Source organism: Plantactinospora sonchi, from assembly GCF_036422035.1.
In the GTDB taxonomy this organism is placed as follows: Bacteria; Actinomycetota; Actinomycetes; order Mycobacteriales; family Micromonosporaceae; genus Plantactinospora; species Plantactinospora sonchi.
Genome location: NZ_JAZGQK010000016.1, coordinates 229,721 through 343,976, shown reverse-complemented (window position 1 = coordinate 343,976; position 114,256 = coordinate 229,721). Strand labels below are relative to the sequence as shown.

General features: G+C 72.0%; 106 protein-coding genes, 1 tRNA gene and 4 pseudogenes (1 of these 111 only partly in view). 52 read left to right on the top strand and 59 right to left on the bottom strand.

Going from position 1 to position 114,256, the window contains the following annotated elements; genetic code table 11:
* Positions 1–222: 222 nt before the first annotated feature.
* The 3 genes from V1633_RS20035 to V1633_RS20025 are packed head-to-tail and all read left to right on the top strand — an operon-like array spanning position 223 to position 2,265.
* A complete protein-coding gene (locus tag V1633_RS20035) occupies positions 223–630 on the top strand; it encodes a hypothetical protein (RefSeq protein ID WP_331215882.1) in 408 nt (135 codons plus the stop codon).
* The gene (locus V1633_RS20030; RefSeq protein WP_331215881.1) at positions 627–1,667 is read left to right on the top strand and encodes a hypothetical protein; all 1,041 of its coding nucleotides are present in this window, start codon (positions 627–629) and stop codon (positions 1,665–1,667) included. The genes V1633_RS20035 and V1633_RS20030 overlap by 4 nt, the downstream gene beginning before the upstream one ends.
* Before the next feature lie 13 nt (positions 1,668–1,680).
* Positions 1,681–2,265: a hypothetical protein gene (locus tag V1633_RS20025; RefSeq protein WP_331215880.1), complete on the top strand. Its 585-nt coding sequence runs from the start codon at positions 1,681–1,683 to the stop codon at positions 2,263–2,265.
* A gap of 61 nt (positions 2,266–2,326) precedes the next feature.
* Here V1633_RS20025 and V1633_RS20020 read toward each other — a convergent pair whose 3' ends face one another.
* Positions 2,327–2,965 (bottom strand): HD domain-containing protein, encoded by a 639-nt coding sequence (locus V1633_RS20020; RefSeq protein WP_331215879.1) that lies wholly within the window; start codon positions 2,963–2,965, stop codon positions 2,327–2,329.
* Between the two features lie 280 nt (positions 2,966–3,245).
* Here V1633_RS20020 and V1633_RS20015 point away from each other — a divergent pair, with 280 nt between their 5' ends.
* Positions 3,246–4,217, top strand: coding sequence for a GlxA family transcriptional regulator (locus V1633_RS20015; RefSeq protein WP_331215878.1), 972 nt, complete (start codon positions 3,246–3,248; stop codon positions 4,215–4,217).
* Positions 4,218–4,370: 153 nt separating this feature from the next.
* Here the strand turns inward: V1633_RS20015 and V1633_RS20010 are convergent, their stop codons facing one another.
* Positions 4,371–5,366, bottom strand: a complete 996-nt coding sequence (locus V1633_RS20010) for a MerR family transcriptional regulator (protein ID WP_331215877.1) — start codon at positions 5,364–5,366, stop codon at positions 4,371–4,373.
* 216 nt (positions 5,367–5,582) lie between these two features.
* On the opposite strand from V1633_RS20010, the gene V1633_RS20005 reads away from it, so the two are divergent.
* From V1633_RS20005 to V1633_RS19990, 4 genes are all read left to right on the top strand, one after another.
* On the top strand, positions 5,583–5,942 hold the full coding sequence (locus tag V1633_RS20005; protein ID WP_331215876.1) for an alcohol dehydrogenase catalytic domain-containing protein: 360 nt from the start codon (positions 5,583–5,585) through the stop codon (positions 5,940–5,942).
* Positions 5,893–6,660 carry a zinc-binding dehydrogenase gene (locus V1633_RS20000; protein WP_331215875.1) on the top strand — a complete coding sequence of 256 codons (768 nt, stop codon included), beginning with the start codon at positions 5,893–5,895 and terminating at the stop codon, positions 6,658–6,660. The genes V1633_RS20005 and V1633_RS20000 overlap by 50 nt, the downstream gene beginning before the upstream one ends.
* A gap of 114 nt (positions 6,661–6,774) precedes the next feature.
* Positions 6,775–7,227 (top strand): acyl-CoA thioesterase, encoded by a 453-nt coding sequence (locus V1633_RS19995; protein WP_331215874.1) that lies wholly within the window; start codon positions 6,775–6,777, stop codon positions 7,225–7,227.
* Positions 7,228–7,469: 242 nt separating this feature from the next.
* Positions 7,470–8,678: a pectate lyase gene (locus V1633_RS19990; protein WP_331215873.1), complete on the top strand. Its 1,209-nt coding sequence runs from the start codon at positions 7,470–7,472 to the stop codon at positions 8,676–8,678.
* A 134-nt stretch (positions 8,679–8,812) separates the two neighbouring features.
* Here V1633_RS19990 and V1633_RS19985 read toward each other — a convergent pair whose 3' ends face one another.
* The 9 genes from V1633_RS19985 to V1633_RS19945 form a co-directional block, all read right to left on the bottom strand.
* Positions 8,813–9,523 carry a hypothetical protein gene (locus V1633_RS19985; protein WP_331215872.1) on the bottom strand — a complete coding sequence of 237 codons (711 nt, stop codon included), beginning with the start codon at positions 9,521–9,523 and terminating at the stop codon, positions 8,813–8,815.
* 43 nt (positions 9,524–9,566) lie between these two features.
* Entirely contained in the window at positions 9,567–10,559 is a 993-nt protein-coding gene (locus V1633_RS19980) for a sulfate/molybdate ABC transporter ATP-binding protein (protein WP_331215871.1), read from the bottom strand.
* Positions 10,556–11,422, bottom strand: coding sequence for a sulfate ABC transporter permease (locus tag V1633_RS19975; RefSeq protein WP_331215870.1), 867 nt, complete (start codon positions 11,420–11,422; stop codon positions 10,556–10,558). The genes V1633_RS19980 and V1633_RS19975 overlap by 4 nt, the downstream gene beginning before the upstream one ends.
* Entirely contained in the window at positions 11,415–12,266 is an 852-nt protein-coding gene (cysT, locus tag V1633_RS19970) for a sulfate ABC transporter permease subunit CysT (RefSeq protein WP_331215869.1), read from the bottom strand. Before cysT ends, V1633_RS19975 begins: the two co-directional genes overlap by 8 nt.
* Positions 12,263–13,279 carry a sulfate ABC transporter substrate-binding protein gene (locus tag V1633_RS19965; protein WP_331215868.1) on the bottom strand — a complete coding sequence of 339 codons (1,017 nt, stop codon included), beginning with the start codon at positions 13,277–13,279 and terminating at the stop codon, positions 12,263–12,265. Before V1633_RS19965 ends, cysT begins: the two co-directional genes overlap by 4 nt.
* 91 nt (positions 13,280–13,370) lie before the next feature.
* Positions 13,371–13,793, bottom strand: a complete 423-nt coding sequence (locus V1633_RS19960) for an RrF2 family transcriptional regulator (protein ID WP_331215867.1) — start codon at positions 13,791–13,793, stop codon at positions 13,371–13,373.
* 72 nt (positions 13,794–13,865) lie between these two features.
* The gene (locus V1633_RS19955; protein WP_331215866.1) at positions 13,866–14,966 is read right to left on the bottom strand and encodes an LLM class flavin-dependent oxidoreductase; all 1,101 of its coding nucleotides are present in this window, start codon (positions 14,964–14,966) and stop codon (positions 13,866–13,868) included.
* A gap of 134 nt (positions 14,967–15,100) precedes the next feature.
* The gene (locus V1633_RS19950) at positions 15,101–16,348 is read right to left on the bottom strand and encodes a YeiH family protein (protein ID WP_331215865.1); all 1,248 of its coding nucleotides are present in this window, start codon (positions 16,346–16,348) and stop codon (positions 15,101–15,103) included.
* Complete coding sequence (locus tag V1633_RS19945; protein ID WP_331215864.1) at positions 16,348–16,497, bottom strand: hypothetical protein; 150 nt, start codon at positions 16,495–16,497, stop codon at positions 16,348–16,350. Before V1633_RS19945 ends, V1633_RS19950 begins: the two co-directional genes overlap by 1 nt.
* A 317-nt stretch (positions 16,498–16,814) precedes the next feature.
* Between V1633_RS19945 and V1633_RS19940 the strand changes: the two genes are divergently transcribed.
* Complete coding sequence (locus V1633_RS19940) at positions 16,815–17,669, top strand: hypothetical protein (protein ID WP_331215863.1); 855 nt, start codon at positions 16,815–16,817, stop codon at positions 17,667–17,669.
* Between the two features lie 462 nt (positions 17,670–18,131).
* Positions 18,132–18,482 carry a hypothetical protein gene (locus V1633_RS19935; protein WP_331215862.1) on the top strand — a complete coding sequence of 117 codons (351 nt, stop codon included), beginning with the start codon at positions 18,132–18,134 and terminating at the stop codon, positions 18,480–18,482.
* Positions 18,483–18,570: 88 nt separating this feature from the next.
* Here the strand turns inward: V1633_RS19935 and V1633_RS19930 are convergent, their stop codons facing one another.
* Positions 18,571–18,669 (bottom strand): hypothetical protein, encoded by a 99-nt coding sequence (locus tag V1633_RS19930; protein WP_331215861.1) that lies wholly within the window; start codon positions 18,667–18,669, stop codon positions 18,571–18,573.
* A gap of 37 nt (positions 18,670–18,706) precedes the next feature.
* On the opposite strand from V1633_RS19930, the gene V1633_RS19925 reads away from it, so the two are divergent.
* The 6 genes from V1633_RS19925 (at position 18,707) to V1633_RS19900 (ending at position 24,221) form a co-directional block, all read left to right on the top strand.
* The gene (locus V1633_RS19925; protein ID WP_331215860.1) at positions 18,707–18,994 is read left to right on the top strand and encodes a hypothetical protein; all 288 of its coding nucleotides are present in this window, start codon (positions 18,707–18,709) and stop codon (positions 18,992–18,994) included.
* A gap of 83 nt (positions 18,995–19,077) precedes the next feature.
* Positions 19,078–19,153 (top strand) — tRNA-Gly (locus V1633_RS19920).
* A 550-nt stretch (positions 19,154–19,703) separates the two neighbouring features.
* A complete protein-coding gene (locus V1633_RS19915) occupies positions 19,704–20,633 on the top strand; it encodes a carboxymuconolactone decarboxylase family protein (RefSeq protein ID WP_331215859.1) in 930 nt (309 codons plus the stop codon).
* A gap of 30 nt (positions 20,634–20,663) precedes the next feature.
* Positions 20,664–21,230, top strand: a complete 567-nt coding sequence (locus V1633_RS19910) for a TetR/AcrR family transcriptional regulator (protein ID WP_331215858.1) — start codon at positions 20,664–20,666, stop codon at positions 21,228–21,230.
* Between the two features lie 395 nt (positions 21,231–21,625).
* Entirely contained in the window at positions 21,626–23,884 is a 2,259-nt protein-coding gene (locus V1633_RS19905; RefSeq protein WP_331215857.1) for a penicillin acylase family protein, read from the top strand.
* An 85-nt stretch (positions 23,885–23,969) separates the two neighbouring features.
* Complete coding sequence (locus V1633_RS19900) at positions 23,970–24,221, top strand: hypothetical protein (RefSeq protein ID WP_331215856.1); 252 nt, start codon at positions 23,970–23,972, stop codon at positions 24,219–24,221.
* A gap of 80 nt (positions 24,222–24,301) precedes the next feature.
* On the opposite strand, the gene V1633_RS19895 is transcribed toward V1633_RS19900, so the two are convergent.
* Complete coding sequence (locus V1633_RS19895; RefSeq protein ID WP_331215855.1) at positions 24,302–25,249, bottom strand: hypothetical protein; 948 nt, start codon at positions 25,247–25,249, stop codon at positions 24,302–24,304.
* Between the two features lies 1 nt (position 25,250).
* Positions 25,251–27,791: an FtsK/SpoIIIE domain-containing protein gene (locus tag V1633_RS19890; protein WP_331215854.1), complete on the bottom strand. Its 2,541-nt coding sequence runs from the start codon at positions 27,789–27,791 to the stop codon at positions 25,251–25,253.
* A gap of 252 nt (positions 27,792–28,043) precedes the next feature.
* On the opposite strand from V1633_RS19890, the gene V1633_RS19885 reads away from it, so the two are divergent.
* Complete coding sequence (locus V1633_RS19885; protein ID WP_331215853.1) at positions 28,044–29,243, top strand: glycosyltransferase family protein; 1,200 nt, start codon at positions 28,044–28,046, stop codon at positions 29,241–29,243.
* Here V1633_RS19885 and V1633_RS19880 read toward each other — a convergent pair.
* Entirely contained in the window at positions 29,210–29,836 is a 627-nt protein-coding gene (locus V1633_RS19880) for a TetR/AcrR family transcriptional regulator (RefSeq protein ID WP_331215852.1), read from the bottom strand. The genes V1633_RS19885 and V1633_RS19880 overlap by 34 nt on opposite strands.
* 94 nt (positions 29,837–29,930) lie before the next feature.
* Between V1633_RS19880 and V1633_RS19875 the strand changes: the two genes are divergently transcribed.
* Complete coding sequence (locus tag V1633_RS19875) at positions 29,931–30,899, top strand: NADP-dependent oxidoreductase (RefSeq protein ID WP_331215851.1); 969 nt, start codon at positions 29,931–29,933, stop codon at positions 30,897–30,899.
* A 58-nt stretch (positions 30,900–30,957) separates the two neighbouring features.
* Positions 30,958–31,323 (top strand): nuclear transport factor 2 family protein, encoded by a 366-nt coding sequence (locus tag V1633_RS19870; protein ID WP_331215850.1) that lies wholly within the window; start codon positions 30,958–30,960, stop codon positions 31,321–31,323.
* 37 nt (positions 31,324–31,360) lie between these two features.
* Here V1633_RS19870 and V1633_RS19865 read toward each other — a convergent pair whose 3' ends face one another.
* Both V1633_RS19865 and V1633_RS19860 read right to left on the bottom strand, forming a co-directional pair.
* Complete coding sequence (locus V1633_RS19865; RefSeq protein ID WP_331215849.1) at positions 31,361–32,557, bottom strand: glycosyltransferase; 1,197 nt, start codon at positions 32,555–32,557, stop codon at positions 31,361–31,363.
* On the bottom strand, positions 32,554–33,609 hold the full coding sequence (locus tag V1633_RS19860; protein WP_331215848.1) for a glucosyl-3-phosphoglycerate synthase: 1,056 nt from the start codon (positions 33,607–33,609) through the stop codon (positions 32,554–32,556). The genes V1633_RS19865 and V1633_RS19860 overlap by 4 nt, the downstream gene beginning before the upstream one ends.
* Before the next feature lie 187 nt (positions 33,610–33,796).
* On the opposite strand from V1633_RS19860, the gene V1633_RS19855 reads away from it, so the two are divergent.
* Together V1633_RS19855 and V1633_RS19850 are read left to right on the top strand one after the other, a co-directional pair.
* The gene (locus tag V1633_RS19855; protein WP_331215847.1) at positions 33,797–34,882 is read left to right on the top strand and encodes a Gfo/Idh/MocA family protein; all 1,086 of its coding nucleotides are present in this window, start codon (positions 33,797–33,799) and stop codon (positions 34,880–34,882) included.
* Positions 34,875–35,963: a zinc-dependent alcohol dehydrogenase gene (locus tag V1633_RS19850; RefSeq protein WP_331215846.1), complete on the top strand. Its 1,089-nt coding sequence runs from the start codon at positions 34,875–34,877 to the stop codon at positions 35,961–35,963. The genes V1633_RS19855 and V1633_RS19850 overlap by 8 nt, the downstream gene beginning before the upstream one ends.
* 58 nt (positions 35,964–36,021) lie before the next feature.
* On the opposite strand, the gene V1633_RS19845 is transcribed toward V1633_RS19850, so the two are convergent.
* A complete protein-coding gene (locus V1633_RS19845) occupies positions 36,022–36,438 on the bottom strand; it encodes a hypothetical protein (RefSeq protein WP_331215845.1) in 417 nt (138 codons plus the stop codon).
* 93 nt (positions 36,439–36,531) lie between these two features.
* Between V1633_RS19845 and V1633_RS19840 the strand changes: the two genes are divergently transcribed.
* Both V1633_RS19840 and V1633_RS19835 read left to right on the top strand, forming a co-directional pair.
* On the top strand, positions 36,532–37,107 hold the full coding sequence (locus V1633_RS19840) for a MarR family winged helix-turn-helix transcriptional regulator (protein WP_331215844.1): 576 nt from the start codon (positions 36,532–36,534) through the stop codon (positions 37,105–37,107).
* Between the two features lie 47 nt (positions 37,108–37,154).
* Positions 37,155–37,805 (top strand): class I SAM-dependent methyltransferase, encoded by a 651-nt coding sequence (locus V1633_RS19835; RefSeq protein WP_331215843.1) that lies wholly within the window; start codon positions 37,155–37,157, stop codon positions 37,803–37,805.
* Positions 37,806–37,933: 128 nt separating this feature from the next.
* Here V1633_RS19835 and V1633_RS19830 read toward each other — a convergent pair whose 3' ends face one another.
* Entirely contained in the window at positions 37,934–38,464 is a 531-nt protein-coding gene (locus tag V1633_RS19830; protein ID WP_331215842.1) for a hypothetical protein, read from the bottom strand.
* Positions 38,465–38,571: 107 nt separating this feature from the next.
* On the opposite strand from V1633_RS19830, the gene V1633_RS19825 reads away from it, so the two are divergent.
* Positions 38,572–39,252 carry a 2-phosphosulfolactate phosphatase gene (locus V1633_RS19825; RefSeq protein WP_331215841.1) on the top strand — a complete coding sequence of 227 codons (681 nt, stop codon included), beginning with the start codon at positions 38,572–38,574 and terminating at the stop codon, positions 39,250–39,252.
* A 60-nt stretch (positions 39,253–39,312) separates the two neighbouring features.
* Here the strand turns inward: V1633_RS19825 and V1633_RS19820 are convergent, their stop codons facing one another.
* Positions 39,313–40,440, bottom strand: a complete 1,128-nt coding sequence (locus V1633_RS19820) for an FAD-dependent oxidoreductase (RefSeq protein WP_331215840.1) — start codon at positions 40,438–40,440, stop codon at positions 39,313–39,315.
* A gap of 24 nt (positions 40,441–40,464) precedes the next feature.
* Here V1633_RS19820 and V1633_RS19815 point away from each other — a divergent pair, with 24 nt between their 5' ends.
* The gene (locus V1633_RS19815) at positions 40,465–41,190 is read left to right on the top strand and encodes a TetR/AcrR family transcriptional regulator (protein WP_331215839.1); all 726 of its coding nucleotides are present in this window, start codon (positions 40,465–40,467) and stop codon (positions 41,188–41,190) included.
* A gap of 366 nt (positions 41,191–41,556) precedes the next feature.
* On the opposite strand, the gene V1633_RS19810 is transcribed toward V1633_RS19815, so the two are convergent.
* Positions 41,557–42,204, bottom strand: coding sequence for an FMN-dependent NADH-azoreductase (locus tag V1633_RS19810; RefSeq protein ID WP_331215838.1), 648 nt, complete (start codon positions 42,202–42,204; stop codon positions 41,557–41,559).
* A gap of 121 nt (positions 42,205–42,325) precedes the next feature.
* Between V1633_RS19810 and V1633_RS19805 the strand changes: the two genes are divergently transcribed.
* Complete coding sequence (locus V1633_RS19805) at positions 42,326–42,862, top strand: MarR family winged helix-turn-helix transcriptional regulator (RefSeq protein WP_331215837.1); 537 nt, start codon at positions 42,326–42,328, stop codon at positions 42,860–42,862.
* A 65-nt stretch (positions 42,863–42,927) separates the two neighbouring features.
* Here the strand turns inward: V1633_RS19805 and V1633_RS19800 are convergent, their stop codons facing one another.
* Complete coding sequence (locus V1633_RS19800) at positions 42,928–43,449, bottom strand: DUF523 domain-containing protein (protein WP_331215836.1); 522 nt, start codon at positions 43,447–43,449, stop codon at positions 42,928–42,930.
* Between the two features lie 300 nt (positions 43,450–43,749).
* Here V1633_RS19800 and V1633_RS19795 point away from each other — a divergent pair, with 300 nt between their 5' ends.
* Positions 43,750–46,869 (top strand): hypothetical protein, encoded by a 3,120-nt coding sequence (locus tag V1633_RS19795; RefSeq protein WP_331215835.1) that lies wholly within the window; start codon positions 43,750–43,752, stop codon positions 46,867–46,869.
* A 42-nt stretch (positions 46,870–46,911) separates the two neighbouring features.
* On the opposite strand, the gene V1633_RS19790 is transcribed toward V1633_RS19795, so the two are convergent.
* Both V1633_RS19790 and V1633_RS19785 read right to left on the bottom strand, forming a co-directional pair.
* Entirely contained in the window at positions 46,912–47,475 is a 564-nt protein-coding gene (locus V1633_RS19790; protein ID WP_331215834.1) for an SDR family oxidoreductase, read from the bottom strand.
* Positions 47,476–47,682: 207 nt separating this feature from the next.
* Positions 47,683–48,138, bottom strand: a complete 456-nt coding sequence (locus V1633_RS19785; protein ID WP_331215833.1) for an NUDIX domain-containing protein — start codon at positions 48,136–48,138, stop codon at positions 47,683–47,685.
* A 1,162-nt stretch (positions 48,139–49,300) separates the two neighbouring features.
* Between V1633_RS19785 and V1633_RS19780 the strand changes: the two genes are divergently transcribed.
* Positions 49,301–49,738, top strand: coding sequence for a GNAT family N-acetyltransferase (locus V1633_RS19780; RefSeq protein WP_331215832.1), 438 nt, complete (start codon positions 49,301–49,303; stop codon positions 49,736–49,738).
* A gap of 225 nt (positions 49,739–49,963) precedes the next feature.
* Here V1633_RS19780 and V1633_RS19775 read toward each other — a convergent pair whose 3' ends face one another.
* Positions 49,964–51,448 (bottom strand): glutamate synthase subunit beta, encoded by a 1,485-nt coding sequence (locus V1633_RS19775; RefSeq protein ID WP_331215831.1) that lies wholly within the window; start codon positions 51,446–51,448, stop codon positions 49,964–49,966.
* Positions 51,441–56,255, bottom strand: a complete 4,815-nt coding sequence (gene gltB, locus V1633_RS19770; protein ID WP_331215830.1) for a glutamate synthase large subunit — start codon at positions 56,253–56,255, stop codon at positions 51,441–51,443. Before gltB ends, V1633_RS19775 begins: the two co-directional genes overlap by 8 nt.
* A gap of 165 nt (positions 56,256–56,420) precedes the next feature.
* Between gltB and V1633_RS19765 the strand changes: the two genes are divergently transcribed.
* The 3 genes from V1633_RS19765 to V1633_RS19755 all read left to right on the top strand — a co-directional run bounded on the left by V1633_RS19765 (position 56,421) and on the right by V1633_RS19755 (position 60,549).
* Positions 56,421–57,266, top strand: coding sequence for a GNAT family N-acetyltransferase (locus V1633_RS19765; RefSeq protein WP_331215829.1), 846 nt, complete (start codon positions 56,421–56,423; stop codon positions 57,264–57,266).
* Positions 57,267–57,509: 243 nt separating this feature from the next.
* A complete protein-coding gene (locus V1633_RS19760; RefSeq protein ID WP_331215828.1) occupies positions 57,510–59,639 on the top strand; it encodes a M14 family zinc carboxypeptidase in 2,130 nt (709 codons plus the stop codon).
* Positions 59,640–59,766: 127 nt separating this feature from the next.
* Entirely contained in the window at positions 59,767–60,549 is a 783-nt protein-coding gene (locus tag V1633_RS19755; protein ID WP_331215827.1) for a fasciclin domain-containing protein, read from the top strand.
* A 198-nt stretch (positions 60,550–60,747) separates the two neighbouring features.
* Here the strand turns inward: V1633_RS19755 and V1633_RS19750 are convergent, their stop codons facing one another.
* The 6 genes from V1633_RS19750 to trpC all read right to left on the bottom strand — a co-directional run bounded on the left by V1633_RS19750 (position 60,748) and on the right by trpC (position 69,418).
* Positions 60,748–63,516, bottom strand: a complete 2,769-nt coding sequence (locus V1633_RS19750) for an ATP-binding protein (protein WP_331215826.1) — start codon at positions 63,514–63,516, stop codon at positions 60,748–60,750.
* Between the two features lie 199 nt (positions 63,517–63,715).
* Positions 63,716–64,915 carry an FAD-dependent oxidoreductase gene (locus V1633_RS19745; RefSeq protein ID WP_331215825.1) on the bottom strand — a complete coding sequence of 400 codons (1,200 nt, stop codon included), beginning with the start codon at positions 64,913–64,915 and terminating at the stop codon, positions 63,716–63,718.
* Between the two features lie 17 nt (positions 64,916–64,932).
* Positions 64,933–66,219 (bottom strand): prolipoprotein diacylglyceryl transferase, encoded by a 1,287-nt coding sequence (gene lgt, locus V1633_RS19740; RefSeq protein WP_331215824.1) that lies wholly within the window; start codon positions 66,217–66,219, stop codon positions 64,933–64,935.
* 226 nt (positions 66,220–66,445) lie between these two features.
* Positions 66,446–67,300 (bottom strand): tryptophan synthase subunit alpha, encoded by an 855-nt coding sequence (trpA, locus tag V1633_RS19735; RefSeq protein WP_331215823.1) that lies wholly within the window; start codon positions 67,298–67,300, stop codon positions 66,446–66,448.
* Positions 67,300–68,538, bottom strand: a complete 1,239-nt coding sequence (trpB, locus tag V1633_RS19730) for a tryptophan synthase subunit beta (protein ID WP_331215822.1) — start codon at positions 68,536–68,538, stop codon at positions 67,300–67,302. Before trpB ends, trpA begins: the two co-directional genes overlap by 1 nt.
* A 16-nt stretch (positions 68,539–68,554) precedes the next feature.
* The gene (gene trpC / locus V1633_RS19725) at positions 68,555–69,418 is read right to left on the bottom strand and encodes an indole-3-glycerol phosphate synthase TrpC (protein ID WP_331215821.1); all 864 of its coding nucleotides are present in this window, start codon (positions 69,416–69,418) and stop codon (positions 68,555–68,557) included.
* A 387-nt stretch (positions 69,419–69,805) separates the two neighbouring features.
* Between trpC and V1633_RS19720 the strand changes: the two are divergent.
* Positions 69,806–70,057: pseudogene (locus V1633_RS19720) on the top strand (hypothetical protein); the annotation flags it as partial.
* A 112-nt stretch (positions 70,058–70,169) separates the two neighbouring features.
* On the opposite strand, the gene V1633_RS19715 reads toward V1633_RS19720, so the two are convergent.
* The 5 genes and pseudogenes from V1633_RS19715 to V1633_RS19695 form a co-directional block, all read right to left on the bottom strand.
* Positions 70,170–70,817 (bottom strand): Trp biosynthesis-associated membrane protein, encoded by a 648-nt coding sequence (locus V1633_RS19715; protein ID WP_407952059.1) that lies wholly within the window; start codon positions 70,815–70,817, stop codon positions 70,170–70,172.
* Positions 70,814–72,376, bottom strand: coding sequence for an anthranilate synthase component I (locus V1633_RS19710; protein ID WP_331215820.1), 1,563 nt, complete (start codon positions 72,374–72,376; stop codon positions 70,814–70,816). The genes V1633_RS19715 and V1633_RS19710 overlap by 4 nt, the downstream gene beginning before the upstream one ends.
* Positions 72,377–72,398: 22 nt before the next feature.
* Positions 72,399–72,839: a phosphoribosyl-AMP cyclohydrolase gene (hisI, locus tag V1633_RS19705; protein ID WP_407952064.1), complete on the bottom strand. Its 441-nt coding sequence runs from the start codon at positions 72,837–72,839 to the stop codon at positions 72,399–72,401.
* A 273-nt stretch (positions 72,840–73,112) separates the two neighbouring features.
* Positions 73,113–73,793, bottom strand: a pseudogene (locus V1633_RS19700) (nucleotidyltransferase domain-containing protein); the annotation flags it as partial.
* A 68-nt stretch (positions 73,794–73,861) separates the two neighbouring features.
* Positions 73,862–74,863 carry an aldo/keto reductase gene (locus tag V1633_RS19695; RefSeq protein ID WP_331215819.1) on the bottom strand — a complete coding sequence of 334 codons (1,002 nt, stop codon included), beginning with the start codon at positions 74,861–74,863 and terminating at the stop codon, positions 73,862–73,864.
* 302 nt (positions 74,864–75,165) lie between these two features.
* On the opposite strand from V1633_RS19695, the gene V1633_RS19690 reads away from it, so the two are divergent.
* Genes V1633_RS19690 through V1633_RS19680 form a run of 3 tightly spaced genes read left to right on the top strand, consistent with a single transcriptional unit; the run spans position 75,166 to position 77,360 of the window.
* Positions 75,166–75,909, top strand: coding sequence for an ABC transporter ATP-binding protein (locus tag V1633_RS19690; RefSeq protein ID WP_331215818.1), 744 nt, complete (start codon positions 75,166–75,168; stop codon positions 75,907–75,909).
* Positions 75,906–76,661 (top strand): ABC transporter permease, encoded by a 756-nt coding sequence (locus tag V1633_RS19685; RefSeq protein ID WP_331215817.1) that lies wholly within the window; start codon positions 75,906–75,908, stop codon positions 76,659–76,661. The genes V1633_RS19690 and V1633_RS19685 overlap by 4 nt, the downstream gene beginning before the upstream one ends.
* 36 nt (positions 76,662–76,697) lie before the next feature.
* Positions 76,698–77,360, top strand: coding sequence for a TetR/AcrR family transcriptional regulator (locus V1633_RS19680; RefSeq protein ID WP_331215816.1), 663 nt, complete (start codon positions 76,698–76,700; stop codon positions 77,358–77,360).
* A gap of 19 nt (positions 77,361–77,379) precedes the next feature.
* Here V1633_RS19680 and V1633_RS19675 read toward each other — a convergent pair whose 3' ends face one another.
* The 5 genes and pseudogenes from V1633_RS19675 to V1633_RS37020 all read right to left on the bottom strand — a co-directional run.
* Positions 77,380–78,144 (bottom strand): SDR family NAD(P)-dependent oxidoreductase, encoded by a 765-nt coding sequence (locus V1633_RS19675; protein ID WP_331215815.1) that lies wholly within the window; start codon positions 78,142–78,144, stop codon positions 77,380–77,382.
* A gap of 300 nt (positions 78,145–78,444) precedes the next feature.
* Positions 78,445–79,272, bottom strand: a complete 828-nt coding sequence (locus tag V1633_RS19670) for a DUF2470 domain-containing protein (protein ID WP_331215814.1) — start codon at positions 79,270–79,272, stop codon at positions 78,445–78,447.
* 73 nt (positions 79,273–79,345) lie between these two features.
* A complete protein-coding gene (locus tag V1633_RS19665; RefSeq protein WP_331215813.1) occupies positions 79,346–81,139 on the bottom strand; it encodes an ABC transporter ATP-binding protein in 1,794 nt (597 codons plus the stop codon).
* Positions 81,140–81,212: 73 nt separating this feature from the next.
* Positions 81,213–82,037 (bottom strand): annotated as a pseudogene (locus V1633_RS37025) (ABC transporter ATP-binding protein); the annotation flags it as partial.
* A 102-nt stretch (positions 82,038–82,139) separates the two neighbouring features.
* A pseudogene (locus tag V1633_RS37020) lies at positions 82,140–83,255 on the bottom strand (ABC transporter transmembrane domain-containing protein); the annotation flags it as partial.
* Positions 83,256–83,444: 189 nt separating this feature from the next.
* Here V1633_RS37020 and V1633_RS19655 point away from each other — a divergent pair.
* Positions 83,445–84,074: a TIGR03085 family metal-binding protein gene (locus V1633_RS19655; RefSeq protein WP_331215811.1), complete on the top strand. Its 630-nt coding sequence runs from the start codon at positions 83,445–83,447 to the stop codon at positions 84,072–84,074.
* A gap of 35 nt (positions 84,075–84,109) precedes the next feature.
* Positions 84,110–85,060, top strand: coding sequence for a terpene synthase family protein (locus V1633_RS19650; protein WP_331215810.1), 951 nt, complete (start codon positions 84,110–84,112; stop codon positions 85,058–85,060).
* Positions 85,061–85,123: 63 nt separating this feature from the next.
* On the opposite strand, the gene V1633_RS19645 is transcribed toward V1633_RS19650, so the two are convergent.
* The gene (locus tag V1633_RS19645) at positions 85,124–86,275 is read right to left on the bottom strand and encodes a glycosyltransferase (RefSeq protein ID WP_331215809.1); all 1,152 of its coding nucleotides are present in this window, start codon (positions 86,273–86,275) and stop codon (positions 85,124–85,126) included.
* A gap of 42 nt (positions 86,276–86,317) precedes the next feature.
* Between V1633_RS19645 and V1633_RS19640 the strand changes: the two genes are divergently transcribed.
* Positions 86,318–86,935 (top strand): TetR/AcrR family transcriptional regulator, encoded by a 618-nt coding sequence (locus V1633_RS19640; protein ID WP_331215808.1) that lies wholly within the window; start codon positions 86,318–86,320, stop codon positions 86,933–86,935.
* Between the two features lie 109 nt (positions 86,936–87,044).
* Here the strand turns inward: V1633_RS19640 and V1633_RS19635 are convergent, their stop codons facing one another.
* Entirely contained in the window at positions 87,045–87,587 is a 543-nt protein-coding gene (locus V1633_RS19635) for a septum formation initiator (protein WP_331215807.1), read from the bottom strand.
* 140 nt (positions 87,588–87,727) lie between these two features.
* Between V1633_RS19635 and V1633_RS19630 the strand changes: the two genes are divergently transcribed.
* The 3 genes from V1633_RS19630 to V1633_RS19620 all read left to right on the top strand — a co-directional run bounded on the left by V1633_RS19630 (position 87,728) and on the right by V1633_RS19620 (position 90,715).
* The gene (locus tag V1633_RS19630) at positions 87,728–88,543 is read left to right on the top strand and encodes an SAM-dependent methyltransferase (RefSeq protein WP_331215806.1); all 816 of its coding nucleotides are present in this window, start codon (positions 87,728–87,730) and stop codon (positions 88,541–88,543) included.
* 97 nt (positions 88,544–88,640) lie between these two features.
* Positions 88,641–89,378: a response regulator transcription factor gene (locus V1633_RS19625; protein ID WP_331215805.1), complete on the top strand. Its 738-nt coding sequence runs from the start codon at positions 88,641–88,643 to the stop codon at positions 89,376–89,378.
* Entirely contained in the window at positions 89,375–90,715 is a 1,341-nt protein-coding gene (locus V1633_RS19620; RefSeq protein WP_331215804.1) for a sensor histidine kinase, read from the top strand. Before V1633_RS19625 ends, V1633_RS19620 begins: the two co-directional genes overlap by 4 nt.
* 53 nt (positions 90,716–90,768) lie before the next feature.
* Here the strand turns inward: V1633_RS19620 and V1633_RS19615 are convergent, their stop codons facing one another.
* Entirely contained in the window at positions 90,769–91,482 is a 714-nt protein-coding gene (locus V1633_RS19615; RefSeq protein WP_331215803.1) for a low temperature requirement protein A, read from the bottom strand.
* Positions 91,483–91,586: 104 nt separating this feature from the next.
* On the opposite strand from V1633_RS19615, the gene V1633_RS19610 reads away from it, so the two are divergent.
* The 3 genes from V1633_RS19610 to V1633_RS19600 all read left to right on the top strand — a co-directional run bounded on the left by V1633_RS19610 (position 91,587) and on the right by V1633_RS19600 (position 94,176).
* Entirely contained in the window at positions 91,587–92,153 is a 567-nt protein-coding gene (locus V1633_RS19610; RefSeq protein WP_331215802.1) for a low temperature requirement protein A, read from the top strand.
* Positions 92,154–92,267: 114 nt separating this feature from the next.
* Complete coding sequence (locus V1633_RS19605) at positions 92,268–92,783, top strand: PepSY domain-containing protein (RefSeq protein WP_331215800.1); 516 nt, start codon at positions 92,268–92,270, stop codon at positions 92,781–92,783.
* A gap of 139 nt (positions 92,784–92,922) precedes the next feature.
* Positions 92,923–94,176, top strand: coding sequence for a DUF6891 domain-containing protein (locus V1633_RS19600; RefSeq protein WP_331215799.1), 1,254 nt, complete (start codon positions 92,923–92,925; stop codon positions 94,174–94,176).
* Positions 94,177–94,210: 34 nt separating this feature from the next.
* On the opposite strand, the gene V1633_RS19595 is transcribed toward V1633_RS19600, so the two are convergent.
* The gene (locus V1633_RS19595; RefSeq protein WP_331215798.1) at positions 94,211–94,573 is read right to left on the bottom strand and encodes a hypothetical protein; all 363 of its coding nucleotides are present in this window, start codon (positions 94,571–94,573) and stop codon (positions 94,211–94,213) included.
* A 321-nt stretch (positions 94,574–94,894) separates the two neighbouring features.
* Here V1633_RS19595 and V1633_RS19590 point away from each other — a divergent pair, with 321 nt between their 5' ends.
* The 3 genes from V1633_RS19590 to V1633_RS19580 all read left to right on the top strand — a co-directional run bounded on the left by V1633_RS19590 (position 94,895) and on the right by V1633_RS19580 (position 98,726).
* The gene (locus V1633_RS19590; protein ID WP_331215797.1) at positions 94,895–96,721 is read left to right on the top strand and encodes an AMP-dependent synthetase/ligase; all 1,827 of its coding nucleotides are present in this window, start codon (positions 94,895–94,897) and stop codon (positions 96,719–96,721) included.
* Positions 96,722–96,880: 159 nt separating this feature from the next.
* Positions 96,881–97,687, top strand: a complete 807-nt coding sequence (locus V1633_RS19585; protein WP_331215796.1) for an ATP-binding protein — start codon at positions 96,881–96,883, stop codon at positions 97,685–97,687.
* 145 nt (positions 97,688–97,832) lie between these two features.
* A complete protein-coding gene (locus tag V1633_RS19580; protein ID WP_331215795.1) occupies positions 97,833–98,726 on the top strand; it encodes a GNAT family N-acetyltransferase in 894 nt (297 codons plus the stop codon).
* A gap of 156 nt (positions 98,727–98,882) precedes the next feature.
* Here the strand turns inward: V1633_RS19580 and yczR are convergent, their stop codons facing one another.
* Positions 98,883–100,340, bottom strand: coding sequence for a MocR-like transcription factor YczR (yczR, locus tag V1633_RS19575; protein ID WP_331215794.1), 1,458 nt, complete (start codon positions 100,338–100,340; stop codon positions 98,883–98,885).
* A 59-nt stretch (positions 100,341–100,399) separates the two neighbouring features.
* Between yczR and yczE the strand changes: the two genes are divergently transcribed.
* Together yczE and V1633_RS19565 are read left to right on the top strand one after the other, a co-directional pair.
* Complete coding sequence (yczE, locus tag V1633_RS19570) at positions 100,400–101,116, top strand: membrane protein YczE (RefSeq protein ID WP_331215793.1); 717 nt, start codon at positions 100,400–100,402, stop codon at positions 101,114–101,116.
* 154 nt (positions 101,117–101,270) lie between these two features.
* The gene (locus V1633_RS19565; RefSeq protein WP_331215792.1) at positions 101,271–101,726 is read left to right on the top strand and encodes a hypothetical protein; all 456 of its coding nucleotides are present in this window, start codon (positions 101,271–101,273) and stop codon (positions 101,724–101,726) included.
* Between the two features lie 180 nt (positions 101,727–101,906).
* Here V1633_RS19565 and V1633_RS19560 read toward each other — a convergent pair whose 3' ends face one another.
* Positions 101,907–103,232 (bottom strand): fibronectin type III domain-containing protein, encoded by a 1,326-nt coding sequence (locus V1633_RS19560; protein WP_331215791.1) that lies wholly within the window; start codon positions 103,230–103,232, stop codon positions 101,907–101,909.
* 88 nt (positions 103,233–103,320) lie between these two features.
* The gene (locus V1633_RS19555) at positions 103,321–104,064 is read right to left on the bottom strand and encodes a hypothetical protein (RefSeq protein WP_331215790.1); all 744 of its coding nucleotides are present in this window, start codon (positions 104,062–104,064) and stop codon (positions 103,321–103,323) included.
* A 142-nt stretch (positions 104,065–104,206) separates the two neighbouring features.
* On the opposite strand from V1633_RS19555, the gene V1633_RS19550 reads away from it, so the two are divergent.
* On the top strand, positions 104,207–105,373 hold the full coding sequence (locus tag V1633_RS19550) for a sensor histidine kinase (RefSeq protein WP_331215789.1): 1,167 nt from the start codon (positions 104,207–104,209) through the stop codon (positions 105,371–105,373).
* Positions 105,370–106,026: a response regulator transcription factor gene (locus V1633_RS19545; protein ID WP_331215788.1), complete on the top strand. Its 657-nt coding sequence runs from the start codon at positions 105,370–105,372 to the stop codon at positions 106,024–106,026. Before V1633_RS19550 ends, V1633_RS19545 begins: the two co-directional genes overlap by 4 nt.
* A gap of 65 nt (positions 106,027–106,091) precedes the next feature.
* Here V1633_RS19545 and hisF read toward each other — a convergent pair whose 3' ends face one another.
* From hisF to hisD, 8 genes are read right to left on the bottom strand one after another with little or no spacing between them, the layout of a single operon-like run.
* Positions 106,092–106,862: an imidazole glycerol phosphate synthase subunit HisF gene (hisF, locus tag V1633_RS19540; RefSeq protein WP_331215787.1), complete on the bottom strand. Its 771-nt coding sequence runs from the start codon at positions 106,860–106,862 to the stop codon at positions 106,092–106,094.
* A gap of 28 nt (positions 106,863–106,890) precedes the next feature.
* Positions 106,891–107,616, bottom strand: a complete 726-nt coding sequence (gene priA / locus V1633_RS19535; protein ID WP_331215786.1) for a bifunctional 1-(5-phosphoribosyl)-5-((5-phosphoribosylamino)methylideneamino)imidazole-4-carboxamide isomerase/phosphoribosylanthranilate isomerase PriA — start codon at positions 107,614–107,616, stop codon at positions 106,891–106,893.
* A gap of 48 nt (positions 107,617–107,664) precedes the next feature.
* Entirely contained in the window at positions 107,665–107,991 is a 327-nt protein-coding gene (locus V1633_RS19530) for a hypothetical protein (RefSeq protein ID WP_331215785.1), read from the bottom strand.
* The gene (hisH, locus tag V1633_RS19525; RefSeq protein WP_331215917.1) at positions 107,988–108,608 is read right to left on the bottom strand and encodes an imidazole glycerol phosphate synthase subunit HisH; all 621 of its coding nucleotides are present in this window, start codon (positions 108,606–108,608) and stop codon (positions 107,988–107,990) included. The genes V1633_RS19530 and hisH overlap by 4 nt, the downstream gene beginning before the upstream one ends.
* A gap of 5 nt (positions 108,609–108,613) precedes the next feature.
* Positions 108,614–108,784, bottom strand: coding sequence for a hypothetical protein (locus V1633_RS19520; RefSeq protein ID WP_331215784.1), 171 nt, complete (start codon positions 108,782–108,784; stop codon positions 108,614–108,616).
* A complete protein-coding gene (hisB, locus tag V1633_RS19515) occupies positions 108,784–109,395 on the bottom strand; it encodes an imidazoleglycerol-phosphate dehydratase HisB (protein WP_331215783.1) in 612 nt (203 codons plus the stop codon). The genes V1633_RS19520 and hisB overlap by 1 nt, the downstream gene beginning before the upstream one ends.
* Positions 109,396–109,453: 58 nt before the next feature.
* Positions 109,454–110,596: a histidinol-phosphate transaminase gene (locus V1633_RS19510; RefSeq protein WP_331215782.1), complete on the bottom strand. Its 1,143-nt coding sequence runs from the start codon at positions 110,594–110,596 to the stop codon at positions 109,454–109,456.
* Positions 110,593–111,951 (bottom strand): histidinol dehydrogenase, encoded by a 1,359-nt coding sequence (gene hisD, locus V1633_RS19505; protein ID WP_331215781.1) that lies wholly within the window; start codon positions 111,949–111,951, stop codon positions 110,593–110,595. The genes V1633_RS19510 and hisD overlap by 4 nt, the downstream gene beginning before the upstream one ends.
* Before the next feature lie 175 nt (positions 111,952–112,126).
* Here hisD and V1633_RS19500 point away from each other — a divergent pair, with 175 nt between their 5' ends.
* Complete coding sequence (locus V1633_RS19500) at positions 112,127–112,906, top strand: LON peptidase substrate-binding domain-containing protein (protein WP_331215780.1); 780 nt, start codon at positions 112,127–112,129, stop codon at positions 112,904–112,906.
* Here V1633_RS19500 and V1633_RS19495 read toward each other — a convergent pair.
* Both V1633_RS19495 and dnaE read right to left on the bottom strand, forming a co-directional pair.
* Complete coding sequence (locus V1633_RS19495; RefSeq protein ID WP_331215779.1) at positions 112,821–113,522, bottom strand: DUF2567 domain-containing protein; 702 nt, start codon at positions 113,520–113,522, stop codon at positions 112,821–112,823. The genes V1633_RS19500 and V1633_RS19495 overlap by 86 nt on opposite strands.
* Before the next feature lie 465 nt (positions 113,523–113,987).
* On the bottom strand, positions 113,988–114,256 hold the 3' portion of the coding sequence (gene dnaE / locus V1633_RS19490) for a DNA polymerase III subunit alpha (RefSeq protein WP_331215778.1). 3,271 nt of this gene lie beyond the right edge of the window; only the last 269 of its 3,540 coding nucleotides appear in the window; the start codon falls outside the window, past its right edge — the gene reads right to left on this strand; its stop codon occupies positions 113,988–113,990.

Sequence of the window (114,256 nt, the reverse complement as noted above, 5' to 3'; positions counted from 1 at the left end):
ACGAGGCGTCGAAGACGGACAGGTAGACATAGCCCACCGCGACCCGGGTCGAACCGTCCGGCCGGCACAGTGCGCTCCGATCTTGTCCGCACCGGATAAGCGCGTCGGAACATTGCCACCATGCCACCCGGAAGCGGTGCGTCCGTCGAATGTGTCATCCGTTGAACAACAAGTCGACAGCCGACTTGCATTCACTTTCGTCGACCTGTAAACATGCCCGGCATGTACGGGGTGGAAAATGATCTAGAAGAGTGGGAACGACGCCAACTGACCCGATTCGCCGAGGCCCGCAATGCGCTCGCGCAGTGGCAGGCGAGACTCAATGACAAGATCGAGGAAATCGAGGCCCGGGAGGCCGCGAAACCTGTTCCGGGCCGCGATGACGTACCCGAGGGCGCGCCGCCGGCCTACCATCGGGTGCAGGAAAAGATCGACCGCGGCGAACTGGACTGGTCGGTCGTCCTCACCGGAGAGACCGAGGACGACGACGCCCGCAAGGTGCACCTGTGGCTGGAACCGAGGCTGCGGCAGGTACGCGAGGTGTTCGCGCTGGCCGCCGATGGGCTGCCGGTCGACGAGGCGATCGCCCGCGCCGAGCCCGACCTGACCCGACGGGACGGTCAACGATGACGGTGCTTGTCGAAACCGGCTACCTGCGCGGCTACGCGGCGCAGATCGAGGGCAACCAGGACGGCGCCCTCGCCACGATGGAGCGGTACTGCGCCGAGCACTGCACCCGTACCGACGGATTGGACGGGCTGCTCCTGGGCACCCGGAACGCGGTGGGGATCCAGGCGTGGTCGTACGCGGGCATCTTCCAGGGGGCCCGGCGGGAACTCCTCCGGACCGCCGTCGACCTACGGTTCGCGGCCGGCAGTTACGACCGTTCCGACATCGCCTCGGCGGAGCGGATCTGGGTCAGTGGACGGGCGGGCCAGCAGGCAGGCGCGCACCGTGAGCGGGATGTCAGCACCGTCGGATCCGGCTTCTCCCTCGGCGCGAGCGTCAACCTCGCCGTGCCGCGCCAGCGCAACGAGACCGAGGACGTACGTCAGTCGATCGACGACCTGCTGTACGGCGTCAGCGGCCTGATCGAGCGGTTCACCGGGTACGACCTGCTGGCGAAGGTGACACCGTTCCTGCTCGGTGACTGGGGCACCATCCGGTCGATCGCCGACGCGTACGGCGAACTGGAGGGCGGTTTCAAGGCGGTCAGCCAGGATCTCGCCGACGGCATGGACGTCCTGTCGAGTCACTGGGACAGCGGTAACGGAGGTGCGTCCGCGGCCTTCGACCACCACATTCGCAACCGGTGGATTCCGGCTCTGGACGCGGCGGCCCGGATGGCGAACGCCTCGGAACAGAACTTCCAACTGCTGGCGCAGATGTACGAGTACGCGCTCACCGCGCTGCTGACCGTGGTCAACTTCTACTGCCTGCGCATCAGGCGGGCGTTGCAGGCACTGCGCACCGTCACGTCGTTCCGGGAATACCTGCTCGAACTCTATGAACTGGTCAGGGAACTGTACGGCCTGATCACCGATCTGGCCGACGTGGTCGTCGAGCAGACCCTGATGTTCAAGGAAGGCGTCGAACAGGTACTCGCCATCGGCCGGCAGCTCGTCGACTTCATCCAGAACGACTTCGAAGTCTTCCGACCAGCGTGAGGGGGAACGGGTGATGGAGGTCATCGGATCCGACGGCCGCGAGTGGAAGGTCTTCCGCCGACGGGTGGCGTGGCGCCCGCACGGCCTGGACCGGCTGGTCCGTCTGGAGAGCTTCGCCCGACCCGGGTTCGGCGATCCGGTCACGAGCTTCCTCCGGATGCTCGTGGTGCTGCTGGCGCTACCGCTAATGCTGTTCGTTCTGGTCGACTCGGTGGTGATGCTGCTGGTCACACCGTTCGCCCTGCTGGCCCGGCGCAGCGGCAGCCGCCCCTGGCCGGTTGTCGCCCGCAGTTGGAAGCTGCCCGAATACCGGGGCAGCGCCGACAGCCGCGCCGCCGCCGACCACCTGGTGCTGCGGGTGCGGGAGGAGATCATCCACTACGGCGAGCCGAGGTCGCTCACCCCGCCACCCGGCCGGGAGGTGGATCTCTCCACCGAGCCGGAGAACAACCTCCCCGGTTGGGCCCGCGCCTCCCAGGAGACGCTCGGACGCCTGATCGATCCCCAACGTCCGCTGCCGTCCCAACCCGCCGGTCCACCACCGACACAGCCGACCTACCCACCGCCCCCGCACGACCAGCAGTACGGCGGCCGTTGACGGCCGGGGCACGGTCCCGTCCTCCGGTGACCGTCACCGGAGGACGGGCCGCCGAGCGGGGTCACTCCGGCCAGTCGCTGCCCAGAATGATCTTCACGAAGTCGTCCCGGACGAAGGTCGGGTCGAAGTGGGCGAGCACGTCCGCGTTGACGTTGCCGAACGTGGTCCCCGGCCGGTGGCGGTTGCCCTGGTCGAAGGCGGCCAGGATCTGCCGCTTGAACTGGGGACGCGGATGAGCGGCGGTGACCTCGGCGATCCGCGCCGGGTCGAGGTCGCGGTAACCGATGCCCAGCACGTCGGTCTCCACCCCCGCCGTGACCAGGGCGATCTCGGGTTCGAGGAACTCCGGCACGCCCGGTGTGGTGTGCAGCGCGACGGCCAGCCAGACGGTGTGGGCCTCCGCCGCGGACCGGCCGTGGTCGAGCAGGAACCGTCGGGCGGCCTGCGCCCCGTCGACCTCGAACCGGAGGTCTGTGCTGCCGTACTCCGCGGTCAGACCGAGATCGTGGAACATCGCGCCGACGTACAGCAGTTCGAGGTCGGGGCTCAGCCCACGGCGCTCGCCCTGCAGCGCGCCGAACAGGAACACCCGGCGGCTGTGGTGGAACAACAGGTCATCGGTGGCCGCCCGGACCAGTTCGGTGGTGGCGGCCACGAGCGGGGTGTCCGGGATGGTGATCCCGGCGATGGTCTCGGCCATGTGCGGCTGTCCTTTCCTGCGGAGTTTCCGCTGGTCCTGGTGTTCGCCACCGATGCTGCCGGGCTAGACTCGGCCGGGCCATGTCCAGCCGGACGGCCATCCCACAGATCCGGACATGCCCCCCGGACCCGGACCCGGACACGGGCTCGGACCCGGACACGGGCTCGGACCCGGACACGGGCTCGGACCCGGACACGGGCTCGGACCCGGACAGGGGCTCGGATCGGGAGGGCCACGGGTGAGGGAATCGGGTGTCGATCGGGAGGGAGCAGCGGGTCGGATGGGTGAACGGCGCTCGCACCGGGTCGGCGTGCTCGTCTTCGACGGGGTGCAACTGCTCGACGTCTCCGGGCCGGTCGACGTCTTCACCGGCGCCACCCAACGGGGTGCCGACTACACGGTGACCCTGCTCGGCTGGCGATCGGAGTCGGTGCGTACCTCGTCCGGGGTCCGGCTGGCCGCCGACCTCACCGTCGCCGAGGCCACCCCGGTGGACACGCTGGTCCTGACCGGGGCCGACGACCTGACCGCGCTGCCCGCCGCCGACGACGTCCGCGCTCGACTGGGCGCGGTGGTCGGGCCGGCGACCCGACTCGCCGCGGTCTGCACCGGCGCCTTCGTGCTGGCCCGGACCGGCTGGCTGACCGGGCACCCGGCGACCACCCACTGGCGGCACACGGACCGGCTGCGGGCCGAGTTCCCCGAGATCGAGGTACGGCCGGACGCCATCCACGTCCGCAGTGGCCGCTTCGCCACCAGTGCCGGGGTCACCGCCGGTATCGACCTCGCGCTCGCCCTGGTCGAGGAGGATCACGGCCCCGACCTGGCCCGCGAGGTGGCCCGGGAACTTGTGGTGTTCATGCAGCGACCCGGCGGGCAGTCGCAGTTCTCCGTCCGGCAGGACCTGCCACCGAGCCGTGACCAGCGGCTGCGCCGGGTCGTGGACCGGGTCGCCGCCGACCCGGCCGGGGCGTACCCGATCGAGGAGATGGCGCGCGACGCGACAGTGACCCCGCGTCACCTGCGCCGGCTCTTCCAACAGGAGTTCGGGCTCACCCCGGCGCGCTACCTGGAGCTGGCCCGGGTCGAGGCGGCCCGGGTGCTGCTGGAACGGGGCGGCACGGTGACCGAGGCGGCCCGGCACAGTGGTTTCGGCAGCGACGAGACGCTACGACGGGTCTTCACCGCGTCGTACGGCATCCCGCCGTCGGTCTACCAGCGCCGCTTCCGGACCACCGCCGCCGGCCGGTGACGCCCGCGCGCTGACCGGCGTCCCGACGGTTCGGACCGGCAGCACGGGTGACGACCCCTGATATCCCCGCCCGCGCGGATCCGGCTGACACCCCTCCTGCTGGGGGCTCAACTCGCGGCGCCGGCGGTCACCCGCCCCGGCCCAGATACGCCGTCATCCGTCCCGACGACCTGCGGTCGCTGCAGACCGGACGGGTGGGTGGGTCCGCAGCCAGTCGAGCACCTCGACGGCGTGCCGGTCGGGGGCGGGCACCGGCGCGAAGACGTGCTCGACCCGGCCGTCGGCGGCGATCAGGGTCACCCGTCCGTAGAGCGTCAGTCCGCCGACCTCGAAGGTCGGCAGCCGCAGCGCGTCGCGGACCGCGAAATCGGGATCGGCCAGCATGGCGAACGGCAGCCGCAGCCGGGCGATGAGTTCCCGCTGGTAGTGCCGGGGCTGTGAGGAGAGGCCGTAGACCCGGGCGGCACCGGCGGAGCGCAGCTCCTCGTGGTGGTCACGGAATCCGCACGCCTCGGCGGTGCAGCCCCGCGCCCCGGGGATGGTGTCGTAGCCCTCCGGCAGGTCCACCCCCGGCCGGCCGGTGAGTGGGTAGACGTACAGAACGGTCCGGCCGGGACCGAGGGCGGCCAGGTCGACGGTCGTACCGTCGGTAGCCGCCAGCGTGACGGCCGGTAGTCGTACGCCGGCCAGCCGGCCGATCTCGGCGTCGCCGCCGACCCGCGACGGCGGATCGCACCGGACCGTGGGGCCGGCGGAACCCCGTTCGGTGACCGTGAACGGGGCGCTGCGCGGGATCAGCCGGTCGGCTGCCTGGGCCAGGTGGGCGGCGAGCGCGTCACGCCGTCGGGTCAGTTGCGTGATCCGCTCGGAGAGCTGGTCGATCGCGTGCCGGTACGCGACCAGCGACGCCGGGCACTCGTCCCCCGACCCGTGCCCGCTGGCCAGGCACTCCACGAACGGCCGGGTCTCCTCGACCGACAGTCCCAGTCCGGTCAGCTCCCGGATCTCCCGCGCCTGGCGGACCGCCACCGGGTCGTAGTCCCGGTAGCCGTTCGGTGACCGGGTCGGCACGACCAGCCCGACCCGCTCGTAGTACCGCAACGCCCGGACCGTGACCCCGGCCCGGCGTGCCACCTCTCCCGCTCGCATGTACCGACGGTAAACCTGTACCCGGGGGTTCGGGTCAAGCGTCGATTTGGGTCGGGGCAGGTGCCGGGTCGGACCTCCCGGTGGCCGCGTACCTGCGGCACACCGACGAATCCTGGGTGTCGCGATCGCGGGGCGGCTGCCGGTCACCGCTCGCCCAGCACCTGGCCTGATCGACAACAACCCACACTGACGGAACCTGGAAGACGAGGTAGCGCCATGCGCGCCGTACTGCTCGAAGAATTCGGTGGCCCGCTGACCGTGGCCGAGGTCAGGAAGCCCGTCCCCGGCCCCGGTGAGGTGCTGGTGGGGGTGGCGGCGAGCGGGGTCAACCCGCTGGACACCAAGATCCGGGCGGGGAAGGCCACGCACGCCCGGAGCCGACCGCCGGCCGTACTCGGTATGGATCTCGCCGGCGTCGTGGTGAAGGTCGGCCCGCAGGTCAGCGGCTTCCGCCCAGGCGACCGGGTGTACGGGCTCACCGGCGGCGTCGGCGACCTGCAGGGGCTCGCTCGCCGAGTAGGCGGCCGTGGACGCCCGACTGCTCGCCCACGTACCCGGGTCACTGACCCTGCGTGAGGCGGCGGCGCTGCCGCTGGCCGTCATCACCAGTTGGGAGGCGCTGGTGGACCGGGCGCGGGTCGACGTCGGCCAGCGGGTGCTGGTGCACGGCGGCGCCGGCGGTGTCGGGCAGGCCGGCGTCCAGCTCGCCCGGGCCCGGGGCGCCGAGGTCTTCGCCACCGGGTCGGCCCGGAGCCTGGAGACGATCAGGCGGCTCGGGGCGACACCGATCGACTACACCAGCACCCCGGTTGAGCGGTACGTCGACGAGCACACCGACGGCGAGGGCTTCGACGTCGTCTTCGACACCGTCGGCGGCGCCACCCTCGACCTCTCCTTCGCCGCGGTCCGGACCTACACCGGTCACGTGGTCAGCGCGCTGGGCTGGGGAACCCACAGCCTCGCCCCGCTGTCGTTCCGGGGCGCCAGCTATTCCGGGGTGTTCACCCTGTTGCCGATGCTGACCGGTGTCGGTCGGGAGCACCACGGCGAGATCCTGCGCGAGGTGGGCGCACTGGCCGACAACGGTCAGCTGCGCCCCCTGCTCGATCCCGGACGGTTCACCCTCGACACCGTCGCGGACGCACACACGATGGTGGAGCAGGGTGCGGCGACCGGCAAGGTCGTCGTCGACGTCGGGGAGCCTGTCGACCCGACATCGGCGGAAGGCGGCCGAGGTGCTGCTCGACGGCCTGATGATCAGCCTGGAGCAGGCCACCGACCAGCGGTGATGTGACCAAGATCTGAAATGGGGCACACCTTGGCCAGTGGCCGACGGCCGGCGGTAGCTTGCCGGGAGCGGCCCGGAAGTCGCCGGCCGGCAGCACAGTCACCCAGGGGGATCCGAAACATGACAGCCGTCGCACCGTCGGTGGAGTACGGGCAGCTCGAGATCGTCCCCGTCTACTTCGACGACCTCGACGCGATGGGCATCGTGCACCACGCCCGGTACGCCCTGCTGTTCGACCGGGCGCTGAGCGGATACTGGGGCAGGCAGGGCTACGAGATCGGCGCCGCCCAGAGCGAGGACAGCTTCCAGGCCGTACGCGAGCTGACCCTGAGCTACCTGGCGCCGATCCGGCGGACCGGCGAGATCGCCGTACACCTGTGGCTCAACCACCTCGGCCGGACCAGCCTCGAGTACGGCTTCCGGATCCGCTCGCTGGACGGTGCCACCACGTACGCCGAGGGCCGCCGCGCGATGGTCCGCCTCGACCCGGCCTCGATGCGGCCGACGCCGTTCACCGAGTCCGGTCGGGAGGCCCTCGGCCGACTGCTCCGACCCGCCGCAGAGCAGGACTGACAGCGTCGGCGGGCAGTGCCGCCAGCTCCCTGCGGCCGCCTCCGCCTGGCCACCTTTAGTTGTTTACATCAACAAAGATCTGTGCTTCCATCTTGGAAAGCGCTTGCCAGGCCAGCGCGACAACGGGCTCACCGAACTGGTGAGCGTCCGGGGCATTGACCTACGGCCCACGGCACCGACCGGGCACCGGTGCCGGCCCGCACCTCTGCACGGGCCGTCCGATGTCAATCCAAGGAGAGCAGATGCTCCACAGGCAGCGTCGCCTCACGCTGGCGATCTCCACCGGCGCGGCGGCGGTCCTCGCCGCCGCCGGGCTGGTCGCCACCGCCGGCACGGCCCAGGCCGCCGTCGGCTGTCGGGTCAGCTACTCGGTCGGCTCGCAGTGGCCGGGCGGATTCAGCGCCAACGTCAACCTCACCAACGTCGGTGACCCGCTCACCTCCTGGACGGTCACCTGGTCGTACACCGCCGGCCAGACGGTCAGCCAGGCCTGGGGCGCCGAGGTCAGCCAGAGCGGCAGCTCGGTACGGGCCGCGAACGTGAGCTGGAACGGCAACCTCGCCACCAACGCCTCGGTCTCGTTCGGACTCAACGGCACCTGGAACAACAGCAGCAACCCGGCGCCGGGCAGCTTCGCGGTCAACGGTGTCACCTGCACCGGCGGGGTGGCCCCGACCACCCCCGGCACCAACCCGACCACCGCACCGCCGACCACCCGACCCCCGACCACTCCCCCGCCGACGACCCGACCGCCGACGACGCCCCCGCCGACCGGCACCTGGCCGACCCCGACCGGGCAGAGCGCGGTCAACGGCACGATCGAGGTCAGCGGCACCTTCGACGGCGGTCTGCGTCGCTACTGCTGCATCGGCGACGGCAGCCAGGAGGAGAGCCAGGACCCGATGTTCCGGCTGGCCAACGGCGCGACGCTGCAGAACGTCATCATCGGCGCGCCGGCCGGCGACGGCGTGCACTGCGCCGGCTCGTGCACCCTGCGCAACGTCTGGTGGGAGGACGTCGGCGAGGACGCCGCGACGTTCCGGGGCAGCGGCTCGCCGACCTTCCTGGTCGACGGCGGCGGTGCCCGCAGCGCCAGCGACAAGGTGTTCCAGCACAACGGCCCCGGAACGCTGACCGTGCAGAACTTCCAGGCCACCAACTTCGGCACCTTCTACCGCTCCTGCGGTAACTGTTCGAGCCAGTACCAGCGCAACGTGGTGATCCGCAACGTCACGCTGACCCGGCCGGGCAACACGGTCGCCGGGATCAACACCAACTACGGTGACACCGCCCGGTTCAGCGGCGTCACCATCGTCAACGACAGCGGCCGGAGCATGGTCATCTGTCGCAAGTACATCGGCAACGACGAGGGTGACGAACCGACCCAGACCGGTACCGGAGCCGACGGCACCAACTGCATCTACTCCAGTTCGGACCTGATCTACCGATAGCCGCGCGGGGCCGGAGGTGGGCGCGTAGCGCCGGCACCGAACGGACACACCGGTGGTCGCCGTCGAGTCCGACGGCGGCCACCGGCTTTCCGACCCTCACCCCGCAGTGCGGTCGACACCGCCCGCCGCAGCGGTCAACCAACGGGTACGCGTCGAAGCTGCTCACCGTCCACCGTGAAGCGGTCCATGCCCTCGTCGGTGGCGACCCCGTCGACATCGGTCGAGACCACCAGCAGCGGTGGCTCGTCGGCCTCCCGAGTCGGAAGCACCTCCACCACCCGGCAGCGCAGCTGCGCCGGCACCGGCAACTGCGAACCGGCTGTCACGTGTACGTCGAAGATCGGCGTCTTGTCGACCAGCGACCAGACCCGGCCACCAGCGTCGGTCAGCTGCACCCGCACCCACCCTGGGACGTTCTCGTCGACCAGTTCGACCACCTCGCAGCCGAGCAGCACCCGGTCGCCGGGCTCCAGTCGGTAACCGAGCCGCTGGTCGACCCCAATCACCGCGATCACCGCCGTCAGCTCGGCGTCGAGGAAGAGCTGATAGTGGTACGGCGGATCGGCCACGTCCACCGCGCCGAGTCGCACCGGCCGGTCACCGTACGCGCGCAGTGCCTCGACCGCGGCGAAAAAGCCGAGCGTCGGAATTCCGGTCGCCGTTGTGTGCTCGGCCCGGATGGCGTAGACCGGAACGTGGTGCGACGCCGGGGCGGGCGGGCGGGCGTGGTCGACCCGAATCGCCGCACCGGCCAGCACCGCCCGACGGCACGTCGCGAACGCCTCGTCCTCGCGGTCCAACAGCCGCGCGAGGTCGTCACGCCGCACAGGGCCGTCACGTTCCATCCGTCGGAAGCTAACAGCCGGTGGCAACTCCGGAGACGGACAGCTAACCGGCGGGCAGCATCTGGCCCCGGTCCGCGACGGCGGCGGTGCCGGCCCCGGCCGGTACGTGGATCCGCACCACCGAGCCCACCTCGACGCCCAGCGACCGGAACTCGGTACGGGTGAGGGTGGCCGCGACCACCTGGTCCTCGGTGGTGACCTCGACCCGGATCTCGAATCCGACCCGGGTGACCCTGGTTATCCGACCGGTCACCGCCGCCGGCTCCGTCCCCGCACCGGCCAGGATCCGCAGGTCGTGCGGACGGACCAGCCGGTCGCCGAGCTGGGTGACCGGGCCGAGGAACCGCATCACGAAGTCGTTCGCCGGCTTGTCGTACAGGTCGTCAGGCGAGCCGATCTGCTCGACCCGGCCCTCGTTGATCACCACGATCTCGTCGGCGACCTCAAGCGCCTCCTCCTGGTCGTGGGTGACGAAGACCGTGGTCACGTGCACCTCGTCGTGCAGGCGGCGCAGCCAGTCCCGCAGCTCCTTGCGGACCTTGGCGTCGAGCGCGCCGAACGGCTCGTCGAGCAGCAGCACGGTCGGCTGGACGGCCAACGCGCGGGCCAGCGCCATCCGCTGCCGCTGGCCGCCGGAGAGTTGCGACGGCAGCCGGTCGGCGAACTGTTCGAGATGGACGAGCGTGAGCAGTTCGTCGACCCGACTGCGAATCTCCGCCTTCGGACGGTGCCGGATCTCCAGGCCGAAGGCGACGTTGCGGCGTACCGACAGGTGCTTGAACGCCGCGTAGTGCTGGAAGACGAAGCCGACGTTGCGCTTCTGCGGCGGCAGGTTCGTGGCGTCCAGGCCCTCGATCTCGACCCGGCCGCTGTCGGCGCGCTCCAGCCCGGCGATGATCCGCAGCAGCGTGGACTTGCCGCCGCCGGACGGCCCGAGCAGCGCGGTGAGCTGGCCGGACGGGATGCTCACGGAAACGTCGTCGAGGGCGACGAATCCTCTGAAACGTTTGGTGACGTTCGTGACTTCGATGCTCAACGTTGTTCCTTGGGCCGGATGACGGATACGACGATGATGGCGGCCACCGCGACGAGGGTGAGCAGCAGCGCGGTGGCGTACGCACCGCCCTTGTCGAAGTTCAGGTATTTCTCCTCGACCACCAGGGTGGCGGTGCGGGTCTGGCCGAGCACGTTGCCGGAGACGACCTTGACCGCACCGAACTCGCCCAGCGACCGGGCGAGGCTGAGCACGACGCCGTACACCACGCCCCACTTGATGGTGGGCAGGGTGATCCGGCGGAATGTCTGGAAGGCGTTGGCGCCGAGGCTGCGTGCCGCCTGCTCCTGCTCGTCGCCGACCTCCTCCAGGACCGGCACCACCTCCCGGATCACCAGTGGCAGGGCGACGAAGACGGTGGCCAGCACGATGCCGGGGGTGGCGAAGATGACCTGGAGACCGGCGCCCTCCAGGGTGGGCCCGAACCAGCCGCTGCGACCGCCGTAGACCAGCACCAGGGCCAGGCCGACCACGATCGGCGAGACCGACAGAGGTACGTCGAGCAGGGCGTTCAGCAGGCGTCGGCCGGGAAAGTCGTAGCGGACCAGCAGCAGCGAGATGCCGACCCCGAACACCGTGTTGATCACGACGGCGGTGATCGCCACGGTCACGGTGAGCCGGAGCGCGTGCACGACGTCCGGGTCGGCGAGGATGCCCCGCAGGTCCGTCAGGCCGTTGGTGAAGGCGTTCCGGCCGACCAGCACCACCGGCCAGGCGACCAGCAGGACGAGGTAGGTCACGACGACCAGGCGCAGCAGGTACCGGCCCGGTCCGGCCCGGTGCCTGGTCGGAGGCGTGACCCCGGTCGTGGTCCCCGTCGTGGTCGTGGTCGCGGAGTCAGCCACGGCGGACCACCCGTCGCTGGATGACGTCGACGGCGACGATGACCGCGAACGAGATAACCAGCAGCACCGCGGCGACCGCCGCCGCACCCTCCAGGTTGTCGTTCTCGATGCTGCTGAGGATCCGCACCGAGGTGACCTCGGTACGCATCGGCAGGTTGCCGGAGAGCAGGACCAGTGAGCCGTACTCGCTGATGCCCCGGGCGAACGACAGGGCCGCGCCGGCGGCGATCGCCGGGGTCAGACTCGGCAGGATGATCCGGCGGAACACGGTGACCCGGCTCGCGCCCAGCGAGGCCGCGGCCTCCTCCGCCTCGCGGTCGAGTTCGGCCAGCACCGGCTGGACCGTACGGACGACAAACGGGAGGGTGACGAAGAGGAAGGCGAGGAAGACCGCGACCCGGGTGTTCGCGATGTTCACACCGAGCGGGCTGTCCGGCCCGTACAGCGACAGCAGCACCAGACCGGCGACGATCGTCGGCAGGGCGAACGGGACGTCGATCAGCACCTCCAGGATCCGCCGGCCGAAGAACCGGTCGTCCCGGACGAGGACCCAGGCGATCGCCGTACCCATCACGATGTTGACCAGGGTCACCAGGAACGCGGTGCCGACGGTGAGCCGGATCGCCGCCGCGGTCTGCTGGTTGGTGACGGCCGACCAGAACTCGGTCCATCCGCCGTCGGACGCGGTGACCACCACGGCGGCGAGCGGGATGAGAACCAGCAGGCTGAACCAGAGCATCGCGATGCCGAGCCCCAGACCCGCGGCCCGAGTGAGCCGTCGGCCACCCCGGGCCGACCGGCGCCGAAACGCTGGTCGACCCGGGGCGAGGGTCGCCGAGGTCATCGTGCCTTCCCGGAGGCGGCGATGATTTTCACGATGATGCCGTCCTTCTCGTCGAAGAACTTCTTCGACAGCGCCGACCAGCTCTCGAAGTCCTTGTCGACGGTGAGCAGCTTCTGCGGGGCCGGAAACGGGTTGGCGGGGTCGAGCGCGCCCTCGACGCCGCTGGTGTCGATGCCGCTGATGATCGGCCGGAAGCCCTTGAGCGCGAACTGACGCTGCCCGGCCGGGCTCAGCACGAAGTTGAGGAACGCCTGCGCTTTGGGGTCGGCGTTCTTGAGGATCGCGCCCGGGTTCTCGATCAGGATGGTGGTCGACGGGACGACCCAGTCGAGCTTCTCCCCGCTCTGGGTGGCTAGGATGGTCTCGTTCTCGTACGCGAGCAGGACGTCCCCGGTGCCGCCGAGGAAGGTGGTGGTGGCGTCCCGGCCGCTGTTCGGCAGCGACACGACGTTCGCGAAGAGTTTGGTCAGGTACTCCTCCGCCTGGGCGTCGGTGCCGCCGTTGGCGGCGATGTGTCCCCAGGCGGCGAGGGCGTTCCAGCGGGCCGCGCCCGACGAGGCGGGGTTCGGGGTGACGATGGAGACGCCGGGCTTGACCAGGTCATCCCAGCCCTGGATGTTCTTCGGGTTGCCGTCGCGGACCGCCAGCACCACGATCGACGACGACACGATCCCCTTGTTGGGGCCGGTGTTCCAGCCCTGGTCGACCAGGCCGGCGTCGACCAGGCGGGTCACGTCGCTGCTGACCGAGAAGTGCACGTAGTCCGCCTTGAGACCGGCCACCACCGCGCGGCTCTGGTCGCCGGAGGCGCCGTAGGAGGTCTGGAACCGTACGCCCCTGCCCTCGTCGGTCTTGTTCCACTCGGCGATGATCGCCTTGTTCGCCGCCTCCGGCACCGCGTAGCCGACGATCGACAGGGTCGTCGTGCTGCCCGCTGCCCCGCCGCCTCCGCAGGCCGACAGGGCCATGGCGGCGACGAGCGCGAGTCCGAGCGCCGCTCTGGTCCGGTTCATCTGTCTCCCCATTTTCCTATTAACTCGATCGGCTTTGTGGGATTACGCTAGGAGGCGCCACCGGTCGCGTCAATGGCCGTTCGGACTGCGGTCAGTCAGCCTGCGACCGGGCCGGAGTGGCGAGCAGGTCGGACAGCGTGGTCCGGTCGACTATCTCGGTGATGGCCCGGTCCAGCGACAACCAGACCTCGCGCAGCCCCTGGGCCGGGCCGTCATAGCTGGCCAGCACCGTCGGCCGGCCCCGCACCGTGGTGACCAGCACGCCGTCCGTGGCGCGCAGGATGTCGCCAACACTGATCTCGTCCGCCGACCGGGCCAGGCCGTGCCCGCCCTCGACGCCCCGGAAACTGAGCACCAGCCCGTTGCGACGCAGGTCCATCAGGATCTCGGTCAGGAAACTCGCCGGGATCCGGTCCACCGTGGCGATCTCCGCGGCCTTGACCAGCCTCGGATGAGCGTCCGCGATGACCAGCATCGCCCGGACCGCATAGTCGGTACGCGCGGAGATGTGCACCGCGTTGTGCCTCCGTTCGGCAGGTAAGGAAGGGCGCCCTGTTATCGCTTTCTGCGGTAGAGGGGTCCCCTGTTAACACCTCACGGCGGCGACACCGAGCGGCGCGGCCTGACGGCCCAGCCGGGTCCGGGGCAGCACGTGCCGGCCGACCCGGAGCGCCTCCTCCCGGTGCGGCCAGCCGGACAGGACGAACTCGTCGACGCCGAGCGTGGCGTACTCGTCGAGCCGTTCCGCGACCTCGGCGTAGCTGCCGACCAGCGCGGTCCCGGCCCCCTCGCGGACCAGGCCGACACCGGCCCACAGGTTGGGCGCGATGGTCAGCCCGTCGGCCGTGCCACGATTGAGCGCGGTCATCCGGGCCTGCCCGACCGAGTCCATCCGGGCGAACCGGGCCTGGGCGGCGGCGATCCGCTCGGCGCTCATCCCGGCCAGCAGCCGCTCCGTCTCGGCCCACGCCTCGGCGGCGCTCTCCCGGGCGATGACATGCACCCGCAGACCGGTCCGGAGCGGTCGTCCCGCCGCCACGGACCGGATCCGGGCGACCCGCTCCGCGATCGCGGCCGGAGGCTCCCCCCACATCAGATAGACGTCCGCCTGGCGGCCGGCGACCGCCTCAGCCGCCGGTGACGCCCCGCCGAAGTAGATCGGCGGCGGTACGCCGACCGGAACGGTCCGACCACCCCCGTCGACCCGGTAGTGCCGGCCGGCGTAGTCGTACCGCTCCCCGGCCCACTCCAGGCGCAGTACGTCCAGAAACTCGGCGGTACGCGCGTAGCGCTCGTCGTGGTCGAGGAAGTCGCCGTACGCCCGCTGCTCGGCCGGGTCACCACCGGTCACGATGTTGAGCGACAGCCGCTCGCCGGAGAACTGCTGGAACGTCGCGGCCTGCTGGGCGAGCAGCGTCGGCAGGGTGAAGCCGGCCCGGACGGCGACCAGCAGCCGGAGTCGTTCGGTGTGCTGGGCCACGGCGGTGCAGACGATCCACGGATCGGGGCAGCCCGAACCGACCGGGGTGAGGGCACCGGTGAACCCCGACTCCTCGGCGGCCCGGGCCACCTCGCTCAGGTAGCCGACGGTGGCGGTACGCGAATGCCGGGCGGCACCGGCGGTGACCGTCGCCGAACCGACCTGGTCGCTGTCGCCGGAGGTGGGGAGGAACCAGAGGAAACTCATGGATGGCTGACCCTTTCCTGTCGTGACTGGAACACGCCGATGTCGACTGCCAACAGCCCAACCGGCGCCCGACAGGTGGTGGACCGGCGGCCCCGGCTCCGGCCGTCGATCCACCACCCTCCCCGCCAGCCCCCTCAGCCGGCGAAGTTCCGGAACAGCAGTGACGCCAGGGCCAACGCGAGCAGCAGGTTGAAGACGGTCGCGCTGGCGAACACCGCGATCGGCCGCCAGCCGGCCTCGCGCAGCGTGGCGACCCGGAACTCCAGCCCGATGCTGACGAAGGCCAGGATCAGGAACCAGACCCGCAGGTCGTTGACGACCCCGATGACCTCCTTGCCGTCCGAGCCCGCGCCGTTGAGGTACCAGGTGGCGATCACGGACGCGGCCACGAAGCCGAGTACGAACTTCGGGAACCGCTGCCACAGGTCACCCAGGCCCGGCCGGGCGGCGCCGGCACGCCGTTCGACCTTCAGAGCGAAGTACGCGGTCAGTGCCACCGCCACCACACCCAGCAGCGCGTTCTGGGTCACCTTGACGATGCTGGCGATCTGCAGCGACTCCTCGCCGGCCAGCGCACCCGCTGCGGTCACCGCCGCCGTGGTGTCGATGTTGCCGCCGATCCACGCCCCGGCGACCGCCGGTTCGAGTCCGAGCACGTCGGCCAGCCAGGGCAGGATGAAGATCGACGGCAGCGCGAAGAGGATGACCAGGCTGGCCGCGTACGCCAGTTGCTCCCGGCGGGCGCGGACCGCGCCGGCCGCCGCGATGGCCGCGCTGACGCCGCAGATCGCGACGGCGGCGGCGAGCAGCGCCCGGAGTTTGTCGTCCAGGCCGAACCTGCCGGCCAGCCACCAGGTGAAGAGGAAGACCCCGCTGATCAGCAGGATCGCCTGGACGATGGCCGGGCCGGCGGCGCTGGCGATCACCGACAGGTTGATCGACGCGCCGAGCAGCACCAGACCGGTCTTGATGAAGAACTCGGTCCGGAACGCGGCGGCGATCCGGTCGCGGATCCCGAGCAGGGTGACGAGGACGTTGCCGAGCAGGCCGAGCAGGATCGCGTAGACCGGGTACTCGATGGCCCCGGCGATGTCCGCCAGGTCGGTGTCGGCGAAGAAGGTCGGTACGTTCTGTTCGAGGTAGCGGGTCAGCGCGGCCAGGCCGAGGACGATCAGCAGGCCGAGCGCGGTCCAGGCCCAGAAGGCACCGGACCGGACCGAGGGGCCGGCCGGCGGGTTGTTGTCGGTGACCGGGGCGGATGCGTTGTCCACGCTGGACTGAGTTGCCGCTGGCCCGTCGACGGTTGCCGCCGGCTCGTCGACGGTGGACGGCGGCGCCGCGGCCGGGGATCCGGCCGGTACCCGGGTGGCGTCGGCGGTCATCAGGGCACCAGTCCGGTGGGGATCGCGCCGACCAGGACCAGGAGGAGCAGGACCAGACCGAGAATGGTCGCGGCCCAGTCCTCGTTGATGGCGAACCTGCTCTCGGCGGCCGTCGGCGGCGCGGCCGACGGATCGGTTCCTTCAGGCATCGTCTGCTTCCTTCGGGGGTGTGAAGCGGTGCACGGGGAGTGAGCTCGGATGAGCCAGGTCTGCCTCGGCGGAGCGAGGGCGCGGAGGACGGCGTACGGCCGCGCGGGTGGACCCGTCGTTCGGGTACGCCGACCGGGTGCGGGTTCGCGGGGTCAGCGAAGGGGTGCGCCGGGACGGTGACAGAGGTCGGCGGCGACCCGCATCAGGTCGACGACCCGGCGGGACGTGAGACGAACCTCGGTGAACACGGTTCCATATTCCTACTGAGCCGATAGGAATACAAGACCTTTCCTTGCGACGCCCACAGACACGTCAAATGATCATGCGGCCCGGCTGGCGTCAGGTGGCCCGGTCGGGGTCGGTAGCATCCGCAAGGTTTGTCGACTGGGAGGAAACAGTGCGGGTACGTACGCTGCGGTCAACGGCTCCGGGCCTCATCCTGGTGGCCGCGATGGCCCTTTCGGTCACCGGCTGCGGCGGCGGCTCGGAACCGGTCGAGGCGGCGCCGCCTCCGACGACATCCGCGCCGGCACCGCTCAGCCCGGCGGAGAAGCTGGCGGACGCGGCCGTGAAGACGAACGAGGGCCCCTTCACTGTTGTGGTGCGCGGCCCCGGGCTGACCACCGAGCTCAAGCTGGACCCGGCCGGCCGCAAGGCCACGATGAAGATTGATCTGAGGGATTCGGCGGGTGACCACCGGGCCGAAGTGATCCAGATCGGCACCGACCTGTACGTCCGAACGCCCGACGTGCGCGGCGCGTCGAAGGGCTGGATGCACACCGAGGTCGCGGACCTTCCGGCGGGCAGCTCGTTCAACCTGCTGCCCGAAAGCGACCACACCGGCGCCGCCGACCTCGTCAACTGCGTGGTCAAAGCAGAACGGAAGGGTGGCACCGACTTCGCTGGCACGCTCGACCTCACCCGTTCGCACCGCTTCAGCAAGCGGGTGCTCGCCCTGCTCGGCGCGAAGGCCACAGCCGTTCCGTTCACCGCTGTCACCAGCCCGGACGGCAACCTGTGGGAGTTCAACATCGAAACGGCGAGTCCGCTGCCGGACTTCGGTGCGATCCGGTACGCCTACAGCCGGTCGGACGGGGTGGACGTGAAGGCTCCGGCCGCCCGTAAGGTCGACGAGCTGCCACAATCCGTGTTTGACCGATTCGAGGTGTGACGAGGCAGCACACCCCGTCGGCAGAGCCGCCAGACGACCGGTCCGGCCGACGTCGACGTACCCATCGGCATGCCGCAACCGAACGGTGGCGAGGCCGCCCTCATTGCGATCCTCGTCGTGCGGACTGCGGGCGGAACCTGGCATCATCCCCGCCTACGCGGGGAGCAGATACCAACCGGTCACAACGAGGTGACCGACCACGGATCACCCCCGCGCACGCGGGCGTGATCCCGACCGGATACCAGGCTTCCGGTCGGTCGATCACCCCTTCGCCAATCACAACCAGACCGGGCGCTAAACCGGATCTCTCCGGAGGCGACCGCGTAGCGGTCTGGCCTTGACCCGGCCGAGGTTCCCGGGCAGTCCTTGGGTGCTCGGCCGAGGAAACCCCTTGGGGTCTCGGAGAGAGGTCGAGGTAGGGGGCAGGGCCCCGCCGAGGGTCGGCGGTGGGATGATCCGCTCGTGAAAAGCCTCACCGAGCTTGCCGTCGACCTCTGCGCTGATCCGGAACATCCCGAGCGCCCGGGGAACCATATGAACGAGGCCACCTGGGAATTCATCGAGGCGCTAACCTTTGCGGACGCTGACACGATCATGGTGATGATCCGCGAGACCATCCCTGACCTCACGGGCGACCTTCCGGTTTGGGCGAGGAACCTCGCTTTCCGCCTGGCGTGTTTGCAGCGGCCCGACGATGTTGAGCTTCTGCGTGCAGCCGCCGCGGATCTCGACTTCCACGGGCCCGACTGGGACGAGTACGCCGAGAAGCTACTGCGTCGTGCAAACCAACTGGATGGCTCCTCGCCGACCTGACGGGTCAACCGTTCGGACGCCGGGAGCCGGTAGGCGATCTGATCCACACGCGCCTTCCGGTGGGGCATGACGCGTGCACGATTTGGCGTCAGCGCTCGGCCACGAAGACTCCGACGCCTGGCACTCCAACGACCAGACCCTCCGCCTTGAGCGTGATCATCGCGTTGCGGACGACGATCGAGGACACCCGGTAGACCTGGCAGAGCTGCAAGGTCGAGGGCAGCTTGTCCCCAGGAGACAGTGCATCGGTTGCCGCCCAAACGCTGCTGCTGGTCGCGCTGCTCGCCGACGAGGGCCTCTTCCCCGCTGAACTGGACCGCTTCCTGACCGCCGCCGAGGCCGACACCGAACAGACAGCCGACACCGAACAAACCGGCGAGATTAGGCAGACCGGCGAGACCAGGCAGGCGGACGACGACACCGGACAGACGCGCGACACCGAGCAGTCGCACGACGCCGAGCAGACTGACAGCGGCGAGCAGCCGGACGGCTCCGACCAGATCCGACCGTGATCGGAGGATCCGTTGTGTCGGGTCGCCGCATTCCGACCCGGCTGGAATTCCGCCGGTATCGATCTACTAGGTTGTTCCGGTACGCGGACGTAGCGCAGTTGGTAGCGCATCACCTTGCCAAGGTGAGGGTCGCGGGTTCGAGTCCCGTCGTCCGCTCCAAGGATCCCGGTCCCGAGGTGGCTCGGGAGGCGCCGAACTGGACCGCTTCCTGACCGCTGCAAATCTCGAGGTCGACCTCGTCCGGACGGGCCCGAGTGCGGTTGGCCTGGATCGACACGCAGAGGTGCCCGCCGGCAGCCGCGACGGCCCTGGCGTGGGCGACCTGCGTATGGAACGCGTCCGCGATGATCACCGCTCCGGACGCGCCGCCCTGCCGGGCCGCGACCTGCTCCAGCAGCGGGGCGAACGCCGGAATCTCGGTGGTCGGTGTGGATGTCGGTGTCGGTGTCGGTGTCATGTTGTCTCAGTAACTCCATGCTCACTGACGGGCCGCACCCGTCCCATCGTCACCCCTGAATCACGTCGGCGACGCCCATGCGCCCAGGTCAAAAGCACTTTCTGGCGACTGCCCGAAGCCCCTGTCGTAGGCCTGGCCCGATAGCGCGAGGATGTCGCCCAGTAACGGACTGTGACGCAGTCCACTAGTAAGCGGACTCGCGTGTCCGCTACGGTTTAGCGGACACGCGAGTCCACTTACCGGAGATGACACATGACCCACGTACGCATCAGCGACGCACTCCTCGCTGTGGCCCTCGACCCGACCGAGGACCTCGACACGGCGCTCGACAGGTACTACGCCCCCGGCTACGTCCACCGGTCCGAAGGCCGGGAGCTGGACCGGGCGGCGTTCCGTCAGATGGTCGTCGCCATCCGCGGCCAGATCCGCGGGGGCACGGTCACCGTGCTCGACGAGGTGGTCGACGGCGACCGGTACGCGGAGCGGCACCGCTACCGGATCACGATGAACGACGGCACGACAGCCCAGAAGGAGGTCGTCGTGTTCGGCCGGTTCGCGCCGGACGGCCGCTTCGCCGAACTCGGTGAGACGGGCGTCGACATCGAGGAGAACCCCAGCTCGGGAGGCCCACGGCTGCCGGATCCGGACCCGGCGACCATCCCCCCGGAGGTCAGCACCTTCCTCAGCGCGCTGCCGCCCGACCCGCAGGTCAGGATGCTCACCCACTCGACCGGCACGGTGAAGCCGTTCATCCAGTTCGCCCGGACCCTGTTCACCGCGCTCGAACTGCCCGAACGAACGCGGGAACTGGTCGTCCTCACGACCGCCGAGTACACCGGCTGCACCTTCGTCACCGCCCAGCACGTGCCGATGGCCCGGGCAGCCGGCATCAGCGACGAGACCCTCCGGCTCATCAGAGAGCGCCGGCTCACCGATCCGAGCCTCACCGCGTACGACAGCCTGGTCATGCGTCTCACCGCCGAAATCGCGCAGCGGCCGACCGTGCGCGACGAGCTGTTCGCCGAGGCCCGTGAGCACCTCAGTGAGCGTGAGATCGTCGAGGTCATCCAGGTCGTCGGTTACTACTGGACCTTCGGTCGGGTCAGCACCGTGCTGCGGGTACCGGTAACCCGGGTCTACGGCGAAGAGACGGTGACCAAGCTCGACGCCGAGACGGCCTGAACGGCAGTGGACGTGTGGGACGCTGACACGGTGACAGAGCCGGGATCCGCCAGTGCTGCGCACCCGCACCGGCGCTCCGACGCGCGCCGTAACCAGCAGCTGGTCGTCGCCGCGGCCCAGGAGTTGTTCGCCGAGCACGGCCTCGGGGTGACGGTGCCCCAGGTCGCCGCTCGGGCGGGCGTCGGACGTGCCACCGTCTACCGCAGCTATCCGACCAAGGAAGACCTCGTGGCGGCTGTTGCCGGTGAGCATTTCAACCGGCTGGAAGTTCGGGCACGACAGGCGCTGGCCGCACCGGACGCGTACCGCGGCCTGCGCGAATACGTCCAGGCCCTCTTCGACGAACTGGCCCGCAACCGTGGCCTGGCCACCGCCTTCGCCGAGGCGCGCCTACCGTCGGCGGGAAAGCTGCTCGACCTCATCGGACTGCTGCTGCAGAACGCCGCCAGCACCGGTCAGGTACGGCCTGACGTAGGCGTACGCGACGTGCGGATCATCCTCTGCGGCGCGGCCCGTCAGCTGATCGCGCTCCAGGAGAACGACCCGAGTGTCTGGCACCGGTACGCGACGCTGGTGCTCAACGCGTTCCGTGCCTGACCGGCTTGCCGGGCAGCAGGAGCAACGGGCATCGGCGATGCGCTCCCACTTCGGTTTCGCGGGCGTGTGGCGGGAGAAGACGGCCAGCGCCGTACGGACGGACGACTCCGACCAAACCCCGCCATGATCGAAATATTCGTCATCGGAGCGGTTCCACAGTGCAGCGCTTTCCCCTAGGGTGACGATCAAGACGATCTTGATGTTCGCCGTACCCCCGGCTGGACGCGCCGGACGACCCGGCGCTGACCTCGGCCTTTCCCGGCAGGTCCGGCGGCCGCAGGCGTCGCCGCTCGGGCCGAGGGGCCGACGGACATGGCGGGGCGCCCACAGGGCGCGGTCCCACCGGATCGCCTGACCCGCACGATCCTTGCCCCTCAAGGAAGGTGGACCATCCGATGGACCACACCCAGGAAACCGGGCTGAGCCGACGCCGCATCCTCGGCGGCGCGGCCGGACTCGCCGCCGGAGCCGCCGTCGTCACGGCAGGACTGCCGTCCGGCGTCGCGTCCGCCGCACCCGCTCGGCATGGCGGAAAGAACACGCCCGAACTCGCCCGCTGGCGCAAGCAGGCCGCGCGGGTGACGATCACCCGCGACGACTGGGGCATTCCGCACGTCGTCGGGAAGACCGACGCCGACGCGGTGTTCGGGATGATGTACGCCCAGGCCGAGGACGACTTCAACCGGATCGAGCGTAACTACCTGGTCAGCCTCGGCCGGCTCGCCGAGGCAGAGGGCGAGACCGCGATCTGGCAGGATCTCCGCCAGCGGCTCTTCATCGACCCCGGGCTGCTGAAACGGGAGTACGCGAAGTGCCCGACCTGGCTGCGCACGCTGATGCAGGCGTGGGCGGACGGCCTCAACTACTACCTCGCGACCCATCCTGAGGTACGCCCCCGGGTACTCACCCGGTTCGAGCCGTGGATGCCGCTGAGCTTCTCCGAGGGCAGCATCGGCGGCGACATCGAACGGGTGGTGCTCACCCAGCTCGAAGCGTTCTACACCAACCGCAGCATCGAGATGACCGACGAGGAGCGTGGGCTGGTCTTCCGGGAGCCGTCCGGTTCGAACGGCATCGCGATCGCGCCGAGCCACACCCGGGACGGCCACGCGCTGCTGCTGATCAACCCGCACACCAGCTTCTTCTTCCGCTCCGAGCAGCACGTGACGAGCGACGAGGGGCTGGACGTCTACGGCGCGGCGACCTGGGGACAGTTCTTCATCTACCAGGGCTTCAACTCCGACGCCGGCTGGATGCACACCTCCAGCGGCGTCGACAACGTCGACGAGTTCGCCGAGACGATCGTGACGAAGGCGGACGGCAGCCACTTCTACCGCTACGGCGACAAGCTCCGGCCGGTGACGACGAAGACGATCACGTTGTCGTACCGCACCGCGGACGGTGGGCAGGCGAAGCGGAGTTTCACCACTCTCGCCACCCACCACGGGCCGATCGTGCGCGAGGCGGACGGGAAGTGGATCGCGTTCGCGCTGATGAACAAGCCCGTCGAGGCGCTCCAGCAGAGCTACCTGCGGACCAAGGCGCGCGACTACGCGGGCTTCCGTCGGGTGTCGGACTTCAAGGCGAACAGCTCCAACAACACGCTGTTCGCGGACTCGAAGGGCGGCATCGCGTTCCTGATGCCGCAGTTCATGCCGATCCGGGACGACCGCTTCGACTACCGCCGGCCGGTCGACGGCAGCGACCCGGCGACCGACTGGCGCGGGCTGCACAGCCTCGCCAGCCTGCCGCAGGCGGTGAACCCGAGAAACGGCTGGACGTTCAACACCAACAACTGGCCGTGGACCGCGGCCGGCCCGGACAGCCCCGACGCCGCCGACTATCCGCGCTACTTCGACCAGGCCGGGGAGAACCCGCGCGGGCCGCAGGCGATCCGGGTGCTGACCGCCCGCCGCCGGTTCACCCCGCAGACGCTGATCGAGGCCGCCTTCGACCGCTACCTCACCGCCTTCGCCCGGCTCGTACCGCAGCTGCTCGCGGCCTGGGACACCCTGCCCGAAAGCGACCAGCGGAAGGCGGCGCTCGCCGACCCGATCGCCCTGCTGCGCGGCTGGGACTACCGCTGGGCCGCCGACTCGACCGCGACCTCGCTCGCCGTGTTCTGGGGCGAGGCACTCTGGGCACCGCTGTCCCAGGCGGCCCGGGACGCCGGCATGTCGATGTGGGACTACCTCGCCGAGCGGGCCACCGACGCGCAACGGCTCACCGCGCTCGGCGAGGCGACAGCCCGACTCACCCAGGATTTCGGCAGCTGGCAGGTGCCGTGGGGCGAGATCAACCGCTTCCAGCGCAACGACGGCGCGATCACCCAGACCTTCGACGACAACAAGCCGAGCAGCCCGGTGCCGTTCACCTCGGCGCAGTGGGGCTCGCTCGCCTCGTTCGGGGCGCGGCGCTACCCGGGTACGAAGCGCTACTACGGCACCAGCGGCAACAGCTTCGTGGCGGTCGTGGAGTTCGGGCCGAGGGTGCGAGCATGGGCGGTGACGGCGGGCGGCGCCAGTGGGCACCCCGACTCGCCACACTTCGACGACCAGGTCGAACGGTACGCGAGCGGCAACCTCCGGCCGGTCTACTTCTATCCCGAGGACCTTCGGGGCCACGTCGAGCGGAGGTACCGGCCGGGCCTCTGATCCGACGGGTACCGAAGATCTGACAAGGTGGGGCCGGGGCGGTGAAAGCGGTCCGGCCCCACCTGTCGCTTCCTGGGAGGTCTCGTTGATCAGCTGGGATGACTGGCGGCCGTTTCTTCGCCGGATCGTCGACGAGGGCGGCGACATCGGTGACCTCGCGAGGGCGATCAGGACCCATGCCGACGGCCGGTACATCCAGGCCGGCGCCGCGCTGCGGAAAGAGTTCGGCCTGCCGCTCTCGGAGGTGGCAGAAGTGCTCGCCTGGGCGGAGGCACCTCAGGACAGCGACGAGGGTCTGGAGCACGTGCGAGCCCGGGTCCGCACGCCGTTGCGGTAGGCCGTCGCCAGACTCGATCGCCCGGAAACTCTCCCCTGCCCCGAGCTGGACCGCCGGGCGGACCCGTGGTGGCGGACAGATCAGCCGGCGACGAAGTAGTACATCAGGAAGGCGACCGGCGAGGCGAGGAAGCAGATCAGGAAGCCGAGTCGGGCGTACGCGGCCGGTCGCCCGGCGACGATCCGGGGCTTGCCCCAGAGGTTGAGCACCGTGTACCCGATGAAGAACGCCATTGCCGGCAGCCCGGCGCAGCTCCAGGCGAAGACTCCGAACGCGCTCGCGGCCTTGTCGAAGCTGCTGGTAGCGGTCCGGAACTCGACCACGGTCAGGATGATCCAGATGGTGATGGCGAGCACGGCGGCGCAGCTGCCGTAGACGGCGAACGCCCGGCGCAGCGGGGACAGCGTCGGCAGCAGCGGCGGCTGCTGGGCCATCGTCTCCACCTGGACGATGATCGCGTCGGCCCCGTCGGCGGCCTGTCGGGCCAGTTCCAGGTCGCGGTGCGGATCGGCCGACCAGCCCGCCGACACCGCCGTGGGCGCCGGATCGGCCGGCGCGCGCTGACCGGGGACATGACCGCCGTGGTCCGCGCCGCTCACCGACGGCAGGGCCCGCCGCGCCGGATTGGCGGCCAGTTCCGGGTACGGCGTACCGCCGGCCGCCGGCGCGACGTGTCCGGGCGGAGTGTGCGGGGCGGGTGGGGCGTACCCGCCACCCCGGGTCGGTTGCCGGGGCGCGGGCGGTGTCGGCTGCCCCGACACCGGAGCCGACGGAGACGGTGGCGGTGGGCCGGGCGGGCCGAACGGAGCGGGCGGGCCGACCGGTGCCGGCGGCGGCATCGACGCGCCGATCGCCTGGCCGATCGCCGCCAACCGGTGCTGTTGGGCGGCGAGCCGCTGGTCGAGCCGGTCGGCCACCGCTCCGGCGCTGCCCCGCTGCTCGGCGAGCCGGGCGTCGGCCTGCGCGCCCGCGCGGTGCAGGTCGTGCAGGTGCCGGGCCAGTGCGGCGTACTCGGCGAAGCTTGCCACCTCAGTCTCCCTCGTCGTCCGGCTCGTAACCCCGGCTGACGAACGGCACGATCAGCCGGGTCCGCTGGTCGTGCCGGTCGACCAGCAGCGCCCGGTTCGCCCTCGGGGTGTACGCCAGGTCGTGCTGGCCGAGGTACATCCCGAGTTCCCCGCCGGTGACGTTCAGCGCCACCAGGCAGGCGACGTCGTCCCGGTTGCTGGATCCGCCGATGTCGTCGGAGAGCCGCCGCAGCCCACGCCACCAGCCGAGCAGGTGCACACCGTGTGCCGGGCCCTGCCGGAGCACCGCCTGCAGGTCGTCGAGACCGGACCGGAAGTTCTCGTCCCGGACGGCGAGCGCGCCGCTGGCGCCGTCCATGCCGAACCCGACGACAAAGGTGCGGGCCGGTCCGTCGGTCGACTGGCCGGCGAGTTTGCGCAGCTCGTCGCGGAGTCCGGCGGCGTCGAGCCGGGTGACCGGGTGGCCGCTGCCGGTCAGTTCGTCGATCGTGGACTCGGCGAGTTCGTCGGCGACCGCGACCAGCGGGGCGACCAGGAACCGGGCGCTGCCCGGCGGATGTTGGCGGGCCAGGCTGACGGTGGCGGCGTGCAACACGCTCGCCCCGACCGGGGAGGTGCCGACGATCGCCAGGTGCCGGCCGGGGGTGGCGTCGAGCGGGAACAGCGCCGAGGTGAGGTCGACGTCGACGGTCCGGCCGACCAGGGCGAGCGGCCGTCGTCCGCCGGCCACCAGTCCCCGGTACGTCGGGTCGTCGTCGACGTGCGCCGACTCGTAGCCCTTGAAGACAGCGGGTGGGCGGGAGGCGGGCCGACGGGCCTGCCACAGCTCGTGCCGCAGCGCGGCGACCTCGGCGGCGCTGGCGTGTGCGTCCGGGAACTGGATGACGGTGTTCGCGCCGCCGATGCCGGCCGACAGGTTGATGATCGCCGAGCCGATCGGCAGTGCGCCGGCGGCCTCGTTGAGTTTGTCGAGCACCCCGTTGCCCCCGGGCAGCGCGACCCGGAGCGGGAACTGGCCGAAGATCGAGTCGGTCTTGCCGTAGAGGGCCTCGATGCCGGTCATGCTCTGACTGGCCAGCACCAGGTGGATGCCGTACGAGCGGCCCTTGCGGGCGAGTTCCTCCAGCAGGGCGACCGCCTCCCGGGCGACCGCGTCGTTGCCGGCGAACAGGACGTGGAACTCGTCGATGACGGCGACGATCCGGGGTACGGGTTTGCCGTCCCGGGGCAGGTCGGCCAGCTTCGTCACGCCGTGCCGCTTCAGCGCCGACGCCCGCCGGTTGAGTTCTCGGCGCAGTTCGCGGAGCACGGCGACGCCGTACTCGCGGTCGGACTCGATGCCGACGGCCCGGGCGTGCGGGATCCACGACGGGTCGTGGCCGGTCGGCACGAACTCGGAGAAGCTGACCCCCTCCTTGAAGTCGAGCAGATAGAGGGAGAGTTCGTCGGGCGAGTAGCGGGCGGCGAGTCCGTAGAGGACGTTCAGCAGGAAGACCGTCTTGCCGGAGCCGGTCCGGCCGCCGATCAGCCAGTGCGGGGTCTGGTCGTCGAAGGCGCAGATCACCGGGTCGCGGCCGGTACGGCCGACGATCGCCCGCAGCCCGTTGCCGGACGACTCGGCCCACGGCTGGGCGGGCAGCAGGTCCGGGAAGCCGAACTCCGACTCGCGGCGGTGCAGTTCGCCGAGCCGGTCGGCGAGGGCGGCGACGAGGTGCGGCGGCGGGTCGGCGTCGAGGCGTACCGGGGCGGACAGTCCGCTGCCGTCGGAGCTGTACGGGTGTCCGGGCGGGTCGCCGATCCAGGCGTACCCCTGGGGGTCGAGCCGGACGGCGGTGGTGGCGCCCAACGGTGGCGGGGTGAGCCCGGCGGCCCGGGGTGGATGACCGGCGACGAGTACGCAGATCGCGGCGGTCGGCCCGGCATGGGTGAGCGCGGCGAGCCGGTGCAGGTCGCGGCCCTCCGGTGCCGAGGCGGCGACCAGGAGCAGCAGTTCGGGGGTGCCGGTGCTGTGGTGCTGGGCCGCCCGGGCGTGCCGTTCGGCGGCGTCGAGCTGTTCGGCGATCTCGGCGTCGGTGGTGGCGGGTGGCTGCAGCACCCCGGCGTCGACGAGGGACCGCAGTGGCAGGAACGTGGCGCCGAGCGCGGCACTGTCCAGTGCGGAGACCCGGACCGAGCCGGGTGGTGCGGCGGCCAGCAACCGGACGACGAGGCTACGCAGCAGCGCGGCGACCGCCGGGTGCCGGGCGTCGGTGTCGATCGCCAGGTGGGTGCCGCCGGACAGCGGTACGACGGCCGGGAAGTCGCCGTCGACGGTGTCTGCCCAACCGAGCCGGACCGGCAGCGGGCCGGCGAAGAACCGGGCCGGTTCGGGTTCGGCGGTGACCGCCTCGCCGACCCGGCGGAGCCGGTCGACGGTGTCGGCGGCCTCTCCGGTGTCGGGCGGGGGTCGGAGTGCGGCGAGCGCCCGTCGGGCGGCGTCCAGGTGTGCCCGGGCCTGCCGGTGGGCGGCGACCGCCCGCCCGAATGTGGCTGACAGTCCCACCCTGCCCCCAACCCGCCTCGGCCTGCGTGGTCACCCCTGCCCCGGCCCTGTCCGGTCCGGTGCGCGGCGGGCGGGGCGGGTAGTCAACGGAACACTAACCGACCCAGCGCCACGGTGGGCAGTCCGGCGCAGCGCGTCGCCGTGCTCCGCCACGACAGCGGGAATGTGAGGTGCCCCCGCCTCTCCCGTACACTCCGCGATCGACGCGGGCCGGGACGCCAGGCTGGCGGCCGGACGGGTGGCGGAGGTGCCGTGGCGAGCAGCGGTGTGTCGACCGAGCATCGGGCCGGTCAGCGGATGGGTCGACGGTCCGCCGTGGGGACGGCGTGGGCGCGGCTCGGCGTCGCGGTCCGGGCGGCCTGGCCCGCGCTGGCCCTGTACGCCGGGCTGCGGGCGTTCGCCCTGCTGGTGCTCTGGATCTTCGCCACCGACGCGGGACGCCCGCTCGGTGAACTGCTCGGGGCGTACGACGCCATCCACTACGGCAGGATCGTCACCGACGGCTACGAGCACGCCATCGTCGCCCGGCCGGACGGCAAGCTCCCGCTGACCAACCTGGCGTTCTTCCCGCTCTTTCCGGGGCTGATCGCGCTCGTCGACCCGGTGCTGCCCGGTGGCGTACGGACCGCCGGCATCCTGCTCTCCTGGGCGGCCGGACTCGCCGCCGCCTGGGGCCTGTACGCGGTCGGTTCGCAGCTGCGCGACCGGCGTACCGGGATCGTGCTGGCCGGCCTCTGGGCCGTGATCCCGCACGCGCTCGTGCAGTCGATGGGCTACACCGAGACGCTGTTCACCGCGCTGGCGGCGTGGTCGCTGGTGTGCGTACTGCGCCGGCAGTGGGTGACGGCCGGGGTGCTCTGCCTGCTGGCCGGCCTCACCCGGCCGACCGGCGGGGCGGTGACGGTCGCCGTCGGGCTGGCCGCCCTGTTCGCCGTGATCCGCCGTCGGGACGGCTGGCGTCCCTGGGTGGCGGGGGTGCTGGCGCCGCTCGGGCTGGTCGGGTACATCGCCTGGGTCGGACACCGGATGGGGCAGGTCGACGGCTACTTCCGGGTCCAGTCCGAGGCGTGGGGAATGTCGTACGACGGCGGCGCCTGGACCCTCCGCGAGCTGCGGAAGGTGTTGACCGAGCCGCAGGGCCTCGCCATGTACGTCACCACCGGAGTGATGCTGCTCGGCGTGGCGCTGCTGGTGCTGCTGGTCGCCGAACGGGTGCCGTGGCCGCTGGTCGTGTACGCCGCGGTGGTGGTCGCGCTCGCGGTCGGGGGTGCCGGCTTCTACTACGCGAAGGCCCGGCTGATGGTGCCGGCGTTCCCGTTGCTGCTGCCCGTGGCGTACGCGCTGGTGGCCGCCCGTCGACGGGTGACGGTGCTGGTGGTGTTCGCGCTGCTGACCGCCTTCTCCGCCTGGTACGGCGCCTACCTCGCGCTGGACTGGACCCGTTCTCCGTAGCCGTCCGGCGGCGGTTGGGGCAGTGGGTGGGCGCCCTCCGGGCGTAGGCCGTCGAAGATGATGGCGAGGTAGCGCCGCCACAGGTCGGGCGGGGCGTCCGGCACATAGCTGACGACGTGGTTGGGCGCGCACATCAGCAGGATGACGTCGGCGCCGGTGACGTCGGCCCGGATGGCGCCGTGTTCGCGGGCCCGGTCGACGAGCCGGTGCACGGTGTGGAACATCCGGGTGCGCAGGCTGGTGACCTCTTCGCTCAGGTCGCCGGCCTCCTGCAGGAACGACAGGTCGCGCTGTTGTCGCTGGTGCGCGGCGGCGGTGAGGAACTCCAGCAGGGCGGCGCCGGGGTCCGCCGCGTCGAGCAGTCGCTCGCCGACACCGTTCAGCGCGGCGATCCGGTCGACGACGATGGCGGCGAGCAGATCGTCCTTGGTGGCGAAGTGCCGGAACACGGTGCCCTTGCCGATGCCGGCCCGGCGGGCGATGTCGGCGACCGAGGCGTCCAGCCCGCGTTCCGCGAACTCGTCCGCGGCGGCGGCCAGCAGCAGCTCGCGGTTGCGGGCGGCGTCGGCGCGGAGCGGGCGGGGCGAGGTCACGGACGTCACCCTAACAAGTTGACCGGGCGGTCCGCTTATCGCTACCGTGGCCCAGGAAACCTGACCGCACGGTCCGTTTAACCGGAGGATACCCATGAAGGCAGTTGTCGTGACCGGCTACGGACCACCCGAGGAGTACACGGTGGCCGAGGTGCCGGTCCCCCGGCCCGGACCGGGGCAGATCCAGGTCCGGATCGCCGCCGCCTCGATCAACCCGGCGGACGTCCGGCTGCCCAGCGGCGACTTCCGCGACGTCGTACCGCTGGAGTTCCCACACGTGCCCGGCAACGACTTCGCCGGCACGGTCAGCGAGGTCGGCGCCGGCGTGACGGCGTACCAGGTGGGCGACGAGATCTTCGGCCAGGCCGTACCCCGGGCGCTGCGCGCGATGGCCGGCGCGACCCGGCCGTCGCTGAGCACCGGCTCGCTGGCCGAGTACGCCGTCTTCGAGGCGGACACCCCGTTCCTGGCGCACCGCCCGGCCGGCCTCGACGTCGCCCAGGCCGCCGCCCTGCCCACCGTCGGCCTGACCGCCCGGGCGCTGATCACCACCGGCGAGGTCCAGGCCGGGGAAACGGTCCTGGTCGTCGGCGCGACCGGCGGCGTCGGCACCGCGCTGGTCCCGCTGCTGGCCGGTACGGGGGCGCGGGTGATCGCCACCTCGACCGACGCCGACGCCGACCTGCTGCGCACGCTCGGCGCCGAACGGACCATCGGGTACGCCGAATCCGGGTACCCCGCCGACGTCGACGTCGCGGTCAACCTGACGCTGCCGAGCGACCAGCTCGTCGGCGTGGCCCGCGCCGTACGCCCCGGCGGACGCCTCCTCACGATCACCTATCCCGTCCCGGAACAGGAGTGGATCGGCCGCGACGACGTCGACCTGCGCTTCGTGCTGGACATGGACGGCACTCTCGGCGGCATGCGCGAGGTCGGCGAGCTGGCCGTGCGCGGCGCGCTTCCGGCCACCATCGGCCGCCGGTACACCCTCGACGAGGGCGCTCAGGCATGCGTCGACTTCGTCCGCCGGCACACCACCGGCAAACTGCTCGTCTCGATCTGACCGGCAGCGGCGCCGGGACCACCGTCGAACGACGGGCTTACACCGACGGGAGCACCACGTGACAACCGACACCATCCGCGAGCTGCGGCAGGCGTTCGACGACGCCGAGTTGCGCGCCGACACCGAACGGTTGGAAGCCCTGCTCGCCGATGACTTCGTCTCCATCGGCGAGCAGGGCTTCTCACTCGACAAGCGGCAGTGGATCGAGCGGCACGCCGACTTCGGCTACCTCTCGCTCGAAACGACCGAGCTGGACGTACGCCGCTACGACCGCGCCGCGATCGTCCGCTGCGTCCAACGCAGCCGGGCCACCTGGCGTGGCGAGACGATGACGCTGACCGTCCGGCTGAGCCAGGTGTGGGTGGAACTGCCGGACGGCTGGCGGCTCGCCGGCATCCAGTTCAGTCCGTACGCCCCGGCCTGAACCGCTCCGCACCGAACCCACCGGCGGGCGTTGGGCGTCAGGCGTTAAGAAGGGGCCCTTTCACCTCAGAAAGCGATAACAAGGGGCCCTTCCTCACCCGCTCGTAGAGGGTGAGGTACGACTCGGCCATCACCGCCGGGGTGAACCGGCGGGCGGCTTCGGCGGCGCACCGGCGCGGGTCGATCTCACCGGCCCAGTTGACCAGGTCGGCGAGGGTCTCCTCGTCGGTGGTGAGCAGGCCGGTGTCGCCGTGGACGACAAGTTCCGGCAGGCAGCCCTCGGCGAGGCCGACGACCGGGGTACCCAGCGCCAGGGACTCGACCACGGCGGTGCCGCCCGGCTCCGCCCAACGCAGCGGAAACAGCGACACCCGGGCGCTGGCGACCAGGTCGTCGCGGTCCCGGCCGGCGACGGTCCCGATCCACCGGACCCGCTCGCCGTCGACGTACGGGGCGACCCGCTCCCGCCAGAACCGGACGTCCGGGTTCGCCGCCGCGACCGGGTCGTGCTCGGCGGCGGCCAACTCGGCCGGCTGCTGGTACGGGCCGACCGGCCCGGCCAGGACCAGGTCGAAACCGGCCCGGTGGGCGAGCCGGGCGGCGAGGTCCTGCCCCTTGCCGGGATTGATCCGGCCGAGGACCACCACGTGCCGGCCCTTGGCCGCGGCCCCACCCCGGTCGGCGAGCCGCCGTTCGGCGTCGACCGCCAGCGGGGTGGCGAGGTGCACGTGCCCGACCGAGTGGTCACGCAACGCCTTCGGGGCGCGGGCGAGCTGGGACGCGGAGACGCCGTTGACCCGTACCCGGTCGCCGCCGTCGAAGCCGCCGTACAGCTCGGGGTGTTTGGCGAGGTCCCAGTGCAGGGTGTGCAGCACCGGCGGGGCGTCCGGGCCGAGCGCGGCGAGGGTGGCCAGCCCGGCCGCCTCCACGTGGTCGTGTACGAGGTCGATGTCGCCGCCGTCCCGGACCCGGCGGACGACCGCGTGCAGGTGGCTCTGCACGATCCCACACGCCTGGTTGTACGGACGCTGTAGGTGGCCGAACTGTCCCTCGGCGAAGACGGCGAGTTTCTCGTCGACCGGGAGTTCACTGCTGTCGACGGTGCCGAGGACCACCCGGACCCCGAGCCGGCGCAGTTCGGGGACGAGGGTCGCGACGATGTTCTCGATTCCGCCGTAGCCCTTCGGCGGCACCGGCAGCCACGGCCCGGCGTTGACCAGGACGGTGAGGCTCATGCGCCGACCGCCAGTCCGGCCCGGCTGGGGGTACGGGCCCGCAGCCGGTTCCACCGGTTACGGATCCGCTCGTCCATGCTGGCCAGCGGTGGCCGTTCGGCGACGGCGACGTCGGTGACCACGATGTCCCGGTCGAGGTTGGGCAGGACGTGCTCGCCGCCGCGCCGGAACTGGGTGAGTACGCCGGACGGCGGTAGCGGCTCGGTGACCAGGCCACGGCGGTGCAGCCGGGACCAGACGGTGTAGAGGATCTGGGCCGACATCCGACCGAGCGCCTCGGTGTCCTGGTGCCGGTGCAGACGCTCGCCGAGGTCGACCTGGGCGAGGGCGTCCAGGCCGACGAGGTCGATCAGGTCGATCAGCATGGCGATCTCGACGCCGTACCCGGAGACGAACGGGATCTGTTCCAGGACGGCGCGGCGGCCGGCGTACTCGCCGGCGAGCGGCTGGACGAAGCCGGCCAGCTCGGGGACGAAGAGGCTGAGCAGCGGGCGGGCCATCAGCTCGGTGACCCGGCCGCCGCCGTCGGGCTCGACGCCGGCCGCACCGACCAGCGGGCGGTGGTAGAAGCCCTTGACGAACGCGACCGTGGGGTCGGTGAGCAGCGGGCCGAGCAGCCCGGTGACGAACCGGGGTGAGAAGCGTCGCAGGTCGGCGTCGACAAACGCGACGACGTCGCCGCTGGCCGCGGCGAGGCCGGCCCAGAGCGCGTCGCCCTTGCCGTCAAGTCGGGGCAGCCCGCGGGTCATCTCGTCCTGGCTGACCACCCGGGCACCGGCGGCCGTCGCCACCTCGGCCGTACCGTCGGTGGAGCGGGAGTCGACGACGATCAGCTCGTCGATCAGCGGAGTCCTCTCGACCAGATGTCGACGCAGCGTGTCGACGATCGCGCCGACGGTGGCCTCCTCGTCACGGGCCGGGATGACCACGCTGACGCTGCTCTCCCCCTTGGCCTTGAGCAGTCGACGCGGCGTCCACTGTGCCGCGTCGCCGCTACGGTACGTGGTCCACGCCTCGACGACGGGTGAGACGGTGGTCGCAAACTGCCGCACGGGCACCCCCTGGGTCGCGAATGAGCCGGGCCGAACATTCCCCCGATCGCGTCCCGCCAACCGGGTTTCCGGATAACAGCTTGATCAGGTCAACCGCCGCCGACGGGGCGGCGTGATGAACGTTTCATTTCCGGCCGCGGGGAGAAGAGAGGTGCCACCGGTCGGCGGAGACAGTGGGAGGTGACCGATGCGGGTCTGTCGGGTGGGAATCGTCGGAGCGGGCAACGTCGCGCAGCGACATGCCCGGGTACTGGGCGGCTTCGACGACGTACGGATCGTCGGGGTGACGGACGTGGCGGCGGAGTCGGCGCGACGGCTGGCGGCCGCGCACGACGCCCGGGCCTTTCCGGATCCGGCCGCGCTGCTCGCGGCGGACCTGGACGCGGTGTACGTCTGCGTGCCGCCGTTCGCGCACGGCGCGGTCGAGGAAGCGGTCTTGGAGGCCGGCCTGCCGATGTTCGTGGAGAAGCCGATCGGGCTGGACCGGGAGACCGCGCTGCGGGTCGCCGAGCTGGTGCGGCACGGCGGAACGGTGACCGCGGTCGGCCACCACTGGCGTTACCTGACGGTGGTCGAGCAGGCCCGGCGGATCCTCGCGGACCGGCCGGTGCGGCTGGTCACCGGGGCCTGGCTGGACAAGGTCCCGCCGGTCGGCTGGTGGCCACGCCGGGAACGGTCCGGCGGGCCGGTGGTGGAGCAGGCCGCGCACGTGCTCGACCTGGCCCGGCACCTGGCCGGCGAGGTGGTCGAGGTGTACGCGGCCGGCAACGGCGTTCCGCCGCTGGTCGACGGTGCCGACATCGACTCGGCGACCGCCGCCACCCTGCGGTTCGGCTCCGGCGCGGTGGGCACCGTCGCCGCCACCTGCACGCTGGGCTGGAAGCAGCGGGCCGGCCTGGAGGTGTACGCCGACGGGCTGTCCCTCGCCGTCAGCGAGGACGGACTCTGGGTCCGGGACTCCGACGGTGAGCGGTCGGTGCCGGGTGACCCGGAGGCGGCCCGGGTCGCCGTCGACCGGGCGTTCGTCGACGCGGTACGCGGTGTCGGCGACGACGTACGGGTGCCGTACGCCGAGGCGGTCCGGACCCATCTGCTGGCGGTGGCGGTCGCCGAGTCGGCGGCGACCGGCCGCCCGGTCCGGGTCGACGAACCGCCGTCGGAGACCGGAGTGGTGCGGGAGTCGGCGACCGGCCGGGAGCCCGGACCGGCCCGGCGGGCCGGGGCGGCCCGGAAGTCGGAGACGGTCCGGGAGTCGGAGACGGTCCGTGTCTGAGCGGAACGTGGTGGTGACCGGTCCGGGCGAGGTGCTGCTCCGGACCGAGGAGACGGCCCCGCTGACCGCGGGCACGTTCCGGGTCGAGACGCTGTTCAGCGGGGTCTCGGCCGGTACCGAGCTGTCCTACCTCAAGGGCACGAACCCGTACCTGTCGGCGGGCTGGGACGCCGAGTTGGGGCTGTTCGTCGACGGGGCACCGGCGTCGCCGTACCCGGTGACGAGGCTCGGCTACATGGAGGTCGGGCGGGTGGCGGAGAGTCGTACGCCGGCGGTCGCCGAGGGCACGACGGTGGCGATGACGTACGGGCACCGGACGGCGTACCGGGGCGATCCGCTGGTGGACCGGGTGGTGCCGCTGCCGGAGGACCTCGATCCGCTGCTCGGGATCTACGTGGCGCACATGGGTCCGATCTGCGCCAACGGGCTGCTGCACGCCGCCGCCGACCTCTACGGCAGCACGGTCCGTGACCTCGGCGACGGGGTACGCGGTCGACGGGTGGCGGTGACCGGTGCGGGTGTGGTGGCGCTGTTGACCGCGCTCTTCGCCAGGCTGGGCGGGGCCGCCTCGGTGGTCGTACTCGATCCGACGCCGCAGCGGCGGGCGGTGGCCGAGGCGCTGGGGTTGGAGACGCTCGATCCCACCGGGGACGATCCGGCGGTGGTGTTGAAGACCCGGTGGCGGCACGCGGCCGGCGACCGGGGCGCCGACGTGGTCTTCCAGTGTCGGGGCCAGGCGTCGGCGCTGCACCTGGCACTGCGCCTGCTCCGACCGCAGGGGACGGTGGTCGACCTCGCCTTCTACCAGGGCGGGGCGGACGTGCTGCGGCTCGGTGAGGAGTTCCACCACAACGGGCTGTCGGTGCGGTGCGCGCAGATCGGCCGGGTGCCGCGCGGGTTGGCGTCGACCTGGGACCGGGACCGCCTGTCGGCCGAGACGATCACCCTGCTCCGCGGGTACGGCGACCTGGTGCGCAAGCACCTCGTCTCGGCGGTGGTGCCGTTCGAGGAGGCGGCGACGGTGCTGGGTGACATGGCCGCCGGCCGTCGCCACGAGTTGCAGGTGGTGCTCGCCGGCTGAGCACCACCCGCGTACCCGCCGGCAGCACGTCCGGTCGGCGTCGTGGGGCGGGCCGGTGTCAGCGTGGCGGGTTGGCGGCCTGTCGGGTGGGTCGCCAGAGCATCGTCACGACGACGACGGTGAGCAGGGCGCCGAGGACGAGCAGGGCCCTGATCCAGGTGTCGGGGATCAGGGTGAAGACGACACACCGGCCGACCAACTGGATGCCGAGCAGCACGGTCAGCAGTGCCCGGTGGGCGCGTCGACCGGTGGGCAGGCGTAGCGCGAGCCAGGCGTACGCCGCCCCGAAGGTGAGGTGGAAGGCGTGCTCGACGCCCAACTCGTACGGCGGGGTGACGAGCGCGAACGCGTGCTCCACCACCAGCACCCAGACCAGCACGGCAGCCACCCTCAGCCGGCGGGACGGTGCGGCCGGTGCCCGTACCGGCGCGGGCGTGCCGCCCCCGTCGGGCGGGCCGGCCGTCGTCTCGGTCACATTCGTCGTTCCATCCGGCACGACAACCCCCCAAAACTCTCATCCGAGATAGTCTCGAATGAGAGTATCTGCCCCGGGCCATAGAATCCAGGGATGACCGCCGCCCGATCACCGTCCACCCCGGCTCCGCTGGGCTTCCTGCCCACGGACGTCGCCACCGGGATGCTGATCAGCACGGTCCACCGACGTTGCCAGAAGCTCTTCAACGAGTCGTTACGACCGCTCGGCATCGAGGAACGGCACTTCGCCACGCTGGCGGTGCTCAACGGCACCGGGCCGCTGACCCAACGCCACCTCGCCGACCTGCTCGACCTGGACAAGTCGTCGCTCGGCCGGATCGTCGACGACCTGGAACGGCAGCGGCTCGCCGAACGGCGCCCGCTGCCGGGTGACCGGCGTGCCCACGCGATCCACCTGACCGAGCAGGGCCGGCGGCACGTGCACGACGGCCAGCGGATCGCCGCCCAGGTGGGTCGGCAGCTCTTCGGGCACCTCGCGCCGAGCACCCGCGAGGCGCTCGACCACGCCCTGCGCCACATCCTGACCGTGCCCGGGGCCGACCCGTCCACGCCGGACGCCCCGTCCCCGCCGGCCGATCGATCCGGTGCGGCCGAGCCGTCCGGTGCGGCCGAGCCGTCGTCCGGTGCGGCCGACCGGCGCCGGCGATAGCCTGCCCGACCACCGCGCAGAGAACGCAAGACAGGGAACGGGGAACGATGAGCGACGGGGACTGGAACGCCTGGCACGAGTACTACGCGGATCCGGACAGCACCCTCGCCCGTCGGCTGGTCGTGGTCCAGCAGCGGATCCGGGAGTTCCTCGACGAGGCGCCGCCGGGGCCGCTGCGGGTGGTCAGCATCTGCGCCGGCCAGGGCCGGGACCTGCTCGGAGTGCTGGTCGACCACCCCCGCCGGGGCGACGTCACCGCCCGGCTGGTGGAGCTGGACGAGCGCAACGCCGAGGAGGCGGCGACAACGGCCCGGACGGCCGGACTCGACAACGTCGAGGTGGTGACCGGCGACGCCGCGCTGCCCGAGCAGTACGCCGGCCTCGTGCCGGCGGACCTCGTACTGGCCTGTGGTATCTACGGCAACATCTCCGACGCCGACATCCGTCGTACCGTCGCGGGCTGCGCCCAACTCTGTGCCACCGGCGGCACGGTGATCTGGACCCGGCACCGACGGATCAGCCCGGTCGACATGGTGCCGCAGATCTGCGACTGGTACGCCGAGGAGGGCTTCGAGTTGCGTTGGCTCTCCGACCCGGCGGAACGGTTCGGGGTCGGCGTGCACCGGTTCACCGGTACGCCCCGGCCACTCGCCCGCGGCGTGCGGCTCTTCACCTTCAACCAACCACCGGCCGGCTGACCCCACCGGCCCACACCGGGCAGCAGCGCGGTCAGCACCTTCTCCCGACGCGGCGGGCCGGGTCATCGACCGGTGCATGTCGTGGGAGTCGGCGGCTCAGGAAGGGGCGGTGGCACGAGACCGCGGTGTCAGGGCACGATCGCGTACAGCCGGTCGGTCGGATCGACCACGGCGTTGAGTCGTGCCCCGACCGTCAGGGCGGAGTCGTCCTTGCACTGTGAGGTGGACTCGAACGGCTCGAACCCGGGCCCGCTGATCAGCAGGTTCAGCTCGACCCCGCTCTCCTCGCCCAGCGAGGTGGGCCGCACGGCGGTGATCTCGGCGGTGGCGGCGACGCCGACCGCCTCCAGCCGGCGCAGGTCCCGGCGGGCCCGGTCGTGCAGTCGCAACTCGTACCCGGCCAGCTTGACGCAGGAGATCGTGACCCCCACCCCGGCAACACCCATGATCCACCGGTTCAGGCTGGGCTCGCTGGTGGCGAGGAAGGCCGCCGCGTACACCAGGAACGGGCCGATCAGCAGCAGCGGGATGCCCAGGAGCCAGAGCACCAGCCGCAGGAATCCACCGGATGGAAGATCCGCCTGGCGCGGCCCGGAATCGCCGCCGGCCCCGGTGACCGCGCTCCGTCCTGGCGCGTACCCCCGCGGCACGATCGGCATGGCGCCACCCTAACCAGCAACGTCGAGAACCGCGAGGCCCACCGGAGCACCCGCTGGTCGGAAATGTTCTTGCAGCTGGGACTCTTCAGGACGAAGAATCGCGTGCTGTGTCGATCGTGGGTATGGATGCAGAGGTCCCGTCCGGCACCGTTGTCATCGTCATCGACGTCGTCCGTGCCTTCACGACGGCCGCGGTTGCCTTCGAGCGTGGCGCCACGGAGATACTCTGCGCGCCGTCGACCGAGGCCGGCCGGGATCTCCGGCGGCTGCATCCCGACCACCTTCTCGTCGGCGAGACCAGGGGGCTCAAGCCCGCGGACTTCGACTTCGGGAACTCGCCGTTCGAGATGTCGACGGCACAACTGGACGGCCGACGTCTGATCCAGGCGACCTCGAACGGTACGCGCGGGCTCGTCCGGTATCCGGACCCAGCGGCGCTGCTCGCGGTGTCAGCGCTGAATGTCGGCGCCACCGCTCGGTGGATCGGGACGAACCACCCCGGGATTCCGTGCACTCTTGTCTGCACCGGGCAGACCGCCGAGGACCATGCCTGTGCGAGCTACCTGAGCGGCCTTCTCCAGGGGTCAGAGCCGAGGCGGCCGGATCTGGTCGCGGGCATCATGGAGGGCGTCGCCGAGCATGTCCGTGAGTACGCACGGCAACCCGCGTCCGAACGCGTTGACCTGTCGAAGGATCTTCCCTTCTGCTGCGATGTCGACCGGTCCGAATTCGTCATGGTCGGCGAAATCCGCCAGGATCACGTCTCGCTGACCAGCGTGCCATGTTGAACGCGGCAATCTTCCAGGGCAGGCCGTCCACAAGGGCGGGGTGGCTGCGCGACGCGGCTCTCAGTGTGCGGGTGCCGGCTCGGTGGGCCGCGGCGTGAAGAAGCGGATGATGTCGTCGGCTGCGGTGGGAGACAGCATCATCGCCTGGACTCGTGCGGACATTTCGGCGATCGGCTGGATTCGGGTGAACATCGCCTCCTCGTACGCCTGGATCGCCGAATCCGGGTCGGCGGGATTGGCGGCGAGTTCGCCGGCGAGTTCGCCGGCGTCGAGCATGGCCTGATTGGCACCCTCGCCGACCGGCGGCATGAGGTGCGCGGCGTCACCGATGAGGGTGACGCCCGGCCGGTGGGCCCAGCGCGCTCCGCTGGGCATCGCCTCGATCCTGCGCGGCGTCGGCGCGCTGTCGCCGGCTTCGATCAGCGCGGTGAGGTGTGGATTCCAGCCGTCGAACATGTCCAGCAGGGCCCGCTTACTACGGTAGGTGTCGATGTCGCGATCTTCCGCGCGCAACGAGATCCCGACTCGGATGCCGCCGTCGCCGAGGCGTTGCGCGGCGAGGATCTGGTTCACGCCGACGCACCACAGGTTTCCGGGGCCGACCAGCTCGGCGATTTCCGGGTGCCGTCGGTCGGCGTCGCTGATGCTCAGCTCCACCAGAGTGGCCACGTAGGACAGTTTCGTGTCGGTCAGCAGCGACCGGACGACCGAACGCGCGCCGTCCGCGCCGATGAGGATGTCGCAGTCGGCGCGGTGGCCGCCGTCGAAGGTCAGCCCGAAGCCCCCGTCAGCTCGTGGCGTCGCCGCGACGAGCCGGTGCTGCCACGCCACCGCGTCGCCGGGGAGCGAATCGAGCAGAAGATCGCGCAGTGCGCTCCGATCGATCTCGGGACGCGCGAAGGAGCCGGGTTGTGGCTTGTGGTGCACGAGGGTGCGTCCGGCCGGGTCGAGGATGCGATGTTCCTCGCCCTCCGGCCGCGCCTCGGACCGGAACCGGCCGGCGAGGCCCGCGTCGGCCAGGGCCTGTTGCCCGGACTCCGGATGCAGGTCGAGCATTCCGCCCTGCGATCGCGCGGATCGGCTCGCCTCGCGTTCGTACACCACCGCGTCGATGCCGTGCCGGCGCAGGATCCGGGCCAGGGTCAGGCCGCCGAGGCCGCCACCGGCGATCGCCATTCGCATCGTCATCTCCGTTACTGTACGCTGTACCTCATGGATACGCCGTACGGTAGCGCACCGACGCCGGTATGGGAACGGCCCGAGCCTCAGCCGCGGTCGGCGCCGGTACCGTTGAGCCGCGCGAAGATCGCCGCTACGGCCATCCAGCTCGCCGACGCACACGGCCTCGACGGACTGTCCGTACGCAAGATCGCCAAAGAGCTCGGCGTCGGTCCGATGCGGCTCTACGACTACGTGGTCAACAGATCCGAACTGCTGGATCTGATGGTCGACGCCGTCTATGCCGAGATCGCCGAGGCGAGCCAGCACTCCGAGTGGCGTGCCACGGTACTGGCCATCGCCCACGCGACCCGTGCCGCCGCCCTTGATCATGAATGGTTCGCCGACCTGCTCGGCGGAAGGCCACACCTGGGACCGCATGCACTCGCCGTGGGCGAAGCGACCGCGGCGGCGCTCAGCCGGGCCCCTGGCGTACGCGGCATCGACGACCTCCAGCGGGCCGTGGGTGCCTTCAACGCGTTCATCGTCGGAGCGCTCCGCCGAGAGGTCACCGAGCGACGCACGGCCCGTGCGACCGGCACCGACGTGTCCGCCTGGCAGGCCGCCCTCGGGCCCTACCTGACACGCATGCTCGAGACAGGCCGCTACCCCACCGTCGCCCGGCTCGTCATCGACGGCGCTCACCTCAACGCCGAGGAAACCTTCCACCACAACCTGACGGCGATCCTGGACGGCATCACCGGTCATCCCCACACGTGACCCGCTGCTCGCAGGCCAGTGATCGACCGTGCATGGTCCACCTGGATCAGACATGGGGATCTGCCGTGATCCGGGCGTCACGCAACCCGACGCGGACGGCGCACCACAGGCGCGCGAACCGCCGATTCCGACGGCGCCACCTGGATACCCCTGTCCGCGCCCGCGGCCACTCGCTGACCACCGACAGCGGCTGGCGGGATCGTCTGTGACACCCCGCTGGCCCTCGCCCGGCACTTCCACCGCTGGCCTTTGTGGGCGGCGCCCGCCCGCAACGGGCGCCGCCCACGCTCATCCGGAAACGCCGCCATCGCCAGCGTCATGTTCTGCCGTGGCCCGCCACCGTCACCCGCAGCGGCTGGCCGGTACTCAGGCGGGCACGGGCACCGCGCCGAGCGCGCGGCCGGCCTCGCGGGCCGCCTGCAGTGCGCCGGCGTGCATCTGCGCGGCCTGTTCGGTGAACGGGTCCAGGGCGGGGTTGACACCGACGAGGGTGAATTCCCGCTCGACGACGGACAGGTCGGCACCCCAGCAGTCGGCAAGGATGCGACGCAGATACGGGGTGGAGTGGTCCCAGCCCTCCCGCGGGGTGCCGCCGCCGTACGCGCCGCCACGGACCGTGGCCAGCACCACCGGCTTGCCGGCCAGGAACGGTGTGCCGGACGCCCGCGGGTCGGTGCAGACAACGTCGATGTACGTCTTGAAGTGCTGGGAGACACCGTAGTTGTAGAGCGGCACGGCGAACAGGATCGCGTCCGCGGACAGCAGCTCGTCCACCAGTGCCGCGGCGAGGCCGACGGCCTCCCGATGCTCGGCGGTGCGCTCCTCCGGCGCGGTCGTGCCAGCGGTGACCGCCGCCGCCCAGGCGGTCGCGGGCAGGGTGTCGATGCCGATGTGGCGGCGCTCGACCGAGTCGCCCGGGTGGGCGGCGAGCCACTCCTCCTCGACGATGTCCGCGATCTCACGGCTCGCGGAGCCTTGGGTACGGATGCTGGCGTCCAGCCGGAACAGGGTCACGACGACTCCTACGGAAGTTAGGTTCAAGCTTGAAGTCCAAGCTACCCGCGCCGACTTCAAGCTTGAACTGAATATGACGTGCCTCACTTCACGGCTGAAGCCAGGTCGTAGGCTGAGGGGCGTGCCGGACGAACCGCAGTGGCTGACCGACAGTGAGCGCGACGCTTGGATAGCCCTGGCCAAACTCGTCTTCAACCTGCCCGGCGCGCTCGACGCGCAGCTGCTGCGGGACAGCAGGCTGACCCTGTTCGACTACTTCGTGCTCAGCAACCTGTCGATGGCACCGGACCGGACGCTGCGGCTCAGCAACTTGGCCAGCCACCTCGGCAGCTCGCTGTCCCGGCTGTCGAATGTCGTGAAACGTCTGGAGCATCGGGACCTGCTGCGCCGTGAGCCGGACCCGGACAACCCTCGCTACACCAGGGCCACGCTGACCGACGCCGGGTGGGACGTCGTGGTCGCCGCGGCGCCGGGCCACGTGGCGGCGGTGCGGCGCCTTATCATCGACGGGCTCACCGAGCAGCAGGTCAACGTGCTACGCGACATCGCCTGCCACGTCACCCGGCAGATCGACAAGGCCGCAGAGGAAAGCGTGCCCGGCCAGCCTTCGTCCGGCGACGGGATCGGGTCGCCGAGGCGCAGCACGAGGTACGGCTGACCGCGTGGATGTACGCGCGTCTCACCCGCGTGCGCCGCGACAACCGCCTCGTGGCAGTGGCCGACTCACCGACCGCTGACGGCGTCGGCACTCCCGGACTGTTCCAGGTCGACGAGCATCGCTGCGGCCTGCTGAAGTTGCCCTTCGTGGAACACCGGAATGCCGTGACGCAGCAGTTCCTCCGCGGCCACTCCCCGTCCGGGTACGGTGCGGCCGGTGAACGAACCGTCATAGATGACGCTGCTGCCGCAGGTGGGGCTGCCGTCGACAAGGACCGCGAGCGCGACGCCTGCCTCCACCGCCCGATCCAGCGCTCGTCGGGCGGCGAGCCGGAACAGACTCGTGACGTCTGTGCCGGTGTCTTCCTCAACCCGCGCGAGACCTGCGAGAACGTCCCCTGCGGTCCCGCCGACTATCTCGGCTGGCGGCCGAGGAACGGGAAATCCCACCGCGATCTCCGGGCAGAACCGTACGAGGCGCCCTTCGGCCGACCAACGGTCCCAGATCAGCGAGTTCACCGGCACATGTGTCGCGTTGTAACGCAGTGCCTGTCCCTGCAAGCATCCGCTGACGAGTACCTTCCGCACGGGGCCGAACGGTATCACCGGACGGACAGGACCTACTGAGGGTGAGCTGGTCGCGGCGCGGCCGTCTGCCGCGTGGGCGGAACCTCGAGCCGGTCAACGCCGCTGGGAGTGCGGATCCGGGACGCCCACCCCACCGACCACCGCCACACCACCGGAACGTCAGCTCTTCAGCCTCGGTAGCGGCCCACGCATTCACCCGCACTAATCGGCACCTACAGCGCCGTCCTTGGCATCAAATTGTGCAATGGTCGACCAACATTGTTTCAGTATCGTTATACATTTACCGAGTATTTTGACCTTATGACAATCGAACGTTCCTCGCGGGCGAAACGCGGGGGTGCTGTCGCGGCCATCATCGCAGTCACAGCGGCAAGCGTGCTGTTCGGTGCACCCGCGGCGGCCAGTCCGGTCCCCGTCCCCCTAACGGCGCTCACCGACCGGGCCTTCGGCCAGGTCACCGAGAATCATCTCCAGGGTTCCGATCGGATCAAGACCGCCGTACTGTCGGCCGAGTTCGTCCAGTGGTACCGGCTACACCCGGGCGCCACGGCCCAACAGGCACAGACCCACCTCGCGGCACGGAAGCAGCTGCTCGACAGCTCGCTTACCGCGTTCGACTCGCTGACGCCCGAGCAGGACCTCGTGCTCAAGTCGGTCGATGTCCTGCTCGGTGCCCCCGGCGGCGAAACCCGGACCTCGCCGGAGATCACCGGCCTGGTCGGGGCCGTGATCGGCAAGACGGTCGAACCGTGGGACACCCGCGAAGAGCTCGCGTCCGGCGCGCTGCGCACCGCCCAGTGGCTACGCGGCCGTGACGACGCGCTCGCCGCGGTGTGGTCTGCGGTCAGGCAGACGGGGGCAGCCAACGCGCCGTTCGCCACCGCTTGGAACGCCGTGCTCGGTGCGCCCGCCGGAGTGGACGTGACCAGCACCTACGCGGACCTCAAGGAAGACCCCGGACTGTCGCTTGTCGACCTCGACGCGATCCTGGCGCTCCAGGGCGACCCGGCGGCGTACGTCGACGCGGCCAAGCAGGAGCTCGGATCCCTGCACACGCAGCTGCTCGACATGAGCTTGGAGATCCGTCGTGAGATAGGCGAAACCGACCCCAAGTGCCCGCCGGACGGGCCGCCGAGCGCCGCCTGCACCGCGGCGGCCAAGAAGGCCGCCGAGGATCGGGACAAGGAGCGGCAGCAGAAGATCTCCGACATCAAAGCCGGGCTGGGCATGGTCTCCACCATCATCGGGTTCGCCGACCCCGACGCCGGCAAGAAAGTCAAGGTGATCGGAGAGGCGGTCCTCACCACGGTCAGCACGATCTCCAAGTACGCGGCGGCGATCGCCGGGCGCGGCGTGGCGGGCGCGATCTTCAGCACCGCGACATTGGCGATGACCGGCAACATCTTCGGTGCCGTGATGTCGGTCATCGGGCTCTTCGGCAAGAGCGGCCCTTCGCTGGACCAGCAGATCCTTTCCCAGGTCAAAGCGCTGCGCGACGAGGTACGGGCCCTCGGCAACGAGATGCGTGCCAGCTTCGCCCGTGTCGAGGCGCAAATCAATACGGTGTACGCGAACATGATGGCCCAGTTCGACAGGCTGAACGAGACGATCGCCGGCAACACCGCACAGATCAGCCTCGTACAGCAGCAGGTCGCCCAACTCGGCCTGCGCCTGGAGGACGTCGCCGCCACCGTGCTGGCCGCGATCGGCGACGCCGTCCTGCACGATGCCCGCGCCGACATCAACCGGTACATCGGCTACCTGGAGAACTTCGGCCAGCCGATCCCGACGTACGGCGAGTTCCTCGGGCCGGAGAACGAGTTCCATCTGACCTCCACGGTGCTGGCCAGCGGCGCCTCCTTCGTGGTGCCCAGGACCGACGCCGACAACCCGGCACTCGACCCGACCAACGTGCTCAACAGCTTCGGCGAGGCCCGGTCGATCAACTACCTGGCTCGGATGGCCAGTTGGCGCGACCCGTCGATCACCGAACCGGCGACGCCGGTTGGCAACCCGACGGTGTGGAACCTCGGGGCGCAGTCGTACGCCATGTTGTTGCTGCAGAACCCGACCTACGCCGCTCAGATCAGCGCCGGCCGCGCGGCGCAGATCGAGGCGGAGGGTACCCGCATCATGGACCTCGCGGCCAGCTTCGGTCGCCCGGTCAACGGCAACGCCAACACGCTGATCAGAGGGCTGGTCAACGATTACGTCGCGGCCACCAACGAGTTGTCGACCGCGCTGGCCGCCTTCCGAACCAACGAGATCCAGGTCCGCTGGGAGCCGGACGCCAACGGCGTCCAGGTGAGAACCCCCAAGGCATACGACCTGTTCTGGGACACCGACAAACCGCTCGCCCCGGCGCCGGCGAAGGCCGACGAATCAATGGTGCCGCACTGTAGCGGCGCCGCCGACGCGATCAACCGTCCCAGCAACGTTCGCTACGACCAGATGTCGAACGTGGTGCGGATGCTCCAGTACGCGTACACGCCGCGTCTTGGCGAGCCGCCTGCGGGCGTACGGGAGTTGCCCGATGTCAGTTACTGCTACACGCCGAGCTGGGTCTTCGTCCGCGCGGACGGCTACGAGCACGGAATGATCCGCTTCTGGGGCAACCTGCGGCTGGATATCCACAGCAGGTTCCGGCTGAACTCCACCGCAGCCTGGCAGATCTCGCGGACCACCCACTACACCTGGCCCGAGGAGGAGCTCTACAAGATAGACTGCCTGACTTTCAACTGCGACCGGGAAACCTCGCCGGAGCAGGGCCTGTCCCAGAAATGGCCGTCCGGTGGTTCGACCTTCTCGTGGGCCGCGACGTCCGTGGACAACGCGGCGGTGGACGCCTCGCTGACGTCGATCCTGCGCGGTTTCCTCCAGGACCGGCAGAAGTCCATGTACGACCGGGTTCGGGACCTGACCACACAGGTCAACGGGCCGGTGCCCACCGCGCTGAAGAAGATGAACACGGCGGCGCGGCTGCTCCAGGCATACACCCGGCTGGGCCTGCCCAACGCACTGGACTCGGACGATGTGCTGTCCGCGCACCTGTTCGGGCAGTATCAGATCCCGGTGAACATGCCGACGGATGCCAAGATAGGCAACGCCTATGGAAAGGCGAGCGAAAACTACGCGTTCTGTGGAAGCTCGCCGTGCTCTCTCGACCACAGCCGCCCGTTACGCAACCAGTTCGTTCTCAAACTACCCTGCGAGCCCGCGGTCGACTCGTCAAACCTGCCCGGTGACCCGCTCGGCGACTGCCTGGTCACCAGCGCACGGTCCCGCACCGCCATACTGCTGCAACGGTACGAGGAATGGGCGGACCAGATGGCCGCCGGGCTTCACCACGAGCGGCTGCCCTGGATGAACGACACACTAACCGGGCTCCGTATCGCCACGAGCCTAACCCGCCCCAACTGACACAAGCGTTGCCGGCGTCTCCGGGCGCCGGCAACGTGCGAGTCAGTGAAATGCGGCCAGCGTCGACGTCCGAAACTGTCGATGACAATGCACCTGATCCTGGTGAGCTCGGTCAGGCCACCGGACGGATGCGATCGGCGGTCCTCTGCCGCAGTGTGCCAGTTGCCACTCCCGCACTACGGCCATCTGCTCCGGCGTCAGGCCCACCCCGCCCGCAGTCTCGAGCAGTGGCAGCGTGGCCTGAGTCAACAGGATCGGCGCCACGAGGTTTGTGGCGACCTGCACCGCGATGAGCCGCCGGGTCAACATGCCGAGGGTGCCGCTGCGCACGACGCCGGCGTTGTTGACCAGCACGTCCAATCGGCCGAACGTTTCCGACACCCATCGGGCGATCTGCTCAGGCCCGCCCTCGGCAGTGATGTCGACGGGCAGCGGCGTGATCCGGTGGTGTCCAGCCGCGGTCTCTGTGAGCGGTTCGCTTCGCCGTCCGATCGCGACCACGTGGGCGCCCTCGACGGCGAAGGCACGGGCGGTGGCCTGGCCGATACCGGTGCCGGCTCCGGTGACGGCGACGACCCTGTCGCTCTGCGGTGCGGTGCTGTTCATGCCGGCCATCGTGCAACCCTGCCACCTGCGGCAAGGTCAACTCTCACCGGCGGGGGAGCCCCGCATCCGCTCATGCCGCCGACCGTGCGCGACGTCGGGCGGCACGCCATCACGCACCGTAGGGCTCATCGCCGCCGCTCAGGGTACGGAGCCGCCGATGACCTATGCGGGCGCCCAACCGGACGGAGGTGCCGAGCAGCGATGGGTCTACGGGCCGCTCGGCGATGCGGTTGTCCGTGCTTCGTCGCGACGAGGCAGCCGGTCAGGCTCAGGCAGGGAACGAAGCAATGCCGGCAGGGCGCCGAACACGAGGGGAAGGCCGCCCAGCTCGCTGATCCCGACCCACGCGATGTCGTCATGCTCCTCAGGCGCACGGTTGGTGGGACAGCCGACCCAGTCTCTGATCTGCCAGACGCCCACGTGGACGGCGTCCTCGCCACTGCCGGCGTGCAGGTCGCCCAACCGTGACGAGGACTCCGCCACGATGTGAACTCCCAGCTCCTCGTGCATCTCACGCGCGAGGGCCCGTAGCTCCGACTCACCCACTTCGACGTGCCCCCCGGGCAGATCCCAGAGATCCGGGTATGCCCGGCGGGTCGGGCTGCGGTGTACCAGCAGGACCGCGCCGTCCTCCACGAGTGCGCCGCAGACGACGACATGCATGACGGGATTACAACACAGGGATAGGACAAGCTCGCTCCAGACACAGGCCACGGGCGGACATCCGGCTCCGCCGCCGACCGTGCGTCGCCGCGTGTCGCCAGACCGCCGCCCCGACACGCCGACCCGCGCACCACCATCCGCTGGATGCCCCCGCCTGGCCCGAATGGCACAATGCCGCAGTGGAGGGCTTTCGGTGCGCCAGCTGCGGGAACACGCTGAGCGTCCCGGTCCGGTTGGTGGAGCTGCCGGCGGGGCCGCACTGGTCGCTCCTGGACTGCCATCACGTGAACCCGCCGCTCCTCGACCCCGGCACCTACGCCATCGACGAGGCCGCGTATGGCCGTGATCAGGTCCTCGGCACCTTCGTTCTCTCACCCGGGGACGTACGCGGGACACGCTTCGCCCACGAGCTTGTTCGCACGGGCTGCTGGTCCGTGGTGGGGTGGAGCCCCTGTGTCGCTTGCGAAGGCTGTGGCGCCTTGGTCGCCTCCCGGACGGATGACTGCAGGGTGGCCCAGGAGACGCGCTTTTACCCAGCAATGGTTGTCCGGGAGGCGTGTGATGACGAGCCTGAACGCGCCACGGATCCGTTTGCGCTGATCGCCGACTGGGACAGCCCTGCGCCCGACACCAGACAACACGGCTGGGTGCCCGAGCCGACCCGCCCTCGCCCCGAACTCGTTGCGACCCGCTGGGGCGGCCGAGGTGTGAAAGAGCATCTTTTTCGAGATGATCCGCCAGCCTGACCAGCCGGCCAACATCGGACCTCGGCGGTCGGCGTAAGGCATTGATCTGCCTCCGCTTCGGGAGGCCGACATCGACCCAGCGATGAGCAACCATCCACTCGATCGACGGCTCATGTCCCGCCACGACGCACTGATCTGCTGCGAGTCGCGCAACGCAACGTAGTCCAGCCTTATGCCGCGCCAGGGTGTTGCCGACGATCGTCCCGGGACCTGGCCACAGACCCGCTACGTCGGACCTGCGAGCACATGCCGCCGAGCGCGGGCGCCGGATACAAACCTCCGTCACTTTCCGTATGCCGTCCCGAATCGTGTCGGACGCGCGCTCGTGCCGATCAGCGCCCCCTCGGAGTTGTGGTTCGACGGCCGGTCAGGGTCGCACCGTCTGGGCAGAGGCCCCGTTCGGTACGCTCGGGGGCGTGTTCCGTGAGGCTCGGCCAGACGACTTCCCTGACATCCTTCGCCTGTACCGTCAACTGCAGCCTGACGACCCGTGGCTCCATGATGGATCTGACGCCGAAACGTTCGATCGCATCCTGAGTTCCCCGGGACTGCATCTCTTCGTGCTCGACCTTGACGGAGCTGTCGTCGCTACGACGTACCTGAACGTGATTCCGAACATCAGTCGGTCGGCGTCGCCGTACGCCGTCATCGAGAACGTCGTCGTGGAGGAAGCCCTCCGCGGTTCAGGCCTGGGCCGGCAGATCATGGCCGCCACGCTCGAAGCGGCATGGGCAGCGGGCTGTTACAAGGCGATGCTGATGACGGGCTCGCGCGAGCCGGCTGTCCACAACTTCTACCGAGCCTGCGGTTTCTCGGCCGATGCCAAGACGGCATATCTGGCCCGGCCATCGTGAGGCTGTAGGAACCCGGCAAGCCGCTCCGCCCGCAGCCCACAGCGTTCGGCCCCACTCAACCGCGCAGGCCAGGTGAGAGGCACACGACCAGCGCGAGGCGGCGGTCACGTCGTACCCGCAACGCCCGGATCCAGACGCGCGACGGCCGCAACGCCCGGATCCAGACGCGCGACGGCCGCGACGTCCCGAAGGACGCCGCGGCCGTGGGATCGCGCGGGTGCCGGGTCAGCGGCGAGCCGGCACCGCCAGCGGCTGCGCGGACGGGGCGACCGGGGCCGGCAACTGCTCGGCCCCACCCAGGTAGCGGTGGACCGCGGCGGCGGCGGCCCGGCCCTCGGCGATCGCCCAGACGATCAGCGAGGCGCCCCGGTGCATGTCCCCGGCGACGAACACCCCCGGCCCGGCCTGCCAGGTGTCGTCGGTGTCGACTGCGCCACGCCGGTTCCGGGCGACGCCGAGTTGGTCGAGCAGCGGCTGCTCCTCGGTCCCCTCGAAACCGATCGCGAGCAGCACCAGGTCGGCCGGCAGCTCCCGCTCGCTGCCCGGGATCACGGTGAGCAGCCGCTGGCCGTCCCGCTTCTGCACGGTCACCTCGGCGATCCGGACCGCCCGGACCTGGCCGGTGCCGTCGTCGACGAACTCCTGGACGGCGACCGCGAAGACCCGCTCGCCGCCCTCCTCGTGCGCCGGGTACTCGCGCAGGATCCACGGCCAGGTCGGCCACGGGTCGCGCTCCTCGTCGCGCTCGCGCGGCGGCTGCGGATAGAGGTCGAGCTGGTGTATGCCGGCCGCGCCCTGCCGGTGTGCCACCCCGAGGCAGTCGGCGGCGGTGTCGCCACCACCGATGATCACGACGTGCTTCCCGGCGGCGTCGATCGGGGTCGACGACTCCCGACCGTTCACCACCCGGTTCGCTGCCACCAGGTGCTCCATCGCCTGGTGTACGCCACGCAACGCCCGACCCGGCGTCGCCGGGGTGTCCCGGCCGGCGAGCGCGCCACAGGCGAGCAGCACCGCGTCGTGCTCGGCCCGGAGCTGTTCGGCGGTCACGTCCACACCCACGTTGACGCCGGTACGGAACTCGACCCCCTCGGCGGTGAGCTGCGCCAACCGCCGGTCGATGTGCTCCTTCTCCAGTTTGAAGTCGGGGATGCCGTACCGGAGCAGACCGCCGATCGCGTCGTCGCGTTCGTACACGGTGACCGCGTGACCGGCGCGGACCAGTTGCTGGGCGGCGGCGAGCCCGGCCGGCCCGGAGCCGACGACCGCGACCCGTCGGCCGGACGGCGCGGCGGTCTGCTGCGGTGCGACCAGGTCCAGGTCGAACGCCCGGTTGACGATCTCGACCTCGACCTGCTTGATGGCGACCGGGGCCCGCCCGCCGATCCCGAGTACGCAGGCGGCCTCGCACGGCGCCGGGCAGAGCCGGCCGGTGAACTCCGGGAAGTTGTTGGTCGCGTGCAGCGCCTCGATCGCCGCCGCCCAGTTACCGGTCCGGACCAGGTCGTTCCAGTCCGGGATCCGGTTGCCGAGCGGACAGCCGTCGTGGCAGAACGGGATGCCGCAGTCCATGCACCGGGTCGCCTGCTCGCGGATCAGCCCCTCCTCGGCCGGGGGGTAGACCTCGCGCCAGTCGGCGATCCGGACCGGCACCGGACGGCGGGCCGGCAGCCGCCGCTCGTGCTTGAGGAATCCACTCGGGTCAGGCACGGGCCACCTCCTGCGAAGAGCGCGGCTCGTCGTTGAGCGGCTGTACGGGTACGGACACGTCGGATCCGCCGGTCACCGCGGCCGGTGCGGTGGAGACGGCGCTCGCGGCCGGGGTGCCGGTGCCGGCCGTGGTGGCGACGGCCGGCGCGGCCAGCGCCTCCATCACCGCCTCGTCGACGTCGCGGCCCTCCGCCTGGGCGGCCCGCATCAGCTCCATCACCCGCTTGTAGTCGCGGGGCACCACGGCGGTGAACTCCTCCACCGCCTCCGGCCAGCGCTTCAGCAGCGCCTGCGCCACCGACGAGTCGGTTTCGGCGAAGTGCCGCTGCACCAGGTCGTGCAGGGTGACCCGCTCCTCGTCGGTGAGCGGCGCCAGGTCCACCAGCTCCGGGTTCACCCGACGCGGGTCGAGCTGCCAGACGAAGGCGGTGCCGCCGGACATGCCGGCGGCGAAGTTGCGACCGGTCTGGCCGAGCACCACCACGACACCGCCGGTCATGTACTCGCAGCCGTGGTCGCCGACTCCCTCGACCACCGCCACCGCGCCGGAGTTACGGACCGCGAACCGCTCGCCGACCCGGCCGCGCAGGAAGAGCTCACCGCCGGTGGCGCCGTACAGGATGGTGTTGCCGGCGATGATCTGGTCCTCGGCCCGGCCGTTCGGTCCGGGCGGGGCGTCCAGGCCGCCGGCGAACGGTGCGCTCGGATGCGGGCGGACCACGATCCGGCCCCCGGAGAGGCCCTTGCCGACGTAGTCGTTGGCGTCGCCGGCCAGCCGCAGCGTCACCCCGCTGGGCAGGAAGGCGCCGAACGACTGCCCGGCGGTGCCGGTCAGATCGAACTCGATGGTGTCGGCGGGCAGCCCGGCGCCGCCGTACCGGCGGGCGACCGCACCGCCGAGCATGGCGCCCACGCTGCGGTGCTCGTTGCGGACGGTGACCTCGGCCCGTACCCGGCTGCCGTCGCTGATCGCCGGCTCGGCCAGCGCCAGCAGCTGGTTGTCGAGCGACCGGTCGAGCCCGTGGTCCTGGGCCCGTACGCCCCGACGGGCGGCGCCGGCCGGCAGCTCGGGCGTGTACAGCACCGGCCGCAGGTCGACACCGCGGGCCTTCCAGTGCTCCAGCGCGGGCGCGAAGTCGAGCATTTCGGCGGCGCCGATCGCCTCCTCGAGGCTGCGGAAGCCCAGCTCGGCGAGGTAGCCGCGGACCTCCTCGGCGAGGAAGAGGAAGAAGTTCTCCACGAACTCGGGGCGGCCGGTGTAGCGCTCGCGCAGCACCGGGTTCTGGGTGGCGATGCCGACCGGGCAGGTGTCGAGGTGGCAGACCCGCATCATGACGCAGCCGGCGACGATCAGCGGTGCGGTGGCGAAGCCGTACTCCTCGGCGCCGAGCAGCGCGGCGACCACGATGTCCCGGCCGGTCTTGAGCTGGCCGTCGACCTGCACCGTGACCCGGTCCCGGAGCCGGTTGAGCAGCAGCGTCTGCTGTGCCTCGGCCAGGCCCAGCTCCCAGGGGGTGCCGGCGTGCTTCAGCGAGTTCAGCGGGGAGGCGCCGGTACCGCCGTCGTGGCCGGAGATCAGGATGACGTCGGCCTTGAGCTTGGCGACGCCGGCGGCGACGGTACCGACCCCGACCTCGCTGACCAGCTTGACGTGGATGCGGGCGGCCGGGTTCACGCTCTTCAGGTCGTGGACGAGCTGGGCCAGGTCCTCGATCGAGTAGATGTCGTGGTGCGGCGGCGGGGAGATCAGTCCGACGCCCGGGGTGGCGTGCCGGGTCCGGGCGATCCACGGCCACACCTTGTTGCCGGGCAGCTGGCCGCCCTCGCCGGGCTTGGCGCCCTGGGCCATCTTGATCTGGATGTCGTCGGCGTTGACCAGGTATTCGGTGGTGACCCCGAACCGGCCGCTGGCCACCTGCTTGACCGAGGAACGCCGGGCCGGGTCGTACAGCCGCTCGACGGTCTCGCCGCCCTCGCCGGTGTTGGACTTGCCGCCGATCCGGTTCATCGCGATGGCGAGGGTCTCGTGCGCCTCGGCGGAGATCGAGCCGTACGACATCGCGCCGGTGGCGAACCGCTTGACGATCTCGCTGGCCGGTTCGACCTCGTCCAACGGAACCGGTGGGCGTACCCCGGTGCGGAGCCGGAACAGCCCGCGCAGCGAACCGGCCTGCTCGGCGAGTGCGTCGACCTTGCCGGTGTACTCGCGGAAGACGTCGTACTGCCGGCTGCGGGTGGCGTGCTGGAGCAGGAAGACCGTCTCCGGGTTGAACAGGTGCAGCTCGCCCTCGCGACGCCACTGGTACTCGCCGCCGACCTCCAGCGGCCGGTGGGTGTGCTGTGCGCCGCCGGTCGGGTACGCGCGGGCGTGCCGGGCGGCGACCTCGACGTGGATCTCGGCCAGCCCGATCCCGCCGATCTTGCCGGCGGTGCCGGCGAAGTAGCGCTGGAGCAGCCGGTTGTCCAGCCCGACCGCCTCGAAGACCTGGGCCCCGCAGTACGACGAGACCGTCGAGATGCCCATCTTCGACATGATCTTGAGTACGCCCTTGCCGAGCGCCTTGACGTAGTTGCGGACCGCCGTACGCGGCTCGACGCCGGTCAGCGACCCGGTGTTGATCAGGTCCTCGACCGACTCGAAGGCGAGGTACGGGTTGACCGCGGCGGCGCCGTACCCGATCAGCAGGGCGGTGTGGTGCACCTCCCGGCAGTCGCCGGTCTCCACGATCAACGCCACCTGGGTACGGGTCTGCTCCCGGACCAGGTGCTGGTGCACGGCGGCGGTGAGCAGCAGCGACGGGATCGGCGCCAGGTCGGCGGTGGAGTCGCGGTCGGAGAGGACGAGGATGCGCACCCCGTCCTCGATCGCCTCGGAGACGTGCCGGCAGATCTCGGTGAGCCGGGCCTTGATCCCGGGCGCGCCGTCCCGGATCCGGTAGAGCCCGGAGACCCGGACCGCCTTGAAGCCGGGCAGGTCACCGTCCTCGTCGATGGAGAGCAGCTTGGCCAGCTCGTCGTTGTCGATCACCGGGTACGGCAGCACCACCTGCCGGCAGCTCGCCGGGGTCGGTTCGAGCAGGTTCCCCTCCGGCCCGATGGTCGCCTGGAGGCTGGTCACCAACTCCTCCCGGATGGCGTCCAGCGGCGGGTTGGTCACCTGGGCGAAGAGCTGGTGGAAGTAGTCGTAGAGCAGCCGGGGCCGGGTGGAGAGCGGGGAGATCGGGGTGTCGGTCCCCATCGAGCCGAGCGGCTCGGCGCCGACCCGGGCCATCGGCCCGATCAGGATCTTCAGCTCCTCCTCGGTGTAGCCGAAGGTCTGCTGCCGGCGCTGCACCGAGTCGTGGGTGTAGACGATGTGCTTGCGTGGCGGCAGGTCGGCCAGGTCGATCAGGCCGGCGTGCAGCCAGTTGTCGTACGGGGCGGCGGCGGCCAGCTCCGCCTTGATCTCCTCGTCCGTGATGATCCGTCCGGCGGCGGTGTCGACCAGGAACATCCGGCCCGGCTGCAGCCGGCCCTTGGCGACCACGGCCGCCGGGTCGAGGTCGAGCACCCCGGCCTCGCTGCCGAGCACGACCAGGCCGTCCGAGGTGAGCCACCAGCGGCCCGGGCGCAGCCCGTTGCGGTCGAGCACGGCACCGACCAGCGAGCCGTCGGTGAAGGCGACCGACGCCGGCCCGTCCCACGGCTCCATCAGGCTGGCGTGGAAGCGGTAGAAGGCCCGCTTGGCCGGCGCCATGTCCGGGTCGTTCTCCCACGCCTCGGGGATCATCATCAGCACCGCGTGCGGCAGGCTCCGCCCGGCCAGGTGCAGCAGTTCGAGCACCTCGTCGAAGTTGGCGGAGTCGGAGGCGGCCGGGGTGCAGATCGGGAAGAGCCGCTTCAGGTTGCCCGGGATGTTCGGGCTGGCCAGCAGTGCCTCGCGGGCCTGCATCCAGTTCTTGTTGCCGCGGATGGTGTTGATCTCACCGTTGTGCGCGATGAACCGGTACGGGTGGGCCAGCGGCCAGGAGGGGAAGGTGTTGGTGGAGAACCGGGAGTGCACCAGGGCGATCGCGCTGGTGACCCGGGGGTCGGTCAGGTCCGGGAAGAACTCCGGGAGCTGGTCCGGGGTGAGCATGCCCTTGTAGACCATGGTCCGGGCGGACAGCGACGGGAAGTAGGCGGCGACGCCCCGCTCGGCGGTCTCCCGTTCGGCCTGCTTGCGGACGCAGAAGGCGACCCGGTCCAGATCGAGGCCGGTCAGCGGGGTGCCGGCCGAACCGGCCGCGGAGCCGGTGAGCCGGTGCGCGGCGAGGAAGACCTGCCGGATCGTCGGCCGGGCCGCCAGCGCGGTCTCGCCGAGGTCGTCCGCGCGGACCGGCACGTCCCGCCAGCCGAGGATCTCGGCCCCCTCGACCAGCGCGTACTTCTCCAGCACGGTGCGGGCCCGGGCCTCGTCGGCGGGGTCGGTGGGCAGGAAGACCAGGCCGGTGGCGTACTGCCCGGCGGGCGGCAACGGGAAGTCGACGACCTCGCGCAGGAAGCTGTCCGGCACCTGGATCATGATCCCGGCGCCGTCACCGGTGTTCTGCTCGGCGCCCCGGGCGCCCCGGTGGTCGAGCCGGCAGAGCGCGGCGAGCCCCTTGTCGACCACGTCATGGGAGCGGCGGCCGTACAGGTCGGCCACGAACGCCACCCCACAGGCGTCCCGCTCCGTGCCGGGGTCGTACAACCCCTGGGCAGGGGGCGTGCCGGTCGGCGGCGCGGGGTCACGGTCGGCGGCCGCCGACGAGGAGGGGTGCGGTTCCTGAGGGTACGGAAAGGCCACCGGGGCTCCTGTCGTCATTCACGTTCAATCATGCGGTCGGGACGACGTCGGCCCTGCGGGTCTTCTGAGTTTACGTTAGGGGCCGACCGGGTCCACCAGTTCAGATCGATCACACGGCGCGGAATTGATCACATGTCCAGGATCCTGCACGTGTACGCTCCCCCGGTGACGTCGACACAAAAAGAGCTTTTCGACCGGTTGGAGCGTTTCTACGACGCCGTTCCGCGTGACGTTGCCCACACCGAAGAGTTTGGCGGGTTGGTGCTCTTCGTCCGAGACGGTGCGGGTTGGCCATTCTACGCCCGTCCCCGGCTGGACGCCACGGAGTCGCCGTCGGCCGCGGACGTCGCCGACGTACGGCAGCGGCAGCGCGAACTCGGCCTGCCGGAGGTGTTCGAGTGGGTACACGAGAACCACCCCGACCTGCTCGCCGTCGCCCGGTCCGCGGGGCTGGCGGTACTGGAGGCGCCGCTGATGGTGCTCGACCGGGACGCACTGCTGCCGGCCGACAGGCTGGCCAGCCTGCCGGTACGGATCCTCGACCCGACCGCGCCGGGCTTCGCCGCCGACATCGCGGCCCGCCGGGCGGTCGCCGCCGTCGGTTTCGCCGCCCCGGGCACGGCGGTCGGCGGGGCCGGACCGGCCGCCCGGGACACCGCCCTGATCGAACTCCCCCTCGACGCCCTCGACGAGGAACGCAACCGGACCATCAGCGGGCACCGGGTCTCCGCGCTCGTCGAGACGCCGGCCGAGGGTGCGGTCGCCAGCGGCATGGCGCTGCGGGTCGACGACGTCGCCGAGATCGCCGGCATCGCCACCCTCCCCTCCGCCCGCCGCCGGGGCCTCGGCGCCGCGGTCACCGCCGCGCTCGCCCGGCAACTCCTCGACGACGGCACCGACCTGGTCTTCCTCTCCGCCGGCAGCGAGGAGATCGCCCGGGTCTACCTGCGGGTCGGTTTCCGCCGGATCGGCACCGCCTGCATCGCGGAGCCGACCCCGGTCCGGGGGTGAGGAAGGGCCCCCTGTTATCGCTTTCGGTTGTAGAAGGGCCCCTTGCTAACACCTCGGCGCGGTCCGGCTGACACCTTGGCGTGGCTCCGGCTGACACCCCGGCGTGGCCGCGCCGAGCCCTGGGTGCGGTTGAGCGGGCCCGGTGATCCTCAAATCCTGCTCAAGATCATTGCTTCGTCCGCTGAGGACGATGAAGATGACCCGCATGCAGTCCCAGCTCAATCCCCCTCCCCCGGAGCTCGCATGCGTTTAAGACGACCCACAGTCATCGTCCTCTCCGCACTTCTCGCCGCCACCCTCGGCACGGTCACCGCGCCGTCGACCGCGCTGGGTCAGCCGGCCCCGACCACCGTCGTGGCCGCCGAGCCGAACCAGGTCACCGGCCTCACGGTCAGCCAGGCTGACGGATTCGCCACGCTCGCCTGGACCCCGGTCGACGGTGCCACCGACTACCAGGTCGAACGCACCCCCGTCGACGCCGGCGACGTGGCCACCGGCCCGTCGGTGGTCGTCGGCGTCTGGCGCCCCAACCGGCAGATCAACAACGAGTCGCCGACCTTCGCCGACGCCGGGTTCAACCCCGGTGACCGGTTCCAGTGGCGGGTACGCGCCCGGTTCGGCACCACCGAACAGCCGTACTCGGCACCGGTCGCCGGTACGACGAAGCAGCCGTGGGGCGCCCCCGACACCCCCGGGCAGAACCTGCGCACCCAGTGGGAGACCACCAGGGCGGCGCAGTACACCAGCGACGTCGACGAGTACGCCTACACCGCCGAGATCGACCGGCTCAGCGACCGGGTCCGTACGGTGGAGATCGGTCGTACCGTGCTCGGCCGGCCGATCAACATGCTCGTCTTCGGCTACCCGAAGCCGCCGGCCACCGCCGAGGCGGTCGCCGCGACCTCGCCGCTGGCGATCAACTGCAACGTGCACGGCAACGAGCCGGGCGACCGCGAAGCCTGCCTGATCATGGCGCGCCAGCTGGCCTTCGGCACCGACACCCGGACCACCGACCTGCTGTCGCACACCACGGTCCTGATCGTCCCGACCATCAACGGTGACGGTCGGGCCGCCAACACCCGGGGCAACTCGACCGGGCAGGACCTCAACCGCGACTACTCGCTGATCCGCCAGCCGGAGACCGCCGCGTACGTCAACATGCTCCGCCAGTACCGGCCGGTCGCCGGTTACGACGGGCACGAGTACGGCAACGCGCAGGCCGGCGACCTGCCGATGCTGCCGCCCCGGCACCAGAACGTGGCGCAGGGCATCTTCGACGAGTCCCTCGACATGATCGAGGGCCACATGTACGTCGAGGGCGCCCGGGACGGCTGGTGGGCGTGCCCGTACGGCTGCGCCAACGGCAGCGGCGTGGGGCTGAGCGAGGAGACCATCCTGCGCAACACCCTGGGCCTGAAGAACGTGGTGAACTCGCTGCTGGAGCTGCGCAGCTCCGGCGGGGCGACCCGGCCGGACGAGGGGAACACGGCGAACAACCGCCGCCGGAAGACCTTCTCCGCACTGTGGACGTTCAACCAGTTCCTCGACTACCACCGCGAGCAGCTCGGCGACATCAAGCGGAACCGGGCCGAGGCGATCGAGTTCCAGGCCGGCAACACCGGCCGGATCGTGTTCCGGGGTTCGCGGGTCATCCCGCTGCACCCGGCGCCGCACCCGGGCGAGGCGGGGCCGCGTGAGGACCTGCCGGAGCCGGAGATGATCCTGGACAACGCACCGTGCGCGTACAAGCTCACCGAGGAGCAGTACAACGGGGCGCGTACCGACGGTCCGGGCGGGGTCGGTGCCACGCTGGCGCAGCGGATCGCCGCGCACGGCTGGAAGGTGGTCAAGGCCGCCGACGGCTACTACGTGCCGCTGGCCCAGCCGGAGCGGGGTCTGATCCCGCTGCTGCTGGACGCGCAGGGCGCCGAGGAGTGGGTCGACGGGACGCGGGTCTATCCGACCGGCACCGGTCGGCACAACGGTCCGCTGACCGTCACCGGCTTCACCTGCATCGCGGGTGGTTCGGTCAACGGACCGGTCACGGTCCGGCCGGGCGCGACCCTGGTCGCCACCGGCACGACGTTCAACGGGCCGATCAACGCCGCCGGTGCCGCCGGGGTCTTCCTCGGCGACAGCACGGTCCGTGGCCCGGTGCAGGTCGCGAACGGTACCGGCCCGGTCTCGCTGGTCGGCAACACCGTCTCCGGTCCGCTGAACCTGGTCGGCAACACCGGCGCCGACGCGCCACTGGTCGCCGGCAACACGGTCAACGGTCCGCTCAACTGCACGGGCAACGGCCCGACGCCGACCAACATCGAGGTTCCGAACTCGGTCAACGGTCCGCGTGCGGGGCAGTGCGCGGCGCTGTGACGCCGTACCGGTGGTGAGCTGAACACCACCGGGGTTGGTCATCCGTCGTGGGGGGGGGGGGGGGGGGGGGGGCGCGCGCCCCCCCCCCCCCCCACGACACCTGTTCGCCCCCGCTGGGAGGTCCGCCGTGTCCGAGCTGTTCGTTCCGCCCGCCGATCCCGGTCCCGCCGCCGGCCGCCACACCGGTCACCCCGGTCGGGCCGCGCACGCCGGTCGGCATGACCACCCGGTCCGGGTACGCCCGCGCAACCGGCTCGGCCTTGTCGCCGCCGTCCTGCTGCTGGTGACGGCAGCAGCCGGCTGCTCCTCCGACGGTGCGGGCGGTTCCGGTGCCGCGGCCGGCCGGGACGGGCCCGACCCGGCGGCGGCCGGTGGGGTGACCGGGACCGGCGGGGTGACCGGACCGCTCTGCGCCGCCCTACCGGCCGGCACCGACCCCGGTAATCCGGAGTCGCTGGCCGGCGAGCCGGCCGACGTGGCCCTGCGGTGGCTGCCGGTGCTGACGAAGTTCGAGGCGGCGGTCCGGGCGGCCGGGCTCTCGGCAGAGCTGCGCGCCCCGGAGGGGATCACCATCCTGGCGCCGACCGACGACGCGTTCGGACGCAAGTTCTCCGAGGACAACCTCGACGACCTGATGATCCACCAGCGGGACAAGCTGCGTACGCTGCTCCGGGCGCATCTGGTCGCCGGTGCGCGCCCGCTTTCGGAGCTGATCGCGGCCGGCAGTGTCACCACACTGGACGGTACCCGGGTCCCGGTGACCCAGGCGACGGAGCCGATGGCCCGGTTCGGCGACGCCGCCGAGACCGTCTGCGCCGACTACCGGATCGCCGGCGGACGGATCCACATCGTCAACGGGGTCCTGGGCAACCTGCCGACCACCGCCGGCCAGGGCGAGCCCGCCCACTGAGCTCGGGCGGACACCGTCGGGAACGGCGGGTGAGCCGGCCGAGACGCTGCCGCCCGAGACGCTGCCGCCCGACCCGCCGACTGACCACCGGCCACTCCGGCACGCCCGCCGTGACCGGCGCCCCCGACCCTGCCTTCCGGGCGGCCCGCGCACCGCGCCCGCCGGACCCGCGGCGACGGGTACGTCCCGACGGCCGGGTCAGCCGCTGACCGGGCCGGTCGGGACACCCTCGGCGGTGGTGAGCAGCGCGTCGACGCCCAGCTCCCGGCCCCACCGACGGGCCTCCGGGTAGCGTTCGCCGAGGTCGGCGCGGAGCGCCCGACGGGTCGCCTCGACGTCCGCGCGCTCACAGGTCGGCACCGGCGCGCCGATCTCGGCACGGATCCGCTCGGCAGCGCCGAGCAGCATCGCGCCCCGGCTCGGATCCCGCTCGAGTCGGGCCACCTCGGCCAGCCCCTCCAGCACGCTCGCGGTCCGCCACCGGTCGCCGACCTGTCGGTGGGCGGCCAGGCTCGCCCGCAGGTGTGCCGCCGCCCGGCCGGTCCGTCCAGCACGCAGCTCGACCAGTCCCCGCAGGTTGTGTGCCCAGCCGACCCCCTCCGGGAAGCCGATCGCGGAGTGCCGGCGCAACGCGACGTCGAGCAGCGACGACGCACGGTCGACGTCACCCCGGTAGAGCGCCACCGCACCGAGGTTCATCAGGGCGCTCGCCGCCGCGAGCGGGTCGCCCAGCGCCTCGTACCGGCGCAGGCTCGCCCGGAGCCGCGAGTCGGCCCGGTCCAGGTCGCCGGCGAGCCATGCGGTGAACCCGCGCAGTTCGGTGATCTGCGCTTCGCTCCACTCGTCGGCGCACTCCCCGAAGATCGCGCCGGCGGCGGCCAGGTGGGCGGCGGACTCCGGATAGCGCGCCTGCTCGCGGGCGACCGAGCCGAGGATCTGTTCCACCCGTGCCTCGCCGGGGCGGTCCCCGGCCGTCCGGCAGGCCGCCCGGGCGAGTTCCGCGTACCTGATCGCCGCCGGGTAGTCGCAGCGCAGCATCGCCAGCATCGCCGCGCCGGTGCCGGCCCGGACCCGCAGCGCGGCCGGCGCCCCCGGGTGCCGGGCCAGGGCGGCGGACAGCCAGGCGTGCCCCTCCCGGTAGTGGCCCTCCAGCCGCCAGAACATCACCAGCGCGGCGGCGAGCCGCAAGTCGCCGTGGGTCGGCCCGCCGGCCCCCGCCTCGCTGAGCCAGGCCAACGCCGAGCGGAGATTCGCCGCCTCGGCGCGCAGCCGGCTCAGCGACCGCTCCTGGGCGGCGCCCCGCAGCTGGTTGTCGGCGCGCTGGGCCAACTCCAGGTAGTACCTCGCGAGGGTGTGCCGGGCCGCCGGCTCGTCACCGGAGGCGGCCAGCCGGGCCGCCGCGTGTCGCCGGATCGGCCCCAGCATCCGGTAGCGGACCGGGTCGGCCGCCAACGGCTCGACCAGGGACGCCTCGACCAGCGCGGTCAGCGCGGCCGGTGCGGCAGCCGACACCGGCTCGACCGGGGACGCCTCGACCGGGGCGGCCGGGGCGGCAGCCGACACCGCCTCGACCGGGGACGGCTCGACCGGGGCGGCCGGGGCGACCGACCGGCCGAGCGCCCGGGCGGCACCGACGTCGAACCCGCCGACACAGACCGAGAGCCGGTCGAACAGCCGGCAGGCATCGGCGTCCAACTGGGCGAGGCTGGACTCCACCGCCGCAGCGAGGCTGCGGTGCCGGTCCGGGGCGGTCGGGTCCGGGCTGCGCAGCAGCCGTACGTCGCCCCGCAACCGCGCGATGATCTCGTTGACGCTCAACAGCGGGGTCCGGGCCGCGGCCAGCTCGATCGCGAGCGGCAGACCGTCGAGTTCGGCACAGAGCCGGGCCACCGCGTCCGCGCTCGCCTCGGGCACCGGGCGCCCGCAGACCTGTCGCGCCCGTTCCAGGAAGAGCCGGGTGGCCGGATGCGCGGCGAGCGCACCGATGGTGTGCCCGGTCCGCTCCGGCGGTACGCCGAGGGCCGGTACCCGGATCCGGGACTCGCCGGGGACTCCCAGCCCGACCCGGCTGGTGGCCAGCACCCGCAGTTCCGGACAGCGGGCCAGCAGCCGGCCGACGAGTTCCGCACAGCCCGCGACGAGGTGCTCGCAGTTGTCCAGGAGCAGCAGCGCCCGGACCGTACCGAGGTCGGCGAGGAGAGACTCGACGACGTCCGCACCGACATCGGGTACGCCGAGCGCGGCGGCGACCGCCTGCGGCACCCGTACCGGGCTCTCCACCGCGCTGAGGTCGACGAACCAGACGGGTCCTTCGGTGACCCGCTCGGCCACGGCCACCGCCAGCCGGGTCTTGCCCGCACCGCCGGTCCCGGTCAGGGTGACCAGGCGATGCTCCCGCAGCCGCTGTCCGACGGCGTCGAGCAGCTCCTCGCGACCGACCAGCCCGGTCAGCGGGACCGGGAGCCGGGCCGCCGGACGGGGTCGGGCCACTGACGGACGCGGGGCCACCGGCGGAAGCGGCGCCGGTGCCGGATCCGCCGCCCAGTTCTCCGTCAGTCGACCCAGCCGTACCGCCTCGGCCAGCAGACAGATCCGGCCGGCCGGCTCGACGCCCAGGTGTTCGAGGAAGACCGCGCGGGCCCGCCGTTCCACCTCGGCGGCGGCCCGCCGACCGTCGGCGAGGTACGCGGCGACGAGCAGCAGTTCCCACAGCCGGGCCCGCAGCGGATGCCGGGTCACCGCCGCCTCCAGCTCGGCCAGGGCGGCACCGGCCAGCCGGGCGCCGGCCTCACCGGCGGCCACCACCGACCGGTCGGCGCGCGGGCCTCCGGCGGCGGTGTACGCCGCGACGGCCGCCCGCAGTTCGCCCTCCCACCGCTGCTCGAAGGCGTCGATCCGGGCCAGCGGTGGCCGCGCCCCACCATCGGGGGGAACCTGCCGACCCGCCTCGACCTGCTGGTCAGACACGCTGTGCCGCAACTGGGAGCCCTCACCTTCGCTCCCCGGTAGTGTGCGTGCCGTCCGACGGCGGGGTCATCCCCCCGATCGGTCGGTTAACCCGCGAACGGAGGTACGCCGGGACCCGCTCGGGCGGCCACCGACTTCGATTCGGATACCGCCGTCTCGCCCGGGTCGCAACGATCCGGCAGGCGGCATCTCCGGACGGTCAGGCCGGCGGATGCCACTGGGCGGCGGCGGTCGCCGCGCTGCCCATCAGCCGCGGCGTGATGGTGCCGAGCGCCGCGTCCCGGGCCCGCAGCGCCAACCGGCCCCGGGCCTGCAGCACCGCCGACATCCGTCGGGTCTGCCGGACCACGGTCGCGGCCCGGGGCCGCCGGGTACGGCTGTACGCCTCGACCGCCTCCCGCAACGCCGTACCGGGGATCGCCTCCCGGACCAGCACCTGCAGGGTGGCGGCGTCCTCAAGGGCCAGACAGGCGCCCTGACCGAGGTGGTGCGGCATGGCGTGCGCCGAGTCGCCGAGCAGGACGATCCCGCCGGTGCCCGCCGGATAGCCGTACGACCGGGGCAGTGGTCGCAGTTCCCGGACCTCCTGCTGGACCAGGTCCTCCGGCTCGGTGGCGGCGAGCAGGTCGGCGATCGGTGCCGGCCAGTTGGCGAACCAGCGGCGGAGCAGCGCGAGCTGGGTCGCCGGCGACTCCGGTCGCGACGCGCCGGCCGCGGTCGCCACCCAGTAGATCCCGCCCCGGGTCGAGCCTCCGGAGGATCCGCGTTCGCCGAGCGACGCCGCGACGAAACGGTAGCCGGCGCCGAGGGTCTCCCCGCCGACCGGACGGTCCGCCGGCAGCTGCGGCGCCCGGTACCAGGGGATCACCGCCCGCCAGGCGGCACAGCCGGAGCTGACCACGGTGGCGCCGGGAGCCAGCCGGCGGCGTACCACGCTGTCGATGCCGTCGGCGGCGACGATCAGGTCCGCCTCGTAGGTGCTCCGGCCGTCGCCGACACTCGGCCGTTCGCCGTCGGCCGCCGACACGGCCCGTACCTCCACGCCGGTGCGGATCTCCACCCGGTCACCGAGCCCGGCCACCAGCGCGTCGTGCAGGTCCTCGCGGTGGACCACCACCGGGGCCCGGTCACCGGGTACCGGTCGCGGCTGTACCAGCCACTGGCCGTCGGGACGGCGGACGCCGCTGTCCGGCAGCGGGGTGGCGATCGCCGCCAGTCCGTCGCCGAGGCCGAGCGCACGCAGTGCCCGTACCCCGTTGGGCCAGAGGATCAACGCGGTGCGGCCCGCCCGCACCCGGTCGTCACGCTCCAGGAGGGTCACCTGCCAGCCGGTCCGAGCCAGCGCACCAGCGGTCGCCAGCCCACCGATCCCGGCGCCCACCACCACGGCCGTACGCATCGGTCCGGCGCCCCCGCTCAACGGTCCCGATCGGCGGCTGGCCCGCGGGTCGCCTCGGCCGGGGTCTCCGGGCCGGTGCCGGCCGGTACGTCGGCGGGCTGGTCGCCGCCGTCAGGTGCGTCGGCGGGCACGTTGCCGCCGTCAGCCGCGTCGGCCGGCACGTCGGTGCCGTCAGGTGTGGCGGTGGCGGCGCCTGCGGGTGCCTCGGTGTCGGCGCCAGTTGTGTCGGTCGAGGATCGCAAGCCGTCCGCACCCGGGGTGTCGTCACCGGCCGGGTCGCCGTCCTCGGGGGGAGCCTCGCCGGTCCGCTGGTGGTGCTGGAACTGCTCCTCGGTGACCACCCGGTAGCCGCTCGGCGCGACCGCGGTGGCCTGGCGGGCCCGCGAGACGTCGACCTGGGAGACGTCCCCGCCGGTCGCGGTGACCGGCTCGGCGGCGACGCCGACCGGGATGACGTACTGCTGGGGGCCCCGGACCCGGACGAAGTAGACCAGCGCGCCGAGGAAGACCAGCGCCGCCGTCCAGACGTTGAGCCGTACGCCGAGGAAGTGGGTGGCCGAGTCGGTCCGCATCATCTCGATCCAGAACCGGCCGGCGGTGTAGCCCATCACGTAGAGGGCGAAGGCGCGTCCCCGGCCGAACCTGAACCGGCGGTCGAGGGCGTAGACCAGAACCGCGACGCCGACGTTCCAGAGCGCCTCGTAGAGGAAGGTCGGGTGGAAGAGCCCGGGTTCGAGGACCGGGTTGCCGTTGTCGTCGCGCAGCGCCTGCCCGGGGTTTGCCGGGTCCATCCGGTGGACCTCCAGCCCCCAGGGCAGGGTGGTCGGGCCGCCGAAGAGTTCGTTGTTGAACCAGTTGCCGATCCGGCCGACGGCCTGGGCCAGCGGCAGCCCCGGGGCCAGCGCGTCGGCCACCAGGGTCAGCGGAAGGCCGAGCTGCCGGACGGCCAGCCAGGCCCCCACCGCACCGCCCGCCACCGCACCCCAGATGCCGAGCCCGCCCTCCCAGATGTAGAGGGCCCGGATCGGGTCACCGTCCTCGCCGAAGTAGGCACCGGGAGAGGTGATCACGTGGTAGATCCGGGCACCGACGATGCCGAACGGCACCGCCCAGACCGCGATGTCGAGGACCGCCCAGGGAGCGACGCCACGGCGGCGCAGTCGCAGCTCCGTCACCACACAGGCGACCACGATGCCGAGCACGATGCAGAGCGCGTACGCCCGGACCGGCACCGGCCCGAGCTGCCACACGGCGGTGGCGGGACTGGGCAGGGCCGCCTGAGGAGTTAGCGAGGCGAGGGTCACGGGTGCACAGGCTACCGTCGTCACCCCTGCCAGCGGCACCCCGGTCCGGTTGGCAACTGCTGGCGAACCGAGTCCGCTTTGTCCGGGCGCGGGCGCACCTGTCCGGGAACGACACGAACGCGAGCGGCCCGGAGAGCCGGTGGGACACGGGTGGTGACCCGCGACGGGATCAAGCCTGACCGCCCAGAGCGGGGCACCCGGCCCCAGCCCGCACTTCGCGGACGGGTCAGGTCGGAACGGCCCGGACGCCCTCGGCGAGTTCGGCGCTGAGCGTACGCAGGGCGGTCAGCCCCGCCGCCTGATCCGGCGCCTCCAGCACGGTACGGACCAGCGCGCTGCCGACGATCACCCCGTCGGCGTACCGGCCGACCTCGGCGGCCTGTGCCCCGGTGCCGACGCCCAGGCCGACCCCGACCGGCAGCCCGGTGACCTCCCGGACCCGGCTGACCAGCCTCGGGGCGGCCTCCGAGGTGCTCTCGCGGGCGCCGGTGACACCCATCAGCGCGGTGGCGTAGACGAAACCCCGGCAGTGCCCGACCGTCATCGCCAGCCGCTCGTCTGTGGACGACGGGGCGACCAGGAAGGTCCGGTCCAGCCCGTACGCGTCGGAGGCGGCCAGCCACGCCGCCGCCTCCTCCGGAATCAGGTCCGGGGTGATCAGGCCGGTGCCCCCGGCGCTCGCGAGGTCGCGGGCGAAGGCGTCGACGCCGTACCGCTCGATCGGGTTCCAGTAGGTCATGGTGACCACCGGGGCGCCGGTGGCGGCGACCGCCTCGATGATCCGCAGGGTGTCCGCGACGCGTACGCCCCCGGCGAGCGCGATGTCGCTGGCCCGCTGGATCACCGGGCCGTCCATCACCGGATCGGAGTACGGGATCTCGACCTCGATCACGTCGACGCCGGCCTCGATCATCGCCGTCATCGCGGTGATGCTGCCCGGCACGGTCGGGAAGCCGGCCGGCATGCAGCCGATCAGCAGGGCGCGCCCCTCGGCGCGGGCCTTGGCGAAGGCGACCGCGATGCTCCGCCCGGACGGCGTCCCCTGCTCGGTGGCCAGCACCGACTGACCGACGTCACCCATCACGCCCGCTCCCCGTCGAGAATGCCGAAGTACTCGCCGGCGGTGTGCACGTCCTTGTCGCCCCGGCCGGAGAGGTTGACCACGATGGTGGGCTCGCGGCCCAACTCGGCGGTGAGGGCCGGGATGATCCGCAGCGTGCCGGCGAGCGCGTGCGCGCTCTCGATCGCCGGAATGATCCCCTCGGTCCGGCAGAGCAGCTGGAACGCGGCCATCGCCTCGGCGTCGGTGACCGGCTCGTACCGGGCCCGACCGAGGTCGTTGAGCCAGGCGTGCTCGGGGCCGACGCCGGGGTAGTCCAGCCCGGCGGAGATCGAGTGGGACTCGACCGTCTGACCGTCCTCGTCCTGCAGCACGTACGTCCGGGTGCCGTGCAGCACGCCGGAGGACCCGCCGGTGATGCTGGAGGCGTGCCGGCCGGTCTCCAGCCCGTCGCCGCCCGCCTCGAAGCCGTACAGCCGGACCTCGTCGTCGGGCACGAAGGCGTGGAAGATGCCGAGCGCGTTGGAGCCGCCGCCGACGCACGCGGTGACCGCGTCGGGCAGCCCCCCGGTCAGCTCCAGGCACTGCTGGCGGGCCTCGACCCCGATGCCCCGGACGAACTCGCGGACCATCGTCGGGAACGGATGCGGACCAGCGGTGGTGCCGATCAGGTAGTGGGTCCGGTCGACGTTGGCGACCCAGTCCCGCATCGCCTCGTTCATCGCGTCCTTGAGGGTGCGCGAGCCGGCGGTGACCGGGACGACGGTGGCGCCGAGCATCCGCATCCGGGCCACGTTGAGCGCCTGCCGCTGGGTGTCCACCTCACCCATGTAGACCACGCACTCCAGGTCGAGGTACGCGGCCGCGGTCGCGCTCGCCACCCCGTGCTGCCCGGCGCCGGTCTCGGCGATCACCCGGGGCTTGCCCATCCGTTTGGTGAGCAGTGCCTGGCCGAGCACGTTGCGGACCTTGTGCGCCCCGGTGTGGTTGAGGTCCTCCCGCTTGAGCAGGATCCTGGCCCCGACCCGCGCGGAGAGCCGTTCGGCCCGGTAGAGCAGGGACGGGATGTTGGCGTACTCGCGCAGCATCCGGTTGAACTCGGCCTGAAAGGTCGGGTCGGCCAGTGCCTCCCGGTACGCCACGTCCAGCTCGTCGAGCGCGGCGACCAGCGCCTCGGGCACGAACCGGCCGCCGTACCGGCCGAAGTGGCCGGCGGCGTCGGGCATCGGGGTGCCGGTGGTCAGGGATGGCGCGGTCATGCCGACCTCCTCGTGCTCATCGCACCGGACGGGGGGTGGCCGGGTGGTTGCCGGCGTTGACCAGCTCGGCCACCGCCTCCCGGGGACTCTTCTGGGTGACCAGCCCCTCGCCGACCAGTACGGCGTCGGCGCCGGCCGAGGCGTACCGGATCAGGTCGTGCGGGCCACGCACCCCGGACTCAGCGATCTTGACGACGCTGTTCGGCAGGCCGGGCGCGATCCGTTCGAAGACCGACCGGTCGACCTCGAGGGTACGCAGGTTGCGGGCGTTCACCCCGATGACCTGGGCGCCGGCTTCCAACGCCCGGTCGGCCTCCTCCTCGTCGTGCACCTCGACCAGTGCGGTCATGCCGAGCGACTCGATCCGTTCGAGGAGCCCGACCAGTACGTTCTGCTCCAGCGCGGCGACGATCAGCAGGACCAGGTCGGCGCCGTGGGCCCGGGCCTCGTGCACCTGGTAGCTGGATACGACGAAGTCCTTCCGGAGCACCGGGATGTTCACCGCGGCCCGGACCGCCGCCAGGTCGTCCAGCGACCCGCCGAACCACCGGCCCTCGGTCAGCACACTGATGCAGCGTGCCCCACCGGCGGCGTAGTCGCCGGCCAGGTCCGCCGGGTCGGCGATCTCGGCGAGCTGCCCCTTCGACGGCGACGACCGCTTGACCTCGGCGATCACCGCCACTCCGGGACGGCGCAGCGCCGCGTACGCGTCGAGCGGCGGTGGCGCCGCCGCCGCGAGCTGCTTCACCTGTTCCAGTGAGACCTGTTGCTGTCGGCGCTCGACGTCCTCCCGGACTCCGGCGAGGATCTCGTCGAGGACATTGGCGGACGCGGCCGGCCCGACGTCGTCGCCCTCCGCGTGCGGATGCTCAGCAGTCACCAACGGACTCCCCTCTCCGGGTGTCATGCGCCGATGCTAGGCGGCGCCACGGGACGGACGCCGTCGGGGGTATGGCGCGCTTCACGAGATGGGCTGGGGCATAATGCCTGACCTTTGTGAGCAGGAGATCACGCTCCGCGACCGCCGATCCGGGCGTTTCCGCGTCAGCGGGCCCCGTTCTCACCCGCTGTGACGCAACTCAACCGAGAAGGGCGAGTCGTGACGGCGACCCCGGTAGACCATGGGATGGAACCCTCGGGTGCCCCGGGACGGAACCGTTGATCCCGGGGTGACCCGACCGAAACACCACACCGGCACCATCAACCTCGGGCACACTGGTCGCGGGCGCCGCCGGCCAGCCGGATCGATCGTCGTACGGGGAAGACCATGAGCACACCGAAGCCTGGCTCGACCATCGACCTGATCAGCATTCCGCGGACCGTCCTCTCGGTCGCCGTCACGATGGTGCACAGCGTGGAGCGGGCGATGGTGGGCGAAACCCGGATCCGGACCTCCCGGGGCAACGCCTGGGAGGCGATCTGCGCCGACCGGGAGCGGGCGCACCGACGGGCCGAGGTCGCGGCGCTGGTGGCCGCGCTCGCCGCCACGCCGCCGGACCGGTCGGGTCGGCCCGCCGAGCCGCGGCCGGCCCACGGCGAGACCACGCGGAGCGCGGACCGGTCCGGTCGGTCCGCGGAGCGACGGCCGTCGCGGGGCGGTGCGTCGGCGCGGAACACCCGGCGGCAGCCGGTCAGCTGACCGTCGGGTCCTCACCCCGGTCGAGCGCGTCCCAGGCCGCCGTGGTCCGCCGGCCCTCCACCCGGTCGGCGGTCTCCGGTGTCCGGTCCGCCTTCGCCGGCCCGCCGCCGGGCCTGGACCGCTCGTAACGGGCGCCCATCACCGGCCAGCCCGCACCGCGTACCGCGGTGACGACACCGGCCGCCGCGGTGAGCAGACCGCCGAGGGCGCAGAGCACCGGCCAGCCGACGGATATCCCGCCGGGCGCGAGACCGAACCCGCCGTACACCCCACCGGCCAGCAGACCGGCGCCGACCAGTGTCAGCAGCACGCCGACCAGCCGGCGCCCGAGGCCCCGGGTGGCCAGGACGGCGCCGGCGGCGGCCAGCCCGACCAGGGCCAGCGCCGGTAGCCAGGGCAGCAGGTCGCCGCCGGTGCGGACGGTCCGGATGGCCGGCAGCGGCGCCGGTCGTGCGGTCAGTTCCACCGCCCAGGTCCGGGTCGACGCGAAGACCGCCAGGCCGGCACCGAGCAGGCAGAGCAGGACGGCGTACGTCAATCCGCGCCGGCCGGTCCGCGCCGGTCCGCCGTCGGCGTCCGCACCGGTGCCGGTGGTGCCACTGTCGGTGGCCTGGTCGGCCGCCGGGTCGTCGCCGCTCACCGGGCCGACCGTAGCGTCTCGGCCGCCGCGATCGCGGCCAGGACGGCGGCCGCCTTGCTCCGGGTCTCCCGCTCCTCGGCGGCCGGGTCGGAGTCGGCGACGATCCCGGCTCCGGCCTGTACGTACGCCCGGCCACCGCGCATCAGCGCGGTCCGGATCGCGATCGCCATGTCCAGGTCACCGCCGAAGCCGAAGTAGCCGACGGTGCCGCCGTACAGGCCGCGCCGGGCCGGCTCCAGCTCCTCGATGATCTCCATCGCCCGTACCTTGGGCGCGCCGGAGAGGGTGCCGGCCGGGAAGGTCGCGGCCAGCGCGTCGAAGGCGGTCCGGTCCTCGCGCAGCGTCCCGACAACCGTGGAGACGATGTGCATCACGTGGCTGTACCGCTCGATGGTGGCGAACTCCGGCACCTCGACGGTGCCCGGCTGACAGACCCGGCCGAGGTCGTTGCGGCCCAGGTCGACGAGCATGACGTGCTCGGAGCGCTCCTTCGGGTCGCTGATCAGCTCGTGGGCGAGCCGGGCGTCGTCGGCGGGGTCGACGCCCCGGGGGCGGGTGCCGGCGATCGGGTGCAGCATCGCCCGCCGCTCGCCGTCCTCGCCGATGGTGACCTTGACGTGCGCCTCCGGTGAGGAACCGACGATGTCGAAGTCGTCGAAGCGCAGCAGGTACATGTACGGGCTCGGGTTGGTGGCCCGGAGCACCCGGTAGACGTCCAGCGGGTCGGCCTCGGTCTGCCGTTCGAAACGCTGGGCCAGCACGATCTGGAAGCACTCACCGGCCCGGATCGCCTCCTTGGCGACCTCGACCGCCTTCGGGTACTCCCCCGCCGGGGTGCGGCTGACCACCTCGCCGACCGCCGGCCGGTCGACCACGGAGATCATCGGCGGGGTCGGCCGGGACAGTGCGGTGGTCATCGCGTCCAGCCGTCCGACCGCCTGGTGGTACGCGGCCGACACCTGGGCGGCCCGCCCCGCCGTGTCGTCCGGCGCCGGCAGGACGGCGTTCGCGACCAGGATCGCCGAGCCGTCGAAGTGGTCCAGCACCACCAGGTCGGTGGCGAGCATCATGCCCAGTTCGGGCACGCCGAGTTCGTCCTCGGTCAGCGTGGGCAGCCGTTCGATCCGGCGCACCACGTCGTAGCCGAGGTAGCCGACCATGCCTCCGGTCAGTGGGGGCAGTGGGCCGCTCTGACCGGCGAGCGTGGTCGGCCCGGTGAGCGCCGTGACGGTGGCCCGGAGCACCGCCATCGGGTCACCGTCGGTCGGCACCCCCTCCGGCGGCGTACCCAGCCACCGGGCCCGGCCGTTCCGCTCGACCAGGGTGGCCCCGCTGCGTACGCCGATGAACGAGTAGCGGGACCAGGCGATGCCGGCGGGGCCGGCGCCCTGTTCGGCCGACTCCAGCAGGAACGTGCCGGGTCCGCCGGCCAGCTTGCGGTAGACCCCGACCGGGGTCTCGCCGTCGGCGAGCAGCCGGCGGGTCACCGGCACCACCCGCCGGATCCGGGCCAGCTCGTGGAAGGTCGCCTCGTCCGGGCTCACCGCTCCGGTGGTCATCGGGTCACCGTCCCAGGGCTGCTCATCGGGTCGAGCCGGCCGGCGTGGCCCCGGTCACCGGCAGTTCGTCGGCGAAGCAGGTCCGGTCGCCGGTGTGACAGGCCGCACCCACCTGCTCGACGCTGACCAGCACCGCGTCCCCGTCGCAGTCCAGGGCGACCGCGTGCACGTACTGGTGGTGGCCGGAGGTGTCGCCCTTGACCCAGTACTCCCGGCGGCTGCGGGACCAGTAGGTGGCCCGACCGGTGGTGAGGGTGCGGTGCAGCGCCTCGTCGTCCATCCAGGCGACCATCAGCACCTCGCCCGAGTCGTGGGCGCGGACCACCGCGGTGACCAGGCCGTCGGGGTTTCGGCGCAGGCGGGCCGCGATCGCCGGGTCGAGCGCGGACGGTCGTGCGGGGCCGTCGGGCGCCGGCCCGGACGCGGTCAGCGGGACCGCCGGGGAGAGTTCTGGTACGGGCACAGTTCCCGATTGTCCCGCACGCGGGGCCGGTGTCGTCCACCCGTCCCGCCCCGGTTCCGGAGTCGGGCCGGTCGTGGCGGGCAGCACACCCGTCGTCGGAGCCGGTGTCGGGGTGCCCGGGCCCGTCGTCGAAGTCGCCGTCGGGGCGGCCGGCGGCCGGGCCCGGGCGAGTTGGTCGACGTACCGGCGCAGTCGGCCGTCACGGAGCGCGGCGGCCAGTTCCGGCCCGATCACCGGGACGATCGCGTCGGCGTACGGGCTGGCCAGCTCGACCACCCCACTGACCAGCCGACTGGCGGCGGCGTGCAGTCCGGCCAGGCTGTCGGGGCGCAGCCCGAGGCAGGTCAGCATGTCGGCGCGGTAGCCGTCGGGGGCGACCGGCAGGTCGAGCGCGGCGGTGAGCGCGGCCCGCCGGCTGGGCACGGTGACCGCCGGGTTGGCGAGTCGGACGACGGACGGGCAGCGCCGGGCCAGCTCGGCGGCGGCGAACCGGGCGCCGAACTCGTCCGCCGCCGCGCACGCCGCGCTCACCTTGCCCAGGGTCGCGACGACGTCCTCCAGCTCCGGGCCGCCGGGGCGTTGCCGGATCTCGGTCAAGGCGATCGATGATCGCCACTCGTCGCTCGCCCAGAGTAACCGCGCGGGCGCGACCACCGGCAGTCCGAAGGACCATTCGGCCGGCTGGTCGAGCCGGTCGAGCCAGGAGCGGACGTCTCGGATGGCGATCGAGAGGTGGGTCAGGCGGTCGCCGGTCTCGGCGAGCAGAGCGGGGTACGCCACAAACGGCTCGCCGCTGACCAGCACATCGATGTCCACATCGCTGTACGGGGTGGCGGCGCCCCGGGCGTGGCTGCCGCGCAGCAGCACGCCGACGACGGGCCGGCCGGGCAATCGGCGCAGCCGGTCCGTCCAGTCGTCGAGGAAACCGCGTTGCAGTAACGGACCGTGACCCACGGCGTCATCGTGCCCCAGCTCTGATCATGTTGCAACGCCCGATCATGCGCTCCCTGGGTGTTTCATACTTAATGCCCGAGAAATCGCTTTGATTGCTCGGGATACCGTTCGCCGGCGACCGCCTCGGGCGGCACCGCCGCAGAGAGCCGGGCGAGCTGGTCCGGGCTGAGGGTCAGCTCCGCCGCCGCCACGTTCTCCTCCAGGTAACGGATCCGCTTCGTACCGGGAATCGGCAGGACGTCGTCGCCCTGGGCGAGCAGCCAGGCCAGCGCGGCCTGGGCCGGCGTCGCGCCGACCTCGGCGGCGACCTCGCGAACCCGCTCGACCAGGTCGAGATTGGCGGCCAGGTTCTCCTCGGCGAACCGGGGCACCCCGATCCGGAAGTCGTCGGCGGCGAGCTGGTCGCGGTCGGTGATCGTGCCGGTGAGCAACCCCCGCCCCACCGGCGAGTACGCCACCAGCGCCACGCCCAGCTCCCGGCAGGTGGCCAGCATCTCCTTCTCCACGAAGCGGGTGAAGAGCGAGTACTCCATCTGCACCGCGGCGATCGGGTGCACGGCGTGTGCCGCGCGCAGGGTCGCCGGGCTCACCTCGGAGAGTCCGACGAACCGGACCTTGCCGTCGACGACCAGGTCGGCCAGCGCCCCGACGGTCTCCTCGATCGGCGTGTCCGGGTTGCGCCGGTGCAGGTAGTACAGGTCGATGGTGTCGATGCCGAGCCGGGTCAGCGAGGCGTCGCAGGCACGCCGCGCCCAGTCCGCGCTGCTGTCGACGTACGCCCCGGGCGAGGCGGTGGAGGTGGCGTCGTCGGCGAACCGGTTGCCGAACTTGGTGGCCAGGAAAACCTCGTCCCGACGCTTGCGCACCACCGGGCCGAGCAGTTCCTCGTTGGCCCCCCGCCCGTACATGTCGGCCGTGTCGAGGTGGTTGACACCCAGGTCAAGTGCCCGGTGCAGGGTACGCGTCGAGGCGGCGTCGTCCCGGCTGCCGTAGGCCATGCTCATGCCCATACAGCCCAGGCCGAGCGCGGACACCTCCGGGCCGACCGCGCCCAGTTTCCGGCTCCTCATGCCGACACCACCTCCGACACGGGACGCGTCGCCACGGGTCCCCGGCCGGTCCGGCGGTACCTCTCGCTCCTGTTGTCGACCACTTTCGGGTCCCCCTCCACTTCGTCCGTCCGGACCGGTGCCCGGTCCCGGCCAGCGCCCGGCGGATCCCGCCGAACGGAGCGGCTGATCGTCACCGGACCAGCCTTCCAGTTCCCGGGCACCGGACGCCAACCAGGCCCCGGCCGGCGGGTGATTGCGGCGGACGTCGATTTCACCTACCGTTGATTTCAACAGTCAATGAATTCCCCTCGGGAGGATCCATGGAGACCGCGATCGAGGTCCGCGACCTCGTCGTGCGCCGGGGCCGACGACCGGTCCTGCACGGGATCACCTGCGCGGTTCCGCGCGGCAGCGTCACCGGCCTGCTCGGTCCGAGCGGCAGCGGAAAGACCACCCTGTTGCGGGCACTGGTCGGCGTACAGGTGGTGGCCGGCGGCACGGTCACCGTGCTGGGCGAACCGGCCGGCGCCGCCGAACTGCGTCACCGGGTCGGCTACCTGACCCAGTCGCCGAGCGTCTATCCCGACCTGACCGTCCGGGAGAACGCCCGCTACTTCGCCCGGCTGCACGGTCTCGGCGCGGCCGAGGCGGACCGGGCGGTCCGCGACGTCGGGCTGGCCGACGCCGCCGGACAGCTCGTGGGCACCCTCTCCGGCGGCCAACGCAGCCGCGCCTCGCTGGCGTGCGCCCTGGTCGGCCGCCCGGAACTGCTGATCCTGGACGAGCCCACGGTGGGGCAGGACCCGGTGCTCCGGGCCGAACTGTGGGAGATGTTCCGGGCGATGGCCGCCAACGGTCGGACCCTGCTGGTCTCCAGCCACGTGATGGACGAGGCCGCCCGCTGCGACCGGCTGCTGCTGATCCGCGAGGGCCGGCTGATCGCCGACGACACCCTGGCGGCGGTACGCGCGACCGCCGGCACCGACGACCTGGAGGCGGCGTTCCTCCACCTGATCAGGGCGAACGAGACGGCCCCGGCCGACGTCGAGGAGAGTGTCCGATGAGCCTGCCCATCCTCGCCGCCACCACCGGGCGGATCCTGCGACAGCTCCGGCACGACCGGCGCACCATCGCCATGCTGGTCGTGGTGCCCACGCTGCTGCTGACCCTGCTGTACTTCATGCTCGCCGAGCAGTCCGGCGCACCGGGGCAGCCGGCCGCGTTCGACCGGATCGCCCTGGTCATGCTCGGCGTCTTCCCATTCGTGATCATGTTCCTGGTGACCAGCATCGCGATGCTGCGCGAGCGCACCTCCGGCACGCTCGAACGGCTGCTCACCACGCCACTGGGCAAACTCGACCTGCTGTTCGGGTACGGCCTCGCGTTCGGGCTGGCCGCGACCGTGCAGGCGGGCCTGGCCGCCGGTGTCGCGTACTGGCTGTACGACCTGGACACCGCCGGCGACGCCGGACTGGTGGTGCTGATCGCGGTGGTCAACGCCGTGCTCGGGGTCGCACTCGGGTTGCTCTGCAGTGCCTTCGCGCAGACCGAGTTCCAGGCCGTACAGTTCATGCCGGTCGTGGTGGTGCCGCAGATCCTGCTCTGCGGGCTCTTCGTCCGCCGCGACCAGATGGCCGGTTGGCTGGAGGCGGTCAGCGACGTGCTGCCGCTGTCGTACGCGGTACATGCCCTGCAGGAGGTCGGCGCGTACGCCGAACCGACCACCACCATGTGGCGTGACCTCGCCGTGGTCGTCGGGGCGACGATCGTCGCCCTGGTGCTCGGCGCGGCCACACTGCGCCGCCGCACCGGCTGAGGGCGGCGCGACCGGAACCTGAGCACGAGGACGGCGATGGCACGACGGAGCGGACGGCGGCCCGGCAACCCCGACACCCGGGAGGCGATCCTCAACGCCGCCCGGGAGGCGTTCGCCGAACGCGGCTTCGACGGCAGTTCGATCCGCGCGATCGCGACCAGCGCCGGAGTCGACCCGGCGCTGGTCCACCACTACTTCGGCACGAAGGAGCAACTCTTCCAGGCCACCATCAACATCCCGTTCAACCCGGGAGAGCTGCTGCCGCAGATCGCCGCCGGTGGCGTCGACGGCGCCGGGGAACGGCTGGTGGCAACCTTCCTACGGGTCTGGGACTCGCCCGCCGGCACGGCCGGGGCCGCGCTGCTCCGGTCGGCGGTGAACAACGAGTGGAGCGCCCGGCTGCTGCGGGAGTTCGTGGTCACCCAGATCCTGCGCCGGGCGGCCGGCCTGCTCGACCTCGACCCGGCGCAGGCGCCACTGCGTACGTCGCTGGTGGCGTCCCAGCTGGTCGGCCTGGCCATGGCCCGGTACATCCTGAAGCTGGAGCCGCTCGCCTCGGCACCTGCCGAGGAGGTGGTCGCGGCGGTAGGCCCGACCATGCAGCGCTACCTGACGGGGGACCTGTCCGGACCGACCGGCGGCGGCTCGGGGGCGTCCCCGGGCCGCTCCCGGACGGCCGGACCCACCGAGACCGGGTAGGCCCCCCGCCCCGCCACTCTCACCAGGCGGTCGCGCCGCCGTCGACCGGGTAGTTGGCGCCGGTGATGTACCCCGCCCGGTCGGAGGCGAGGAAGACCACCAGTTCGGCGATCTCCTCGGGCTGGGCGAAGCGCTTGAGCAGCGTCTTACGGGTGACCGCGTCCCGGGCGGCCTGGTTGTCGCCGAGGTCGCGATCACTGGCCGGGGTGAGGACGGGCCCGGGGCTGATCGCCACCGCACGGATGCCGTGCGGCGCGCCTTCGAGCGCGAGCTGTCGGGTCATGCCGATGATGCCGGCGTTCGCGGCGGCGTGCGCGATCATCGGCGGGACCTCGCCGCCGATCATGCCGGCCATGGAGGCGGCGTTGATGATGACGCCGCCGCCCCGCCGGACCAGGTGCGGCCAGGCGAACTTCGACACGAAGAAGGGAATGTCGAGTTCGCCGGTGATGGTCGCCCGCCAGTCCTCGACCGAGAAGTCGGGCATCGGTCCGAAGCGGAGCGAGGCGGCGTTGTTGTAGACCACGTCGAGCCCGCCGTACACGGCTGCGGCCTGCTCGACGACCTGTCGTACCTGTTCCGGATCGGTGAGGTCGACGGGCGCGATGCCGGTCATTTCCCCACCGGCCCGGCGGACGAGCGCCACCGTCTCGTCGTTGGCGGCGGGTTGGATGTCGATGCCCACCACCTTCGCGCCTTCCCGGGCGGCGACCAGCGACGCGACGCGTCCCACGCCGCCTCCGGTGCCGGTGATGAGCACGATCTTCCCATCCAGCGTTCCCATGTCACCCTCCCTGGTTCTCGCCTGCCCGCCGGTTGTCCGGACCTGCCGGGCGGCGCCTCGGGACGCGGTACCTCGTGGCCCCGCAGCCCCGTCCTTGACACGTCAAGCATATGCCGTGCTTGACATGTCAACTACTTCTCGCACCCTCGGCCAGGGTGACACGTGCGACAGGGAAAGAAACCCAGAACCGACAAGTGACACAGCACGACGGAAAGGTCGGACACCTCCACCTCGGCCCCAGGCACCGATTGTCCGGGGCGTGCCCGGCTGTCCGGGCCGTGCCCGGCTGTCCGGGTCCGGCTATCCGGCGGTGAGGCCGAGCCGGTTCCCGGGTCGGGACGGATCCGCCGCGTGCCGCCGCCGGCAGAGCACCGGATGCAGGAGTTCGACCAGGTCGGCGTGACCGGAGAGCGGCCGGGGAAAGGCCAGCCGGGCGCGGATCCGGCCGCCACCCACGCCGGACGCCACGGTGAGGCCGTACCGGTCGAGGCGGACCACCCGGGGCGCCGGCTCGTCCGGACCCGACGGCGGGGGCAGCACGTCACCCAGTTGGCGACGGATGAAGGCGGCGATCTCCGGCCCGTGGTGGTCGGCGAGGTCGGCGAGGAGATCGGACTCCACCTCGTGCAGCGGGTCCGGTTCGGCGGCGGCGTACTCGGCCGGCTCGATGTCGTACCGCACGCCGCCGCGGTCCAGCCGGACCTCCGCCGGCTCGTAGCGGTACAGCGTGAACCGCTGGCCGACGTCGAGCAGGTCACCGGTCGGCACCACCTCGGCGAAGTCGACCGCCGCCCGCCGGGCCGCGTCGCCGACGAGGGGCCGGGCCCAGCCGGAGATCCGGAGCCGACCCAGCGACGGTGCGCCGGCGGACGGAGGCAGGTCCCGGACGTCGAGCACCACCGCCGCACCCCGGCCGTCGCCGGCCGGATGCCCGGCCGCACCGGGCGGGCCGGCCGGCCGCAGCGCCGCCGCGAGGTCGCTGACCACCGAGACGAGCAGCAGAACCCGGCCGGACGGGTCGGTGGCGTGCCGGACCTGGTGCGGCCCGGGCCGGTACGCCACCTGCGCGGTGCCGGCGAGCCGACCGGCGGCCAGGGTACGGGCCACCTCGGCGGGGCTGGGCTGCATGACGTCGACCTCCAGTAGGTTAGCCTGACCTTAGTAAGGGGAGGCTAACCTACGGAGTGGGTGACGTCCATCGCTACCTGGTCTGTTCCAGCCAGGAGGCGTAGAGCAGCCCGTAGACCGAGTCCGCGTCCCGGACCAGCTCCTCGTGCGGTCCCCGTTGCACGATCCGACCCCGGTCGACCACGATCACCTCGTCGGCGGCCTGCGCGGTGGAGAGCCGGTGCGCGATCGCCACCGTCGTCCGGCCCCGGGTCACCGCGTCCAGGGTGCGCTGCAGTCGTACCTCGGTGGCGGGGTCGACCGCGCTGGTCGCCTCGTCCAGCACCAGCAGGTCCGGGTCGGCGACGTACGCCCGGGCCAGCGCGACCAGCTGCCGCTCACCCACGCTGAGCGCCTCGCCGCGTTCGCCGACCGGAGTCGCCAGGCCGGCCGGCAGTCCCGCCACCCAGTCGCCGAGGCCGAGTTCCACCATGGCGGCGGCCAGTTCCTCGTCGGACAACTCCGGACGACCGAACCGGACGTTCTCCGCCACCGTCGCGTCGAAGAGGAAGCCGTCCTGCGGCACCATCACCACCCGGGACCGCAGCGACGCGAACCGGACCCGGTCCAGCGGTACGCCGGAGAGCAGCACCGCCCCGCTGGCCGGATCCATCAGCCGGGTGAGCAGCTTCGCGAAGGTCGTCTTGCCGCTGCCGGTCTCCCCGACCACCGCGACCCGGGTCTTGGCGGCAATCTCCACGTCGACGTCCACCAGCACCGGCGGCCCGCCCGGATAGCGGTAGCCGACGTCGGCGAACCGGATGTCGATCGGCCCGGACGGCAGGTCGACCCCCTGCTCCCCCGGGTCCGCCACGTCCGGCTCCACGTCCAGCACGTCCAGCACCCGCCGCCAGCCCGCGATCGCGTTCTGCGCCTCGTTGAGCACCTCGGTGGCGATCTGCACCGGCTGGATGAAGAGGGTGACCAGGAAGAGGAAGGCGGTCAGCTCACCGATGCCGATCGTTCCGTCGACACCCAGCCGTACCCCGAGCAGCACCACGCCGGCTAGGGCGAGCCCGGCGGCGATCTCTCCGGTGGAGAAGCTGATCACGCTGGTCCGGATGGCCCGCTGCTGGGCCTGACGCTGCCCGTCGATGGTCCGGTCCAGCCGGGCGGCGGTACGCCCCGCGACGCCGTACGCCCGGATCACCGGTGCGCCGACGACACTCTCGGAGATGGCGGCGAGCATCGCGCCCATCCGCTGCCGGACCACCCCGTACGCCGCCGCGAGCCGCTTCTGGAACAACCGGATGACCAGCGCGGCCGGTACGAACGCGGCGAAGACCGCCAGGGTGAGCTGCCAGGAGTAGACCGCCATCACGACCGTGGTCACCATCACCTGGCCCACGTTCACCAGCAGGATCACCCCGCCCCACTGGAGGAACTGGGTGATCTGGTCCACGTCGCTGGTCACCCGGGAGACCAGCGAGCCGCGCCGCTCCGCCTGCTGGTGCAGGGTCGACAGGTCGTGCACGTGCCGGAAGGCCCGGACCCGTACCCCGGCCAGCGCGGTCTCGCTGACCGTGAAGAGCCGGCGCATCATCAGGTAGCCGCAGACGGTGGTGACCACCAGGACCGCGGCGGTGACCGCCACCACCCAGGCCACCACGTCCAGGTGCGGGCCGCCGGGCGCGCGCAGGCCACGGTCGATGCCCTGTTGGATGGCGACCGGTACGGCGGCCCGGCCGACCATCGAGACCAGGGCCAGGGCCAGCGTGCCGGCGAGCCCGGTCCGCAGCTCCGGGGAGAGCGCCAGACCACGACGCAGCGTCCGCCAGGTCGTCTCGGTCCGCTCCGGCCCGGGCGCGGTCACCGCCGTGCTGCTCATGCCACCACCTCGCTCCGCTCGTCGGCGTCACGAGCTGTCAACCTGAGCTGACCGATTCGCTCGCTACGCTCGCTCATGCCCCTACCTCCTGGTCCTGCCGGTCCGCCGGGCCGTCGGGCGCGGTCTGCGCGGGTGCCCGGTCCCGCTCCCGCTCGGCTTCCGCCCGTTCGTACGCGGTGACCAGCGCGGCGTACCCGGGGGTGGTTGCCAGCAACGTGCTGTGGGTGCCCCGCCCGACCACCCGTCCGTGTTCGACGTAGACCACCTCGTCGGCGAGCGCGATGGTCGCCCGGCGGTACGCCACGACCAGGATCGAGGTGGCCGGGCTGACCTGCCCGGCAGCGCCGCCGGTCGACCGTTCACCAGGTGGCGGGGCAGAGCGTTGACCGCGCAGCGCGGCCAGGATCGCCGCCTCCACCCTGGGGTCGACCGCGCTCGTCGCGTCGTCGAGCACCAGCAGCCGGGGCCGTCCGGCCAGCGCCCGGGCCAGGGTGAGACGTTGACGCTGGCCGCCGGAGAGTGCCGCGCCCCGCTCCCCCACCAGGGTGTCCAGCCCGTCCGGCAGGGTCGCCACGAAGCCGTCCGCCTCGGCCAGCCGGAGTGCGGCCCACACCTCCTCGTCGCCGATCCCGTCCCGGCCCAGCGTGACGTTCTCCCGGACGGTGTCGTCGAAGACGAACGGCACCTGGGCCACGAGGGCGGTGTTGGCGGAGAGCGAGGCGGCGGTCAGCGACCGGACGTCGACGCCGTCCAGGGTCACCGTGCCGGCATCGGGGTCGACCAGCCGGACCGCCAGGGCGGCGATCGTCGACTTGCCGGATCCGGTGGGACCGACCAGCGCGACCGTCCGGCCGGGCGGAACGGTGAACGACACCTCGTGCAGCACCGGCGTACCGGTCGACGCCGGCGTGCCGGTCGGCACCGACCCGGGCGGTGCCGGGGCGGGCACCGGTGCCGCGGGTTCGGCGGTGGGCGGCGCCGGGTCGGCCGGGACGGTGACGGTGGCCGCCTCCGTCGGTGCGTAGCTGAAGCTGACCCGGGTGAAGTCCAGCGTGGCGGGCGTCTCGGCGGCCCGGTCCAGGGTCGTGTCGCCGTACGGCATCTCGCCCGTCGCGGTCAGTACGGTTTGCAGCCGCTCCCAGCCGGCGACGCTGCGCGGCAGTTCGGCCAGGACCCAGCCGATCGCCCGGACCGGGAAGGCCAGCACCGTGAAGAGGAACGCCACGCTGACCAGCTCGGTGATGCTGACCGCGCCCTGGCTCAACCGGATCGCACCGACCAGCAGCACGCCGAGGGTGCCGAGGCTCGGCAGGGTCTCCAGCATCGGGTCGAAGACACCGCGCAGCCGGCCGACCGAGATCAGCGCGTCCCGCAGTTCGCCCGCCTGGGTCGCGAACCGGGCCGTCTCGCGGGCCTCCTGGCCCATCGTCTTGACCACCAGCGCGCCGTCGAAGCTCTCGTGGGCGATCGCGCTGACCTCTCCCCGCATCTGCTGGGCACGGGACTGCCGGGGCGCCATCCGCCGGGAGTAGACGACGTTCAGGGCGAACAGCGCGGGGAAGATCGCGACGCCGACCAGGGCCAGCACCCAGTCGGTGACGAAGAGCGAGGCCATCGCGGCGACCAGCATCACCAGGGTGCCGACCGCGAACGGCAGCGGCGCGATCGGGAACCAGGCCGCCTCGACGTCGGAGTTCGCGTTGGAGAGCAGGGTGCCGGTGGCGTGCCGCTGGTGCCAGGCGAGCGGCAGTTCCAGGTAACGCCGGGTGATCCGGCGGCGGTAGCTCGCCTGCAGCCGGTACTGCATGTACCCGGCACCGAGCCGGCGGCCGAACATGCCCAGCACCCGGCCGAGGCTCACCGCCAGCAGCGCGGCGGCGGCGAGCAGGACGGCGCCGACGTCGGCCTCGCCCCGCTCCAGCGACGGCACCACCACGTTGCCGACCACCGCGCCGACCACGTACGCGCTGGCGACGATGAGCAGGCTGTAGATGACGCTGCCGGCCGCGGCGATGCTGAAGATCCGGGGCTCGTCCCGGATCGCGTAGCCGAGGATCCGGATTCCCTTGGCCAGCACGTCCCGGCTCGTCCCACCCGCCACAGCTTCCCCCGCCATCACCCTGACCGCCCTGCACGGCGTGTTCGGGCCGGTGCCGGCGTAAGCGTCCTTCGTCCAGATCATCCTTACCGATAGGCCGTGTCCATGACGAACCGATTGCGTCGACGAGGGCGGGTCGGGAGCCGATTGTGTTGGCCGTCACACAGCTCGGCGCGATCCCGCGATGATCGGCCTAGGATCAGGCACATGCCCCGGTACGCGGATTCGGAGCGTCACGCACTGGCCGACCTTCTCCTCACACGTGGACCGGAGGCAGCGACGATCATCCCCGAGTGGGCCACCCGACACCTCGCCGCCCACCTGGTGATCCGGGAACGTCGACCGGACGCGGCCGCCGGGATCCTGCTCCGACCGCTGCGCGGGCACACGGAACGGGTGCAGCAGGCGATGGCGGACCGGCCGTACCCGCAGCTCGTCGAGCTGGTCCGGCACCGGCCCCGGTGGAGCCCGCTGAGCCTGCCGCCGGTCGACGAGCTGGCCAACCTGACCGAGTTCTTCGTCCACCACGAGGACGTACGCCGGGCCGTTCCCGGTTGGCAGCCCCGGCAGTTGCCGGAGGACCACCAGGCCGCGCTCTGGAAACGGGTACCGTCGCTGGCCCGGATGTCGCTGCGCCGGTTCCCGGCGGCCCTGCTCGTACAGGCGCCGAACCACGGCGAGGCCACCGGCGGGGCCGGCGGCGAACAGGTCCGGCTGGTCGGTTCGCCGGCCGAACTGACCATGTTCCTGTTCGGCCGGCAGCGTGTCGCCCGGGTACAGCTGGTCGGGCCGACGGCCCTCACCGACCAGCTCCGGACCGCGAAGCTCGGGCTCTGACCTCCGCCCGGATCGGCGCACGCGACAGGAGCAGAATGCGCACCCTCGCTGTGGCGGCGTTGACCCCACCGCCCTTTCCGGAGCTGGTCAGTGGACACGTCGACGCGGTCGGGCACCAGTCGCAGCGGTGGGCCGCCGAACTCGGCCTGGTGTCCACACCGGACGCGCTGCGCCGGCTGGACCGGGCGAACGCGGCGGAGCTCGCCGGACGGACCTGCCCGGACGCCCGGCCGGAGCAGCTGCGCCTGCTCACCGACCTCTTCACCTGGCTGTTCGCCTTCGACGACAGCTGTGACGACGACGAACTCGGCCAGGATCCGGGTCGGCTCGCCCCGATCGTCGGCGGACTGCTCGACGTACTCGACGTACTCGGCGGGCCGGCGCCGTCGGGCCTGGCCACCGTCGCCGGCCCGGCCGGTGCCGCCCTGCACGACCTGTGCCGCCGGGTACGCGCCCACGACACGCCGCACCTGCTGCTCCGGTTCGCCAACCAGATGCGGGACTACCTGCTCGCCCTGCTCTGGGAGGCGGCGAACCGGGAGCGGTCCCGGGTCCCGGCGGTGGCGGAGTACCTGCAGATGCGGCGGCACACCGGCGGTGTACGGCCGAGTCTGACCCTGACCGACCTGGTGTACGGGGGCGGCGACGCCGCCCACCGGGCGGACCCTCGGGCGTCCACCTTGGACAATCTCGCCACCGATCTGGTGTGCTGGTGCAACGACATCTTCTCCTACGAGAAGGAGCGCCGGCAGGGCGGCGACGGGCACAACCTCGTCGCGGTGCTCGCCCGGGCGGCGGACGCCCCCGAGAGGTCAGGTCTCGTCGACGCCGCCGCCCGGTTCAACGCGGCACTCGGCACGTACCTGCGGGTGGAGTCGGAACTGCTCATCGACGCCGACGCCGAGACCATCCGGTTCGTCACCGCCCGCCGGTGCTGGATCCGGGGCAGCTACGACTGGTCGTTGCGGGCGAGCCGCTACCAGTGACCGTCGGGCGCCTCCTCCACCTCGTCCGGGATCTCGTCGTGCCGGGCGCCCGGCCCCGGTCGGCTACCGTGCGACGGCCGCGACGAGCTGCTCGGCGACCCGGTCCGGGCTGGGCATCGCCGCGACGTCGTCGCGGACGCGTCGTGCCGCGTCGGTGAACCCGGGCTCGGCGAGCACCCGCCGGACCGCCGCCGCGACCGTGGCGGGGTCCTGCTGGCCGGGCGGTACGGCGATCCCGGCACCCGCCGCCGTGACGCGGTCGGCCTGGAGGAACTGGTCGGCACCCTGGGGCACGACGACCATCGGTACGCCCCGGGCCAGCGTGCCGAGGGTGGTGCCGGCACCGCCGTGGCCGACGACCACGGAGACCCCGGGAAGCAGCCGTGCGAGGGGCACGAACGGGGTCAGCAGCACCCGCTCCGGGTCGACGTCGTAGTCCTCGGCCCTGCCGACGAGGCCGGTGGTGGCCACCAGGTCGATGTCGAGGGTGGCGAGTCCCCGCAGGAACGGGGAGACCACCCGGGGCTCGGCGAAGTGGCTGCCGAAGCTCAGCAGGACCCTGGGCCGACCGCTCGGCGGTGGCAGCGTCAGCTCCGGGCCGGCCGCGTCGCTCCGGTGCGGTTCCGGTCGCAACGGCAGCCGCTCGCCGAGGGGTCGTACCCCGGGGAACTGCAGGCTGGGTGGGCAGGTGTCGAGCAGCCAGTCGCCGGCCGCCGCGTGCTCCGGTTCGGGCAGGCCCCGGTCCCGGTAGCGGGGGCGGACGACGGCGGTGAACGCCGCGAAGAACTCGGCCGGCGCGGCCGGCCCGACGGCCATCATCGCCAGCGGTACGCCGAGCGCGCGGGCGACCAGTGGGGCGACCAGGTCGAACTGCTCGGCCACGATCAGATCGGGGGCGAATGCGCGGGCCCCGGCGAGCGCCTCGTCGCCGGCGAGGTCGATCCGGGTCCCGCCGAAGAACTCGGCCACCCCCTCCGGGGTGGGGTTGGCGGCGGGGTCGGTGCCGGTGCGCCTGGCCACCTCGGCGAAGAGGACGTCGGGCATCGGGCCGGCGGGTACGACGTCGAAGCCCTCCGGCCCGATCAGCGGGGCCATGCCGGCGGCCGTGACGAACGAGACCGGGTGGCCCTGCCCCCGCAGCGCGCGGGCCAGCGGGAACAGCGGTATGAGGTGCCCGAGGGCCGGGGTACCGAAGAAGAGGACTCGCATAGTCATCAGAATACTCTTCTGATGAATGGGAAGCGTTAGACTCCTCCGGTGTCCCGGGTCTCACCCAGAGGCAGCCGACGTCAGGAGAGCGCGGCCCAGACCCGCGAGTTGATCCTGAACGCGGCCGCCGAACTCTTCGCCACCGGTGGCTACGCCGCCACCACCGTCAACGACGTCGCGGCGGCCGCCCGGGTGGCGGTCGCCACCGTCTACACCAGCGTCGGCGGCAAGCCCACACTGGTACGCGCCCTGATCGCCCGGGCCGTCGACGATCCGGCTACCCGACAGACGGTGCGGGCGGTGCGCCGGGCCACCGGGCCGGCCGAGGTCATCCAACTCACCGCCGCCGGCACCCGGCACGGCCACGAGGCGCACCGCCAGGTCCTCCGGCTGATGGGCACCACGATGGCCGTCGACCCGACGATCGCGGACGCGGTACGGGAGGCGGTACGCAGCTACCGGGAGGCGCTCCGGGTCAGCGCCGTACGGCTGGCGGAACTGTCCGCCCTGCGCGACGACCTCACCGTCGACCGGGCGGCCGACATCCTCTGGTTCCACTTCGGCCTGCACTCGTGGGAACCGCTCACCGAGGACTGCGGCTGGTCCTACGAGGAGGCACAGCGGTGGCTCACCGCGCAGGCGGACGCGGCACTGCTCCGACGGTAGCGCCCGGCAGCCCCGTTGGTGGCTCGACGGTGGCGGGCGGCCGCGACGGTGGCGGATCGCCACGGTGGCGGATCGTGACGGTGGACGACAGCCGCGGCTCCGACGGTGGCTAGTCGTCGTCCCCGCTCTTGTCCTGCCAGGACGGGACCGGTTCGCCGGCCCGGCACTCCACCTCGACGTCGAACCGCTGGGCCGTACTCCGGAAGGTGACCTCGGCGTCGTCGTCCGGCCCACGGTCGACCTCCTCGGCGCGGTAGCCCTGGGCCGGGGTCCAGGAGACCAGCCAGACCCGACCACCGTCGCACCGGGCGACGATCGTGCCGCCCGGAGTGGCGAGCAACCGGGCGCCGGCCACCGGAGGGACGGTGGCCGGGGTGGCGGACCCCGGGCTGCCACCGGTCGACGGGCCGCCCGGGGTCGGCGACCCGGTCGGTGTGCCACCCGTCCCCGGCACGGTCCCGGCCGGAGCGGACGGGGTCGGGCTGGCCGACACCTCCGCCAACGCCCGGGCCACCTCGTCCGGGGTGCGTACCTCGCCGGCCGGCCCGGTGAGACCGGCGCCGATCACCTGGACGGCAGCCAACCCGGTGCCGGTGGCGGCCAGCGCGGCGAGCAGCCAACCCCCGGCCGCGAGTACGGTACGTCGACGCATGCCCCGATCATGCCCGGCCCGGCGTTAAGGCCGAGGCCGGCGGACCCTAAGAGATGGTTAACCCGGAGCCGGACGGTAGTCCCGCCGCCGACCTGACGGGTACTCCCGGCCGCCGCGCGGCATGGATCATAATCTCTTCCGTGACCGACCCGAGCCCCCCGGGCAGCAAACTCGACACGACCGTCGCCCACCCCGCCCGCCGCTACAACTACTGGCTCGGCGGCAAGGACAACTTCGCCGCCGACCGCGAGTCCGGCGACCAGGTGGCCGCCGCCTTCCCGACCGTCCGGATCGCCGCCCGCGCGAACCGGGAGTTCCTGAAACGTACGGTGGAGTTCCTGGTCGCCGAGGCCGGGATCCGGCAGTTCCTCGACATCGGCACCGGGCTGCCCACGGCGGACAACATCCACGAGGTCGCCCAGCGGATCGACCCCCGGTCACGGGCCGTCTACGTCGACAACGATCCGCTGGTGATGAGCCACGCCCGGGCCCTGCTCACCTCCAGCCCCGAGGGCCGGACCGTCTACCTGGAACGGGACATCCGTGACCCGGGCTCGATCCTGGACGCCCCCGAGCTGCGGGACACCCTCGACCTCGGGCAGCCGGTCGGGTTGACGCTGGTGGCGGTGCTGCACTTCGTCCGGGACCACGAGAACCCGTACGGTGTCGTCCGGCGGCTGGTCGACGCGCTGCCCTCGGGCAGCTACCTGGTGCTGTCCCACGGGACGTACGACGGTCTGCCGGCCGGTGTCGTCGAGCGGCTGGAGCAGGCGAACGCGGCGAGCGGTGGCCTGAGCCGGACCCGGAGCCGGGCGGAGGTCGACCGGTTCTTCGAGGGTCTGGAGCTGGTCGAGCCGGGGGTCGTACCGGTCGCGGAGTGGCGGCCCGCCCCGGGTGCGGAGATCCCCGACCCGGTCGACATCTGCATGTACGGCGGTGTCGCCCGGGTCCGCTGAGCCGCCCGCCGGCCGGCTGACGGGCCGGCGCGGTGCCGACGCCCGGTGTCGGTGTCGGCGCCGCGCCGGGCCGCCGGATCCGGCTACCGTTCCGGGTGTGGCACGTCTACTGCTCATCGAGGACGATCCGGCGATCCGTCATCCGCTCCTGCAGGCGCTGCGGGAGCGGGGGCACGCCGTCGCCGCCGTGGCGACGGCGATGAGCGGCCTGCAAGCGGTTCTCGACAACCGCCCCGACCTGGTCGTACTCGATCTGGGGTTGCCTGATCTGGACGGTCTGGAACTGCTCCGGATGCTGCGCGCGGTGAACAGCACGCCGGTGATCATCGCGACCGCCCGGGACGACGAGACCGAAATCATCCGGGGGCTGGACTCGGGCGCCGACGACTACCTGGTGAAGCCGTTCACCGCGGCCCAGCTCGACGCCCGGATCCGGGCGGTGCTGCGGCGGGGCACCGGCCCGGCCGGCGGGCCGCCGGTGCTGGCCGTCGGCGAACTGCGGGTCGACCCGGGCGGCCGGCGGGCGACCCTGGCCGGCACCCCCGTCGAGCTGACCCCCCGGGAGTTCGAACTGCTGCACTACCTCGCCAGCCGGGCCGGTCAGGTGGTCAGCAAGCGGGAGCTGCTGACCGAGGTGTGGCAGCTGCCGTACGGCGGGGCGGACAAGACGGTGGACGTCCACCTGTCGTGGTTGCGCCGCAAGCTCGGGGAGACCGCGTCGCAACCGCGCTACCTGCACACCGTGCGCGGGGTCGGGGTCCGGCTCGCCGCGCCGGGCGAGGACCCCACCAGGGGCGGCCCGGTTGCCGGCGAACCCGCCGGAGGTGACCGGTGAGACGTCGGCTGACCCTGCTGGTCGCCGCCACCACCTGCCTGGTGCTGCTGGCCTTCCTGGTCCCCCTCGCGGTGCTGCTGCGCGACGCCGCCGCGGACCGGGCGGCGGTGGCGGCCACCGCCGACATCCAGGGACTGGTGTCGCTGGTCGGTACCACCGACGCGGCCGGGCTGGGGCTCGCCGCCGACCAGGTCGGCGCGATGGGCGGTCGGCCGGTCACGGTCTTCCTGCCGGACGGTTCGGCCCTCGGCACGCCCTCGGAGCGGACCGCCGGGGTGGAGTTGGCCACGCGGGGGGAGAGCCTGACGGTGGCCGGGCCGGAGGGCCGGGAGATCCTGGTCGCGGTGCAGGGCCGGCCGGACGGTACGGCGGTGATCCGTACCTTCGTCCCGGATGCCGAACTGACCCGGGGCGTGTACCGGTCGTGGCTGGTTCTCGCCGGTCTCGGCGTGGCGCTGCTGCTGCTCGGACTGGTCGTCGCCGACCGGCTGGCCAGGTCGCTGGTCGCGCCGATCAGCGAACTGTCGTCGGTGTCGCTGCGACTCGCCGGGGCGGAACTGACCGCCCGGGCCCGTCCGTCCGGGCCGCCGGAACTGCGGGCCGTCGCCACCGCGCTCAACCACCTGGCCGCCCGGATCCAGGAACTGCTCCGGGAGGAACGGGAACAGTTGGCCGACCTGTCGCACCGGCTCCGTACCCCGTTGACCTCGCTGCGGCTGGAGTCCGAGTCGCTGACCGACCCGGAGGAGGCGGCCCGGATCACCAACCGCATCGACGCGGTGGAGCGGGCGGTGACCGGGCTGATCCGGCAGGCCCGGCGACGCGGCGCGACCGAGGCCGGCACGGGCGGCCCGGTCGGCGCCGAGGCCGTCTGCGACGCCGCCGAGGTGGTCCGGGACCGGGTGGCGTTCTGGTCCGTGCTGGCCGAGGACACCGGCCGGACCCTCACCGTCGACCTCGCGGACCGTCCACTGCCGGTACGGCTGCCCGCCGACGAGCTGGCGGCGGTCCTGGACGCGCTGCTCGGCAACGTCTTCGCGCACACCCCGGACGGGGTCGGGTTCTCCGTCACCTGCGTGCCGATGGTCGGCGGCGGGGCGTTGCTGACCGTCGCGGACGCCGGCCCCGGACTGCCGTCGGCGGTGCTGGACCCGGCGGCGCTGGTGGAACGGGGCGCGAGTGCCGGCGGCTCGACCGGGCTGGGGTTGGACATCGCCCGCCGGGCCGCGCGGGACAGTGGCGGACAGCTCGAACTGGCCAGCGGGATCGGTGGCGGGGCGCGGGTCGCGCTCACCCTCGGTCCGCCCACCCGGTCGCCGGCCCACCCGCCGGCCTGACCCGACCCCCGCACCGGCCTGGCCTGACCCGACCCCGGAACGAGCCAGTGTCGTCATCCCGGGCCGGGGTTGGCGGCGGCACGGATCCGGCCGATCGCGAACTCGGCGAGCAGGGCGCCCAGCAGGACCACGCCCGCGACGGCCATGACCCCGAGTGGGGGCAGCAGCGGCATCGCCGGTCCGATCGCGGCGAGCACGACGATCGTGGTGACCCGGCATCCCAGGATCCGCGCGGTCACCAGATGGTGGAAGAGGCAGGTGCCGAGCAGGAAGAGCGCGGGGCCGCCGAGGAGGATCAGGATCCAGGACAGCGGCGAATCGCCGTACGGGTCGTCGACCACGAGCGAGAGGCCGGTGGAGAGCAGCAGCACCCCGCCGACCATCACCAGATGGCAGTACGAGGTGGAGGTGCCCGGCTTCACCCGCTCGACCACGCCGCCCCGGGGCGGTGCGAACAGGTGCCGTGCCGGCTGGAAGTAGAGCAGGAAGAGCAGCACGCTCGTGCCGAACGCCACCCCGCAGGCGGCGATCGCGCCGCCCGCGAAGTTCCGGGTGTTCATCTCGGTGCCGGCGGCCAGGACCAACTCGCCGAGCGCCACGATGAAGATCTGCCGGTGCCGTTCGGAGAGGTGCGTACCGGTGAAGATCTGGCTGTTGAGTTCGGTACGACCGAGTTTCGGGGTGGGCCAGCCGAACCGAGCCGAGGTCGATGGCGACCGCGACCGCCCAGAGTCCCAGCCGGATGTTCTCGTCCGCGAACAGGCCACCGATCCAGAGCGGGGCGGTGACCAGGAACCAGAAGAACACCCGAATGCTCCTGGCCTGGACGTAGCGGTTCACCCGGGTGCCCGGGCTGAGGGTGGCGTCCCGGATGACGTGGATGCCGAAGTACGCCAAGAGCGTCGCGATCTTCCAGACCGGCAGGGCGTACAGCGAAGGCCGGCACCACGCCGACCAGGCCGTCGCCCTCGCGGTGGTGTTCGCCACGACAGTGCTGATCTGGCGGATCTACATCCACCGGGCCGGGGAGCTGATGACGATCACCATCGCCGAGTCCGCGAACTCCTCCCGGCTCAGCCAGTTCACCGCCTTCGTCCACCTGGTCCTGGTGGCCGGCATCCTCGGCACGGCCGCTGCCAACCAGCTTGTCATCGCCCGGCCGTACGGCGACACGCCGTTCGCCTGGGCGATGCTGATCATCGGCGGCCCGGCGGTGTTCCTGGGCGGTCGACTGCTGCTCGACTACACCGTCTTCGCACGCATCGATCGGGCCCGACTGGTCGGGCTGCTCCTACTGCTGGCGCTGGCGCCGGCGACGTCGGCGCTGTCGCCGCTCATGTCGGCACTGATCGCCACGGGCGTGCTGGCCGCTGTCGCCGCGGTCAACCTGGCGGTGACCCGGGCGCACCCGCCGAGGCCGGCCCCGCGCGGCGCCTGACCGGCGGCCGGGATCTTTACCTCGGCTTAGCATTCGCACAGCGCGCCGCTATCCCCCGCCGGGCGAACCTCTGAGGGCGACACCACAGAGGACCCGCACCACGGAGGAGGAGACGTGATTCGGCGCAACACGATGATCCTGGGCGTTGGCGGTGCGCTCGCCGTACTCGCCGTCGTCGGCACCGCCATCGGGGCCAACGCGGCGGAGCAGGGCGAGCGGGGGCTCGGCGCCGCGCCGGCCGCGACCGCCACCACGGCCACCGCCCCGGCCGCCCCGGCCACCGGTACGGGTTCCCCGTCGACCGGCACGCCCGCGACCGGCACTCCCGCGACCGGTGTTCCCGGCACCACGCCGACCGGCGCCCCGGGCACCACCAGCCCGGCCACCGACGACGCGGTCAGCCAGGAGCGCGCGGTGGAGATCGCGCTCGGCCAGGCCGGCGGCGGCCGGGTCGACGAGGTCGAACGGGACCGGGAGCACGGCCGGACGGTCTGGAGCGTGGAGATCGAGAAGGACGGCTGGGAGACCGAGGTCGACGTCGACACCACCACCGGCGAGATCGTCAAGACCGACCGCGACCAGGACGACAACGACGATGACGATGACGACGACGACCGGGACGACGACTGATCACCCCGTACGGACGACGGCCGCACTGCCCCCTCCCCGGGGCGGTGCGGCCGTTCGTCACGGCCACTCCCGGCGGGGTGGCGTCGACGGCCGGGGCGAGGACAGCGGCCACCGGTCGGGGCTGTTAGCGTTCGCGGCCATGGAAACCGGGGAGGAAGCGGTCGACACGCTTCGCGGAGAGGTCGAGTCGTACGTCCGGCAGCAGGTGGCGCTCGGCGACCTGCCGTACGCGACGATCGTCGAGGAGACGGTGTACCACCTCGGGGACGAGGCGGACCGGGATGTTGTCGTACCGTTGGCCCGGGAGGTCGCGGCCCGTGAACTGACGGCGCATCTCGCCGCCCAGGCGCAGTGGCCCGAGGTGACCGACAACGACCGGCTCACCCTCGCCTTCCGCGCCCTGGACATCGCCGGGATCGTCGCCCGGGAGAACTTCGCCTGCTGCCAGAACTGCGGACTGGGCGAGATCGGCGACGAGGTCGCCGACGGCGACCAGCCCCGCGGCTACACCTTCTACCACCAGCAGGACGCGGAGCGCGGCGCCGAGGGTGCCGGGCTGTACCTCGGGTACGGGTTGTTCAACCAGCCGCCGTCGGTCGAGATCGGCGAGGAGGTGGCGGCGGCCCTGCGCGACCACGACGTACCGGTGAAGTGGGACGGGAGCACCGGGAGCAGGATCTTCGTGCCGCTGACCTGGCGGCGTCGGCGGTACGGCCGGTTCGCGGCACTCCCGTCCACCGTCGACGACGACGTACCGGTCGAGGTGGCGGTCCTCGACGCCTGGCGGGGTCCGTTCGCGTTGACCGACGACACCGTCCCGGCCAGTTGGCTGACCGGTCTGCACCTGCCCTGGCTACCGGCCGGAATCCGGGTGCGACTCACTATCGACGGCGTCTCGACGACGGTACGGCGGGACTGGGACACCCTGGTCGCCGACGGCCCGGACGGCACGGAGATCCGGGTCGGCCGCCGGGACGGCATGGCCCTGGTACGTCTACTCCGGACGGCCGCGACGTCTGGTCCGCAGCCGCGGGCCGAGGCGGTGCCCGAGCCGGAGCCGGAGGTCGGGCTGGTGGAGGCGACCTGGGAGCACCGGGCCGGCGGACAGTTCCGGGCGATACCGCTCGAAGCCGCCGAAGCCGTGGCCGCGCTCCGGCGGATGCCGGTCCGGACCGGCGCCTGGGCCTGCTTCGTCGGCCGGTCCGGCAGGGTGGTGCAGGTGCGGTGGGAGCAGGGCAGGCTCTGGCTGGAGACGCCCGACCCGCAGACGCAGACGTCGGTCGGTCGGCACGTGTCGCTGCCCGAGGCGGAACGGATGGTCAGCACGCTCGCGGTCGAGGACCGGGTCGCGGTGAACGAGTTGGGCGACCTGACCACGGTGCGGTGGGGTTGACCGGCCCTCCGGCGGCGGTGGCCCGGCCAGCGGGTCAGCTTTGGAGTCGCACCGGTACGCCGGCCCGGAACCGGGGCGGCGCCGGGGCCATCTCCGCGAAACCGGGCCACTCGCCCGGGCCGTTCCCGGGCGGACCCGCCAGGCAGGACCCGCCGTGTCCTTCCCGTTCGCCGCACCGGCCGCCGCCGGGCAGCCGCCGGTCGCAGAACACCCGGTGCCGCTCGTGCTGCGCGTCCTCCGCCGAGACGGTGACCTCGCCGGCGTCCAACTGCGGCAGGAAGGCCAGCGACTCGGTGAGCAACGCGGCCAATTCGGTGGCGGCGTCCAGCGTGGGTACGGCAACCCGAAGGTGGATGACGTGCCCCGGCGCCGCCTCGCCGCAACCGAATTCGTCCATGGACGGTCCTCTCCTCGTATCGGATTGTCTTTCACGGGATTCGCCGATCCTGCCCTCCGCCTGTCAGGGGCCGGGGCCGACGCCTGAATAGCTTAGTGACGTACCGGGCGAATTCGGGTTTGCCACTCCAAGGACATCAACAGTGGGTGAACAGGCAGGCACGCGGAGCCAGGCGTGGTGCGACGTCGACATCCCGTCCGACCGGCCGGACCGGCTGGGTCCGATCGGCACTAGCCGAGCGGCCGGAGGAGCCAATACTCTCTGGTAACCGCGATTTAACGTGATCACCGTCACGCCACGATATCCGGAGGCTATCCCCCCATGTCTCTCGACGTCCCCTACCGGTCCATCCCCGACATGTTCCTGCAACGCGTGTCGGCCACTCCCGGCCGGGACGCCTTCGCCCACCCGGCTCCCGACGACTCCGGGCCGATCTGGCTGACCTGGGCGCAGGTGGGCCAGCGGGCGAAGGCCATCGCCGCCGGACTGCGCGGCCTCGGTGTTGATCACGAGGACCGGGTGGCGATCGCGGCCAACACCCGACTCGACTGGGTTCTCGCCGATCTGGGGATCATGTGCGCCGGCGGCGCGACCACCACGGTCTACCCGACCACCGAGCCGGAGGACACCGCGTACATCCTCACCGACTCGGGATCGAAGATCCTGATCGCGGAGAACGCGACCCAGGCCGGCAAGGTGGCTGCGGCGGACCTGCCCGCGCTGACCCACGTGGTGCTGATGGACGGGCCGGCGGACCCGGCCGCCAACCCGCCGCAGCTCACCCTCGCCGACCTCGAGGTACAGGGCGCGCTGGCGTTGGAACGGGATCCGGAGCTGATCGAACGGGTGGTCGCCGAGATCACCCCGGACCGGCTGGCCACCCTGATCTACACCTCGGGCACCACCGGCCGCCCCAAGGGCGTGGAGCTGCTGCACGCCGGATGGTGCTGGGAGGGCGTCGCCCAGGGGACGCTGGGCATCCTCGAACCCAGCGATTTGCAGTACCTCTGGCTGCCGCTGTCCCACTCGTTCGGTAAGACACTGCTCTGCGGCGTGATCCACGTCGGGCTGCCGACGTACGTGGACGGCCGGCTCGACAAGCTCGTCGAACTGCTCGGGCTGGTCAGGCCGACGCTGATGTGCGGCGCACCACGGATCTTCGAGAAGGTCTACAACCGCGCGGTCACCACCGCGCAGACCGGCGGCGGGGCCAAGGCGAAGATCTTCGCCTGGGCGGTGCGGACCGGCAAGCGGAAGGTCGCCCTGGAGCAGGCCGGCCAACCGGTCTCCGCCGGCCTGCGGATCAGTTACGCCGTCGCGGAGAAGCTGGTGTTCAGCAAGCTCCAGGCCCGGCTGGGTGGTCGGATCCGGGTACTGGTCTCCGGCGCCGCGCCGCTGAGCAAGGAGATCGCCGAGTTCTTCGCCGCCGCCGGACTGCCGATCTACGAGGGTTACGGCCTCACCGAGACCAGCGCGGCCAACTTCGTCAACCGGCCGGGCAGGCTCAAGATCGGCACCGTCGGTCAGGCCGTCGGCGACCTGGAGTGCAGGATCGACGACGACGGCGAGATCCTGCTCCGGGGCGCGCCGGTGATGCGCGGCTACCACAACCTCGCCGAGGAGACCGCGGCGGCGCTCACCTCGGACGGTTTCTTCCGCACCGGTGACATCGGCGAACTCGACGCCGACGGCTACCTCAAGATCACCGACCGGAAGAAGGACCTGGTCAAGACGTCCGGCGGCAAGTACATCGCGCCGTCGGCAATCGAAGGGATGTTCAAGGCCATCTGCCCGTACACCGCGCAGGCGGTGGTGATCGGTCAGGCCCGCAACTACTGCACCATGCTGGTCAGCCTGGACGCCGACGCCGTCACCGCCTGGGCCGCCGGCGGACCGCTGGCCGGGCGCCCGTACGCCGAGATCGTCGCGTCGGCCGAGGTGCGCGGCCTGGTCGAGGGGTACGTCGACGACCTCAACACCAAGCTGAACCGCTGGGAAACGATCAAGAAGGTGACCGTCCTGCCCCGCGAACTGACCGTCGAGGACGGCGAGATGACACCCTCGATGAAGATCAAGCGGAGCGCCGTCGAGACCAGCTTCGCCAACGAGATCAACAAAATGTACGAGGGCAGCCTCGCCCAGCTCTGAACCGCGGTTCGGCCGGGCTCGTCGGTCCGCGAACCGACGGGTCCGGCCGAACCGGCTTCATCCGAGCCTCCCCGGGGTAAGAACCACGGTCAGGACCTGAGCGACCGCGAACCGGCGGTCGGCGGGGCGGGCAGCAAGGGGGTTCCCAGGATGACGGCCATGGTGGCAGCACACGTGGAGACCGGCGCCTTGGTGATCACCATGGCTGGCCGGTGGAGTCTGGCTCAGGCGTACACCCTGCAGCGGGCGTTCGAGGCCTGCACCGCGCACCACCCGCCGTACGTGGCGGTGGACTGCACCCGGGTCGCCCCCGACGGTCTGCTGCCGACGGTGCTGCCGGCCCTGGTCATGCTCGGGCAGTCCTGCCGGCGGGGCATCACCGTGCTGGTCTGCGCCCCGGCGTCGGCACTGACCGGGGCCATCCGCCGGCTGCCGACCCGACGGGTGCGGCTCTATCCCCGGCTGTCCGAGGCGCTCAGCCGACTCCGGCCGTACCCGGTGCCACGCGGGGTCCGGTGGGCCCACCAGCGCCTCGCCCCGGCGGCGCAGGCGGCGGCGAGCGCACGGCGGCTGGTCCGCGACTGCTGTGACCGGTGGCGCCTGACGGACGTGACCGACGACGCCCAACTCGTCGTCTCCGAACTGGTGGCGAACGCCGTGGAGCACGCGGGTACGGAGATCGACGTCACCGTCTCCCACCACCGCCACCGGCTCCGGATCGCGGTCGCCGACCGGCACCACGGCGTACCCCGGATCGCCGCCACCCCGACCGACGACGCCGGCGGTTCGGCGCCCCCCGCGCTGCGCGGGCGTGGGCTGGCCCTGGTGTCCCGGGCGGTCGCCGGCTGGGGTGTGCTGCCGGGCAGCGACGGCAAGGTGGTCTGGGCGTCCCTGCCGACCCCCCGCCCGCCGCGGCTGCGGCTGCCCCGGCCGGACATGCTCTCCCGGCACGGCTACCCCGCCTGACCTGCGCGTCCCATCTCCGAACGGTCACCGCCAGCTACTCACCGGTACGTAGATCCTGCTCACACCTGCCCCTTCCCGGTTGGTCAGGGGAAGGGACACCGGGTTCCATGGCGGACGCACTTCGTTCAGAGATGGGACGCTCCACATGCCAACCGACCACCGGACCAGGATCGCCGAACGCGGCGAGGCTGAGCTGATCTTCCAGTTCGGCACCCTCGCACCGGAGAGCGCCCACGAGGCGCTCGGCATCACCACCGGCCGAATCGGCGGCGGCGTGGTCCTCTCGGTCCGTGACGACCCGATGGGCGGCTTCTGGAACCGTGCCCTCGGGCTCGGGCTCACCGAGCCGGTCACCGCCCGGCTGATCGGCGAGATCGTCGACTTCCACCGGGCGAACGGCAGCCCGAGTGCCACGATCCAGATCGCCCCGGAGGTGCTGCCGTCCGACTGGGACGAGATAACCGCCCGGTACGGGCTCACCGTCGGCGGCACCTGGGTGAAACTTGCGGGCTCGATCGACGACCTCCGGCCCGACGACACGCGGCCCGGCACGCCGGATCTGCCCGCCGACCGTCCCGGACCTGGACCCCGCACCGACCTGCGGGTCGGCCCGGTCACCCCGGAGCACGTCGACGAGTGGAGCGCGCTGGTCTGGCAGATCTTCGCCGGGAGGTCCGACGAGCACCTGACCTCGATCATGGCGTCCGGAGCCAGGCGGGGAGCGTTCCAGGGTTTCGCCGCCTGGGACGGCGACACGATGGTCGGGGTGGCCAACCTCTACGTGTGCGGCGACATCGGCCACCTCAACTCCGGGGCGACCCTGGAGAGCCACCGGCGGCACGGCGTCCAGTCGGCGCTGATCGCGGCCCGTGCCCGGGCCGCGGCCGAGGCCGGCTGCCGTTGGCTGGTCGCGGAGACGGGTCGTCCGGAGCGGCCCGGGAGCAACCCCTCGCTGAACAACATGGTCCGGGCCGGGCTCACCCCGCTCTACGAGCGGAACAACTGGATCTGGCGCCCCGAAGCCGGCACAAACGCCTGACCCGTCGTCGCGCCGCTCCCTGCACCCGATCGCCGGTCGTCGGCTCGCGGCTTGCCGGCTTCCCGGTTGCCGCCGACCGGCTTCCGACTCCCGGCGGTCGGTGGCCGGGGACTCCGCACCGCCGTCGGACCAGGTGACGAGGTGGGCTCGGCCCGGTCAGGCGATCACGGCGGGTTCCCGCCAGAGGGGGCGGGCAACCCGGTCGAGGTCGTACCGGACGGCGGCGAGTCGGCGTACCGCCTCGGTGAGTTCGGCGGGTGGCAGGGTGAACGGCAGCCGGAGGAACCGTTCCATGGTGCCGTCCAGTCCGAACCTCGGGCCGGGGGCGATCCGTACCCCGACCTCCTCGGCGGCCCGGGCCAGCGCGCTCGCGATCGGTCCGTCCAGCTCCGCCCAGAGCGTGACGCCGCCCTGCGGGGGTCGTACCCGCCAGCTGGGCAGTTCGGCCCGGATCACGGCCAGCAGGGCGTCCCGCTGCACGGTCAACTGCGCCCGCCGGGCCGACACGATGGCCTCCGCGTCGGCGAGCAGCCGTACCGCGACGAGTTGGTCGAGCACCGGGCCGGCCATGTCGACGCCGACCCGGGCCGCCGCCAGCCGCTGCACCTGCGGCGCCGAGGCGCGGATCCAGCCGATCCGCAGGCCGCCCCAGTACGGCTTGCTCATCCCGCCGATGGTGACCACCCGGGAGTGCCGGTCGAAGACGGCGGTCGGCGGCGGCACCTCGACGCCGTCCAGGGCCAGGTCCACGAAGGACTCGTCCACGACCAGGTCGGTCCCGGCGGCCTGGGCCGCGGCCACCACCCGCTCACGCAGCTCGGCCGGCATCAGGTGGCCGGTCGGGTTCTGGAACTCGGGAATCAGGTACGCCAGCCGGGGCCGGGTCTGCCGCAGGCCGCCGAGCAGCAGGTCGGCGTCCCAGCCGGGGCTCTCGGTGTCCAGGCCGTGGGTGGTGATCCGGGCCCGCCGGGCGGCGAGCGCGGCCAACGCGTTGGGGTAGGTCGGCGCCTCCACCAGTACGCCGGCTCCGGGCGGCAGCACGAGTCGCAGCACCAGGTCGAGGGCGTGCTGTACGCCGTTGGTGACCAGGATCTGCTCCGGACTGGTCGGCAGGCCCCGTTCGGTGTAGCGCTCGGCCACCGCCGTACGCAGCTCGATGATCCCGGTGGGGTGGTAGCCGGCGCCGCCGAGGTAGCAGGCCAGGTCCTCGACGGCGGCCCGGGCGGCTCCGGCCAGTTCGGCCGGCGCGGCCAGGGCGGCGCAGCCGAGGTCGATCACGTCCAGGTCCTCCAGCGGAGTCCACATGCCGGAGCTGCCCACCCGGTGGCCGTTCGGCAGTGTGGTCCAGCTGCCGGCACCGCGTCGGCTGGTCAGGTGTCCGGTCTCGCGCAACGCGCGGTAGGCGGCGGTGACCGTGGTACGGCTGATCCGCAGCGCCTCGGCCAGCTCACGTTCGGCCGGGAGTCGTACGCCGAGCGGCAGTCGCCCGTCGGCCAGCAGCCCGCGTACGGCGCCGGCGAGCGCGGCGTAGTCGGGGTCGCGCCGCCGCCCGGGGAGGGAGTGCCACTGACCGAGCATCCGAGCCAGGTGAGGGCCGCGAACCAGTCCAGTCATAACCACATCTCCTCGATTGGACCTTCAGACCTCCCGGATTGGCCCTCAGAGTGGCATGCATGACAACGATTGGCAACCGACCGGACCGGCTGGCCCGGCGACTGCTGCAGCTCTACGCCGGTCTGGCGCTGTACGGCCTGAGCATCGGACTGATGATCGAGTCGACCCTCGGCCTGGATCCCTGGGACGTCTTCCACCAGGGGCTCTCCCGACTCACCGGCGCCTCCATCGGCACCGTCACGATCGTCGTCGGGGCGTTGGTCCTGCTGCTCTGGATCCCGCTGCGCCAACGTCCGGGGTTCGGCACGGTCAGCAACGTGGTGGTCGTCGGCGTGGCGGCCGATCTGGCCCTGGCGGTACTGCCGACCGTCACACCGTTCCCCACCCGGATCGGTTTCCTGGTCGCCGGCGTCGTACTCAACGGCGTGGCGACCGGTCTCTACATCGGCGCCCGCTTCGGCCCCGGGCCCCGCGACGGCCTGATGACCGGTTTCGTGGCCCGTCATCCGCGACACTCGATCCGCATGGTCCGTACGGTGATCGAGGTGACCGTGCTGGCCGTCGGCTGGCTGCTCGACGGCACGGTCGGGATCGGCACCGTGGTGTACGCGCTCAGCATCGGGCCACTGGTGCACCTGTTCATCCCGATGTTCACCGTGCCGCCCACGGAGCCGGGCCGGCACGGTCCGATCACCGGAACCGCCCGCCAGGCGGCGACCACGCGGATCGCCCGCGACGTGCCGACCACGGACGTTTCCCGCGAGGCGGCGACCTGAACATGCGACCCGGCGGCGCGGGCCCGACCCGGCGACCCGGCGCCACCGAGCCGGCACAGATCGTCCCCAATGGACAATGAATCGGACTGACCGGAGAAGAATGAACGACTGATGACCTTCCCGTCGACCGGCACGACACGGCATCATCTCTCCCATGGGGGATGACGGATGGCGGTGGTCCGACGCCTGGATTTTCGTCTCGCTGGTCATCGCGGGCGGTGCCGGCCGACACCGGCGCTCAAGCACCACCCGACGACCGGAGGGTGTCCGTCTCGCCGACGTGCTCTCCACCGCCGAACACCTCAACCGGGCCATCCCGGCCCGACACGAGATCGAGGCCGCGGTGCGGCGGCTGGTCGGTGCGGACCTGGTCACCGTCTCGGACGGCTGGTTCCGGGTCACCTCGGCCGGTGAGCGCCTGTGGCGGACCAGGCCGCACGGCGGGGTCGGCACCGCGGTGGAGACCGTGCACGGGGTGCTGACCCGTCGGCACGCCCCGGGCGACCACGACTGGATCCTCGAGGAGGACGAGCACGCGGCGGCGGTGCAGGAGTACGCGGCCCGCTTCACCCTGCCGACACCCCGCCGCTCGCCCGAGAACGGTACCTAGTAGCGACCGGGCGACCGGACGACCGGGCGACCGGGGAACGTGCCGGACCACGTCGACCGGACCGGCGATCGGCACGGCCGGGAGCGCCCCGATGGGTACGTCTCCCGGCCGTGCCTCACCCCCCGAGCACGTGTTCCTCGACCGCGGCGACCCGGATCTGCCCGGGCGGCGGTGCGGAGGTCAGACGCTCGCGGTACTGCCGCAGAAGTCCCGGACCGGGTCGTAGTCCTGGCCGTCCTTCCAGGCGCCGATGTCGAAGCAGTACCGGGTGCCCGGCTGGAGACCGGTGATCGTCTGGGTCATCCACCCCGTGGTCGGTGTCCCGGGCACGGTTATGGTCTCCGCGCCGGCCCGGTCGATCCGGTAGTACTGCTCGTTCACGGCGTTGTCCGTCCAGCTCAGCGTGATCGAGTTCGCGGTCAACGCCGTCACCATGAGGCCCGTCGGCCTCGGCAGTGGGTCCGTCGACGCCATCGGCGTGGTGGTACACGCGGAAGCGTACGACGACCCGTACGCGTTGCTGGCCAGCACCCGCCAGCAGTACTGGGTAGCCGGGGTCAGACCCGACGCGGTCCAGGTGAACTCGGTGGCCCCGGAGGCAGCCCGGCTGTAGACCGTGGTCCACAACCAGGTGTTCGGCGGATACGTCAGGGCGCGACCCCTGAGTTGGATCGTGAAGCTCGTCGCGAGCGTGCCGCTGGGAATCACCCGGATGGCCACCGACGTCCCGGTCGGGGCGGGCGTGAGCACGAGGGACGGCCTGGCCGGCGGCGAACCCTGGACCGCGCTCCGGCAGCCGATCTCGGTGGTGGCGCCCAGGCCCACGTTGACGGCCCGCACACAGACCTGGTGCGAGCCCGGCGTGGCCGGCACGGTCACCTGGAAGCCGTGGTCGTCCCCGTACCCGGGGTACACGGTCGCGACGTCCGGCCGGCTCTGGGACGCGGTGTCGCTCCTGATCCACCGGCCATCCAGGTACACCTCCACCTTGACCGGGTCGGCGGTGTCCGGATCGACGGCCCAACCCTTCAGCGTCAAGCCGGAGATGCCGGACGAAACATTCTCGAGGACGCCGAACGGGTTGAACTGCGGGGTGAAGCTGCGGCAGGAGTAGGCGTTCTCCCCCGCACCCTGGTTCACCGCCATCGCACACACCTGGCTGCCCGGCGCGGCCGGCACGATGCCGGAGAACGCGGACGTCGTCGCACTGGTCGTCAGGGTGGCCACGATCGTGGAGCCCACCGCGATCTTGACCTGGATCCCCGTCGCCACGTTCGGATCGCTCGCGGTCCCGGAAACCCGCAGCCCGCCCGGTTGACGGACGACCTCCCGCAGCGACACGCTCGGGGTGCCGTAGGGCGGGCCGGGGTCCTCCTCGCCTTCGCAGATCGGTGGGGGGTCGGGTTGGTCACAGTACGGCTGGGCGGCCGCCGGGCCCGCCGCCACGCCGACGAAGCCGGCCGCCATGACCAGCGCCGTAACGACCCTTACCAGTCGTCTTCTCACGTTCACTCTGATACTTCTCCTTGTCGCGCCATCGTGCTTCGGCCCCCAGAAACTCGTCGGGGCGTGGTCCGTCCGTTTCGGACGGCGTTCAGCTGGACAGTGCCGTTTGACCGGACAGTGCCGCCTGACCGGCAGGCTCCGGCGCCGGTGGCTGCGCGGCACCCCCACCACCACCGACCCGCCACAGGCCGTACGCCGCCACGGCGCTGCCCACGGCCATCAGGCCGTGGCTCGCGATCTCCACCGTGCCGTTATCGGCGAGCAGGACCTCCAGCACGAGACCCACCGCGAACAGGGCGGGCGCCCAGGCCGAGGCCACCCCTCGGCGGACCAGTCCGATCGTCACCAGCAGCCGGGCGCTCAGCCCGAGGAACACGAAATAGCCCACCGGTAGGGCCCACACACCGGCTCCCTGGAAGCGTGCGACGACGAACTCCTGCATCGCGGACCGGTCGAGCCCGGCAGCCCCGGTCTCGACCAGGATCAGGTGGAACATCGCGAACGCCCCGGCGCAGGGAACGGCTCCCCACAGCAGGGCCCAACCGACGCGTCCGACGACGCTGCCGCGCACGACGGGTCCCAGTCCGGCGACCGCGAGCCCGAGCAGGGCCGCGGCGACGAGGTGCGTCAGGCCGCCGGCCGTGAGCCGGCCGCTGCCCTCGGCGATCGCCACCACGTCGTCGGCCGCGTCCAGGTCGCCGACGAACACCTCGGCGACCAGCAGACACAGCGCCGATCCGAGTATTGCCACCGCGGTGGTGCGGGGCGAGGGTACCTGGCTCCTGTCCGCCGTGGGGTCGAACCGCGGCAGGGGCTTGAACAGTTTCTTCACTGGTTTGCTCCGGTCGTTCGAAACGATGCGGCCACGCTAGGCCGCCGTTGATCACCGGGGCATCCCTCACGACGGACCTTCAGGGTCCTCCGCGAGGAGGACCCCGGGACCGCCAACATCAAGATCCAGTACAGTGCCGCGCATGTGGAGTTCGCTGACGCGTCGTCAGTGGGCGTTCGACTGGCTACTCACCGCACTGGCCACCGTGGTCGCGTTCGCACAGCTGTTCATCCCGAACAACGACGGCTACGTCGGCGGGCCGATGGGGCTGAACGTGGTCCTCGCCCTGCTGACAACGGTTCCCCTCGCGTGGCGGCGGGTCTGGCCGTTCGCGGTCACGGTCGTCGTGTTCGGCGCGCACTCCCTCGTGAGCCTCTTCGGCGCCCACGCCGTCACCTTCTGGGGCACGCTGCTGCCGATGGCCGTCGGGGTCTACTCGGCCGCACGCTGGGGCAGCTCGCGCCGCTCACCCCTGGTGCTGCTGTTCCCGGTGGTCACCTTCGCGCTGTACCCGATCCACATGCCCGAGTTCCGGGGGTGGGAGGACATCGTCTTCGCGCTCGTGGTGCTCTCGGCGGCCTGGTCCGCCGGACACGGGATCAACCGGCTCGTCCGGCAGCGCCGCGAACTCAAGGAGGCACTGCGCCAACTCGCCGAGCAGCAGGAGTTGCGCAGCCGCCAGGTGGTACTGGAGGAACGGACCCGGATCGCGCGGGAGATGCACGACGTCGTCGCACACGGCGTGAGCGTGATGGTCGTACAGACCGGTGCGGCGCGGCTGGAGCTCGACGACGATGTCGACGGGGCACGGACGGCGCTGTTGACGGTGGAGGCCACCGGACGGCAGGTTCTCGGCGAGTTGCGCCGGACGGTCAGCCTGCTCCGGGCCGGCGACGACGCCACGTCGACCGGGGAACCCTCACCCAGGCTGGCGGACCTGCCGGCACTGGTGACGTCGATGCGCGCGGCGGGACTCACGGTGGAGTTGCACCTGCCCGAGCGGGTCGAGTCCGATCCCGGACGGGAACTGGCGGTCTACCGGATCGTGCAGGAGGCGCTGACCAACGCCCTACGGCACGCCGGCCCCACCACCGTCAACGTACGGGTGACCGCCGATCCGCAGCTGGAGGTCGAGGTGTCCGACGCCGGGCCGAGTGACGGCGGTGCCCCGGGGGTCGGCGTCCCCGGTGGCCATGGACTGATCGGCATGCGCGAACGGGTCACCATGTACGGCGGCCAGCTACGGACGGAGCACCGGGGCCGCGGTTTTGTCGTCCACGCCGAATTCCCCGCAGAGCGGTCGCAATGATCCGGATCCTGCTGGTCGACGACCAGGCGCTGGTCCGCGCCGGCTTCCACTCCATCCTGCAGAAGCAGCCGGACGTGCGGGTGGTGGGCGAGGCCGGCGACGGTGTCGAGGCTGTACGGCTGGCCCGCACGTTGCGGCCCGACCTGGTGCTGATGGACATCCGGATGCCCCGCAAGGACGGGCTGGCGGCCACCAGGGAGTTGCTGACCGTCGAGGCGCCGCCCCGGGTCGTCGTGCTCACCACCTTCGACGCCGACGAATACGTCTACGCCGCGCTGCGCGCCGGGGCCACCGGATTCCTCCTCAAGGACATTTCCCCCGAAGACCTGGTCTCCGCCGTACGCAACGCGATGTCCGGGGACTCGATGCTCTCCCCGCGGATAACCCGACGCCTGATCGAATCCTTCGTGCAGAGCCCCCCGCCGGGCGGTGGGGTGCCGGAGCCGTTACGCGGGCTCACCCCCCGCGAACTCGACGTACTCCGAGAGCTGGCGACCGGGGCGACCAACGCCGAGATCGGCGCCCGACTGTTCCTGGCCGAGACCACGGTCAAAACCCACCTGGCCCGCGTCTTCGTCAAGCTGAAGGCACGGGACCGGGTGCAGGCCGTCGTGCTGGCGTACGAGTACGGGCTGGTCCGCCCGTCGGTGTGACGTCGAGAAGTGGGCCGGGCCGTGACCGGGGCGGGCAGTCGCCATCTCTGCGGCGGGGCAGCGGCTCAGCGGACCGGGTGACCGGCCTGCCGCAGGGCGTCCTTGACCTCGCCGACGCGCAGCTCGCCGAAGTGGAAGACGCTGGCCGCCAGCACCGCGTCGGCGCCGGCCGCGACCGCCGGCGGAAAGTGCGCCACCGCACCCGCGCCGCCACTGGCCACCACCGGTACGTCGACCACCCGTCGCACCGCCTCGATCAGCGCCAGGTCGAACCCGGCCTTCGTCCCGTCGGCGTCCATCGAGTTGAGCAGGATCTCCCCGGCGCCCAACTCCGCCGCCCGGGCGGCCCAGCCGACCGCGTCGAGACCGGTACCCCGCCGCCCCCCGTGCGTGGTCACCTCGAAGCCGCTGTCGGTGGTCACCCCGGCCGGGCAGCGCCGGACGTCCAACGACAGCACCAGGACCTGCCGGCCGAAACGCTCGGCGATCTCGGCGATCAGGCCGGGCCGGGCGATCGCGGCCGTGTTCACCCCCACCTTGTCGGCGCCGGCCCGCAGCAGCCGGTCCACGTCGGCGACCTGGCGTACTCCCCCGCCGACGGTGAGCGGGATGAAGACCGACTCGGCGGTCCGGCGTACCACGTCGAGCATGGTGCCCCGGTCGTCGGAGGAGGCGGTGACGTCGAGGAAGGTCAACTCGTCGGCGCCGGCCTCGTCGTACGCCGCAGCCAGCTCGACCGGATCCCCGGCGTCCCGCAGGTCGACGAAGTTGACGCCCTTGACCACCCGGCCGGCGTCCACGTCCAGGCAGGGAATGACCCGCACCGCGACGGTCATGCGCCGGCCCTGCCCGGCTCTCCGGCGGTCACGACTCGGCCAGCACGGCTAGTGCCTCGGCGACGGTGAACGCCCCCGCGTAGAGCGCCTTCCCGGCGATCACGCCCTCCACCCCGATCGACTCCAGGGTGGCCAGTGCCCGCAGGTCGTCGAGGGTGGAGACGCCACCCGAGGCGATCACCGGGGCGGAGGTACGGGCACAGACCTCGCGGAGCAGGTCGAGGTTGGGGCCGCGCATCATGCCGTCCTTGGTGATGTCGGTGACCACGTACCGGGCCGCCCCGGCCTTGTCCAACCGCTCCAGCACCTCGAAGAGGTCACCGCCGTCCCGGGTCCAGCCCCGGGCGGCGAGGGTACGTCCCCGCACGTCCAGCCCGATCGCCACCCGGTCGCCGTACTCCGCGGCGACCCGGTCGCACCACTGCGGGTCCTCCAACGCGGCGGTGCCGATGTTGACCCGGGCCGCCCCGGTCGCCAACGCCGCCCGCAGCGACTCGTCGTCCCGGATCCCGCCGGAGAGTTCCACCTGTACGTCGAGTCGGCCGACCACGTCGGCGAGCAGTTCCGCGTTCGACCCCCGTCCGAAGGCCGCGTCGAGGTCGACCAGATGGATCCAGGCGGCACCGTCCCGCTGCCAGGCCAGCGCGGCCTCCAACGGGTCGCCGTAGCTGGTCTCACTGCCCGCGGCGCCCTGAACCAGGCGCACCGCCTGACCGTCCGCCACGTCGACGGCGGGAAGCAGGGTGAGGCTCACGGTGATCTCCTCTCCTCGGATGGAACGGTGGCCGGACCCGGCCGGTGGTCAGGTGCGCCGGCCCAGCGCGATCACCACGATGGCCGGCAGGGCCAGCACCAACAGGATGATCAGACCGAGCCGCAGCGCGAGGTCGTCGACGAACAGCCAGATGGCGCCCAGCGCGACCAGGGCGAGGACAACCACCCCGGCGCGTTCGCCCCGGCTCCGTCGGGCGTACAGCCGACCCGTACGCCGGTTCGGAAGTCGCGGGGTGAGTCGGCGCAGCAGCGCCCGGCGGCGCTGGCGTCGGGCCACCACCCGGGCCCGTTTCGCCCGGGCCCGCTCGACCTCGGCGACCCGGGCGGCCCGGCGCCGGGCCCGTTCCCGGCTCACAGCGTGGCCAGCCAGTTGGTCAGCAGCACCCGGCCGGTGTCGGCGGACTTCTCCGGGTGGAACTGGGCCGCCGACAGCGGGCCCCGCTCCACCGCAGCCACGAACGGGGTCTCGTGCTCCGCCGTCGTCACCAGTGCCTCGACGCCGGTCAACGCGGGCAGGTCGGTCGCGGCGTAGGAGTGCACGAAGTAGAAGCGCGCGTCCGTCGGCAGACCGGCGAAGAGGGTCGAACCGGTCGGCGTCCGGACCGTGTTCCAGCCCATGTGTGGCACCCGTCGGGCGGCGAGCCGGGTCACCCCACCGGGCAGCAGGCCGAGCCCCTTGGTGACCACGCCGTGCTCCTCGCCGTACTCGAAGAGGATCTGCATGCCGACGCAGATGCCCAGCACCGGCCGGCCCGCCGCGACCCGCTCGGCGATCACCGGGCCGGCCCGCAGCGCCTCGATCCCGGCCATGCATGCGGCGAAGGCGCCCACCCCGGGCACCACCAGGCCGTCCGCCGACGCGGCGGCAGCCAGGTCGGCGGTGACGGTGACCTCGGCGCCGGCCCGGGCCACGGCCCGCTGCGCGGAACGCAGGTTGCCGGAACCGTAGTCCAGCACCACGACGTTCGGCACGGCCATCAGGTGTCCCCGGGGATCAACCACAGCACCCCGCCGGCGGTGGCGAGGACGGCGAGCGTGCCGACCAGCCAGAGGGCCCCCCGGGACGCACCCTGGCGGTGCATCGACCACGCCCCGCCGATCAGCACCCCACCAAGGGCGAACAACAGCACCGGCAGCACGGCGTTCATCAGAGCAGCCCCTTGGTGCTGGGAATCGCGCCACCGGCGCGTACGTCGATCGACACCGCCTCGCGCAACGCCCGCGAGACCGCTTTGAACTGCGCCTCCACCACGTGGTGCGCGTCCGGGTGACCGCCCGGCCGGGCCGCCCGCAGGACCGACACGTGCAGGGTGAGCCGGGCCGACTGGCCGAACGACTCCCAGATGTGCCGGGTCATGCTGGTCGGGTAGACCGGCCCGATGTACGGGGCCAGCGCCGGCTCGTCGTGCACCACGTACGGCCGGCCGGAGAGGTCGACCGCGGCCCGTACCAGCACCTCGTCCATCGGGATGGTCGCCGAACCGTACCGCCGGATGCCCGCCTTGTCGCCGAGTGCCTGGTCGAACGCGGTACCCAGGGCGAGCGCGGTGTCCTCGACGGTGTGGTGGGCGTCGATCTCCAGATCACCGACGGTCTGCACGGTGAGGTCGAAACCGCCGTGCCGGGCGATCTGGTTCAGCATGTGGTCGTAGAAGCCGACCCCCGTGTTGATCTCGGCCTTGCCGGTGCCGTCGAGGTCCAGCTCGACGAGGACCTTGGTCTCGGCCGTGGTCCGCTCGACCCGGGCGGTTCTGCTCACGGTAGGACCTTTCGTTCGCGACTGCGGTGTCAGCATGACAGGACGGGCCGGCTCGGCGTCACCCGGGACCGGCGGCACCGGGAACCGCGCTGTCGACAGTGCTGGTGGGGTCGGCGCCGGCCACGCCCGCGGTCCAGGCGTCCACGGCGGCAAAGAACGCGTCGGTCTCCTCCGGCGTGCCGGCGGTGACCCGCAGCCAGCCGGCCAGTCCGACGTCACGGACCAGCACGCCGTGGTCGAGCAGCACCCGCCAGACGGCCCGCTGGTCGGCGCCGACCTCGAAGAGCACGAAGTTGGCGTCACTGTCGGCCACCGTCCGGCCCCGGGCCCGCAGGCCGGACACGATCCGGTCCCGCTGCTCCTTGATCGCCCGCACCGTGCCGAGCAGGGTCTCGCGGTGGGCCAGCGCCGCCCGGGCGGCGGCCTGGGTGAGCGCCGACAGGTGGTACGGCAGCCGGACCAACTGCACCGCGTCCACCACCGCCGGGTCGGCGGCGAGGTAACCGAGCCGGCCGCCGGCGAAACCGAACGCCTTGCTCATGGTCCGGGTCACCACCAGCCGGGGGTGGCCGGGCAGCAGGGCGAGCGCGGTCGGCGTGCCGGGACGGGCGAACTCGGCGTACGCCTCGTCCACCACCACCATGCCGGGGGCCTCGGCCAGCACCGCGTCGAGCACCGCCGGGTCCAGCGCCGTCCCGGTCGGGTTGTTCGGCGAACAGAGGAAGACCACGTCGGGTCGGTGCTCCCGGACCTGCGCCACGGCGTGCGCGACGGTCAGCCCGAAGTCGGCGTCCCGGCGGCCGTCCCGCCAGGCGGTGCCGGTGGCGGTGGCGAGCAGCGGATGCATCGAGTACGCCGGGGTGAAACCGAGCGCGGTCCGCCCCGGACCACCGAAGACCTGCAGCAGTTGCTGCTGGACCTCGTTGGAGCCGTTCGCCGCCCAGACGTCGCCGACGCCCAGCCCGTGACCGAGGTAGTCGGCCAGGTCGGCGCGGAGCGCCACGGCGTCCCGGTCCGGGTAGCGGTTGAGGTCGCGCAGCTCGGCCGCGACCGCCTTGCTGATCGCCTCCACCACCGGCTCGGGGAGCGGGTACGAGTTCTCGTTGGTGTTCAGCCGCACCGGCACGTCCAGCTGCGGCGCGCCGTACGGGCTGCGCCCCCGCAGGTCGTCGCGGATGGGCAGATCGTCGAGGGAGGTCACGCGGGTGCTCCCTCGACGTCCGCCGAGGGTCGGGACGGGTCGGCGTCGGCGAACCGGACCTGCACCGCCTGGCCGTGCGCGGGCAGGTCCTCCACCCCGGCCAGGGTCACCACGTGCCGGGCGGTGTCCCGCAACGCCGCCTCGGTGTACTCCACGATGTGGATGCCGCGCAGGAACGACTGCACCGACAGGCCCGAGGAGTGCCGGGCACAGCCGCCGGTGGGCAGCACGTGGTTGGAACCGGCGCAGTAGTCCCCGAGGGACACCGGCGCGTACGGCCCGACGAAGATCGCCCCGGCGTTGCGTACCCGCATCGCCCACTCGCGGGCGTCCCGGGTCTGGATCTCCAGGTGCTCGGCGGCGTAGAGGTCGACCACCCGCAGCCCGGCCGCCAGATCGTCGACCAGCACCACGCCGCTCTGCGGGCCGGTGAGCGCGGTGTTGATCCGGTGGGTGTGCTTGGTCTGCGGAACCTGCCGGGCCAGTTCCCGGTCGACCGCGTCGGCAAGTTCGACCGACGGGGTGACCAGCACGCTCGCCGCCAGCGGGTCGTGCTCGGCCTGGCTGATCAGGTCGGCGGCGACGTGCACCGGGTCGGCCGTGTCGTCGGCCAGTACGGCGATCTCGGTCGGACCGGCCTCGGCGTCGATCCCGACCACGCCGCGCAGCAGCCGCTTGGCGGCGGTGACCCAGATGTTGCCCGGGCCGGTGATCATGTCGACCGGATCGCAGTGTCCGGTGCCGTCGGCGTCGGTCGCCGCACCGTAGGCGAGCATCGCCACCGCGTGGGCGCCGCCGACCGCGTAGACCTCCTCGACGCCGAGCAGCGCGCACGCGGCCAGCACCCGGGCGTCGGGCAGGCCGTTGTTCTCCGGCTGCGGCGGGCTCACCACCACCAGCGACCGGACCCCGGCCGTCTGGGCCGGCACCACGTTCATCACCACGGTCGACGGGTACATGGCCAGGCCGCCCGGGACGTAGAGGCCGACCCGGTCGACCGGGACCCAGCGCTCGGTCACGATCCCGCCCGGGACGACCTCGGTGGTCACGTCGGCCCGCCGCTGGTCGGCGTGCACCCGGCGGGCGCGGTTGATGGTCTCGAGCAGCGCGGCCCGGACGTCGGGTTCCAGGGTCGACTCGGCCTCGGCGATCGCCTCGGCCGGCACCCGCAGCTGGTCCAGCAGCAGGCCGTCGAACCGATGTGTGGCGTCCCGGATCGCGGTGAACCCATGCTCGCGGACCGCCTCGACGAGCGGGCGCATCTTCTCCACCGCGACGGAGACGTCAAGCTGGGCACGGGGCAGCAGGGCACGCGGGTCACGCCAACCGCCGCGCAGGTCGATCCGGTTCAACACCCTTGGCAGTCTATTCGGCACGCCGGCCGGCGGAGCGGCTCCGTCCAGCGGGCGGGACGGTGACCCGGACCACGTACCCCCACCGTTCGGCCGGCGGTGTGGTCAGCCGAAGCCGGGAGCGGCTCAGCCGAACCACGTACGGTCGAGGTCGGCCGGAACCGGTTAGGCTCGTCCGGTGGGTGCACGGCTACCGGTGTTTCCGCTCGAGACGGTGCTCTTTCCCGGCCTGGTGCTGCCGCTGCACATATTCGAGCAGCGCTATCTCGCGATGATCCGGCACCTGGCCGACCTTCCGGAGGGCACGCCCCGGGAGTTCGGTGTGGTCGCCATCCGCAGCGGCGGCCCGGCACCGGTCGCCGGTGGTCCGGGCGCGGGCACCGGCGGCTCCGGCGTCGCCGGCCCGGTCGAGCCCGACGAGCGGTCGCCGTCGGAGCGGTCGGTCGCCGAGCCGGGCGGGCAGGCATCGCTGGTCGCGCTGCACGAGATCGGGTGTACGGCCGAACTCCGCCAGGTGACCGAGCTGCCGGACGGCCGGCTCGACGTGGTCACGGTGGGGCGGCGCCGGTTCCGGATCAACGACGTCGCGCAGGAGAGCACGCCGTACCTGACCGCCGAGGTCGACTGGCTGCCCGAGCCGGCCGGTCAGGAGCAGGCCGCCGACCAGCTCGCTCCCCGGGTCCTCGCGGTCTTCCGGCAGTACCTCACCCTGGTCCGGGACGACCCGGAGGAGATCGCCGAACAGCTGCCGGACGACCCGACGGTGCTGTCCCACCTGGTGGCGGCCACCGCCGCGCTGACCCTGAGCGACCGGCAGCGGTTGCTGGCGACCCCGGACACCGCCGGGCGGCTCCGCGCCGAGCTGCGTCTGCTCAACCGCGAGGCGGCTCTGCTTCGTCAGGTCCGGGCGGTGCCGGTGCCGCTGGCGGAGTTGGCGGTACCGCTGAGCCCGAACTGACCGGCACGGGCGCGCCGTCCGACGTCCACGGCCGCGGCTCGTCCTCGGGCCGCAGGCCCGGATACCGCGACCAACCGGCCAACAGGGTGTAGACCACCACCGCGCTGAACGCCGGGACCAGCAGGTCCTGGATCGCCGGAATGAAGCCCAACGCCTCGTAGAACTGTCCGGCCTGCAGGTCCGGGGGCTTGGTGAAGTTCGTACCGGCCGGCGCGGTGTCCAGCATCCGCTCGTATCCGGCCAGCCCGATGTGCCGCCCCAGCTGCCAGGCGACGAGGGCGGCACCGAGCATGCCGAGCACCACCACCAGCATGCCGAGCGGTCCCCGGTACCGGCGCAGCAGCACCCAGACAGCGATCGTGACCAGGACGCCGAGCCCGAAGCCGAGCAGGGTGAACCAGCCGTCGGCGGCGATGAACCCCTCCGGCGACGGCTCGGCCAGGATCGCACCGTTTTCCGTCTGGACCACCGGTACCCCCGGCGAGACCGCCGACCAGAGCAGGCCGAACGGCAGGCCCAGCAGGACCAGTACCAGCAGCACCCCGAGGTTGACGGCGGTGGTGTGCCACCGCCGCCGGGGCGGATCGGTCGGCCAACGCCCCGCACCCGGGACCATGACCGGTGCCGCACCGTCGGCCGAAGCCGCGGCCGGCCCGCCGCCGTAGGCTGCACCGCCGCCGTCGGGTGGGCCGCCGGACGTGCTCGTATCCGACCCTTCACCGCCGGGTGAAGTCCCCGTCAGGGGCGCGTCCGGGGGCGGTCCGCCGGCGGGTTCAGTCGCCGTCGACGGCGCGTCCGGGGGCGGTCCGCCGGCGGGTGGGGCGCCGGATGGTGCCGTACCCGTCCCCGCACCGCCGCCCGCGGGCGGTGCCGGTGGGGCGGACGGTGCCGGAGCGGCGGGGCGACCGTCGTCGCCTTCGCCGGACTGGTCGCCGGGATGAGAGGTAGCCGGACTCACCCGATGATCCTCTCAGGCACCGCCGACCGGCGACGGCCCGGTCCGGGGAAACTCCGCCGCTCTGGGTGTTAGGAAGGGCCCCTTCCGCTACCGAAAGCGATAACAGGGGGCCTTCCTCACACCTCAGCCGGCGACGGCGCTCGGGCCGAGCAGGGCCTTCAGGTCGGCCATCAGGGCGGTGGTCGGCGACACCCGCATCGGGCTGAGCCGCAGCAGGGTTGCCCGGGAGCCGTTGACCAGCTTGACGTGCACCTCGGCCGAGCCGGGATGACTGGTCAGCACCTCGCGGAGCCGTTCCACCAGCGGCGGCGTGCAACGGGACGGGGGAAGCGCGAGGACCACCGGCTTGACCTCGTCGGCGGAGGTGATCTCCGGCATCGACAGGTCCATCG

What these genes read in the sequence shown, in the direction of transcription:
- V1633_RS19680 (WP_331215816.1), top strand. Translation starts at nt 76,698, where the DNA reads ATGGCACGACGGAGCGGACGGCGGCCCGGCAACCCCGACACCCGGGAG.
- V1633_RS19865 (WP_331215849.1), bottom strand. Translation starts at nt 32,557, where the DNA reads ATGAGCCTCACCGTCCTGGTCAACGCCGGGCCGTGGCTGCCGGTGCCG.
- V1633_RS19585 (WP_331215796.1), top strand. Translation starts at nt 96,881, where the DNA reads ATGGTGGCAGCACACGTGGAGACCGGCGCCTTGGTGATCACCATGGCT.
- V1633_RS19820 (WP_331215840.1), bottom strand. Translation starts at nt 40,440, where the DNA reads ATGACGATGCGAATGGCGATCGCCGGTGGCGGCCTCGGCGGCCTGACC.
- V1633_RS19760 (WP_331215828.1), top strand. Translation starts at nt 57,510, where the DNA reads ATGCGTTTAAGACGACCCACAGTCATCGTCCTCTCCGCACTTCTCGCC.
- V1633_RS19670 (WP_331215814.1), bottom strand. Translation starts at nt 79,272, where the DNA reads ATGCAGCCCAGCCCCGCCGAGGTGGCCCGTACCCTGGCCGCCGGTCGG.
- V1633_RS19785 (WP_331215833.1), bottom strand. Translation starts at nt 48,138, where the DNA reads ATGCATGTCGTCGTCTGCGGCGCACTCGTGGAGGACGGCGCGGTCCTG.
- V1633_RS19815 (WP_331215839.1), top strand. Translation starts at nt 40,465, where the DNA reads ATGGATACGCCGTACGGTAGCGCACCGACGCCGGTATGGGAACGGCCC.
- V1633_RS19840 (WP_331215844.1), top strand. Translation starts at nt 36,532, where the DNA reads ATGACCGCCGCCCGATCACCGTCCACCCCGGCTCCGCTGGGCTTCCTG.
- V1633_RS19580 (WP_331215795.1), top strand. Translation starts at nt 97,833, where the DNA reads ATGCCAACCGACCACCGGACCAGGATCGCCGAACGCGGCGAGGCTGAG.
- V1633_RS19665 (WP_331215813.1), bottom strand. Translation starts at nt 81,139, where the DNA reads ATGAGCAGCACGGCGGTGACCGCGCCCGGGCCGGAGCGGACCGAGACG.
- V1633_RS19635 (WP_331215807.1), bottom strand. Translation starts at nt 87,587, where the DNA reads ATGCGTCGACGTACCGTACTCGCGGCCGGGGGTTGGCTGCTCGCCGCG.
- V1633_RS19600 (WP_331215799.1), top strand. Translation starts at nt 92,923, where the DNA reads ATGGAAACCGGGGAGGAAGCGGTCGACACGCTTCGCGGAGAGGTCGAG.
- V1633_RS19830 (WP_331215842.1), bottom strand. Translation starts at nt 38,464, where the DNA reads ATGCCGATCGTGCCGCGGGGGTACGCGCCAGGACGGAGCGCGGTCACC.
- V1633_RS20010 (WP_331215877.1), bottom strand. Translation starts at nt 5,366, where the DNA reads ATGCGAGCGGGAGAGGTGGCACGCCGGGCCGGGGTCACGGTCCGGGCG.
- trpB (WP_331215822.1), bottom strand. Translation starts at nt 68,538, where the DNA reads ATGACCGCGCCATCCCTGACCACCGGCACCCCGATGCCCGACGCCGCC.
- V1633_RS19875 (WP_331215851.1), top strand. Translation starts at nt 29,931, where the DNA reads ATGAAGGCAGTTGTCGTGACCGGCTACGGACCACCCGAGGAGTACACG.
- V1633_RS19695 (WP_331215819.1), bottom strand. Translation starts at nt 74,863, where the DNA reads ATGAGGAGCCGGAAACTGGGCGCGGTCGGCCCGGAGGTGTCCGCGCTC.
- V1633_RS19710 (WP_331215820.1), bottom strand. Translation starts at nt 72,376, where the DNA reads ATGACCACCGGAGCGGTGAGCCCGGACGAGGCGACCTTCCACGAGCTG.
- cysT (WP_331215869.1), bottom strand. Translation starts at nt 12,266, where the DNA reads ATGACCTCGGCGACCCTCGCCCCGGGTCGACCAGCGTTTCGGCGCCGG.
- V1633_RS19990 (WP_331215873.1), top strand. Translation starts at nt 7,470, where the DNA reads ATGCTCCACAGGCAGCGTCGCCTCACGCTGGCGATCTCCACCGGCGCG.
- V1633_RS19795 (WP_331215835.1), top strand. Translation starts at nt 43,750, where the DNA reads ATGACAATCGAACGTTCCTCGCGGGCGAAACGCGGGGGTGCTGTCGCG.
- V1633_RS19495 (WP_331215779.1), bottom strand. Translation starts at nt 113,522, where the DNA reads ATGGTCCCGGGTGCGGGGCGTTGGCCGACCGATCCGCCCCGGCGGCGG.
- V1633_RS19565 (WP_331215792.1), top strand. Translation starts at nt 101,271, where the DNA reads ATGGGGGATGACGGATGGCGGTGGTCCGACGCCTGGATTTTCGTCTCG.
- V1633_RS19520 (WP_331215784.1), bottom strand. Translation starts at nt 108,784, where the DNA reads ATGAACGCCGTGCTGCCGGTGCTGTTGTTCGCCCTTGGTGGGGTGCTG.
- V1633_RS19655 (WP_331215811.1), top strand. Translation starts at nt 83,445, where the DNA reads ATGCCCCGGTACGCGGATTCGGAGCGTCACGCACTGGCCGACCTTCTC.
- V1633_RS19595 (WP_331215798.1), bottom strand. Translation starts at nt 94,573, where the DNA reads ATGGACGAATTCGGTTGCGGCGAGGCGGCGCCGGGGCACGTCATCCAC.
- yczE (WP_331215793.1), top strand. Translation starts at nt 100,400, where the DNA reads ATGACAACGATTGGCAACCGACCGGACCGGCTGGCCCGGCGACTGCTG.
- V1633_RS19645 (WP_331215809.1), bottom strand. Translation starts at nt 86,275, where the DNA reads ATGACTATGCGAGTCCTCTTCTTCGGTACCCCGGCCCTCGGGCACCTC.
- V1633_RS19550 (WP_331215789.1), top strand. Translation starts at nt 104,207, where the DNA reads ATGTGGAGTTCGCTGACGCGTCGTCAGTGGGCGTTCGACTGGCTACTC.
- V1633_RS19835 (WP_331215843.1), top strand. Translation starts at nt 37,155, where the DNA reads ATGAGCGACGGGGACTGGAACGCCTGGCACGAGTACTACGCGGATCCG.
- V1633_RS19675 (WP_331215815.1), bottom strand. Translation starts at nt 78,144, where the DNA reads ATGGGAACGCTGGATGGGAAGATCGTGCTCATCACCGGCACCGGAGGC.
- V1633_RS20020 (WP_331215879.1), bottom strand. Translation starts at nt 2,965, where the DNA reads ATGGCCGAGACCATCGCCGGGATCACCATCCCGGACACCCCGCTCGTG.
- V1633_RS19995 (WP_331215874.1), top strand. Translation starts at nt 6,775, where the DNA reads ATGACAGCCGTCGCACCGTCGGTGGAGTACGGGCAGCTCGAGATCGTC.
- V1633_RS19965 (WP_331215868.1), bottom strand. Translation starts at nt 13,279, where the DNA reads ATGAACCGGACCAGAGCGGCGCTCGGACTCGCGCTCGTCGCCGCCATG.
- V1633_RS19940 (WP_331215863.1), top strand. Translation starts at nt 16,815, where the DNA reads ATGATCATGCGGCCCGGCTGGCGTCAGGTGGCCCGGTCGGGGTCGGTA.
- V1633_RS19905 (WP_331215857.1), top strand. Translation starts at nt 21,626, where the DNA reads ATGGACCACACCCAGGAAACCGGGCTGAGCCGACGCCGCATCCTCGGC.
- V1633_RS19950 (WP_331215865.1), bottom strand. Translation starts at nt 16,348, where the DNA reads ATGACCGCCGACGCCACCCGGGTACCGGCCGGATCCCCGGCCGCGGCG.
- V1633_RS20015 (WP_331215878.1), top strand. Translation starts at nt 3,246, where the DNA reads ATGGGTGAACGGCGCTCGCACCGGGTCGGCGTGCTCGTCTTCGACGGG.
- V1633_RS19685 (WP_331215817.1), top strand. Translation starts at nt 75,906, where the DNA reads ATGAGCCTGCCCATCCTCGCCGCCACCACCGGGCGGATCCTGCGACAG.
- V1633_RS19855 (WP_331215847.1), top strand. Translation starts at nt 33,797, where the DNA reads ATGCGGGTCTGTCGGGTGGGAATCGTCGGAGCGGGCAACGTCGCGCAG.
- hisF (WP_331215787.1), bottom strand. Translation starts at nt 106,862, where the DNA reads ATGACCGTCGCGGTGCGGGTCATTCCCTGCCTGGACGTGGACGCCGGC.
- V1633_RS19945 (WP_331215864.1), bottom strand. Translation starts at nt 16,497, where the DNA reads ATGCCTGAAGGAACCGATCCGTCGGCCGCGCCGCCGACGGCCGCCGAG.
- trpA (WP_331215823.1), bottom strand. Translation starts at nt 67,300, where the DNA reads ATGGGTGACGTCGGTCAGTCGGTGCTGGCCACCGAGCAGGGGACGCCG.
- V1633_RS19545 (WP_331215788.1), top strand. Translation starts at nt 105,370, where the DNA reads ATGATCCGGATCCTGCTGGTCGACGACCAGGCGCTGGTCCGCGCCGGC.
- V1633_RS19690 (WP_331215818.1), top strand. Translation starts at nt 75,166, where the DNA reads ATGGAGACCGCGATCGAGGTCCGCGACCTCGTCGTGCGCCGGGGCCGA.
- V1633_RS20030 (WP_331215881.1), top strand. Translation starts at nt 627, where the DNA reads ATGACGGTGCTTGTCGAAACCGGCTACCTGCGCGGCTACGCGGCGCAG.
- V1633_RS19955 (WP_331215866.1), bottom strand. Translation starts at nt 14,966, where the DNA reads ATGAGTTTCCTCTGGTTCCTCCCCACCTCCGGCGACAGCGACCAGGTC.
- V1633_RS19650 (WP_331215810.1), top strand. Translation starts at nt 84,110, where the DNA reads ATGCGCACCCTCGCTGTGGCGGCGTTGACCCCACCGCCCTTTCCGGAG.
- V1633_RS19985 (WP_331215872.1), bottom strand. Translation starts at nt 9,523, where the DNA reads ATGGAACGTGACGGCCCTGTGCGGCGTGACGACCTCGCGCGGCTGTTG.
- V1633_RS19610 (WP_331215802.1), top strand. Translation starts at nt 91,587, where the DNA reads ATGACGTGGATGCCGAAGTACGCCAAGAGCGTCGCGATCTTCCAGACC.
- V1633_RS19790 (WP_331215834.1), bottom strand. Translation starts at nt 47,475, where the DNA reads ATGAACAGCACCGCACCGCAGAGCGACAGGGTCGTCGCCGTCACCGGA.
- V1633_RS20025 (WP_331215880.1), top strand. Translation starts at nt 1,681, where the DNA reads ATGGAGGTCATCGGATCCGACGGCCGCGAGTGGAAGGTCTTCCGCCGA.
- yczR (WP_331215794.1), bottom strand. Translation starts at nt 100,340, where the DNA reads ATGACTGGACTGGTTCGCGGCCCTCACCTGGCTCGGATGCTCGGTCAG.
- V1633_RS19745 (WP_331215825.1), bottom strand. Translation starts at nt 64,915, where the DNA reads ATGCGTACGGCCGTGGTGGTGGGCGCCGGGATCGGTGGGCTGGCGACC.
- V1633_RS20005 (WP_331215876.1), top strand. Translation starts at nt 5,583, where the DNA reads ATGCGCGCCGTACTGCTCGAAGAATTCGGTGGCCCGCTGACCGTGGCC.
- V1633_RS19590 (WP_331215797.1), top strand. Translation starts at nt 94,895, where the DNA reads ATGTCTCTCGACGTCCCCTACCGGTCCATCCCCGACATGTTCCTGCAA.
- V1633_RS19915 (WP_331215859.1), top strand. Translation starts at nt 19,704, where the DNA reads ATGACCCACGTACGCATCAGCGACGCACTCCTCGCTGTGGCCCTCGAC.
- V1633_RS20035 (WP_331215882.1), top strand. Translation starts at nt 223, where the DNA reads ATGTACGGGGTGGAAAATGATCTAGAAGAGTGGGAACGACGCCAACTG.